Genomic DNA, 113472 nt, shown 5'->3' on the forward strand with positions numbered 1-113472 from the left:
CATCGTTAGGATCGACCACCCAGCAGAACGGGGCACCGGTCAGCGAATATCCTGTTTCCTCGCCCCAGAAATCCCCATCCAATAGGTCAAGCAGGCAAGGCCGCAATAGAGCCTCGATTTCTACATCAACATCCGCTTTATCACCTGCACCACGAGGTCCCTCAGGACGCTGCCACTCTGCGACTAGAAGCTCGCCAGCCCTAGTGACCGCCTGGATGACCCCGGAGAGCACCGATGAATAATCCATTTGCTTTCTCCAGCGCTCATCCAGCCTCAAGAACCAGCATGCAGCCGCTCAACGCGGAGTCTTCGGCACAATGCCGACCTGCATGCCAAAGGGATTAAACACACTGTTCAACGTCTGAACCGTCGGGTTGCTCTCATCCAGTTCAAGCTGTCGCAAGGCACGCAATGACAGTTTGCACATCTGTGCAAATCTGGCCTGCTGCAAGCCAGTCACTTCCTTGCGCAGGCGTCGCACTGCTCCTCCAATCGTGATCTCGCCGCTAGCCAACTGCTGCTGCAGCTCATTCAAAATGCGATTGCGCTCAAGAATGTCCATTTAGACCAACCCCCACTGAAGCATCCGCTGCTGGAGATTTCTCAGGGCTATACGCGGGTGACTCATGGTTGAATCGGGAAGCCCTTGTGCACTCAGCAAGTCAGGTAGCGCGAGCAAGTCCTGAGCTGCCAATTGCAATCGTTGGAACAGTTCATCGGCATCAATCCACTCTGCAACCTCATCACAGGCCGCTCTCCAGTTGACCTCTCCTGCAAGCTCGATGTGCTTTGGCCACTTCGTCGTACGCGTAACACCCTCCTCGTCCATGACCATAGGAGCCAGGTCGTAGATTGGCGCCAACCGAACCCCCTGCTCGGACCGGAGAATCGCGGTGTTACGGCCATGGTTGTCTGAATTTCCGAGGATCTGATTCAGCAGATCACGCCGCATGTATTCAAACACCAGATCACCGACCTGCTGTTCCTGCCCAACAGCTCGCCATAGCGCGACCAGCTTCCCCAGTACTTGCGTGTGCAGCATGTAACTGCCAGCCTCGGTTACGCCGCATAGCGAGTACATGGACTCAACGGCAGTTCGGCCAACCCCTGCGGGGCTAATCTCCCGATCAAAGCGATGCATCCAGAGACTGGGCTTACTGCCCTCCTCCAATGCCAGCCCTTCAGCTGCAACCGTGTCCATTCCGAGCTGCTGGACGGCACGATAGAAGCAATACTCGCTGCGCAGGATGTCCTGATCGGTCTGACTGGCTTTGTTACGCGCGAACTTCACAAACCAATGCTGGACGGCGTCTGCATCTGGCAGCACGGCATCTGGATGTAAGGCGCCGTGCCGATCTTCAGTCAGCAACAGTTTTGGGGCCTCACCACCAGCTCCTGTCGCCCCGCCAATGGCTGCGCCCTGCTCATACGCGTACTCAAGGAATCGCGAGTCCCGGCTAATAACCTCATCGCGTGTGAAACCCAACACCGGACTGCCCGCAATCGCCTCGATAGACTCCTTGATACGCAGATTGCCAATTGGCGCAGGTGTGCATCGCCCAAGAAGGTAGAGATCAAGATTGAGACCCTCGGGCCGCTCGCCGCCCAAACGCTTCAGTAGAAAGCGTCTTGCTGCACCTGATGGCAGGATGTCGAAGAGAAACGCCGGCGCCTTCTTATCTCGCCAAGAATCCCATCCGAGAGGGTAAGCTGCACTGACAGCCACATTCAGCCGAGTGCCTACAGACTCCAAGGAGTCAACCAGATAGCCCTGGTGGTAGCCATAAGCACAAGCACCCTCCAGCCCTTCCTCGGGCTGCTCGAAACGGAGCTCCATGGCATTGCGCCACTGGCCATCCCTATAAACCTGCAGCGTAAGATTGTGCATATCAGTCACCGGCACTTTAATGCCCAAACAGTAGACGCATACGCACAAAAAGGCAATTTAATGCCTAAAAAACCATCTTACCCACAGAATAAGGCATTAAAGTGCCTCAATCTCAGGAACTAGCTCCCGCTTCGGAGGGCGCTGCCCGTGTTCAACTCCCCAGCAAGGATTTGAACCCGCGCCCAGCCAAACTGCCCAACTGGCAACACTTACACTGGGTCTATTTGGATGCGCTCTTGACGGAAGGCTCAAGGTTCCTATACTGCTGAACGACTGAGTGAAATCCTACAAATCAGTTTTCCGAGGCCAAGTGCCTGAAACGCTGATTTGAGCCGGGTATTTGTGTCTATGGATTCAAATCCCCCCGGCTCCACCAAACAACCATCTAAAGACGTCCTCGGACGTCTTTTTTTGTGCCTGAAACTCAGTAAATAAGCGGCTCTCGGCGTTATCACGATCCGATAGCTTCCAGCTGGATCCGCGAAAAACGGTATTCCAAATGGTATTCCAAGCATGCAGATGGTTATTTTTTGGAATACCAGTACGCCTTCCCAACAGGCCGGATCCCTCGCATCGACTGCATCAGTCAGGCCGCTAACATGGCGCTGGAACGCATGGGTTTCGAAGGACGTCTCGTCAGCCACGCCACGCACTGACTCGAACCTTGTCAGTCTCTGCGCGGCTAGGCACCCTAACGACCACTATTAGCTCGGGGGTAGCATGGGGCACATAACACAAGCATTGCTGGTGGTTGGCAATGAAGAGTGCGGTCGGCTGGAGGCGCTACGCCGTTATGCTAGCGATAATGCGATTGCCTTGACTGAGGTGGCCGAGAGCCGCTTTGTGCAGTCGCCTGCCGATTTTATGGGCGAGCAGCAACACTTGCTCGCCGTGCTCACCGATGAGCAGTTGCCCGCTTATTTGGACATCGCCGAGCGCTTAGGATGTGTACTGGGCGTGGTACCGCGCGAAAAGCAAACCCATCTGCACGAGTGGTTTAACCTGCCGCGCAATGCGGACGAAGCCATCGCCCTGGCTTGCTCGGACCAGCCGCAAAAGGTTGACGTGCTGCGCTGTAACGGCGAAACCACCTTAGGTCTGATGATGGTGGGGGAAACGCCGTTTTTGGATGGCCGTAGTAAGACGTTTCAGAACCGCGGCCACTCGCTGATTGAGCAGTGGCTGTATCGCTTAGCCTTGATTTGGATAAGCGTGCTGAACCTCTTCCAGATCAAACCCTTTCCGGTATACCTGACCACCACCCGAGAAAATGCTCTGCACACCGCTATTACCGGTTTGGTGGTGATTGAAAACGATATTCGCGGCCCCGCGGCGCGGCTGATGGGAACTCGCCTGGAAGTGCAGGATGGGCTGATTTCTACCCTGGTGATTGCGCCTAAGTCTGTCGGTGAATACCTGGGCTTTTTGCTGCGGGGGATTTTTCAGGGCGAGCAACCGCTGGCTAGGTTACCGCGCGCGGTGAACTTTATCCGTTGCCCTGAGCTGACCCTGGAAAGCGACGCACCCTTGGCCTATTTCATCGACGGCAAGCCCCGCGAAGCCAAGCGCATTGAGCTGAAATTGCACGCCAAGGCGCTGCTGATGAATGTCAGCGAGGGGTATTTCGGCCGTGGCGATAGCAAGGAGGTGCACCGTACCGAGCAGCTGCCGCGTAACGAAGAGCGGCTGAAAATGATCGAGACGCAACTGCCGCTGTTTACCCACGCGCTGGAAGAAGAGTTCCGCGACCTGTTTGTCATCCTGCGAGACATGGCGCGGCCGCACAGCACCTTCCTGACCTTGATGGTACTGAGCGCCATCGTGGCCAGCTTGGGGTTATTCCTTTCCAGCCCGGCGGTGATTATCGGCGCCATGGTGCTCGCCCCATTGATGGCGCCGATTATCTCCCTGGCGATGGGCCTATTGCGCGGTGATCGCGGCATGCTGGAGCAATCGCTAAAAACCATTGGCATCGGTATGTGCCTCGCCATGGGCACCGCCGCCATGGTGGCTTTATTGGTGCCGATTGAACGTATCACCAACGAGATTGCGGGGCGCTTGCAACCCAACCTGCTCGACTTGGGCGTAGCGATTGCCTCGGGCATTGCCGGGGCTTACGCCAACGTGCGTGAAGATGTTGCCAAAAGCGTGTCAGGCGTGGCGATTGCCGTGGCCTTGGTGCCGCCGCTGTGCGTCTCGGGGATTGGTTTAGGCTGGCTCGATTGGCATGTGTTCAGCGGCTCTATGCTGCTGTTTCTGACCAACCTGGTGGGTATTGCGCTGGCCGCCGCCCTGACCTTCTTGTTCCTGGGCTATGCGCCATTTCAGCGTGCGCGCCGCGGCTTGAGTGTGTCGGTGGTGTTGTTGGTGCTGGTGGCGATTCCACTGACCGTGTCGTTTGTCGAAATCACCAAGCATTGGCAGATCGAAAAACTGGCCGCCGGACAGGTCTTTATTCTCGACGGTAAAGAAATCAGTTTGAGCAATGTGCAAGTCAGCCTGAAGGGCGAGCGGATTGTGCTGCATGCCGATGTGCTGTCGCGTAGTGGCGTTACCTACAGTCAAATGAAACGCCTTAAAGCTCAACTGGAGCACGAACTGGAACAGCCGATTGAGCTAGAACTGACGCCGCGTATCAGTCTTTAAGGGTAAGACTCTCCAGTCAGCCGGCTTGCGGCGTTATTACTCGCCGCAATGGCCACACCAGACAAACTCCATCGTTCACTATTCGAACGGATAGATGCGCTGCCACTCCTTGGCCATGTCCACCACCGTCCAGTTGCCTTGCTTGGCCGCCTCCAGCGCCTTGTCCAATTTGCCGACCTTGGACTCGCGGTCGTAGGCCCATTCGCGCTCGGCGTCGGTGTGATGCACCAGGCCCATGAAACGCTTGCCGTCACCGGCGGCCGTCCACTGCAGCATCTGCAGGTCGCCATCGGAGTTGCCGAAAGCCAGGATCGGCCGGCGGCCGATGACCTGGTCGATACTCACTGGCTTGCCCGGGCCGTCGTCGTTATGCAGCAGCTTGGGCTGGCGCAGGATCGACAGCTTGCCGTCCTGGTCCTGCAGTTCGGTGACGAAGGTGGTGCCGATCACCTGCTCCGGCGGAATGCCATAGACCTCCTCGGCAAAAGTGCGCATGAACGCCACCTCCCCACCGGAGACGATGTAGGTCTTGAAGCCGTTGGCGCGCAGATAGTCGAGCAGCTCCAGCATCGGCTGGAAGACCATCTCGGTGAACGGCTTGCCGCTCTTGGGATGCTTGGCCTTGGCCAGCCAGGCTTCGGCCCGGGCCGAGAATTCCTTGGTGCTGATGCCGGTGTGGGTGGCACCGACGATCTTCATCAGCCCGTCCATGCCGCTGGCAGCCAGGGTTTCCTTGTCACCTTCGAGCAGGGCCTGAAACGGCTGGGTAGTTTTCCACTCGGGATGTTCGGGCGCCAGGCGCTTGACCTCATCGAAGGCGAACAGCACCTGGAAATACATGGGCTGCTCGCTCCACAGGGTGCCGTCGTTGTCGAACACGGCGATACGCTCGGCTGGCGCGACGTAATCCTTGGATCCCTCCTCGGTGACCGTAGCGACGAACTGGGTGATGGCCTGCTTGGACGGTCCGTCCTTCCAGGACGGCAGCGTATCGGCCGCGCTGACCAACAGCGGCACAGCAACCAACAGCGACAGCAGCCAGCGCCAGGTGATGAGGGGGTGAGAGCTTCTGTTCATCGGTCTTCCCTGTCAGTAGAGCCCACCACAGGCTGGCGGGGATTCATGGGCAAGAGTCCGTGCCGGGACACGGCTGCGGGTTGCTGTCGTAATGCGTTTTTCCTCAATTCAGGCAACGCCTGCTGCAACGTCGTAACGGCCTGCGCAGGCTTGGCTAACGGTCCGTAGCAGGACTTGAGAAAGGCTAGCAAACCCTGGCCGGCGGGCTCGGAAACTTTCCCGGCCAGCGCGCTCAGGGTGTTTACCCGCATGCTGCGCCGTCCCCAGAGATAGAGCGCACCCAGCTGCAGGGGCTGAGCGCGCAGCTGTTGCGCCACCTGCTGCCAGGCAAAGTCCGCAGACTGCCGATAGGCCTGCTGGCGTTGGCTGTGCCAGGCACCCCAGGCCAGCAGAGCACGCCGCCACCAGGGTAGGACCCAATAGGTGACCAACCCGCCAAGCACCAGTAGCGCAGCCAGCAGCAGCCAATGCTGGGCGATATGGATGCGCGCACTCTGGCCCAGCGCCTGCAGGTCTTCGGCAATCGAAAAAGGCGCCTGGTAGGCCTGCTTGGCGCTGGCTTCAAAGTCCTCAGCCGGCACTGTCGCCGTACGCATCTGGTTGGTCGTCAGATCCCACCACTGCAGCTCGATGGCCGGCAGCTGATAGTCACCGGCCTGATCGACGACATAGCTGACCTCATCCACCCGGCGCCCGCCACTGGCACTGCCACGGCCATCACCCAGTGATTCAACCTTGGGTGTCTTCACATAGCGCTGCAGGCCCTCAACCTCATCGAACGGCGGCGCGGGGATGCGCATGGCCTGCGCACCTTGGGCCTCAATGACGAGCCGCCGCACCAGGCTATCGCCGACCCGCAGCGGCGTGTGCGAGGGCTCGATCTGTTGGCTGAATGTCAGACTCCTGGCCATGAGCACCTGCTGGCCGGCAGCGATACCTTCGGGCTGACTGGCGACGAAATCCAGCGGCGCCGTCTGCACCGTCACCGGACCGCTGCCCTGCCCCGGTACGGTCTGGATCGACAGCGCGGGAATCTGGAACTGCCGCGCCTCGTTCGGGGTGATCTGGTAGCTGAAGCGCAGGCCGAAGAAGGTGGTGCCATCACGCGCTACTGTCAGGTGATTGGCCTCGCTGCTGGCTGGCATGACCTGGGCGCCCGGCAGATCCAGCTTGGGCAGTTGTGGCGCCGCGGTGAACCAGGTGTCAGTCAGCACATCCACTTGCAGATTGACGGTAGCGCCGACCAGCGCTTTGCCCTCCGGCACCAGTTGTGCCTCCACCAGCACCTTGGGTTCGGCCACGGCCAGCAGCGCTTGCAGGCCAAGCAGGAGGATCAGCAACAGGCGCTTCATGGCTGCTCACCCGCGCCCTGCTGGCGGGCGCTCTGGATACGGAACTTCTGCTGCAGGAACTTGGCCGGCGAGGTGGTCAGGTTCTGCAGCCAGAGGGCATCGGAGGCGGCCTTCTGGGCATCCATCTGGCCTTCCTTGCCCTTGCCGGGGTCCTTGTCGAACTCGATCTTGTCCGGCTCCATCTGCGGCGCCACTTCCTGCTGTTCCTCGAAGTCCTTCTGCAGGGCGATGGCCAGGGCCAGGTTGGCCTCGGCCTCTGGGAATTGCGGTTGCAGCTTTAGCGCCTGCCGGTAGGCAGCGATGGCGGCGGGGTACTTGAGCAGGTGGGCATAGCTGTTGCCCAGGTAGAAATAGCCCTGCGCCGAGTCGACACGAGCGAAACTGACCAGAGCGGCCTGGTAATCGGCGGCGCGATAGGCGGCCAGCCCCTTCCAGTAGGGGTCGTGAAAATGCTCGGCAGCCTGCGGGTAGTGGCCATGCTCGAAGGCCCAGCGGCCCTGCTGATCCGGGGTAAAGAAGGCATCGGCCAGCGCGCCGGCCTGGGCAGAAGTGCCCGGTAGACTCAGGCCGCAGGCCAGCAGCAGGCCGGGCAGCCAGTTGACACTCCAGCCACGGCGCACGCAGAAGAAGGCGATCAGCAGCAGCGGCCAGCACAACCAGTAGCCGGCGTCCTTCCAGTGGATCTCCTGCTCGTCGCCGCTGGCTGCCTGCAGATGACGCTGGGCATGCAGTTCGACCCACTCGAGATCGTCGTCATCCAGGGTCAGGCTGCCCAGCGGTGCATCGGCGGCGCTGGCCAGCTGCTTCAGGGCGTCGGCATCGAAACTGCCCAGCACCGCCCGGCCACTGGCATCCAGGCGCGGCATACCCTCGGCATCGCGCAGCGCGCCGACATCCTCCTGGCCGACCGCCAGTAACAGCACTTGCAGCTTGCTGCCCTTGAGACTCTCACTCACCTGTTCCAGCTGCCCGGTGTCGGCGCCATCGGTCAGCATCAGCAAAGTACCCGGCGACTCTTCGGCGGCCAGCAGGCGCTTGGCCTGTTCGATGACCCCGAGCACATCCTTGCCAGGAGCATCGATCATCCCGGCGCTCAGGGCCTGGAGGAAGGTGTCGAGCAGCTGCGGGTCCTGGGTCGCCGGCAGCACCAGATGCGCCGTGCCGGCGTAGGCAATCAAGCCGGTCTTGGCGCCAGCGCGGCGCTCGATCAGGTCGTGCAACTTGTGCTTGACCGCTTCCAGGCGCGACGGCGGCACGTCATTGGCGTCCATCGACGACGACAGGTCGACTGCCAGGATCAGCGGCGCGCGGTTCTCCAGGAACTCCGGGCGATCCTGCTGCCAGGTCGGCCCGGCGGCGGCCACACCGCCGAGGATCAGCAACGCCGCCAGCAGGTGAATCGGGCGCAGGCGATGCAGGTCGCTGGGCGTCATGAGCAGGTGCTTGAGCAAGTGTGGCGCAATCGGCGCACTGCGCAGGGCAGACTGCCGCGCGCGGCTCCAGGCGAACGGCAGGGCGATGCCCAGCAACACCAGCAGCAACCAGAGCGGGCGCAGGAAATGGAAGGCGGCGAGATCGATCTCCATCAGGCCTCCTGCACTGACTTGGGCACGGCCGCTCGGGCCAGGCGAGCACGCAGCGCAGCCAGCACCTGGTACAGAGCCAACGCCAGCAGCGCCGCGCCGAGCGGCCACCAGAACAGGTCGCGCTTGGGCTGGTGACTGAGCTTGTGCACCTTGTGCGGGGTGATGTGATCCAGAGTGGCGTAGACCTCGGCCAAGGCCTCACGGTCGTCGGCGCGGAAGAACTGCCCACCGGTGATGCGAGAGATCGATTGCAGGATGCTCAGGTCGACCTTGGCCTCGCCAGTGGCGGCCGGGTCGCCGATGCCGACGGTGTGCACCACGATGCCCTTGTCCGCCGCCATCTGCGCCGCGTGTTCGGGGGTGATGGCGCTGCCGGTGTCGTTGCCGTCGGTGAGCAAGATCAGCACCTTATCCCGCTCCTCGGCCTGGTCCAGCAGCTTGATGGTCAGGCCGATGGCATCGCCGATGGCGGTGTTCGGCCCGGCCATGCCGCTGGCGATTTCGTCGAGCAGCAGCTGCAGGCTGGCGTGATCGAGGGTCAACGGCGCCTGCGGGTAGGCGCCGCTGCCAAACACGATCAGGCCCAGGCGATCGTCTTGGCGCTGATCGATGAAGCCCTGCACCACCTCCTTCACCGCACTCAGGCGATCCACCCGCTGGCCGGCGGTATTGCTGTAGTCGGCGGTCTCCATCGACTGGGAGATATCGATGGCCAGCATCAGGTCGCGCACCGGTTGCTCGCGCTCGATGGGCTTCTCCACCAGCACCGGCCGCGCACAGGCCACCACCAGCAGCGCCCACACCAGCAGGTTGAGCGCCAGCTGCCAGGCATTGCCACCGGCGCCGGAGGCGGCCGGTGTCTGCCCGGCGGCACGGCTCATGGCGGCGAAGAACGGCACCCGTACGGCGCTGCGCGCCTCGCGATAGGGGCTCAGGTAGCGCAGGCCCAGCAGCGCCAGCGGCAACAGCAGCAGGGCCCAGGGGTAGTCAAACTGCCACATGATGAGTCTCGATCCAGCGCCGTGAGTGGGCCAGCAGCGCCTCCAGCTGCTGGGCGGGGATCGCGGCCAGTTGCGGTGCCGGGGCATAGGCCAGGGTGGCCAGGCTGCGGCTGAAGTCCTCGGGCAACGGCACCTTGCTGCGTTGTTGCAGAAAGGCCTGCCAGGCATGGCCTGTGAGGGTGGCGACTGACGGCCGATCCGGCATCGACAGGGCCACGCGCTTGAGCAATTCGGGCAACTCGCGCAGCGCCGGCACGCGCTGCTGCTCATCGCCGATGGCTAGCTCCAGCTCGGCCAGGCGGGCGATGGCTTCGCGCCGGTAACGGTCGCGACGCCAGCACCACCAGCGCCAGGCGCCCCAGGCAGCCAGGGCCAATAGCAGGACGATGGCCAGCACCAGGCAACCCCAGGTCTGCGGCCAGTAGCTGACCGGCGGCGGTGGCAGGGCCAGTTCCTTGAGTTGATCGAGGCTCGGCGCCTTGTCCGTGCTCATCGTCGCCCCCCACTCGCCCGGCCCAGCTCGCTGCGCAGCTGTTCATGGGTGGGTTCGCCGGTGCTGATCATCATCAGCGGCACCTGGCTGCGCCGTAGCAGGGTGGCAACCTCCTTGAGACGCCCCTGGAGATAGTCGCCCAGCGGCTGGTGCACCTGGCGCCGCTCGACTTGAAGCTCCACCTGCAGCTCGCCCTGGGTGACCATGATCCGCCCCCGCGCCGGCACATTCAGCGCCAGTGGGTCATACACCTGCATGGCAATCACATCGTTATGCGCGGACAGCTGGCGCAACAGCTGCAGGGTGCGCGGCCCGGCGCCGGCGAAGTCGCTGATCAGGCAGATCAGATGGTCGTGCCCGGCCATCGCCAGGCAGCTCTGCAGGGCGCGATCAAGCTGCGGCTCGTTCTCCGCGTCGGGCAGGTCGGCATTGAGCGCCTGGTTCTGCCGGACGATGGACGCGCACAGGGCCTCTACCCGGCTGCGGCTGCGAATGGGGGTGATGCGCTCGATGCGGCTGTCGTTGAACACCAGGCCACCGACCCGGTCGCCGCCGTGGAAAGCCATCCACGCCGACAACGCGGCCAACTCGGCGGCAGTGACGGACTTGAAGCTGCGCTGCGAGCCGAAAAACATGTTCATGCGCTGGTCGACCAGGATCAGCACCGGGCGATCACGCTCCTCGGTGTAGCTGCGCACGAAGGGCTTGCCGTAACGCTGGCTGGCACGCCAGTCGAGGTGGCGCAGGTCGTCACCGGGGTTGTAGTGGCGTAGCTCGTCGAAGTTCAGGCCGCGCCCGCGCAGACGCGAGGCGTGGTTGCCGGAGAGGATGCTGGCGCGCGGCTGGCGGCCCTGGAAGCTCAGCCCCAGCACGCGGTGCTCCAGCTGCATCAACTGCGCCAGGGAGGCGTAGACAAATCCGTCGGCCGTGACTGACTGCTGCATGAGCGACTCCTCAGGCCGGGATCGCCACCTTGTCGAGCAGGCGGTCGAGCACCTGATCAGACGTTACCCCGTCGGCCACCGCGTCGTAGGACAGCAGCAGGCGATGGCGCAGCACCGGGTGCAGCACGGCGCGTACATCATCCGGCGAGACGAAGTCGTTGCCTTCCAGCCAGGCATGCGCACGGGCCACACGATCCAGGCTGATGCCACCACGTGGGCTGGCGCCGACCTGAATCCAGCGGGACAGATCCTCGTCATAGTCGGCCGGGTAGCGGGTGGCGTTGATCAGGTCGATCAGGTAGCGGTCGATAGCCGGCGCTACATGCACGCGGGTGATTTCGCTGCGGGCGGCGAACACCACCTCCTGGCTCAGACGCAGTTCGTCTGCATGGCCGTGCACGCTTTGCTGCTCTTCCTCGCGCAACAGGCGCAGCACCTGGGTCTCGTCCTCGGCCTTGGGATAATCGAGCTGCACCTTCATCAGGAAGCGGTCCATCTGCGCCTCGGGCAACGGGTAGGTGCCTTCCTGCTCGATGGGGTTCTGCGTGGCCAGGACCATGAACAGCTTGTCCATCTTGTGGCTGCTGCCGGCCACGGTGATCTGCCGCTCTTCCATGGCCTCCAGCAGCGCGGCCTGGACCTTGGCTGGGGCGCGGTTGATCTCGTCGGCGAGGATGATGTTGCCGAACAGCGGGCCGGGCTGGAACTGGATCTGATTGCGCCCCTCGACCTGCTGCAGGATCTCCGCGCCGGTGATGTCCGAGGGCAATAAATCCGGGGTGAACTGGATGCGGCTCATGCGCGCTTCCAGATGCTGGGCCAGGGCCTTGACCGTACGGGTCTTGGCCAGGCCGGGCAGGCTCTCCAGCAGCACATGACCATTGGCCAACAAACCAAGCAGCACCTGGCGCACCACGGCGTCCTGGCCGAGCACGGAACGACCGATGCTGGATTGCAGGGCAAGGATGTCGTCGCGAGCACTCATCGGATGTCCTTCTCTCACTGTCGTGGCGGCAATCATGTTCTCAGGCGGGGGCAACAGCCTAGCCAAATAGGCTGACCTCGTAGTCCCCCGAAAGAACCATTCAGCATTCCGCCAGTAGCCTAGACCATGAGGTACCCGCTGATTGCTACATGACGCATGGCCAGCACTCACTCGCCTGTGTTCTTATCTGGGCACAGTCCCCCATGTCGAACTGCCGTCCTGTTTTTTGACCACGCTGGACTCAGCCCAGCCCGGCAGCCTGAACTCGCTAAGGAACAGCCCTTGCCTCTGCATCGCCTGCTCATCTGCCTCATGCTCACCGCCCTGCCCTGCCTGACCGCACAGGCCGACTCCAGCCAGCCCCCCCAACTTGCCCAAGACGCGGCAGGCTATGCTCCCGCCGCCAGCTGCCTGGGCTGCCACACCGAGCAGGCCAAGGCCTGGAAGGACTCCGACCATGACTGGGCCATGCGCGAGGCCACGGCGGAAAACATACTGGGCAACTTCGCCAACGCGCAGTTCGATGAAGCCGGAGTCAAGGCGCGCTTCTTCCGCAAGGGCGAGCAGTTCTTCGTCAACACCGAAGGCGAGGACGGTAAGCCCGCCGATTTTCAGGTGCTCTACACCTTCGGTTACGACCCGCTGCAGCAATACCTGGTGGCGCTGCCGGGCGGCCGCCTGCAGGCCCTGACCATCGCCTGGGACAGCCGCCCCAAGGCCGCCGGCGGCCAGCGCTGGTTCTCGCTCTATCCGGGCCAGCGCTTCGCCCCCAACGACCCGCTGCACTGGACCGGGCGCTACCAGAACTGGAACGCCATGTGCGCCGACTGCCACTCGACCAACCTGCAGAAGCACTACAACGACCAGAGCGATACCTTCGCCACCACCTGGCATGAGCAGAACGTTGGCTGCCAGGCCTGCCACGGCCCGAGCCAGGCCCACGTCGACTGGGCGCAGAAGAAGCACGACAAACCCTACGCATCGGCCAAGGACATCGGCCTGGCCGTGGACTTCAAGGCCCTCGGCGGTAAAGGCCTGATCGAGCAATGCGCCTTCTGCCACAGTCGCCGGCAAACCACGGGGGTTGGTCAACAGCAGGGGCATCCGCTGCTCGACAGCGTGCTGCCCGCCACCCTGCGCCCCGACCTGTACCACCCGGATGGGCAGATCGATGGCGAGGTGTACGTCTACGGCTCATTCACCCAGAGCAAGATGTACCAGGCCGGCGTGACCTGCACCGACTGCCACGACCCGCACAGCACCCAGGTCAAGATCGAAGGCAACGGCCTGTGCCTGAAGTGCCACCAGGAGCAGCCACCCAAGGAGCGCTTCCCCAGCCTGCAAGCGAAGAACTACGACAGCCCGGAGCACCATCATCACGCCCCCGGCACACCTGGCGCCCAGTGCGTGAGCTGCCACATGCCGGAGAAGACCTACATGGTGGTCGACCCGCGCCGCGATCACAGCATGCGCATCCCGCGCCCGGATCTGGCGGTGAAAGATGACAGCCCGGACGCCTGCACCAGCTGCCACACCGACCAGCAGCCGGCGTGGGCGGCCAAAGCCATCGGGGGCTGGTTCGGCACACCCGCGCGCCCACCGCACTACGGCGAATCCTTCCATGCCGTGCGCCAGGGCAGCGCCGACTCTATCCAGCTGCTGGGCGATCTGATCAAGGACCTCGGCAAGCCGGCCATCGTCCGTGCCACGGCTGCCGAACAACTGACCAGCCTCGGGGAACCGGCCCTGCCCACCCTGCGCCAGGCCCTGCAGGACGAAAGTCCGCTGGTGCGCGCCTATGCCGCCAGCGGCTTCGTCGATCTGCCGCCAGTGGCACGGGTCAAGGAGCTGCTGCCGCTGCTCGACGACCCCAACCGCGCCGTGCGCGACGAAGCCTTGCGCGCCCTGGCCGGCATCCCGCGCATCGCACTGCCGGAGGAGCGCCGCGCCGAGTTCGACGCGCAAATGGCCGACTATGAAAAGCGTCTGCGCGGCAATGCCGACCTGCCCGGCAATCGCCTCAACCTGGCCGTACTGCTGGAGCGCCAAGGCAAGCAGCTGGAGGCGATGGAGCAGTATCGCCAGGCCCTCAAGCTCGACCCCTACTTCATCCCGGCACGGATGAACCTGGTGACCCTGGCCAACAACATCCTGCGTCCGAAAGAGGCCGAGCAGGCCCTGCGCGAGGGCGTGGCGCTGGACAACATGCCGGAAGCCGACCGCGGCAACCTGGCCTACATGCTGGCCCTGCTGCTGGTCGAGCACGGCCAGGCCGAAGAAGGGGCGAAGTGGCTGGGCGAGGCGGCCGAAGCGCTGCCGCAGAACCCGCGCATCCGCTACAACCAGGGTCTGCTGCTGTTGCAGCTGAAGCAGCCAGAGCCGGCGCGCCTCGCCCTGGAGGCCGGTCTGGAACAGGCGCCTGACGATGCCGACTTGCTCTACGCGATGATCTATCTGCACGGCAGCCAGGGCCAGCGCAACCAGGCGCTGCCCTATGTGGTGCGCATGCAGCAGGTGGCACCCGACGATCCCCGCCTGGCTCAGGCCAAGCAACAGCTGGGGCTGGGCACCATCAAAATCCCATAAGGTCTGTTGACGTTTCGCCGCGACGTCAACAGCCCCTAATGCCGGACCAACGGACGTAGCTTGGCGTGAATTGGCAAACCAATGGCGCGCTAGGGTAAACGCACAGCACGCGCTTGGCGCCATTCTGGACAGACCAAGAACAACAACAGTCTGTCCCTCACCCCTGGTGAGGAAGGAGCCAAGCGATGCTTCGCTATCTCACCCTGCCTGCCCTGTTTCTCGGCATGTGCCTGCTCGGGGGCCTGATCGTCAGCCAGGAGCACGCCCCACACAGCCCACCGCACATGGCGGTTACCCTCAACGACATTTTCCGCTGAGCACCTGACCCAACTGCGCCACTGCCAGGCGCAGAATCAGCGGCGTCGCCAGACCCATCAGTAGTCGATACCCGCCTGGGCTTTTATCCCGGCCTTGAAGGCATGTTTGATGTCGCGGATCTCGCTCACCGTATCGGCCAGCTCGACCAGCTCGGGCTTGGCCGCGCGGCCGGTGACGATCACTGTCTGCATGGGCGGGCGATTACGCAGCGCCTCCAGCACGACCTGCAGGTCGAGGTAGTTGTACTTGAGCATGTAGGTCAGCTCATCAAGCACCACCAGGTTCAGCGCCGGGTCGGCGAGCATGCGCACGGCGTGGGCCCAGGCCTCGTCGGCGGCAGCCTTGTCCTTGTCCCAGTCCTGGGTGTTCCAGGTGAAGCCGGTAGCCATCGCGTGGTACTGCACCTGCGGTGCGTGCTGGTGCAGGAAGGTGATCTCGCCGGAGGCCTGGGTGCCCTTGATGAACTGCACCACGCCGGCACGATGGCCGTAGCCGAGGGCACGGTACAGGGTGCCGAAGGCCGAGGTGCTCTTGCCCTTGCCGTTGCCGGTGATCAGCAGGAGGATGCCGCGCTCCTGCTGGGCGCGTTCGATGCCGGCGTCCACCACGGCTTTCTTGCGCTGCATGCGTTGGTTGTGGCTGCGCTTCTTGTCTTCGTCGATCACGGCACGACTCTCCTGCCCGGGTAGCTGGATGGCGCGCACGGCAAGGGAGTGGCAGGCGCAGCATATGGCCGGCCCGCATGGCGACGACTGAACAATGACTGCCTAGAGGACAGGCAACAGCATCGGCATGACCCACACCCCGGGGTACGCACCTACTTCTCGCTCAGGCCGGTCTTCTGGCTCGCCGTCATCCACCCGGGGCCTATTCATAGGCTCCTTATCGCGCCTTCCCGGTTTCCCAGTGGCATGTCGCGATGGTGTCAGGCTCTACAGCAGCGGGGGCTGCGCCGGAATGCGCATGGCCTTGGGCCAAGCGGTCACCGGACTTCCCGTTTCACCCCTCGCGCGGAACGCGCCCGGGGCACCTGTTCGATGCCGCGCAGGGTAGCGGTTAAGGGCGGCGGCGGCAATTCGCCCGGCCAGCCGGCGGCCTGCACCACGGCGAACTGTGGTAATTGCGGGTCGCTTGGCTGACCGTCAAACAGCACGCCTCGGGTGTAAGCTCTTGACCATTCAGTCACAGGAGTTCGGCATGGCCCTTAGCGTTTTCGACCTGTTCAAGATCGGCATCGGTCCGTCCAGCTCGCATACGGTCGGACCGATGCGCGCCGCCGCGCGTTTCGTCGAGGGCCTGCGCCGCGAAGGACTGCTCGACACCACCGCCAGCCTCAAGGTCGAGCTGTATGGTTCGCTGGGCGCCACCGGCAAGGGCCACGGCAGCGACAAGGCGGTGCTGCTGGGCCTGGAAGGCGAGCAACCGGATACGATCGACACCTCGACCATCGACGCCCGCCTGGCCGCCATGCGCGCCGCCGGCGAGCTGAAGCTGGGCGGCGACCGGCCGATCCGCTTCGTCGAGAAGGAACACCTGGCGATGATCCGCAAGCCGCTGGACTACCACCCCAACGGCATGGTCTTTCGCGCCTTCGATGCCGCCGGCCTGCAGATCCGCTCGCGCGAGTACTACTCGGTGGGCGGCGGCTTCGTGGTCGATGAGGAGGCGGCCGGGGCCGACCGCATCGTCGAGGACCAAACGCCGCTGACCTACCCGTTCAAAACCGCCAAGCAGCTGCTCAGCCAATGCGCCGAACACGGACTGTCGATCAGCCAACTGATGCTGGCCAATGAAGCGGCCTGGCGCCCGGAAGCCGAGACCCGTGCCGGCCTGCTGAACATCTGGCAGGTGATGCAGGACTGCGTCAGCGCCGGCTGCCGCAACGAAGGCATCATGCCCGGTGGACTGAAGGTCAAGCGCCGCGCCGCCGCCCTGCGCCAGCAACTGAGCCAGAACCCCGAGGCCAGCCTGCGCGACCCGCTGACGGTGATGGACTGGGTCAACCTCTATGCCCTGGCGGTCAACGAGGAAAACGCCAGCGGCGGCCGCGTGGTCACCGCACCGACCAACGGCGCGGCCGGCATCGTGCCGGCGGTGCTGCACTACTACCGGCGCTTCGTCCCCGGAGCCACGGATGAGGGCGTGGTCAACTTCCTGCTCACCGCCGCCGCCATCGGCATCCTTTATAAGGAGAACGCCTCGATCTCCGGCGCCGAAGTCGGCTGCCAGGGCGAGGTTGGCGTGGCCTGTTCCATGGCGGCCGGCGCCCTGTGCGAAGTGCTCGGCGGCAGCATCCAACAGGTAGAAAACGCTGCCGAAATCGGCATGGAGCACAACCTCGGCCTGACCTGCGACCCGGTCGGCGGCCTGGTGCAGGTGCCGTGCATCGAGCGCAACGCGATGGGTTCGGTTAAGGCGATCAACGCCGCACGCATGGCCCTGCGCGGCGACGGCCAGCACTTCATCTCGCTGGACCGGGTGATCCGCACCATGCGCGAGACCGGTGCAGACATGAAGAGCAAGTACAAGGAAACCGCCAGGGGTGGCCTGGCGGTGAATATCATCGAGTGCTGATGCCTGCTCGATAACCTGCTCATGGCTTGCAGGCAAGGTTGGGCGGCACTCCGCTGGGCGGCATCCCGCTGGTTAGCGAGGCGCAGCCCCAATCGCGGCTAAAGCCGCTCCCACAGGGGCATTTGTGGGAGCGGCTTCAGCCGCGATTGGCACCACTCAGAAGCGCATCAGCCCCCGACTCAGTTCGGGCCGAAATCCACCAGCAGGCGCAGGTAGGAAATCAGGCTCTTGCCGCCGACGGTGCCCTGGTAGCCATGGCTGTCGAACTGGGTGCTCTTGACCATGTCGACGCGATAGCGCGGGTTGCGCTCGTAGGTGCGACCGAGGGTGCTGGTGGAGCGGCTGTCGAACAGGTCGGTGCTCACGGTCACGAACTCGCGCGGTTTGCGACGGCCGTTGGCACCGCTGTTGTTGGGGCTGCTGAAGATGTCGCCGGTGGCGGTCATGGCGCTGCTGTAGTACTCGCGGCCACGCAGGCTGGTCTTGCCGGCGCCGATCACGAACTGACCGGTCTGCGGGCGATACTTGTCGCCAGTGGTCAGGTAGCTGGCCAGCACGTCATACAGCGCCCAGCTGCTGCCGCTGCCCAGTTCGGTGTTGCGCAGGTCGAAGACGAACACGCCACCGGTGCCGAGCACTTCCATTTCCACCTGGCCAAGACTGGGATTGTTCTGCACCAGCAGGCCGGTGTTCTCGTCCACGCCGAAGGCGAACGCGGTGTTGGTGTAGTCGGCCAGGCGCACGATGCGGCCCTGACGGCCACGCTCGCTGAAGTGCGTATCGAGCAGGCCATAGTTGAAGAAACCGAAGCCGCCCTGAGGGTCATAGGACAGGTCATCGCCGGAAGGCGAGGTGTACGGCCCGTAGCGCAGCGCCTCGTAGCTCTCACCACCGGTGACCATCGGCCCGTCGACCATGATCGCGGTGCCCGCGCTGGTACCGGCCAGCACGGCGCCGGCGTTGTACTTGCTGCGAATCGCCGCCAGCGCCGGGCTGTCGCCACGACTGGCGGTCTGCAGGGTTTGCACCAGGCGCGACTGGTCACCACCACCGAAGAAGAAACCGGTCATGCCGTTGATCTGGTTGATCACGGTCGAGTTGCTGTTGTTGGCGATGTTATCGAGGTCGATGGGAATCCACTCGGCCTTCACCGCACCGTAGGTCTTCAGCAGATTGGCGTAGTACAGGCCGTTGGCCTTGGAGTTGGCCGCATCCGCGGTGCCGGCATCCGGGTCCTGGCTTTCGGGAATGGAGGCGGCGGTGATCACACCGATCTTGGCCTGGCCGCTACCGCCGGCCAGCTGAATGAAGCGTTGGTAAATCGCGGCATTGTCGTCCTTGAGCCCGCCACCGACCAGCAACAGCGCTCCGGCCGCATGCCCCAAACCGGGGATCAGTGCCATGACCAGAACGGCATGGCGACACAGCTTGCTCAGTTTCATCTTCAGTTCTCCGTGGCTGCCAGTGGCAGCGTCGTTGTGGATGTTTACTACGGGTACTGCGAAACCTGGGTCAGTAGACGCTGAAGCGGCGGAAGTACTGGCGCTCGATACGGCGATACACGCCGTTGTCGAGAATGGCCACCAGTGCCTGGTCAAGCCGCGCACGCAGCGCCTCATCACCCTTGCGCACGGCGATGCCCTGACCTTTGCCAAAGAATTTGGGCGCGACGACGGCATTGCCGACGCGCTCGAAGCCGGTGCCGCGCTCCGTCTGCAGGAAGCCGAAATAGCCGGATACGGCATCGTCCAGCACCAGATCGACCTCGCCCTCGAGCAGCGCCTGGTAGGTGTCGGCGGCGCTGTCGAAGCGCAGCACCGGCAGGTAGCGCTCGTAGCGCGCGGTCAGAAAACGGTCGTAGGTGGTGCCGCGTTGCACGCCAACGCGTTTCCCCTGCAAACGCAGCGGGGTGATGATGACCTCGTTGACACTGCCCTTGCGGGCGAAGAAGAACGCCGGGGTCTGGGCGTATTTCTGGGTGAAGTCCACCTGTTGCAGGCGCTCTTCGGTGATCGACATGGACGCCAGGATCAGGTCGGTCCGTTGTTGCTGCAGTGCCGGCAGCAGGTCATCCCAGGCAAAGCGCTGCAACTCGCAGTCGGCCTTCATCTGGGCGCAGAGCGCCGCGGCGATATCGACGTTGAAACCGCGAAGCTGGCCGTTCTGGTCGACCTCTTCGAACGGGGGAAATTGTCCTTCCATGGCGATGCGTAACGTCTGCGCCTGGACGGAAGCGGCCATCAGCATGGCCAACAGCAGGACACTCGCTTTCATATCCCACTCCCGGGAAGAAAAAAGGCGCCGGGCCGGCGCCTCAAGGCCAAAGGAGCAATCAAAAAAGCCTTGAAAAAAGAAGGTCGGCCCCCGCGCATGAGGACGGGGGCCGCCACCCATTTAGAGGATGCTCAGCGGGTAATCGACGATCACCCGGAACTCGTGCAGGTCGCCCTCGCCCTGGTCATCGTTGGCGTAGTGGAACGCCTGGCGCAGACGGATCGACAGATCCTTGGCCGGGCCTTCCTGAACCACGTACTTGATGTCGATGTCGGTTTCGCTGTGCTCGCCGTCGGCGCCGTAGTAGTCGACGTAGCCGCCATTGACGTCGGCATCGGTACCGTCGATGTCGGTACCCTTGACGTAGGTGACCTTGGTGGTCAGGCCCGGCACGCCCATTTCCGACCAGTCGTAGGTGTAGCCGATGCGCCAGGACTTCTCGTTGGGGGCGTTGAAGTCGGAGAACTGCATGGCGTTGGCAAGGAAGATGGAGTCGCCGCCGACATAGTCGAACGGGGTATCGCCATCGACCGCCTGGTAGGCCACCAGGAAGCTGTGCGAGCCCAGACCATAGGTAGCCGCCAGGCTCCAGGTGGTGTTGTCGATCTCGCCCTGCAGCGCATCACCGGTATCCTTGGTGCGGTACAGGTTGAAGTCGAAGTTCAGGCTCTGACCTTCAGTAATGGCCAGGTTGTAGTTGAGGTTGCCGTAGTACTGGTTCCAGGTCTCGTCGAACTGGGAGGCATACAGGCCCAGGCTCAGGTCGTCGTTGACGCTGTACCAGCCACCGGCGAAGTCGATGGTCTTGCCGATCTCGCCGCTGCCGTAGTTGAGCACCAGATCGTCGTCGCTATTGGTCGAGTTACGGTCGTTGTAGGCGGTGAAATGCCCCGCCTCCAGGGACAGACCCTCGATCTCGCCACTGGTGACGTGGAAGCCGGTCGCGGTTTCCGGCAACAGGCGGCTATGAGCGGTGGCGAATACCGGCGCTTCGGTACGCATCTCACCGTATTTCAGCACGGACTCGGAAACGCGCAGTTTCACCGCGCCACCGGCCTCGCCGTACTCATCCTGCGGACGCCCTTCGTCGCTGATCGGCAGCAGGCCGGTACCGGTGCGACCGCGACCACTGTCCAGCTTGATCCCCATGTAGCCGTAGGCATCGGCACCGATACCCACCGGGCCGGTGGTGAAGCCCGAGTTGTACTCGGCCATGACGCCGTGCGCCCACTCCTCGCGGTAGCTCTGGCGGCCGGGACGGTTCTTGAAGTCACGGTTCAAGTAGTAGTTGCGGTTGAGCAGATTGAGCTCGCTGTCCTCGATAAAGCCCTTGGCATCGGCCTGCCCGGCCATGGCCAGCTGGCTGCTGGCGGCCGCCACCGCCAGTGCAAGACAACTCAGTTTTACAACGTTCATGCTTCACTCCGTTTTTAGTGTTGTTGGGAGGCCCGTGACCGGACCTCTGGTTTTGCCGACCCCGTCAGACAAAGAGTTCCGGTGCGAACACCGCCGGGCGTGAGCCCTTGTTGATCACCGCCTCCAGGCACAAGCGTGAATTGCCCTCCGGCCAGCAGACGAAATAGCCAGCGCTTTTCTGGCGCTTGAGCTTGAACTTCCACTCCCGCTCGGCCAGGCCGCCAACGTCACGCAGGTCACGCTGCAGATCGATCACGGCGAAGAAACCGGCGGGCGTCTCCACCCGTTCGAGTACTCGGGCACCCTCGCCGATCAGCCCAGGCGCCGCGGGCGGCAGCTCCTGCAGCAGCTTGTCCAGGGCAAAGCGTTCGAGGTTGTTCAGTTGCATGGGCAGACTCACGTTTCACCTTTCGCGGGCATGACTTGCCCCGCTTCGCCTCGCGCTGCGCGGCGAACTCGGGACAGGAACTCGGGTAATCAGGTGGTTTTCGGGATACCGATCAGGCGCGCCAGGACGTGCGCCACTTCCTCGCGGCTGACCGGGCGCTGACCGTCGAGGCTTGCCTTGTCCAACCAGCCCTCGCCGACCAGCAGCGCCGCGGCCTGGGCCTGCTCGGCATTCAGCCCCGCCAGGTCGCCGAGCTGGGCGCTCTGCTGCAGGGACGTACGAGTAAAACGTTCCACCAGGGCCTTGCAGGCCAGCAGCCATTCACCCTGGCTGACATCACGCTGACCCTCGAAACGCTCGCCGCTGTTCATCCAGCCGTTGGACAGCACCACATCGATCTGCTCGCGCAGCGGATGCTGCTCCGCCACATCCGCCAGTTTCGGCAGCTTGTCCAGTGCCGGCTCCGCGGCCAGGGCCATCTGCAGGGTGTTGGCCAGCTCGAAACGAGTCAGGGCCCGCTTGGGTTCGAAGCGGTTGCTGGCGTCGCTGGTCATCAGGCCACGGAAGGTCACGGCACGCACCGCCTCCGGCCAGCGGCTGCTGGCCGCATCCTGCGGGCTGCTCTGCGCCGGATCGCGCAGCTGGGCATCCACCGGTTCGATGTCCAGGCGCACGCCACTGACGCTGTAGTTGGTCAGCGAATCGTGGAATTGGCTGTGGGCGGTGAAGTCGTCGGCCTTGGCGAAAGTAAAGCGATAGCCATAGTGGTAGCCATTACTCGGGTTGTAGCGGGTCATCAGCCCCTGTTGGCGCGCAGCGGTGTTGTCGGCCAGCCCGTACAGCACCGCACGAGAGATGGCCGAGACGCCGGACAGGTCGGTGATCAGCCGATTGCCTACCAGGTATTCGTTGCCCGCCGCGATGGCCTGCTTGCCTTTGGCCGGCTGCGCCTGGCCACTGGAAAGGTCGTACGTGTCGCCATGCCCGAGCATGCTCAGGCGCACGTTGTGCAGCTCGGTGCCATAGATGCCGAAGCGTTTGCGCGCCTGGCTGGCATCCATCACCGTCAGATAGCCCTCGCCGAGCACCTGCAGACGGCCGTCCGGCTGCACCCACATGGCGGTGTTGGTATCCAGACCGAAGCCTTTGGCCGGCTGCTGGCCGACCAGGTAGCTGGCCATGCGCGCCGCGCGACCACTGCTGGTTTCCTCGATCTGGTCGAAGTGCTGGTCGATGATGCCGCCCTGGAACAGCCCGGCGCCCTTGAGCAGGGCGGTACCGCGCTGATCGGTACGTGCGGCCACGCCGAAATCCAGGGTATCCATCACCACGCCGTAGGCGGTGGGCATGGTGGCGCCGAGAATGCTGGCACCGGCACTGGTACCGGCCACCACACCGCCCTTGTCATACAACCTGCGCACGGTCTTGAGGGTTTCCGACTCGCTACCGTCGGCGTTGTACAGCGCCCGGGCGATGCGCGCCTGATCGCCGCCGACGAACCACACCGCGGTGGCCTCAGCCAGCGGTTTGAGCACGGCGGCGTCGTTCATGGTGCTCAGGTAGTTCTGCTTGTCGATACCGATGATGCTGATCTGCTCGGCCGGCACGCCCATGGCCTGCAGCTCGCTCATGAAGCGCTTGCTTGAACCCAGGCTGCCGCTGGCGGTGGGCATGATGGCAATCCGCGCCTGAACCGGCCCGCCGGCCAGCTCGACGAACTTTGTGTACACCTCGCTGTTGCTGGCGCGCAGCATGCCGCCGACAGCCAACAGATGCCCCTCGGCCAGGGCCGAAAGGCTGCAAGCGGAAAGCATCAGGGCGGTGAGAACCACGCCAGGCTTGGACTGGATTGCCATTTGTTATTGCTCTTGTGCTGATGAGGACAGGACGCACAGCCGGAAGACAGGACGCCACGTTTGATTATTTTTTTTCACATATTCATCAATGTGAAATCTTGTATATCAAACTAAACCACCCAGCAAGCCCTCTTCAAAAGACATAATCCGTCCGATTGATCAGCTTAATCGCACATAAACCGCTCTATACAAGGGATCTCAAGGAAAACGGCAGGCCGATAAAAAATTTTCAAAATTTAATCCTGTTGACACAAATATTAGCCACGCATAGCTTGTTTGACACAAAACGCGTCACCCCTCTACCCAATCCGGCCTGGGCCGCCCACCTCGGCGCCCACCAGGGGCCTGAACCCACAAGGTTCTCGCTGCAATACCCCACCTGCCCGCCTCGCGGCGGGCGTACTCGCCCACGTATAGGAGTCACAAGATGAACAAGATCGCACTTCTCGGCGCCCTGGCGCTCTCTGCCTTCAGTAGCCTGGCGCAGGCCCAGGATTCCCTGCGTATCGGCATCGAGGCCGCTTACCCGCCGTTCGCCTTCAAAACCCCGGAAGGCCAGATCAGTGGCTTCGACTACGACATCGGCAACGCGCTGTGCGCCGAAATGCAGGTCAAGTGCGAGTGGGTCGAGCAGGCCTTCGATGGCCTGATTCCTTCGCTCAAGGTGCGCAAGGTCGACGCGGTGCTGTCGTCCATGTCCATCACCCCGGACCGCCTGAAGTCGGTCGACTTCACCCAGAAGTACTACCACACCCCCGGCAAGCTGGTGATGAAGACCGGCAGCGACGTGAAGGACCCGCTGGTCGATCTCAAAGGCAAGAAAGTCGGTGTGCAGCGCGCCTCGACCTACGATCGCTATGCCAGCGACACGTTCGCCGCAGCCGGTATCGAAGTGATCCGCTATGGCTCGCAGAACGAGGCCTTCCTTGACCTCACCTCCGGCCGCATCGACGCCACCCTGGCCGACGTCGTGAACATCAGCGAAGGCTTCCTCAAGACCGACGCCGGCAAGGGCTTCGCCCTGGTAGGTCCGGACTTCAATGATCCGAAGTACTTCGGCAATGGCGCCGGCATCGCCGTGCGCAAAGGTGACGCCGCCACCGCCGCCAAGTTCAACGATGCCATCGCCACCCTGCGGAGCAACGGCACCTACCAGCAGGTGCAAAGCAAGTACTTCGCCTACGACATCTACGGCCAATAAGAGCCGCCAGCCTGAAAGGTATCCGGCGCGTGCGGATACCTTTTTTTGCGCCAATGGCGCACCTCTGCCAGGGAAGCACCATGCAACGATTCGACTACCCCCTGCCCTGGAACAGCCCGGGCACCACCCGCCAACTGACCGTACTGAGCTTCGGCAGCGGCTCGCGCAAGGCCTATATCCAGGCCGCCCTGCATGCCGACGAACTGCCCGGCATGCGCGTGGCCGTCGAACTGCGCCGGCGCCTGGCCGAACTGGAAAGCCAGGGCCGCCTGCTGGGACGTGTCGACCTGGTGCCGATCGCCAACCCCATCGGCCTGGGCCAGATGTTTCAGGCCACGCACCAGGGCCGCTTCGACTTCAACAGCGGCAAGAATTTCAACCGCGACTTCCCCGCGCTTGTGCACGGCGTGCGTCAGCGCCTGCTGGGTCAACTCGGTGCAGACGCAGATGCCAACGTCGCTCTGATCCGCAGCGCCATGCGCGAGGTGTTAGACCAGCTACCGGCTGCCGGCAGTGCCGTGGAAGGCCTGCAGCGCCTGCTGCTGCGCCAGGCCTGCGATGCCGACCTGGTGCTCGACCTGCATTGCGACTTCGAGTCCGTTTTGCTGCTTTACGCGCTGCCGCAGGCCTGGCCGCAACTGCGCAGCCTGGCCGCGCACCTGGGCGCCGAAGCGGTGCTGCTGGCCGAAGACTCCGGCGGCCAATCCTTTGATGAAGCCTGCGCCGCGCCCTGGCTGCAGCTGGCGGCAGCGTTCCCGAACGCAGCGATTCCGCTCGCCTGCCTGACCGCCACCGTGGAGCTGCGCGGCATGGCCGACACCGAGGCGCACCAGGCCGCAGCCGATGCCGAGGCGATTCTCGCCTTTCTCGCCGAGCGCGGCTTCATCAGCGGAACCTGGCCCGACGCGCCCGCGCCGCGCTGCGACGCCACGCCCTTCGCCGGCGCGCAGTACGCCTACGCCCCGCACGCCGGCGTAGTCAGCTACCTGCAGCCGTTGGGCGCCCAGGTACGCTGCGGCGACCCGCTGTTCGAGGTCATCGACCCGCTCAGCGAGCAGCACTCGGTCGTCCACGCCAATACCGACGGTGTGCTCTACGCCCGCGAGCGCCTGCGCTTCGCCCAGCCCGGCCTGTGGCTGGCCAAGGTGGCGGGGGCAGAGCCGATCCGCAGAGGCCGCCTGCTCAGCGACTGAGACCAGCGCATTGCGCGCAGATCTTTCGGATACACTGCAGCCTCCAGTCGCCAGCCAGCTCAGTCCATGCAATCAGCCCAGAGCAATATCACGGTCTACGCCTCCCCGGTGATGCGCAAGCTCGCCGTCATCGCCCCGGATCTGCAGCCCTCGCTACGCAAGGTGGCTGACTTCATCCTGCGCCACCCGCTGAAGGCCGCGACCCTCACCATCGAGGAGCTGGCCCAGGCCACAGCCACCTCGCCGGCGGCGGTCAACCGCCTGGCGCGGGCCATGGAACTGAGCGGTTTCAGCGCGCTGAAAAGCGCCCTGGTGATGACCCTACAGGAGCTGGTATCGCCGGTGGACAAGCTGCGCAACGAGATGGCGCAGCGCAGCGATGGCAGCTTCGGCCTGCACGAGCATCTGCAGATCGCCACCAGCAACCTGACCGGCACCGCCAGCAGCAACAGCCGCGAGGCTTTCGATGCCTTCGTTGGCGCGCTGATGGCGGCCCGGCGCATCTACATCCTCGGCTTCGGCAACAGCGCCTACATGGCCGGCATCGCTGCCGCCAACCTGGTGCCCTACTGCGCCGACGCGGTGGCGGTGAGCATGGAAGGCGGCAACGAGAACGCCGCCTACCGCCTGGCCACCATCACCGATCAGGACGTGTTGCTGGCCATTTCCCTGCCGCGCTACTCGCTGGACACCCTGCAGCTGGCCCGCTTCGCCGTGGAGCGCGGCGCCAAGGTGTTGGCCATCACCGACACCCCGGCCTCGCCGCTGACGCCGATTGCCGACCACAGCCTGTTCGCCCCAGCCGAGCATCCGGTGCTGATCAGTTCCAACAGCGCCGTGCTGGCACTGATCGAAAGCCTGGTGGCCGCCGTGATGACCCGCAACAAGGAAGCGGTGGAACTGGCGGCCGAGCTGACCGAAAGCGTGCTGTCCTACCTGCACGTCCCCAACCCACCGCAGCCACGGCGCAAGCGGCCGATCAAGCGTGGCGGTTGAGGGCGATACGCATGCGGGTGCATTCAGCATCCGTGCACCTTCGCGCCAGCCCAGGCCCATGCCACGCAGACGCACACGGATGGACGACTTGCTGCCGTCACACCACCTCCTCAACAACCGCTCCAGGCGCCGACTGACAGGCAGCACTGTCGTGAAAAACCGCATTTCGTGATCGCCTGGTCAGGAAATTGCAAGAACGCTCGCACTGCCTGTCACCGCCGAGCGTCCCATGCCCCTGTACATCCCCTCGCACAGCCCCAACCCGGATAAAGCGCCAGGCCGTATCCGCCAGCACAACGAAGAGGTGATCCTCGCCGCCGCCGGCGAAGAGTTCGCCCGCCACGGTTTCAAGGGCACCAGCATGCAGGCCATTGCCGATAAGGCCGGGCTGCCCAAGGCCAACTTGCACTACTACTTCAACAACAAACTGGGCCTGTACCTGGCGGTGCTGGCCAACATCATCGAGCTGTGGGACAGCACCTTCAACCAGCTGACGGTGGACGACGACCCGGCCGAGGCCATCACCCGCTATATCCGCGCCAAGATCGAGTTTTCCCGCTGCAACCCACACGCCTCGCGGATCTTCGCCATGGAAGTGATCAGTGGAGGGCCCTGCCTGAGCCAGCACTTCAACCAGGATTACCGCACCTGGTTCCACGGCCGCGCCGCGGTATTCCAGGCCTGGATCGACGCCGGCAAGCTGGAGCCGGTCGACCCGCTGCACCTGATCTTCCTGATCTGGAGCAGCACCCAGCACTACGCCGACTTTGGTTCGCAGATCTGCCGGGTAATGGGCAAGACACGCCTGACCCGCCAGGACTTCCACGAGGCCGGCGACACCCTGGTACACATCATTCTCAAAGGCTGCGGATTATCCACAAAGCCTGTGGATAACTTCGTGGATAAAGCCTGAGCAAACCGCGCTATGGCCCTCTCCATGAGGGCTGCGTACAGGTTGCCGATTATTTGGCCAGCTGCCCTTTATCGACTTATCTCGTTGTTTTTATTGACTTTTATCCAAAAAGCCAAGCACTCCCCGAGATGGCGCACGCAGGCAAGGCGTGCACCACAGACGGGCAGCGGAAAAGTGGAAAACTCCTGCGCCGAGCGCAAAACCAGGCCCCACGGGCGCGGCGCAGAGTGCTCGGCGAAAGTTCCTGACTAATTGGCCAACAACTTGCTTATGCAACGCACCCTCACCTGATTCAGGGCTTTTCATGTCCAGCAGTAACACTCCTCCGCGCCTGGAGCTGCGTGCCATCACCAAGCGCTACCCCGGCACCCTGGCCAACGACCGTATCGACCTGCGCATCGACGCCGGTGAGATCCACGCCCTGCTCGGCGAGAACGGCGCCGGCAAGAGCACGCTGATGAAGATCATCTACGGTGTTACCGCACCGGATTCGGGCACGGTGTTGTGGCAGGGCCAGGCCGTGCAGGTGCGCGACCCCGCGCAGGCACGCGCGCTGGGCATCGGCATGGTGTTCCAGCACTTCTCGCTGTTCGAAACCCTCACCGTGGCGGAGAACATCGCCCTGGCCCTGGGCGCCGAGGCCGGCACGCCGAAGCAGCTGGAAGGCCGCATCCGCGAGGTGTCGCAACGCTACGGCATGGGCCTCGACCCGCAACGCCTTGTACACAGCCTGTCGATCGGCGAACGTCAGCGCGTGGAGATCGTGCGTTGCCTGATGCAGGACATCAAACTGCTGATCCTCGACGAGCCCACCTCGGTGCTGACCCCGCAGGAAGTCGACGAGCTGTTCGTCACCCTGCGCGCGCTGGCCGCCGAGGGCTGCAGCATTCTGTTCATCAGCCACAAGCTCGGCGAAGTGCGCGCCCTCTGCCACAACGCCACCGTGCTGCGCGGCGGCCGCGTGTCCGGCGACTGCGTGCCGGCCGAATGCAGCGACCTGGAACTGGCGCGCCTGATGGTCGGCGACGCCGAAGGCCTGGAAGCCAGCTACCCGAAAGTGGGCGGCGGCCTGCCGCGCCTGCGCGTGGACGACCTCAGCTGGCGTAACGCCGACCCGTTCGGCACCTCGCTCAGTCAGTTGCGCCTGGAAGTGCGCAGCGGCGAGATCGTCGGCATCGCCGGGGTCGCCGGCAACGGCCAGGACGAGCTGCTCGCCCTGCTCTCCGGTGAAACCCGCCTGCCGCGTGGCGAGCGCGAACGCATCAGCCTCGACCAGCTACCGATTGCCAACCTGCACCCGGACGCCCGGCGCCGCCTGGGGCTGGCCTTCGTGCCCGCCGAGCGCCTCGGCCACGGTGCGGTGCCGGACATGAGCCTGGCCGACAACGCCCTGCTGTCGTCCTTCCACCAGGGCCTGATCGGTGCCGGCCTGGTCAAGCGCGGCAAGGTGCTGGCCCTGGCTACGGAGATCGTGCGGCGTTTTGCGGTGAAAACCCCGGACGTGCACACCCCGGCGCGCAGCCTGTCCGGCGGCAACCTGCAGAAGTTCATCCTCGGCCGCGAAGTGATGCAGCAGCCCAAGCTGCTGGTCGCCGCGCACCCGACCTGGGGCGTCGACGTCGGCGCCGCCGCCACCATCCACCGCGAGCTGATTGCCCTGCGTGACGCCGGCGCGGCGATTCTGGTGATTTCCGAAGACCTCGACGAGCTGTTCCAGATCAGCGACCGCATCGGCGCCCTGTGCAGTGGTCGTCTGTCTCCACTCAAGGCCACTGCCGAGACCAACGTCACCGAGGTCGGCGGCTGGATGGCCGGCCAATTCGACAACCCTGCTGCTGCCTGAAGAGACTTCCATGTTGCTGACCCTCGAACCCCGCCTGCAGCAGTCGCGTCGCCACCTGTTGCTGTCGCCCCTGCTTGCCGGCCTGCTGACCCTGCTGTGCGGCGGCATCCTGTTCGCCGCCCTCGGCCATGATCCGCTGGCAACCTTCCACGTCCTGCTGATCGAACCGGTGCAGGACCTCTACGGCATCTCCGAGCTGCTGATCAAAGCCATCCCCATCCTGCTCTGCGCCCTGGGCCTGGCGGTGGCCTACCAGGCGCGCATCTGGAACATCGGCGCCGAAGGCCAGCTGCTGATCGGCGCCCTGGCCGGCAGTGCCCTGGCCGTGAACATCATCGACTGGGACTCGGCCCTGGCCCTGCCGGCGGTGATCCTCACTGGCATTCTGGCCGGCGCCCTGTGGGCGGCGCTGGCGGCCTGGCTACGCACCCACTTCAACGCCAACGAAATCCTCACCACCATCATGCTCAACTACATCGCGCTGAACCTGCTGCTGTTCTGCGTGCACGGGCCGCTGAAGGACCCCAACGGTTTCAGCTTCCCCGAGTCGGCCATGTTCGGTGACGCCAGCCGCCTGCCAGTGCTGTTCGAAGACCTGCGCCTGCACGCCGGTTTCTACCTGGTGCTGCTGGCCTCCGTGGTGGTGTGGGTGCTGCTGTCGAAGAGCTTCCTCGGCTTCCAGATCCGCGTGCTCGGCATGGACAGCCGCGCCGCCGGCCTGATGGGTTTTCGCGAGAAGCGCCTGGTGTGGCTGGCACTGCTGATCAGCGGCGGCCTGGCCGGACTGGCCGGGGTCTGCGAAGTCACCGGGCCGATTGGCCAGCTGGTGCCACAGGTGTCGCCGGGCTACGGCTACGCGGCGATCACCGTGGCCTTCCTCGGTCGCCTCAACCCCATCGGCATCCTCATCGCCGGCCTGCTCATGGCCCTGCTCTACCTGGGCGGCGAGAACGCGCAGATGAGCCTCAACCTGCCGCAATCGCTGACCGAGCTGTTCCAGGGAATGATGCTGTTCTTCCTGCTGGCCTGCGACCTGCTGATCCACTACCGCGTGCGCCTGAACCTGAAAAAGCGCCAGCCCGCCGCATTGCCAGAAGCGGCCAGCGCCTGATGCACACCGTTCTTTTTGTGGGAACGGCTGGGCGGCACTCCGCTTCAGCCGCGACTGGGGCCACCTCGGTGCCTGCGAAAGACATCGCGGCTAAAGCCGCTCCCACACCAAACCACAAAATCGCCACCCTTTCGTCCCCCTGCCGCCCCGCGCGTGCAGCCTGAGGCTTCAACTATGGATTTCGATCTCGTCAGCAACATCCTCTACGCCATGGTGCGCTGCGGCACGCCGCTGCTGCTGGTGGCCCTCGGCGAACTGGTCTGCGAGAAGACCGGCGTACTCAACCTCGGCCAGGAAGGCATGATGCTGTTCGGCGCGGTGATCGGCTTTATCGTCGCCTTCGCCAGCGGCAGCCTGTGGCTCGGCGTGTTGCTGGCCTGCCTGGCCGGGATGCTGCTGTCCTCGCTGTTCGCCCTGGTCGCCCTCGGCTGCCAGGCCAACCAGGTGGCCACCGGCCTGGCCCTGACCATCTTCGGCATCGGCTTGTCGGCCTTCGTCGGTGCCGCCTGGGTCGGCAAGCCACTGGCCGGCTTCGAGCCGGTCGCCATTCCGCTGCTCAGCGACATCCCGCTGCTCGGCCACATGCTGTTCAACCAGGATGTGCTGGTGTACCTGTCCTTCGCCCTGTTCGCCCTGATCGCCTGGGTGCTGCTGAAAAGCCGCCTGGGTCTGATCATCCAGGCCGTCGGCGAGAACCCCGACGCCGCCAGCGCCATGGGCCTGCCGGTGATGCGCGTGCGCACCCTGGCCGTGCTGTTCGGCGGTGCCATGGCCGGCATGGCTGGCGCCTACCTGTCGCTGGCGTATACGCCGATGTGGGCGGAAAACATGAGCGCAGGCCGCGGCTGGATCGCCCTGGCCCTGGTGGTGTTCGCCAGCTGGCGAGTGATGCGCGTGCTACTCGGCGCCTACCTGTTCGGCCTGGCCAGCATCCTCCACCTGGTGGCCCAGGGCATTGGCCTGAGCGTGCCGTCCAACCTGCTGGCCATGCTGCCCTACGTGGCGACCATCGTGGTGCTGGTGATCCTCTCGCGCGACGCGATCAAAACCCGCCTGTATGCCCCGGTATCGCTGGGCCAGCCGTGGCGGGCGGGGCATTGAAATCCTACGTGGCATAGTGACTGAAAGACATCGTGGCTAAAGCCGCTCCCACAAAGGCTAATCCATACCTTGTGGGAGCGGCTTCAGCCGCGATGAAGTCCGCTCAGAGCCACACAGCATCCCAGAACGGATAATCGCCGATCCGCTGCACCAACCCCGCCCGCAAGGGATTGGCCACGATGTACCTGGCCACGGCCTGCAGATCTTCTTCCCGCCGCACAGCGCGATCATGAAAGCCGCTCTGCCAGATCGTCCCGGTCTGGCCCAACGCCTGGTTCAACCGCCGCGCGCTACGCCCTTTCACCCGCTGCATAAGTTGCGCGAGCGAGCCGCTACGCAGGCTCACCAGCCAATGAAAATGATCCGGCATGACGACCCAGGCTAGCGACTCCACCAAGCCATCGCACTGGGCCTGACGCAGCTCAGAGATCAGCAGGCGAGCACAAGTGAAGTCGGTGAAGATTGGCCGGCGGTCATGTGTGGTAGCTGTCAGCAGATACAGCTGCTGCGCTGCCGAATAGCGACCGATGCGAAGATTGCTTGAGTGAGGTTTACGGGCCTGGGGCATTCCATTGCTCCTGATAGGTCTGCGCAGTATAAGCCGGCCTCATCGCGGCTAAAGCCGCTCCCACAAAAGCACCAGCTCCCAACCCTGTGGGAGCGACTTCAGTCGCGATAGCAATCCACCGGCCACAATCGCCCTGCACCAGTTTCAAGCCACTCCCTCTTTTCCGTGCGCCGTCTTTGACCATTTCGACAACTTTATCCAACCTCGCATGCAGCGAAAGTCGCGGCACAGAGGATTTCCTCAAGCAGTTGTCTTGTTGGTCAATTTTTTGCAGTGAGAAGGCAGCCCAACACGGCCACCACACAAGACCACTAGGAGCACGACCCCAGATGCACCAGAAGAAGAGCAAGAACCTGCTGCGCGGCCTGGCCGCCGCCATTGGCTTCAGCACCGTGCTGAGCGCGTCCGCCGCCGACCCGCTGAAAATCGGCTTCGTCTATGTCGGCCCTATCGGCGACCACGGCTGGACCTACCAGCACGAGCAGGGCCGCCAGGCGCTGATCAAGCAGTTCGGCGACAAGGTCGACACCAGCTTCGTCGAGAACGTCGCCGAAGGCGCCGACGCCGAGCGCGTTATCCGCAACATGGCCAAGGGCGGTTACGACCTGGTGTTCACCACCTCGTTCGGCTACATGAACCCCACCGCCAAGGTCGCCAAACAGTTCCCGAAAGTGACGTTCGAGCACGCCACCGGTTACAAGCAGGACAAGAACCTCGGCACCTATCTGTCGACCTCCTATGAAGGTCGCTACGTCGGCGGCTACCTCGCCGCGAAGATGACCAAGAGCAAGAAGATCGGCTACATCGCCTCCTTCCCGATCCCGGAAGTGATCCGCGACATCAACTCGATCCAGCTGGCCCTGGACAAGTACAACCCAGGCACCGAGATCAAGGTGGTATGGGTCAACTCCTGGTTCGATCCGGGCAAGGAAGCCGACGCCGCCAACGCCCTGATCGACCAGGGTGTCGACGTCGTGTTCCAGCACACCGACAGCCCGGCGCCGATCCAGACCGCCGAGCGCCGTGGCGTCTACGCCGTGGGCTACGCCTCGGACATGGCCCACTTCGGCCCGAAGGCCGTGCTGACCTCCATCGTCAACAACTGGGGCCCGCACTACATCAAGAGCACCCAGGCAGTCATGGACGGCACCTGGAAACCGCAGGACTACTGGGGCGGCCTGAAAGAAGGCACCATCGAACTGCCGATCAGCGACCTGGTACCGGCTGACGTGAAGGCTGAAGCCGAAACCATCATCGCCAGCATCAAGGATGGCTCCTTCCACCCGTTCACCGGCCCGATCATGGACCAGAGCGGTGCAGTGAAGATCGCCGAAGGCGCCGTGGCCAGCAACGCCGAACTGGCGGGCATGAACTACTACGTCAAAGGCATCACTGCCGAGCTGCCGAAGTAAGCAACACTTGTAGGAGCGGCTTTAGCCGCGATTAACCAGGCCACTCCGAGCTGGCCCTGATCGCGACTGAAGTCGCTCCCACAACAGCAAAGCACCACCGCGCCGTCCCTTTCCAAAGAGAAAGAACCGCGCACCAGGGCGCCCTCCGGCGCCCTTTCCGCTGCCCTGGGTACGAGAAGACTCGCAGCACCTAGACCTTCCAGGAGCAACCATGAACTCACTGCCCATCATCGACATCACCCCGCTGTACCAGAACGATCCTATCGCCCGTCAGGCCGTGGCCCGGCAGATCGACGCCGCCTGCCGCGAATGGGGCTTCTACTACATCAAGGGCCACCCGATTGCGCCCTCGCGCATTGCCGAATTGAAAGCCGCCGCCGAGGACTTCTTCGCCCGCCCGGCCGAGGAAAAGCTGCGTATCGACATTACCCAGAGCGCCCATCACCGTGGCTACGGTGCCATCGCCACCGAGCAGCTCGACCCGACCCAGCCCAGCGACTTCAAGGAAACCTTCGACATGGGTTTCCACATGGCCGCCGAGCACCCTGACGTGCTGGCCGGCAAGCCCCTGCGCGGCCCTAACCGCCACCCGGAGATTGCCGGTTGGCAGGCGCTGATGCAGGGCCACTACGAAGACATGCACGCGCTGTCGCTGACCCTGTTACGGGCCATGGCTGAAGCGCTGGGCATCGAGGAAAACTTCTTCGACCAGCGCTTCGCCGAGCCGATCAGCGTGTTTCGCATGATCCACTACCCGCCGCGCCAGCAGGCCAGCAGCAGTGACCAGCCCGGCGCCGGCGCACACACCGACTACGGCTGCGTCACCCTGCTCTACCAGGACAACGCCGGCGGCCTGCAGGTGCAGAGCGTCAATGGCGAATGGATCGACGCGCCGCCGATCGACGGCACCTACGTGGTCAACATCGGCGACATGATGGCGCGCTGGAGCAACGACCGGTACAAGTCCACCCCGCACCGGGTCATCAGCCCGCTGGGCGTCGACCGCTACTCCATGCCGTTCTTCGCCGAACCGCACCCGGACACCGAGATCAGCTGCCTGCCCAACTGCTCCAGCGCGGAAATCCCGGCCAAGTACCCGCCGGTGTCGTGCAGCGCCTACATGCTCTCGCGCTTCGCCGAGACCTATGCTTATCGCAGAGAGGAAGGCAAAGCCTGAACGACAGCAGAGCCTGAGCTTCTGTGGGAGCCGCTGCCTTCATCAACCCCTAAGCCTGGGAGGCTTTTGTGGGAGTGGCTTCAGCCGCGATGGGGCTCCAGGCAACACCAAACTTGTAGGAGGGGCCTTGGCCGCGACCAACATCGTGCAGGTCGCCGTCGCGGCCAAGGCGGTATGCCGCCCAGCCCCTCCAACAAGAGCGCATCGCCGCCCTGAAAGGAGGCCAAGCGACACCCGGCCCTGTTCCATCGCTGCCGCGCAGGTAGAATGCGCGCCCCATCAATGCCTGATGACGAGAATTGCCATGCACCAATGGATCAACGAACTGCCCAAGGCCGAGCTGCACCTGCACCTGGAAGGTTCGCTGGAGCCCGAGTTGCTGTTTGCCCTGGCCGAGCGCAACCAGATCGCCCTGCCCTGGAACGATGTCGAAACCCTGCGCGCGGCTTACGCCTTCAACAACCTGCAGGAATTCCTCGACCTCTACTACCAGGGTGCCAACGTCCTGCGTACCGAGCAGGACTTCTACGACCTGACCTGGGCCTACCTGCTCAAGTGCAAGGAACAGGGCGTGGTGCACACCGAGCCCTTCTTCGACCCGCAGACCCACACCGACCGCGGCATTCCCTTCGAAGTGGTGCTGCGCGGCATCCAGCAGGCGCTGGTCGATGGCCAGAAACAACTCGGCATCAGCTACGGCCTGATCCTCAGCTTCCTGCGTCACCTGCCGGAAGATGAGGCGTTCAAGACCCTGGAACAGGCCATGCCGTTCCGCGACGCCTTCGTCGCCGTCGGCCTGGACAGCTCCGAGATGGGCTTCCCACCGCGCCTGTTCGAGCGCGTGTTCGCCAAGGCGCGCAGCGAAGGCCTGCTGACCGTCGCCCACGCCGGCGAGGAAGGCCCGCCCGAGTACATCTGGGAAGCCCTCGACCTGCTCAAGATCGAACGCATCGACCACGGCGTACGCGCCATCGAGGACGAGCGCCTGATGCAACGCATCATCGACGAGCAGATCCCGCTGACCGTCTGCCCGCTGTCCAACACCAAGCTCTGCGTGTTCGACGACATGAGCCAGCACAACATCCTGCACATGCTCGAACGTGGGGTGAAAGTCACGGTGAACTCCGACGACCCGGCCTACTTCGGTGGCTATGTCGCCGAGAACTTCATCGCCCTGCACGACAGCCTCGGCATGACCCGCGAACAGGCTCAGCGCCTGGCGCAGAACAGCATGGATGCCCGCCTGGTGCGCTAAGCACCGCCTCGCTGCAACAAGGCGCAAATCTGCGCCATTGTGTGGCACCCGCAACGCCTGCAACGGCGCTGCACAGCCCCCGCCCCGGAAGGAAAAACCGGCCCGCCCACCAGGCGGAGCCGGCCGTGGCGCGGCTCTCCCGGCAAGCACGAAGAAAAGCCAGGACTTTCGACATTTTCTGTCCATTTCGACAGGAATTGGCGCCGTTCTTGCTCAGGGGAAAAGGCTGACCAATAAGACAGGTTCAGAGAAACCGACCCCGATCCTTTAGGAGCATGTTCATGAAGCGCACCACCACCTCGCTGCTGCTGCTCGGCAGCCTGTTCGCCGCCCACCAGAGCCAAGCCGGCGACCTCCTGCAATGGCAGGACAACAGCCTCACCTACCTCAACGGCATCGACTTCACCGTCGACCCGCCCAAGCAGCAGACCGTGACCTTCGAGCACGCCAGCGGCTGGAGCTTCGGTGACCTGTTCTTCTTCGTCGACGGCATCAAGTACAACACCGAGGCCACCAACGGCGCCGGCGATGGCCACACCTTCTACGGCGAATTCAGCCCGCGCTTCTCCCTGGGCAAGATGACCGGCTCCGACCTGTCCTTCGGCATCGTCAAGGACGTGCTGATCTCCACCACCTACGAGTTCGGTGAAGACGACGTCGAGTCCTACCTGATCGGCCCGGCCATCGACCTGGCCATCCCCGGCTTCGACTACTTCCAGCTCAACACCTACCTGCGCACCACCGACGGCAAGCGCGACGGCGACAACGTCTGGCAGATCACCCCGGTATGGAGCTACACCATCCCGGTCGGCAACTCCGACCTGGTCATCGACGGCTTCATGGACTGGGTCGTCGACAACGACGACAGCTACCACGCCAACCTGCACTTCAACCCGCAGATCAAGTACGACGTGGCCAAGGCCTTCGGCTTCGGTCAAAAGGTCTACGTGGGCGTGGAATACGACTACTGGAGCGACAAGTACGGCATCGACGACGACAGCTTCCTCGGCGACGAAATCCTCGGCGGCACCGACCAGAGCGCGATCAGCCTGCTGCTCAAGGCACACTTCTGATACGTCCGCGGTAGCAGCTCGGTCCTTGCAGCCGAGCTTCTGCCTGCCTGTCGCGCCGCCTCTCCTTCGGCGCGGCAGGCCCGTTCCCGCCTGCTGCGACAGGCTTCGTTCGATGCTATGGTGAGGCCCCGCCCTACTCGCGCAGCATGGAACCGCGATGACCAACCGCAAGCTCGGCATCCGTCTGAAGAACACCGAAAAGATTCTCCTCGCCGCCGAACAGGTCTTCGCCGAACGCGGCTTCGCCGGCGCCGCCATGCAGGAAATCGCCCAACTGGTCGACCTGCCCAAATCCAACCTGCACTACTACTTCAAGACCAAGGAAGAGCTGTACCGCGCCGTACTGTTCAACCTGCTGGAAGTGTGGAAACAGGACGCCCTGTGCTTCGAGCTGTACGACGACCCGCGCGTGGTGCTGACCACCTATATCCGCGCCAAGATGAACCACTCACGCACCCGCCCCCACGGCTCCAAGGTGTGGGCCAGCGAAGTGATGCAGAACGCCCCGATCCTGGGCGAAAAACTGCGCGAAGCCCTCTACGACTGGGCCAAGCTCAAGGAAGCCAAGATCCGCGAATGGGTCGACAGCAAACGCATCCTGCCTGTAGCGCCCGACTACCTGCTGTACCTGATCTGGGCATCGACCCAGCACTACGCTGACTTCAACTATCAGATTGCGTTGCTTAATGATGACCAGGCGCTGTCCGATCTGCAGTTTGAACATGCGGTGCAGACGGTGACGGGGGTGGTGTTGCGGGGGATTGGGTTGGATGCGTAAGCGTCAAGAAATGCATGAATATGTAGATAACCGTACTTAGATACGGACAATACACTCAGATTCACACCCTATACCTGGGGCTAGCCATGTCGCACAAACACTATTTAGCCAACCAAAGGGAGTTGTGAGTGAACCTAAAACAAGCATTAGAAAAAATTCTGTCTGAATATTTAATCGAGAAAGAATCCAACTCATTTAGTGGAAATACTCTGGCTGAGTTCTTGCGCTCAGAACTTCCAAAAATCATAAGCAACCTTCTCGGAGTTTCTGATCGCTATTTAGTGAAAGGCAGTGCAGGAAAAGGAGTATGGACCAACGTACCTTGGGCAGCAGTTCTTGACAAAACAGTGACAGACACACCTCAGAAGGGCTTCTATTTAGCCTACCTCTTTTGTGAAGACGGAAGCGGCTTATACATCTCGTTAAACCAAGGAGTAACGGATCTTAAACAGCAGTACGGAAGCTCCGTCAGAAACGCATTAAAAGTCAAATCGAGCGATTACGCAGCTCAAGTTCCACACAACTCACCTGGCGTATTAACAGGCCCAATAAATCTCAAAACCAGTCAAAGAATGGGCTTGGGCGAGCTCTATGAGAATGGTGCCATCTACTCCAGGCACTACCAAACAGGCGCACTACCAGCTAACTCAGAGCTAGAGGCTCACCTTAGCGAATTTATTGATTTGTACTTGCGAATCGTTATAAATCAAAGCTCACAACAATCATCCACAATAGCGGAAGATGACGAAGATGGCTTGAGCGTTGAAGACGGCACCCGGCTCCGCGAGCACAAACGAATCGAGAGAAATCAAAAACTCGCGAAAAAAGCAAAAGAATTACAAGGCTACATATGCAAGTCATGCGGCTTTGATTTTGAGAAAAAATATGGAGCGCTTGGTAAAGGCTTCATTGAGGCACACCACCTAACACCCGTAAGCACCCTGAAAGGTAAAAAAATAGGCTTAGATCCAAAAAAAGACTTCACAGTACTTTGCTCAAACTGTCACCGAATGATTCACAAAACAGAGTTCGTAGACCGCGTAGAAGAATTCAAAGCCGCGTATGTGGTCGTCTAACTATGAGTAACAGCCAATAGAACCAATAGGGCACAGACCACGATTTCAAGAACTTGATCGTAATCTCCCTATTGACTCGGCGCTTTACATGACGGGTCTGCCACCAGGGAAAGCCCATTATCGAAGCTGCCAGATAGCTTGGTTTCGCCCTGCTGGGCGACTCACTTTTTCCAATCGCCGGATGGCCGGCCCCGGAAAAGTAAGCAAAACGCTTGCCCCTCCATACGGCCCTGCGCTTCGCTTCGGGTTCGTGACCAGCCTTCGGCTGGCTCCATCGCCGCTCCCGGGGCCCGTCGCGAAGGGCCATTCATGCCTAGGCGGCCCCGGCCATCGACCTCTCGCGGCATCCATGCCGCTCAAGCCCCTCCTCGCCGATTGCGCTCACCCTGCTGAAAGGGGCGTTGGCGCGCTTGCAGTTTTGCCGATGTAGGTAATGCACCGAGTTGCTTGCTTGATCTGTCAGGTCGCTCCAAGCGCACGATCCATGGGGCTTTTGTGGGAGCGGCTTCAGCCGCGATTAGCAGGCGACTCGGAGCTGCCCCAATCGCGGCTGAAGCCGCTCCCACAAAAGCGAGCAGTCCTGTCAGCCACGGACACTCAAACATGACCTGATGGGCCGTAAAGCAACGCTGGGCACCACCCTAACCAGCAAAGCCGCAGGCGCGGCCCCGCCCCTTTCGTCCGGCTGAGTGGAGCCGTTGTGTAGAGGGGTAAGCCGCAGGACGCGGCGCAAGCGGCGATGGGCCAGGGATGGCCCTTCGCCGAGGCCCCTCGGAGCAATGGTGGAACGAAGGCACCCGAAGCGCAGCGTAGGGCCGTATGCAGGGGCAAGCGTTTTTGCCTTCTTTTGTGGCGACTGACAAAAGAAGGTCGCCCAGCAGGGCGAAACCAATGCTTCAAGCACACGAGATAAGCGGCTTATGCGCGAGCTGATAGAGCAGCTTTTGTGGGAGGGGCCTTGGCCGCGACGCTTCTGTGCGGCCTAGGTCGCGGCCAAGGCCCCTCCTACAAGCCCGTGTTACACCACCTCGCGGTAGGGGTTGCGCGGGTCCTGCGTCCAGTTCATGTAGGGCTTGTCCGTCGGCTGCTCGACCATGGTGATGCAGTTTTCCACCGGGCAGGTGATCTGGCACAGGTTGCAGCCCACGCAGTCCTCGTCCTTGACCTCGTACAGGCGCCCGCCCTCGGCCTTGGCCAGGCTTTCGATGGCCTGGTGCGAGGTGTCCTCGCAGGCGATGAAACAGCGGCCGCAGCCGATGCAGGCGTCCTGGTCGATCTTGGCGATGACCTGGTAGTTCATGTTCAGGTACTTCCAGTCGGTGGTGTTGGCCACCGCCTTGCCGGAGAAGTCGGCGATGCGCGCATAGCCCTTCTCGTCCATCCAGCGCGACAGGCCGTCCTTCATCTCTTCGACGATGCGAAAACCATGCAGCATGGCCGCCGTGCACACCTGCACCGAGCCGCAGCCAAGGGCGATGAACTCGGCAGCGTCGCGCCAGCTGCCGATACCGCCGATGCCGGAGATGGGCAGGCCGTGGGTGCTCGGGTCGCGGGCGATCTCGGCGACCATGTTCAGGGCGATCGGCTTGACCGCCGAGCCGCAGTAGCCGCCGTGGGTGCTGCGCCCGCCGACGATGGGGCGGGCGACCATGGCGTCGAGGTCGAGCGAGGTGATGGAGTTGATGGTGTTGATCAGCGACACCGCATCGGCGCCGCCGGCCAGGGCGGCGCGGGCCGGCATGCGCACGTCGGTGATGTTGGGGGTGAGTTTGACGATCACCGGCAGGCGGCAGTAGGTCTTGCACCAGCGGGTGACCATTTCCACGTACTGTGGCACCTGGCCCACGGCCGCGCCCATGCCGCGCTCGGGCATGCCGTGCGGGCAGCCGAAGTTGAGCTCGATGGCGTCGGCGCCGGTGGCCTCGACCAGCGGCAGGATGAATTTCCACGACTCCTCTTCGCAGGGCACCATCAGCGAGACGATCAGCGCGCGGTCGGGCCAGTTCTTCTTCACCTGCTCGATCTCGCGCAGGTTGATTTCCAGGCTGCGGTCGGTGATCAGCTCGATGTTGTTGAAGCCCAGCACCTCGCGGTTCTTGCCGTAGTGCGCGGAGTAACGCGAGGAGACGTTGACCGCCGCCGGGTCCTCGCCGAGGGTTTTCCACACCACCCCGCCCCAGCCTGCCTCGAAGGCGCGCTCGACGTTGTAGGCCTTGTCGGTGGGCGGCGCGGAGGCCAGCCAGAAGGGGTTGGGCGCCTTGATGCCGGCGAAATCGATCGACAGGTCAGCCATCACGCCACCTCCACTTGAGTCATTAGGTCCTGGTGAATGGCCTGGGCGGCCAGCTTGCCGTGCTGCACGGCCTGTACGGTGAGGTCTTGGCCCGGCTGCACGCAGTCGCCGCCGGCATACACGCCGGGCAGGCTGGTGCGGAACGCGGCGTCGACCCAGATGCGCTCGCCGTCGCGGCGCAGTTCGCTGGCCGTGGCATCGCTCAGCGCGGCCGGCTCGAAGGCCTGACCGATGGCTTTGAAGATGCCGCTGGCAGGCAGCTCGAACGGCTCGCCGCAGTCCTGCAGGCGGCCCTCGACCAGCTCGGTGCGGGCGAACTGCATACCGCGCACGCAACCCTGCTCATCGAGCAGCACCTGCTGCGGACGCGCCCAGGTCAGCAGGCGCACGCCGTTGGCCTTGGCAATTTCCTGCTCGTGGCCGGTGGCGCCCATTTCGGCGAAGCCGCGGCGATAGACCAGGGTCACTTCCTCCGCGCCGAGGCGCTTCATCTGCACCGCCATGTCGATGGCGGTGTTGCCGGCGCCGAGCACCAGGCACTGGCGCGCCAGCGGCAAGGTGGCGTAGTCGTCGCTTTGGCGCAGCGCCTTGATCCACTGGGTGGCGGCGGCCAGGCCGGGGGCATCCTCGCCGGTCAGGCCGAGCTGGCGGCTGGCACCCAGGCCGAGGCCGAGGAACACCGCATCGTATTCGCGGTACAACGCACCGAGGTCGAGGTTGTCACCCAGGCGCTGGCCGGTGCGCAGTTCGATACCGCCGATGCCGAGGAGAAACTCCACCTCGCGCTGGGCGAAGTCGTCCGGCAGCTTGTACTGGGCGATGCCGTACTGGTTGAGGCCGCCGGCCTTGTCCTCGGCCTCGAACAGCACCACGTCGTGGCCGAGCATGGCCAGCCGGTGGGCGCAGGACAGCCCGGCCGGGCCGGCGCCGACCACGGCGATGCGCCGGCCGCTGGACTCGGCGCGCTGGAACGGATGCTCGCTGAAGTCGCTGTTATCGAGGGCGAAGCGTTGCAGCTGGCCGATCAGCACCGGCGCACATTCCTGGGCGTTGTTCCGCACGCAGGCCTGCTGGCAGAGGATCTCCGTGGGGCATACGCGGGCGCAGCTGCCGCCGAGGATGTTGGCTTCGAGAATGGTCTGCGCGGCGCCGCGCACGTTGTCCTGGGCGATGTTGCGGATGAACGAAGGGATGTTGATCTCGCTGGGACAGGCGGTGATGCAAGGCGCGTCGTAGCAGTACAGGCAGCGCTCGCTTTCGAGCTGCGCCTGGCGTGCGTTGAGCGGCGGCGTGAGGTCGCCGAACTGGCTGGCCAGCTCGGCATGGGGGGCCGAGGGCCGGGGTAGATGGTCGAGGTCGATCACGGTGCTTGCCTCTGGTGCTGTTGTTATCGGTGCGCCGCGGCGAGGCGGCGGGCAAGGCAGCTAGGAAATGAACAACGGCTGCGCTCTGCGGCACAGTCCGCAAAGGTATGGCTTAGCGGGCGACGGGCAGCGGTTGCTGCTGTTCGGCGCGGCGCTGCAGGGCCTGGTAGGCGCTCGGCCAGGCCGGGCGCGGCAGGTAGCGACCGGCGCCGCGCACGGCGCGCAGATCGCCGTCGCAGCAGACCAGGCGGCCCTGGCTGATGGTGTGGCGCGGCACGCCGAGCACCTGGCGGCCCTCGAAGATGTTGAAGTCGACGTTCTGGTGGTGGGTGCTGGCGGAAATGGTGCGACTGCCCTGCGGGTCCCACAGCACCAGGTCGGCATCGGCGCCGACGCGCACCGCGCCCTTGCGCGGGTAGAGGTTGAACAGCTTGGCGGTGTTGGTGCTGGTGATGGCGACGAACTCGTGCATCGACAGCTTGCCGCTGTTGACCCCGGCGTCCCACAGCACGGCCATGCGGTCTTCGATGCCGGCAGTGCCGTTGGGAATCTTGCTGAAATCGTTACGCCCGGCGGCCTTCTGCTCGGCGCAGAAACAGCAGTGGTCGGTGGCGGTGGTCTGCAGGTCGCCACTCTGCAGGCCCTGCCACAGCGCGCGCTGGTGATGCGCCGGACGGAACGGCGGGCTCATCACATGGCCGGCGGCGAACTGCCAGTCGGCACTCTGGTACACGCCATCGTCGAGCAGCAGGTGGCCGGGCAGCACTTCGCCGTACACCGGCTGGCCATTGCGCCGGGCCAGGCGGATCTGCTCCACGGCGTCCTCGGTGGAGACATGCACCAGGTACAGCGGCACGCCGAGGGTGCCGGCGATGCTGATGGCGCGGCTGGCGGCCTCGCCCTCGACCTGCGCCGGACGCGACAGCGGATGCGCCTCGGGGCCGGTGATGCCCTGGGCCAGCAGCTTGCGCTGCAGGTGGTCGACCAGCTCGCCGTTCTCCGCGTGCACGGTGGGCATGGCGCCCAGCTCCAGGCAACGCTCGAAGCTGGCCACCAGGGTGTCGTCGGCGGCCATGATGGCGTTCTTGTAGGCCATGAAGTGCTTGAAACTGTTGATGCCGTGCTCGCGCACCAGCACGCCCATCTCCTCGCTGACCTGCTCGCTCCACCAGGTCACGGCGACGTGGAAGCCGTAGTCGGCGGCGGATTTCTCGGCCCAGCCGCGCCACTGCTGGAACGCCTCCAGCAGCGACTGGCGCGGGTTGGGGATGACGAAGTCGATGATCGAGGTGGTGCCGCCGGCCAGGCCGGCGGCGGTGCCGCTGTAGAAATCCTCGCTGGCCACGGTGCCCATGAAGGGCAGCTCCATGTGCGTGTGCGGGTCGATGCCGCCGGGCATCACCAGCAGGTCGCCGGCCTCCAGCACCTCGGCGCCGGCCGGCAGCTCAAGGTTTTCACCGATGGCCAGGATGCGTCCATCGCCGCACAGCACGTCGGCCCGGTAGCTTTCCTCGTGGGTCACCACGGTGCCCCCGCGTATCAGTAGCGTCATCTCGCAGTCCTCTCTGAGCGGCGCGAATCCATAACCTGTCGCGCAAGACAGGATCAAAAGCTATCCGCACAGAACGATTCATGCAAGCAGGCCATAGGCACCCACTAACATCTATCAAGATATTGTTTTAAAAGGATATTTTATGAAAATCACCAAAATGGTGAGGACCGCGCACCAGTTTGACCCATACGTCAGCTTTTGCTTTGAAAGGTGAAAAATCAGACAAAACAGGCAGTTGCTCGCCGGCGGCGGAAACCGGCAGCGGGCAAAAAATATTTTCACGCACCAGTTTGAAACCTGCCGCCGAGGACAGCATTGCCAGAACCACCGCCGATGGTGTTGCATGGCGAAGCGGCCACCCGGCGCAAGTGCCCGTATTGCCTGGGCATGGCGAGTATTTCCGACCGTTCGGACAGTTTCGGCACGCTTATTGACTGTGGCCTCAGCCGTCAGCGTGAAGGCTCTGCCGCACGCATAAGAACAGCGATACGACGACACTGGAGAGGCCCCATGCACAGCAGAACCGAGGTCACGGCCCAAGACGGGCTCTACGAAATGAACGCCGGCGCGGAGGTGCTCGACAGCCCGCGCTACAACGAAGACATCGCGCCGACCAAGGTGGCCGAGCGCACCTGGCGCAGCGTGCACATCACCGCGCTGTGGGTCGGCATGGCCATCTGCGTGCCCACCTACACCCTGGGCGGTGTGCTCACCGCCTACTTCGGCCTGTCGGTCGGCGAGGCGCTGCTGACCATCCTGCTGGCCAACATCGTGGTGCTGATCCCGCTCACCCTCAACGCCTTCCCCGGCACCAAGTACGGCATCCCCTTCCCGGTGGTGCTGCGCTCCTCGTTCGGCATCCTCGGCTCCAACGTGCCGTGCCTGGTGCGCGCCCTGGTGGCCTGCGGCTGGTTCGGCATCCAGACCATGTTCGGCGGCCTGGCCATCCACCTGTTCCTCGGCTCGATCTTCCCCGACTGGAAGGCCCTCGGCGGCATCGGCGAGGTGATCGGCTTCTTCGTGTTCTGGGCACTCAACCTGTGGGTGGTGCTGCGCGGCGCCGAGTCGATCAAATGGCTGGAAACCCTCTCCGCCCCGCTGCTGCTGGCCGTCGGTGTCGGCCTGCTGGCCTGGGCCATGCCGCAGGTGTCGTTGAGCGAACTGCTGGCGCAGCCGCCCAAGCGTCCGGAAGGTGACGGCGTGGCCAGCTACTTCTTCGCCGGCCTCACCGCCATGGTCGGCTTCTGGGCCACCCTGTCGCTGAACATCCCGGACTTCAGCCGCTATGCGCGCAGCCAGAAGGACCAGATCATCGGCCAGGTGGTCGGCCTGCCGCTGACCATGTTCCTGTTCGCCGCGCTCGGCGTGGTGCTCACCGCCGCCTCGGCCTCGCTGGTCGGCGAAACCGTGGCCGACCCGGTCAGCCTGATCGGCCATATCGACAGCCCGGTCTGGGTCGCCCTGGCCATGGCGCTGATCATCATCGCCACGCTGTCGACCAACACCGCGGCCAACATCGTGTCGCCGACCAATGACTTCCAGAACATCGCGCCGAAGCTGATCAACCGTACCAAGGCGGTGCTGATCACCGGCCTGGTCGGCCTGCTGCTGATGGGCCACGAGCTGCTGAAGAAGGCCGGCGTGATCGCCTCCGACGTCAGCCTGGAAAGCCTCTACTCCAACTGGCTGCTGGGCTACTCCAGCCTGCTCGGGCCGATTGCCGGGATCATGGTGGTCGACTACTTCCTGGTGCGCCGCCAGCAGCTCGATCTGCCGTCGCTGTACCTCGACGGCGGCGCCTACCCGGCGGTCAATTGGGCCGGCTTCATCGCCCTCGGCGTGCCGGTGGCGCTGACCGTGCTGGCCATGACCACCGGCCTGCTCGGCTGGTTCTACAGCTACGGCTGGTTCACCGGCTCGCTGCTCGGTGGCGCTCTGTACTACCTCTGCGCCGGCCTCAAGCTCGGCAGCCTGAGCGGCGCGCGCAAGGCCGCCGCCTGATCCCCCCTGCCGGCGCCGCACGGCGCCGGCTTCTCGGAGAGCGACCATGAACACACTCGACAGCGTGCTGGGCAGCCCTGCCCGGCATATCGACAGCGCACGCCTGTGGCAATCGCTGATGGACCTGGCCCGGCTCGGCGCCACCACCAAGGGCGGCGTCTGCCGCCTGGCCCTGAGCGACCTCGACCGCCAGGCCCGCGACCTGTTCGTTGGCTGGTGCGAAGACGCCGGCTGCACGGTCAGCGTCGACGCCATCGGCAACATCTTCGCCCGCCGCGCCGGGCGCAATCTGGCGCTGGCGCCGGTGATGACCGGCAGCCACATCGACACCCAGCCCACCGGCGGCAAGTTCGACGGCTGCTTCGGCGTGATGGCCGGCCTGGAAGTGCTGCGCACCCTCAATGACCTCGGCGTGCAGACCGAGGCGCCGCTGGAAGTGGTGGTGTGGACCAACGAGGAAGGCTCACGCTTCGCCCCGTGCATGATGGGCTCCGGCGTGTTCGCCGAGAAATTCACCCTGGACGATACCCTGGCCATCCGCGATGCCGATGGCGTCAGCGTCGGCGAGGCGCTGCAGGCCATCGGCTACGCCGGCAACCGCGCACCCAGCGGCCACGCGGTGGGCGCCTACTACGAGGCGCATATCGAGCAGGGCCCGATCCTCGAAGACCAGGCCAAGACCATCGGCGTGGTGCTCGGCGCGCTGGGGCAGAAGTGGTTCGACCTGCACCTGAGCGGCGTCGAGGCCCATGCCGGCCCCACGCCGATGCACCTGCGCAAGGACGCCCTGGTCGGCGCCGCGGAGATCGTCAGCGCGCTCAACCGCATCGCCCACAGCCACCAGCCGCACGCCTGCGGCACGGTCGGCTGCCTCAACCTGCGCCCCGGCTCGCGCAACGTGATCCCCGGCGAGGTGTGGATGACCCTGGACATGCGCCACCTCGACCCGGCCCAGCTGGACGACATGGTCGGCGAGATCCGCCAGGTCATCGAGGCCAGCTGCGCGCGCCACGGCCTGAGCTACGAGCTGACGCCCACCGCCGACTTCCCGCCGCTGTACTTCAACGCCGCGTGCGTCGAGGCCGTGCGCCAGTCCGCCGCCGAGATGGGGCTGTCGCACATGGACATCGTCAGCGGCGCCGGCCACGACGCCATCTTCCTCGCCGAACTGGCCCCGGCCGGGATGATCTTCGTGCCCTGCGAGGGCGGCATCAGCCACAACGAGATCGAGAACGCCGACCCCGAGCACCTCGCCGCCGGCTGCGAAGTACTGCTGCGCGCGATGCTGCGCAGCGCCGGCTGAACGCGGCTCAAGCGCGCGGGTTGAAGGCCAGCACGTCCGCCTCGATCACCGACTGCTCCAGGATCAGCGGCTCCACCAGGGGCCGGCTGGCCTGGAAGTGTGCGGTCTGCATATGGGCATCCAGCGCGGCCTCGTCGCTGTACACCTCGTACAACCAGACCAGGTCCGCCTCGTGGCGGTCGCGCAGCACATCGAAGGCCAGGCAGCCCGGTTCGTCGCGCACCGAGGCGGCGGCGTTGACGCGCATGGCGTCCATGAAGACGTCGAGACTCCCCGGACGCAGACGGGTCTTGAGCAGGATGCTGTACATGACCTCTCCTTTTGTACGAATATTGACTTAATTTTGTATACAAAGTGGAGAGCCATGATGCCCAACCGCCCCGGAAGACTCAACGGTCTGCGCCATGTGGCGATCCTGGTACCCAACCTGGAGGCGTGCGAGCGCTTCTACGTCGACGTGCTGGGCATGCAGGTACTCAACCGCGCCAACGAAGACCTGGTGTACCTGACCTGTGGCAACGACAACCTGTCTCTGGGCCGCGCCTATGCGCCGAGCAGCGGCGTGCAGGTGGTCGACCACTATGGTTTCGTGGTCGACAGCCTCGACGAGCTGCACGCCTGGTATGCCTATTTCAAGGAATGCGGGGTGACCCTGCTCGACCGCCCGTTCGCCCATGGCGACGGCGCCCACAGCTTCCACCTGCTGGACCCGGCCGGGAACAAGATCCAGCCGATCTACCACCCGGCGATTTCCGGGCAGCGCTTCAGCGCATGACGCCACCTTGCGTGGCGCCCTGCTCGGTAACGGCGATCACTGCCGCAGGCGATAGCCGGTCTTGAAGATCCAGCTCACCACCAGCACGCAGGCCAGCAGGAAACCGAAGATCATGCCCAGGCTCAGGCCCAGGCTGACGTCGGCGACGCCGAAGAAGGCCCAGCGGAACGCGCTGATCAGATAGACCACAGGGTTGAACAGGGTCAGCTTCTGCCACAGCTCCGGCAGCATGCTGATCGAGTAGAAGCTGCCGCCGAGGAAGGCCAATGGCGTGACAATCAGCGCCGGCACCACCTGCAGCTTCTCCCAGCCATCGGCCCATACACCGATGATGAAGCCGAACAGGCAGAAGGTGATGGCCGTCAGCACCAGCAGCGCCAGCGCCCAGATCGGATGCGCCACCTCGAAATCGACGAACAGCCGCGAGGTGAGAAAGATGATCAGGCCGAGGATCACCGACTTGGTCGCCGCCGCGCCGACATAGCCGAGCAGGATCTCGAAGAACGACACCGGCGCCGACAGCAACTCGTAGATGGTCCCCGAGTACTTGGGCATGTAGATGCCGAACGAGGCGTTGCCGATGCTCTCGGTGAGCAGCGCCAGCATGATCAGGCCCGGCACAATGAAGGCGCCGTAGCTGACACCGTGCACCTCGGTCATGCTCGAACCGATGGCCGAGCCGAACACCACGAAGTACAGCGAGGTGGAAATCACCGGGGTGGCGATGCTCTGCAGCAGGGTGCGCCAGGTGCGGTGCAGTTCGAACAGGTAGATGGATTTGATGGCTTGCAGGTTCATGCGCGTTCCTTCTCATGCACCAGGCTGACGAAGATGTCTTCCAGCGAGCTTTCGCTGGACTGCAGATCCTTGAAGTCGATGCCGTGCTGGGCCAGGTCCTTGAGCAGTTCGGCGATGCCGGTGTGCTCGCGCTGAGCGTCGAAAGTGAACACCAGGGCGTGGCCCTCGTCACTCAGCTCCAGGCCATAGCTGGCCAGCTCGGCCGGTACGCAGGCCAGCGGCTGCTTGAGCTGCAGCAGCAGCTGCTTCTTGCCCAGGCGGTGCATCAGGGTCTGCTTGTCTTCCACCAGCAGGATCTCGCCCTTGCGGATCACGCCGATGCGGTCGGCCATCTCCTCGGCTTCTTCGATGTAGTGGGTGGTGAGGATGATGGTCACGCCGCGCTCGCGCAGCTGGCGCACCATGTGCCACATGTCGCGGCGCAGCTCGACGTCGACGCCCGCAGTGGGTTCGTCGAGGAACAGGATCTGCGGCTCATGGGACAGCGCCTTGGCGATCATCACCCGACGCTTCATTCCGCCGGACAACTCGAAGATCTTGGCGTCGCGCTTGTCCCACAGCGACAGCTCCTTGAGCAGCTGCTGCAGGTAGGCGTCGTCCGGCTTCTTGCCGAACAGACCGCGGCTGAATCTGACCGTGGCCCACACGGTTTCGAACACGTCGTTGACCAGCTCCTGCGGCACCAGGCCGATGGCCGAGCGCGCCGCGCGGTAGTCGGCCTTGATGTCATGGCCAGCCACGCGCACCCGGCCATCGCCCGGATTGACGATGCCGCAGATGATGCTGATCAGGGTGGTCTTGCCGGCGCCGTTGGGCCCGAGCAGGGCGAAGATCTCGCCCTTGCGGATATCTAGGTTGATGTTCTTCAGGGCCGGATGGCCGGATTTGTACGTCTTGTTCAGGTTCTCGACCGCGATGACCGATTCCACGGCAGCTCCTTGGTCTGGCGAAAAGTCCCGATTGTAGAGCAGGAAGCGCCGGCTTCGCTCGCAGAGCCTGACGCCTTGGTCAGACACGTGCTGTTTTTTGTAGGAGGGGCCTTGGCCGCGATCTTGGCAACTCAAAATCGTCGAGGCCAAGGCCCCTCCTACAGCTTGTGCTCGGCAATGTGTGTGGAAGCGGTTAGGCGGCACTCCGCTCCCACAGAGCCCACTCCGTCAGGGCTGCAAAGCAAACAGCGCCTGACCAGTCTCCGGGTCGAATGGCGCGGAGAAATGGTCGTGAACGATGCGCCACTGCCCACCGAGGCGCCGGTATCCCTGGGTCACGCGCATCCAGCCGTCGTGGCTATTGCCCTCCGCATCGGTGCCACCGCAGTGGCAAAGGAAGTGGCCGAAACCGACGTCGCCCTCGCCCCACTGCTGCAACTGGTGCACCTCGAAGGTCATGGGGCCGCCACACATTTCCAGGCAGCTCTTCCAGTGCGCCTTGTAGACTTCGCGGCCCTTGAACTGCAGTTGCAGGATGGCATCGAAGGCGACCAGGTCGGCGGCATAGTGGTCAAGGATGGCATCGACATCGCGGTCACGGTTGGCCGCCTCCCAGCTGTCGACCAGGGCTTTCAGTTCGCTGTGGGAACTCATGTTCGCTCCTTGTGCTCAAGCACAACCCTCGTGGCGAGCGTGGCTGCGTCGCCGTGTTCGTCGTACAGAAGCGCCCGGCCTAGTCCCAGCCGAAGGGTTGTGAGGTCGAGGCCATGAAAGCCATTGATCAGGACGTGCAGCAGGCGCATCGGCGGATGCCAGTACCCGCCGCGACACCTTACGCAGGCTCGACAGAGCGTATCCAGAGATCGGCAAGGGAGCGACTGAAGCGACGGACGGTTCGGGGCAAGCAGGTTTCACCACAGAAATGAACAGGGGCTCAACGTGCCAGACGAATGAGCCCCTGGATAGCAGGCCGGATTGCCCGACCTGTTAGTAGAGTGACATGCGACTCAGTGGCCCGCACCGGCCTTGAGCTTGGCCTCAATGGAACTCAGGTTGAACGAACCTGGCGTCTGGCTAGGCGGGTAATCCTTCATGGTTTGCAGGAACCTCGCAGCCATGGCCTGAATCGGCACGATCACGAAAGCCCGCTCAAGCACCCAGTCGTTATAGGTGTTGGCACTGTGCTGCGCCTTCTCGAATGGGTCGCGACGCAGGTTGAAGATCAGTGGCACGCGCAGTTCGACGAAAGGCTCGCGCCACACCTCGAAGGCCTGGCCGCGGTTCTCCAGGAACACAACCTTCCAGTCGTCATAGCGCGCCGCCACGATCTGGCCGTCGTCGTTGACGTACCAGAACTCCTTGCGTGGCGCTTCGCCCTTGCCCATCAGGTAATCAGTCTGATCATAGCCGTCGATGTAGTTGCGGTACTTGCGTCCGTTCAGCTCGACACCCTTGAGCAGCTTGTCCTTGATGTCCGGCGCACCGGCTATGCTGGCAAAGGTCGGCAGCCAGTCTTCGTGGCTGACGATGCCATTGAGCGTCTTGCCTGCCGGGAACTTGCCAGGCCAGCGCACGAAAGTCGGCACACGGTAGGCACCCTCCCAGTTGGAGTTTTTCTCGCTACGGAACGGCGTATTGGCAGCATCCGGCCACGTATTGAAGTGTGGGCCGTTATCGGTCGAATACATGACGATGGTGTTTTCGGCGATGCCCAGATCGTCCAGGGTCTTGAGCAGTTCGCCCACCATCCGGTCATGCTCGACCATGCCATCGTGGTACTCGTCGCCGCTCGGGCCGGAGATGCCCTTGTTGGCTTCCTTCACGTGGGTGCGAAAGTGCATGCGGGTGGCGTTCCACCAGACGAAGAACGGCTTGTCAGCCTCCTTCTGCTTCTTGATGAAGTTGATGGCACCGGCCAGGGTTTCCTCGTCGATGGTCTCCATGCGCTTCTTGGTCAGCGGGCCGGTGTCCTCGATCTTGCCGTCGGCAGTGGCATGCAACACGCCGCGCGGGCCGAACTGCTCGCGGAAGGTCTTGCCGTTGGCCAGCTTCATGTCGCCCGGATAGTCACGGTTCTCCGGCTCTTCCTCGGCATTGAGGTGGTAGAGGTTACCGAGAAACTCGTCGAAACCATGCTGCGTCGGCAGGTGCTCGTCGCGGTCGCCCTGGTGATTCTTGCCGAACTGGCCGGTGGCATAGCCCTGGCTCTTGAGCACGGTGGCCATGGTTACGTCGGTTTTCTGCCAGCCCTGTTCGGCACCTGGCAGGCCGACCTTGGTCATGCCAGTCCGCACCGGCACGTTGCCGCCGATGAAGGCTGCGCGGCCGGCAGTGCAGCTCTGCTGACCGTAGTAATCGGTGAAGGACAGGCCTTCGTTGGCAATGCGATCGATGTTGGGCGTCTCGTAGCCCATCATGCCGCGGTTGTTGTGGCTGATGTTCCAGGTGCCGATGTCGTCGCCCCAGATCACCAGAATGTTGGGTTTCTCCGCCGCTACTGCGGTTGTTGCCACAAGCGCGGCAGCAACCAACGTGAGTTGTTTAAACAGTCGCATCACGCTATCTCCCTATGGTGTGTCTCTCGCAATGCCAAGAGACCTTTTGAGACTAGCCATGATTCGGAAGCTGTCTAATGTGGCAGTTTGATGCCAGCAAGCCCCTCAGAAACTGACAGCCAGGCCCAGCGAGGTACCGTGCACGTTGTTGCCCCACATGTAGCGCATCACTAAACGGGTGCGGGTGATGATCACGTCGTAGGCGCTGGAGTCCAGCTCGACACCGGCACCGACGGTGAACAGGCGGTCGAAGCCGAGCGCCCCGCGCTGGTCGCCCAGGTATTCGGAATAGGAGTGCTCCAGCACATAGCGCAGCGGCCGTTGCAGGGTGATGATGCCGGTAGGTGCGCGCCAGCGCGCCCACAGATTGGTGGCCTCGGCACTGGCCGAGCCGTCGATGCCGTTGTCGCCGCCGATGTTGTGCAGCTCGATGTTGCTGTAGCGCAGCTCCAGGTCCACTTCGTAATCGGGCCGCACTCGCTCCCAGTCGAGCATCAGCGAACCGCCCAGCCCCCCCACCTTCATGTGGCCGTCATCGAGAAACTCGATGTCGCGGTCGAAGCGCTGGTTGACGAAGACCCGGGCCAGGTTGATATCGCTGCTCATGTAGCCCAGTGAGAAGTTGGCGATGGGCCGCAGCACCCACTCGTCGTTCAGGGCGAAGTCCCAGCCGATGCCGCCGGTGGCCGACACCGTGGTCCACTTCAGCGGCACCCGTCGGCTGTCCTGGCCGTTGGTGAGGATGAAGCGCGGGTCATAGCGGCTATAGGCGGCCGAGCCTTCCAGGTAGAGCGGGAAGTCCTCGCCCATGGTCGCACCGCCGCCGAACTGGACCATGGTCAGGTCCGGGTTATCGCTTTGCGCATCATTGAAGCTGAGCGAACTGGAAGCCAGGTCCGGCACCACCGAAAAAGACATCAGCGCCAGCACGCCGTTGACCTTTTCCTCCATATCCACTTCCGTCAAACGCAAGGGTTCAGCCTGTACCCCTAGAGCCAAAAATCCCAAACAACCCCCAACCCCCATTAACCATGCACGCATGACGCCCCCTTGTGCTGATCTACGCCCGACATCCGGTTCCGCCGGGGTTACTCGCAGAATAGCCGGCAGTGGCGCAGTTGCCCGGTATAAAACGGGCGGCAGTGAACAATCAGCGACGCTTGCTGTTGGAACGCAGCTTGTAGCGCTCGCCGGGGTGGATCAGCCGCGCGTAGCTGACCAGATGCTCGTCCGACCAGGTGCGGCGGATCATCGACAGGCACGGCATGCTCGGCTGCATGTCCAGCCAGGCGGCAGTCTGCGCATCGACAAGTACGGCCTCGACCACATGTTCCACGTCACTGATCGGGCAGCTGGCCACCAGCACTTCGTTGGGCGTCTGCTGGCTGAAGTCGGCATCCAGGTAGTGGGGTACCCAGCGCGGATTGACGAAGCGATCCTCCAGCTGGATCGGCACGCCGTTCTCGCGGTGCACCAGGATGCTGTGGAACACCTGGGCGCCCAGGCGCAGGCCGAGGCGCAGGGCCACCTCGTCGTCGGCCGCCACGGCCTCGCAACGAATCACGTCGTTGCTGTAGTCGTGGCCACGGGCGCGCACTTCGCTGGCGATATTGAGCACGTCGTGCAGCGAGGATTCGGCCTTGCGGTCGGTGACGAAAGTACCGAGCCCAGCCTGACGCAGCAGGTAGCCCTGCTGCACCAGATGCTGGATGGCTTTATTCGCGGTCATGCGGCTGACGCCGAAATCGCGCGCCAGCTGTTCTTCGGGGGGAATCTGGTGATTGACCGGGTAGGTGCCGTCGTGGATGCGCTCGAGCAAGAAATCCTCGATCGCCTTGTAGCGCGGGGTGTTGCTGGTCACGACAACTCCTTGGGATGACCCGGTTGCAGCGGATGATAGCCGAGCACGGCGCCGCTCTCCCAGCCTTGGGAGGCGGCGCCAGCACCCTTAGCCCAGCGACGGCAGCATGCCGGCCGGCAGCAGGTGGCTGAGCACGCGCTCGCCGAGCAGATCATTCGCAGCGGCGATATCCGGGGCGAAGAAGCGGTCTTCCACGTAGTAAGGCACCTTGGCACGCAGCACTTGGCGGGCCTGTTCCAAGGCCTCCGTGCTCTTCAGCCCCTCGCGGAAGTCCAGGCCCTGGCAGGCCCCCAGCCACTCCACGGCGAGGATGCCGCGGGTGTTGGCGGCCATTTCCCACAGGCGCTTGCCGGCGCCCGGTGCCATCGACACGTGGTCTTCCTGGTTGGCCGAGGTCGGCAGGCTGTCGACGCTGTGCGGGTGGGCCAGGGCCTTGTTGTCGCTGGCCAGTGCCGCGGCAGTGACCTGGGCGATCATGAAGCCGGAGTTCACCCCACCGTTGGCCACCAGGAACGGCGGCAGCTGCGACATGTGCTTGTCCATCATCAGCGAGATGCGCCGCTCACTGAGCGAGCCGATTTCGGCGATGGCCAGGGCGATGTTGTCGGCGGCCATGGCCACCGGCTCGGCGTGGAAGTTGCCGCCGGAGATCACCTCGCCTTCGGCGGCGAACACCAGCGGGTTGTCCGACACCGCGTTGGCTTCCACCGCCAGCACTTCGGCGGCCTGGCGCAGCTGGGTCAGACAGGCGCCCATGACCTGCGGCTGGCAGCGCAGGGAGTAGGGGTCCTGCACCTTGTCGCAGGCCTCGTGGGAGCGGCCGATCTCGCTGCTGGCGCCGAGCAGGTGACGGAAGGCCGCCGCCGCATCGATCTGCCCGCGCTGGCCACGGGCATTGTGGATGCGCGCATCGAAAGGCGAACGCGAACCGAGCAGGGCCTCGACGCTGAGCGCGCCGCAGACACTGGCGGCGGCGTACAGGTCTTCGCCTTCGAACAGGCCACGCAGGGCGTAGGCGGTGGACACCTGGGTGCCGTTGAGCAGGGCCAGACCTTCTTTGGCGGCCAGGGTCATCGGCTCCAGGCCGGCGACGGCCAGGGCCTCGGTGGCCGGCAGCCACTCTCCTTTATAGCGAGCCTGGCTCTCGCCCAGCAGTACCAGGGACATATGCGCCAGCGGCGCCAGGTCACCGGACGCGCCGACCGAGCCTTTCAGCGGGATATGCGGGTAGACCTCGGCGTTGACCAGAGCGATCAGCGCCTCGATCACCTTGCGGCGGATGCCGGAGAAACCGCGCGCCAGGCTGTTGATCTTCAGCAGCATGATCAGGCGCACCATGGCGTCGCTCAGCGGCTCGCCGATACCGGCGGCGTGCGACAGCACCAGCGAGCGCTGCAGCTTTTCCAGGTCGGCGTTGGCGATGCGGGTCGAAGCCAGCAGGCCGAAACCGGTGTTGATGCCGTAGGCGGTGCGGCCTTCGGCGATGATGCTCTCGACGCAGGCGACGCTGGCGTCGATCGCCTCATGGGCGCTCGCATCCAGGGTCATGCGCACCGGGGCCTGGTAGGCGGCGCGCAGGTCGGCCAGGGTCAGCTGGCCGGGTTTCAGGTTCAGGGTATTCATGTTGTTGTCTTCCACAGAGCTTGGTTAAAGCCTAGCGAGCGAGAGCCAAATGGTTGTGCCAATGGCTGCGGACGCGGAGTGTACAAAGAGTCAGTCAGCTACCTGCGGCCTGCTGCGTCGTCGGGCTGACGCACAGCAGGCTGCAGAAAGGCCTCAACCGATCATCGGCAGCTTCAGGCCCTGCTCTTTGGCGCAATCGATGGCGATCTGGTAGCCGGCGTCGGCGTGGCGCATGACGCCGGTGCCTGGGTCGTTGGTCAGCACGCGGGCGATGCGCGCGGCTGCTTCATCAGTGCCATCGCAGACGATGACCATACCGGAGTGCTGGGAGAAGCCCATGCCCACGCCGCCGCCATGGTGCAGGGAGACCCAGGTGGCGCCGCTGGCGGTATTGAGCAGGGCGTTGAGCAGCGGCCAGTCAGACACGGCGTCGGAGCCGTCCTGCATGGCTTCAGTCTCGCGGTTGGGGCTGGATACCGAGCCGGAATCGAGGTGGTCGCGGCCGATGACGATGGGCGCGGACAGCTCGCCGCTGCGGACCATCTCGTTGAAGGCCAGACCGAGCTTGGCGCGCAGGCCCAGGCCGACCCAGCAGATACGCGCCGGCAGGCCCTGGAAGCTGATGCGCTCGCGGGCCATGTCCAGCCAGCGGTGCAGGTGGGCGTCGTCCGGGATCAGTTCCTTGACCTTGGCGTCGGTCTTGTAGATGTCCTCGGGGTTGCCGGACAGCGCCGCCCAGCGGAACGGGCCGATGCCGCGGCAGAACAGCGGACGGATATAGGCCGGGACGAAACCGGGGAAATCGAAGGCGTTGGCCACGCCCTCTTCCTTGGCCATCTGACGGATGTTGTTGCCGTAGTCGAAGGTCGGCACGCCCATCTTCTGGAAGTCGAGCATGGCCTGCACGTGCACGGCCATCGACTGCTTGGCGGCCTTGACCACGCCGGCCGGGTCGGTGATGGCGCGGTCCTTGTACTCGGCCCAGGTCCAGCCGATTGGCAGGTAGCCATTGAGCGGGTCGTGTGCGCTGGTCTGGTCGGTGACCATATCCGGGCGCACGCCACGGCGTACCAGTTCCGGCAGGATCTCGGCGGCGTTGCCCAGCAAGGCGACGGAGATGGCCTTGCCCTCGGCCGTGTACTGGGCGATGCGCGCCAGGGCGTCGTCGAGATCAGTGGCCTGCTCGTCGACATAGCGGCTGCGCAGGCGGAAATCGATGCTGGTCTGCTGGCACTCGATGTTGAGCGAGCAGGCGCCGGCCAGGGTCGCGGCCAGCGGTTGGGCACCGCCCATACCACCCAAGCCCGCGGTCAATACCCAGCGGCCCTTGAGGTTGCCGTCATAGTGCTGACGACCGGCCTCGACGAAGGTCTCGTAGGTGCCCTGGACGATGCCCTGGCTGCCAATGTAGATCCAGCTGCCGGCGGTCATCTGGCCGTACATGGCCAGGCCCTTAGCATCCAGTTCGTTGAAGTGTTCCCAGTTGGCCCAGTGCGGCACCAGGTTGGAGTTGGCGATCAGCACGCGCGGGGCGTCCTTGTGGGTGCGGAACACGCCGACCGGCTTGCCGGACTGCACCAGCAGGGTCTCGTCGTCGTTCAGCTCTTTCAGGGTCTCGACGATCTTGTCGTAGCACTCCCAGTTGCGCGCGGCGCGGCCGATGCCGCCGTACACCACCAGTTCCTTGGGGTTCTCGGCCACTTCCGGGTCGAGGTTGTTCATCAGCATGCGCAGCGGCGCTTCGGTCAGCCAGCTCTTGGCATTCAGTTCGGTGCCGCGCGGGGCGCGGATTTCAACGTCGCGGTATTTGGTGGTCACAGCGGTTTCCTCTTGTTGTTCGGCGCTCAGAGGCTGAGCAGATGAATCAGGCGCGCCGCCGCTTTGGCGGTGCGGTTGTCGATGTCGTAGGTCGGATTGAGCTCGGCGAAGTCCACCAGGCGCAGCTTGCCGCTATCGCGCAGGCGTTCGAGCAGCGGCTCGAGTAGCGCCAGCGGCACGCCACGCGCGGCCGGGGCGCTGACGCCCGGCGCCTCGCAGGCCGGCAGCACGTCGATGTCGATGGTCAGGTACAGCGCATCGCAATCGGCGAGGAAGGCGTCCAGCTCGTCGGCGATAGCGGCCAGACCGGCCTCGCGCATCTCGCGGTCCTCGCGCACCAGCACGCCCAGTTCGGCGGCGCGGTTGAACAGCGCACGGGTGTTGCTGGGGCGGCTGACGCCCAGGCAGGCGTAGCGGAACGGCCAGCCACGGGCCTGGCACTGCTCGGCGATCTGCGCGAAGGGGGTGCCGGAGGACTGCACATGGGCCGGGTCGCGCAGGTCGAAGTGGGCGTCGAAATTGACGATGCCGATGCGCGGGGCGGAACTACCCGAGAAATGCTCGGCCAACCCTGACCAGCTGCCGAACGCCACTTCGTGGCCGCCACCGAGCACCACCGGCAGGTGGCCGGCATCCAGCAGCGCACAGACGCCACGCGCCAGGCGCGCCTGGGCGGCGGCCAGGTCGCCGTCCTCGCAGGTCACGTCACCGGCGTCATAGGCCGGCGCCTCGCGGTGCCAGGCCAGGTTGGCCAGGGCCTTGCGCAGGGCCAGCGGACCTTGCGCGGCGCCGACGCGGCCGTGGTTGCGGCGCACGCCTTCATCGCAGGCGAAACCGAGCAGGGCCAGGCCCGGCTCGCTGGCTTCGGCCAGCGCCTGGATGCGCTGGTGCCAGCGCGGGCTGTCCGGCTCGGGGTCGGTGCGCCCGGTCCAGATATCGAGGGAGAAGCGATCAGCGAGCATGGGTCACGGCTCCATTGAAGATGCGCTGGCGCAGGCGACCGGCCTGCACCGCGTAGGCCAGTTCGGCCGGGTGACGGATGTCCCACAGGCACAGGTCGGCGGGCGCGCCGACCTCGATACGCCCCAGCTCGGGCCGGCCGAGGGCGCGGGCAGCGTGGGCAGTCATGCCGCTCAAGGCTTCGCGCGGGGTCAGACGGAACAGGGTGCAGGCCAGGTTGGCCATCAGGCTGGGCATGCAGATCGGCGAAGTGCCGGGGTTGGCATCGCTGGCCACAGCCATCGTCACGTTGTACTGGCGCAGCAGCTCGATCGGCGGCAGCTGGGTCTCGCGCAGCACATGGAAAGCGCCGGGCAGCAGCACAGCCACGGTGCCGGCCTCAGCCATGGCGCGCACGCCGGTCTCGTCGAGGTATTCGATATGGTCGGCCGACAGTGCGCCGTAGCGTGCCGCCAGGGCGCTGCCACCGAGATTGGAGAGCTGTTCGGCATGCGCCTTGAGCGCCAGGCCATGGGCCTTGGCCGCCTGGTAGATGCGTTCGCACTGCGCCGGGGAGAAGCCGATGCCCTCGCAGAACACGTCCACCGCATCGGCCAGGCGCTCGGTTGCTGCGGCCGGGATCATCTGCTCGCAGACCAGGGTCACATAGTCGTCGCTGCGGCCGGCAAACTCCGGCGGCAGCGCGTGGGCGCCGAGCAGGGTGGTGGTGACGCGCACCGGGCGCAGCTCGCCGAGGCGACGGGCGACGCGCAGCATCTTCAGCTCATCGGCAACGGTCAGGCCGTAGCCGGACTTGATCTCCACCGTGGTCACGCCATCGGCCAGCAGCGCGTCGAGGCGCGGCAGGCTGGCGGCGATCAGCTCGTCCTCGCTGGCGGCGCGGGTGGCGCGCACGGTGCTGAGGATGCCGCCGCCGGCCTTGGCGATTTCCTCGTAGCTCACCCCCTCCAGGCGCTGCTCGAACTCGCCGGCGCGGTCGCCGGCATACACCAGGTGGGTGTGACAGTCGACCAGGCCGGGGGTCATCACCCCGCAGCGACCGGCCTTCTCGGCTCCGGCGGCCAGTGCCGGGTCGAACGCGGACTCGGACCACAGGCCGGCGATGCGCCCATCCTCGACCAGCACGGCCATGGGCTCGGCCCGCACCTGCAGGCCATCGAAGAGTTGCACGTCGCGCCAGAGCAGGCGCGCGGAGGGAGACTGGGACATTACAAAGCTATCCTTGGCGTCAATGTATATACATTTAAACCGTGACCAATGAGTCGTCAAGCCCCACGTTGCCATCCACTCGCCCTGACACTGCAAAATAACTCGCTAGATCGCAATCATGGCGCCTGGACGGCAAGCTGCCTTTCGTCAGAATATGTATATACATTACACAGGAACAGCCATGACCGCCCACCTCATCGACCTTGAGCAACTACCCACCACCCCCTGGAAGAACGGCGGCGGCAGCACCCGCCAGCTGGCTATCGCCCCGCCCGACGCCGGCCTGGATGATTCCGCCTGGCGCATCAGCTGCGCCCGGGTGGCCAGCACCGGCCCCTTCTCCCTCTTTCCCGGCATCCAGCGCAGCCTGGCCCTGCTGGAGGGCAACCTGCTGCTGCAGCGGGCAAACGGAGAGACCAGGATGCAGGCCTGCGGCGAGGCGCTGGACTTCAGCGGCGAGGAAGTGATTGACGCCACGCCGCTAGACGGCGCGGTACTCGACCTGAACCTGATGAGCCGGCGCGACGACTGGCAGCAGTCCCTGCACCACCTGCACCTGCATGGCGAGCGACTGCTGAACGAGGAAGCCGAGGTCCGCCTGCTGCTGTGCAACGCCGGCGCGCTGCTGGTACGCCTGGATAGTGGCCGCGAATTTGCCCTGCGCCCTCGCCAGGCGCTGCTGCTACGCGACGAACCGAGCGACCTGACCTTGCGCGCGCGGAACGCCTGCCTTTACCTGGGCCTACTGCGCCGACTCAGCTGAAGGCTGGTAGCCCGGATGCAATCCGGGAAGGCAGGCGGCTCCGCGCCCGGATTGCATCCGGGCTACTCCGGCCGGACGGAATACGTCCCTCTCCCCCGGCCCCTCTCCCACGAGCGGGAGAGGGGTGGTATCCGTCCCGAGCCGAATTGCCAGCCGAAACGAAAAGACCCCGCCAAGGCGGGGTCTTTTCTGTCAGCACACGAGACTTACTGCGGCTGAGCGGCCAGCAGATCGTTGTCGTTGCGCTTGAACTGCGGAGCCAGGGAACCGATGACCATGCCGGCCAGGCTGAACAGCAGACCGGCCAGCTGCGGCGGCCAGAAGGCGTCTTCGGTCCAGGTGAACTCCAGGTAGATCCAGGACACCAGCCCGAAGGCGATGGACACCAGAGCCCCCTGGGTAGTCGCGCGCTTCCAGAACAGACCGGCGAACAGCGGCACCACGGCGGCGACCAGCGTCACGCAGTAGGCGCTGCCAACCATCTCGTAGATGCTGGCATTGGAGTTCAAGGCAAAGGTCAGGGTGCCGACGGCGCAAACCAGGATGGTCACACGCATCAGCAGCAGGAACTGCTTGTCATTGAGCTCCGGCAGGAAGCGCTTGAGCACGTTCTCGGCCAGGGTCACCGACGGCGCCAGCAGAGTACCGGAAGCGGTCGACATGATCGCCGAGAGCAGTGCACCGAAGAAGAAGATCTGCGCGATCAGCGGAGTCTTCTCCAGGATCATCAGCGGCAGGATCATCTGCGAATCCTCGGCCAGCCACTTCTGCACCAGCGCCGGGTCGATCATCGAGGCGGCATACACCAGGAAGATCGGCAACATGCAGAAGCCCAGGTAGAACACGGCGCCGGCCATCGAGGCACGCGCGGCGACGTTCTCGTTCTTCGCCGACATCACGCGCTGGTACACGTCCTGCTGCGGGATGGAGCCGAGCATCATGGTCACCGCCGCACCGATGAAGGCGACGATGTCCTTCGGCTCGAAGCTGTGCATGAAGGTGAACTTGCCTTCGCTGGCCGCCTGGCTGATCACCAGATCGGCGCCGCCGGCCATGTCACTGAACAGCCAGACCAGGTAAATCAGGCCAACCACAATGATGATCATCTGGAAGAAGTCGGTCAGGGCGATCGACCACATGCCGCCAAACAGGGTGTACAGCAGCACGATGAAGGTGCCGAGGAACATGCCCTGGGTGGTGCTGATGGCACCGTCGGAGATCACGTTGAACACCACGCCGAGGGCGATCAGCTGAGCGGCAATCCAGCCCAGGTAGGACAACACGATGACCAGACTGACGATCAGCTCGACCTGCGAGCCATAGCGCTTCTTGAAGTAGTCACCGATGGTCAGCAGGTTCAGGCGGTACAGCGGGCGGGCGATGATCGCGCCCACCAGGAACAGGCACCAGAAGGAGCCGAAGGGGTCTTCGACGATACCGGCGAAGCCTTCTTCGAGGAAGGTGGCGGGAATACCCAACACCGCCTCGGAGCCGAACCAGGTGGCGAACACCATGGCGGCCACGATGGGGAAGCCCATGCTGCGACCGCCGGCGGCGAAGTCACGGGTGTTCTTCACCCGCGTGGAGGCATAGAAACCGATGGCCACGGTGGCCAGTAGATACAGCGCGACGAACCAGATCAGCATGTTGTCCTGTTCCAGAACTCGATCCACCGCATGCTTCCCCGCAAGGCGTAGAAGGGTGTTGAAAAAACGGTGGCGAGGCAGCCAGCGCAAGGCAAAAACAGGCGAAAAAGCGCAGTTTACGAGCGGTAAATGAGCATTTTGAGCCTGTTTTTAAACGCAGCGATGGCAACGCAGGTAGTTTTTCCAACAGCCTGACAGGGGCTGGACGGTAGATCACAGGGTTATTGTTGTGGCCATCCTGGCCCTGCATAGAGTCGGGGCACCGATGATCCCGGCGACTCGGGCCGCGCAGTCTGGCAAAAACGTCAAATATGTCAAACAAAAATGACGAACAGCCTGAGTATTTTCATCAGCCCTGCAGGCAGCGATTTATAAGGCGATGAAATCTGTGAAGTTTTGTTATCGGCATGCAAAAGGCAGTTTTATATATTTGACACTCGCTGATAGGCGGCCGGCAGGCCGCTATGGTCGACACCAGCCTCGCCACGGACGCCACCCATGGACATAAAGCAGCTCAGATTCCTTGTCGCACTGGAGGAAACCGGCCATTTTGGCCAGGCCGCCGCACGCTGCCATGTGACCCAGCCGACGCTGTCCATGCGCCTGCGCAATCTGGAGGAGGAGCTGGGCCTGGAACTGGTGCGACGTGGCCAGCGCTTCGAAGGTTTTACCGAGGAAGGTCGGCGCATCCTGGCCTGGGCTCGCGGCCTGCTCGCCGCCCAGGACGGTTTGTATGCCGAGGCGGCGGCCTGTCGTGGGCAACTGGTCGGCACCCTGCGCCTGGGCGTGGTACCGCTGGCCGGCTTCGACCCGATGCGCTTGCTACGCCTGTTTGCCGCCGCACACCCGGAGCTGCGCTTTCGCCTGTTTGCCCTGAGCAGCGAACAGATTCTCGAGCGCCTGGCCAGCAACCAGCTCGACCTCGGCCTGTCCTACCTGGAACGCCTCGACCGCGAACACTTCGACAGCCTGGCCCTGGCTGACACGCGCATGGGGCTACTGTACGACCATCGCCACTTCAGCATCGACCCAGCCAACCTGAGCTGGGAAGCCGTGGCCGCGCAGCCGCTCGGCCTACTGTCGAGCGGCATGCACTTTCGCCAGTCCATCGACCACGCCCTGCGCAGCCGCGGCCTGAACCCGCAGCCACGCCTGGAAACCGATGCCGTTCATCAGCTGCTGCAGGCCGTGCGCGCCGGACTCTGCTGCGCGGTGTTACCGCTGCACAGCGGTCTGGACAGGCTGGCCGAAGGCCTGACCCTAAGCCCCATTGACGCGGCACAAACCCTAGCACCGCTGGGCCTGATCCTGCGCCGGGCAGCACCACGTTCAGCGCTGGCCGAAGCCTGTTTCAACGCGGCCAGAACCCTGTTGGCCGAGGATTCGATAGAGCCCATCGATCAGCACATCGACCACAGCGATTAGACGCTGCCCGACACTGGCCCTAGGCTGAGACCACTCCCTCGACAGAAGGGCCACCCTCATGCCTGCCGCGTCTCTCTCCGCACCCGGTTACGCCTATGCCGAGCTGGGCCTGCACAACCACCACGCCAACGCCGAACTGGCCAGGGAATGTGCCCTGGCACTGAGTTACAACGGCCTCAGCCATGCGGTAATGATGGCCTCGCCGGATGATCTGGAAGACTTCGCCATCGGCTTCAGTCTGAGTGCCGGCCTGATCGACTCCATCGACGACATCTATGACATCCAGCTGAGCGGCACCGACAGCGCCCGTCAGGCCCAGCTGCGCATCAGCAGTCGCACCTTCTGGCGGCTCAGGCAGCAGCGTCGTCAGCTGGCCGGCAACAGCGGCTGCGGCCTGTGTGGCGTGGAGGCGCTGGAGCAGGCCCTGCCCCAGCTCAAGGCCCTGGCGCCGAGCAACCTGCCGCCGGCCAGCCATCTGCACGCACTGCGCGAGCGCATTGGCGCGGCCCAGCAAGGCGCCCGCAGCAGTGGCGCACTGCACGCCGCGCTGTTCGTCGACGCCCGCGGCGAGATCGCCCTGTGCCGTGAAGACATCGGCCGGCATAACGCCCTGGACAAGCTGATCGGCGCCCTCGCCCGTTCCGACGAGGCAGCCAATGCCGGCTTTGCCGTGGTCACCAGCCGCTGCAGCCTGGAGTTGCTGCACAAGGCCGTGCGTTGTGGCATCGCCACCCTGGTCAGCCTGTCCGCCCCCACGGCACTGACCGTGGACTGGGCGCGCCGTCACCACCTCAACCTGATCCACCTGCCCCACCACAGCGCACCACGGGTGTACAGCCCGGCGCCCGAGGAGTACCGCGCATGAGCCAGCCCCGTTACCAGCCTTACACCGGCCCGGCCGCCGGCTGGGGCGCGCTGCGCGCCGTGACCCAGCACTGGCTGGACAGCAAGCAGCCGTTCAAGAACCTGCGCGCCATGCTCAAGACCAACCAGCACGGCGGCTTCGACTGCCCCGGTTGTGCCTGGGGCGACTCGCCCGAACAGCATCTGGTGAAATTCTGCGAGAACGGCGCCAAGGCGGTGAACTGGGAAGCCACCCGGCGCGGCATCGGCCGCGAGTTCTTTGCCCGCTACAGCGTCGCCCAGTTGCGCGAACAGAGCGACTACTGGCTGGAGCACCAGGGCCGGCTGATCGAGCCACTGCGCTACGACGCCGCCAGTGACCGCTATGTGCCGATCAGCTGGGAGGCCGCCTTCGCGCTGATCGGCAACACCCTGCGAGGGCTGGACAGCCCTGACCAGGCCGAGTTCTACACCTCGGGCCGGGCCAGCAACGAGGCCGCCTTCCTCTACCAGCTGATGGTGCGCGCCTTTGGCAGCAACAACTTCCCCGACTGCTCGAACATGTGCCACGAAGCCAGCGGCGTGGCCCTCGGCGAGAGCATCGGCGTGGGCAAGGGCACGGTGACCTTCGATGACTTCGCCAAGGCCGACGCCATCTTCGTCTTCGGCCAGAACCCCGGCACCAACCACCCGCGCATGCTCGAACCGCTGCGCGAGGCGGTCGAGCGCGGCGCCAGCGTGGTCTGCTTCAATCCGCTCAAGGAACGCGGCCTGGAGCGCTTCCAGCACCCGCAGCATGCGCTGGAGATGCTCAGCAACGGCTCGGCGCCGACCAGCAGCGCCTACTTCCGCCCGTGCCTGGGTGGCGACATGGCCGCCGTGCGCGGCATGGCCAAGTACCTGCTGCAGTGGGAGCGCGCGCGGCCCGGCACGGTGTTCGACCAGGCCTTTATCGACCAGCACAGCGATGGCCTCGACGCCTGGCTGGCCGCCGTGGACGCCACCGACTGGGCGCAGATCGAAGAGCAATCCGGCCTCAGCCGCAGCGAAATCGAGCAGGCCGCACGCCTCTACGCACGCGCCGAGCGAGTCATCACCTGCTGGGCCATGGGCATCACCCAGCACCGCCATTCAGTGGCGACCATCCAGGAAATCAGCAACCTGATGCTGCTGCGCGGCAACCTCGGCAAGCCCGGCGCCGGCCTGTGCCCGGTACGCGGCCACAGCAACGTGCAGGGCGACCGCACCATGGGCATCAACGAGCGGCCGCCGGCCTTCCTGCTCGATGCCCTGCAGCGGCGCTTCGACTTCCCGGTACCGCGCCAGCCCGGGCACAACACGGTGGAAGCCATCGAGGCCATGCTCGCCGGGCGCAGCCGGGTATTCATCGGCCTCGGCGGCAACTTCGCCCAGGCCACCCCGGACAGCCCGCGTACCCACGCCGCCCTGCAGCAATGCGAGCTGACCGTACAGATCAGCACGAAGCTCAACCGCAGCCACCTGATGCACGGCCGCCAGGCGCTGATCCTGCCCTGCCTGGGGCGCACCGACCTCGACCTGCAGGCGGGCCAGTCACAGGCCGTGACGGTGGAGGACTCCTTCAGCATGATCCACGCCTCCTACGGACAGCTTTCGCCGCTGTCACGGGAGATGCGCTCGGAACCGGCGATCATCGCCGGCATGGCCAACGCCCTGCTCGGCAGCCAGCCGGTGGACTGGCTGTGGTTGATCGAGGACTACGCGCGCATCCGCCAGCTGATCGCCGACTGCATCCCCGGCTTCGCCGACTTCAACGCCCGCCTCGCCCAGCCAGGTGGTTTCTACCTGGGCAATGCCGCCGCCCGCCGCCAGTGGCACACCGCCAGCGGCAAGGCACGCTTCGTCGCCCATGCCCTGCCCGACCAGCTGATGCCGCCCGAGGCGTGCGCCGAGCAGGCCGACCTGGTACTGCAGACCCTGCGCTCCCACGACCAGTACAACACCACGCTGTACGGCCTGGATGACCGTTATCGCGGGGTCAAGGGCCAGCGCGAGGTGCTGTTCGTCAACGCGCAAGACATCCGCCGCCTGGGCTACGAGCCGGGGCAGCAGGTGGATATCGTCTCTCTGTGGGACGACGGCATCGAGCGGCGCGTGCGCGGCTTCACCCTGCTCGCCTACGACACTCCCCAGGGCCAGGCGGCCGCCTACTACCCGGAGACCAACCCGCTGGTACCGCTGGCCAGCGTCGGTGACGACAGCCACACCCCGACCTCGAAGTTCATCGCCATCCGCCTGCAGCCGGCCACCCTGAGCGCTCGAATTGCCTGAAATGGGCGCTTTGTAACAGACTAAGGCCCCGGCCGCGCCGGGGCAGCTTCTTCCTGGCAGCGCCCCTGGCCGGCCATCCGGCTTCGCGCAATCGCTCGCCTACCGCGTTTTAGCGGGCGCTAGGAGTGTCCTGTTGAAGATGAAGAAGAGCGACTGGATCTGGACGCTGATCGGCCTGCTCGCCGTCGCCCTCTCCGGTTACCTGCTGTACAAGGAAGTCCGCTCCATCTCCCTTGCCGAGCTTCGCGGCAGCCTTCTGGCGATTGATACCCACCACTGGCTACTGGCCGGCCTGTCGACCCTGGGCGCCTACTGCGCCCTGGCCTGGTATGACCGCATCGCCATTGCTCACCTGGGCAAGAAAATCTCCTGGTGGTTCATCACCCTGTGCTCCTTCACCACCTACGCCCTGGCCCACAACATCGGCGCCTCGGTGTTCTCCGGCGCGGTGGTGCGCTACCGGGCCTATTCCAGCAAAGGCCTGACTCCCGGCGAGATCGGCCTGCTGATCTTCTTCTGCTCCTTCACCTTCGCCCTCGGCGTACTGCTCGCGGGGGGCTTGGTCCTGCTGCTCAACCCGACGTTGATCGAACGCTTGCTCGGTCTGCAGCCCTGGCTGGCTAAGGTGCTGGGTGGTCTGCTGCTGGGCCTGGTGGCGCTCTATGTACTGGGCTCCTGGCGCCATTTCAAACCCTGGACCTGGCGCAAGCTGCACATTGAATATCCACGCCTGCCCATCGTCGCCCGCCAGCTGCTGGCGGGGCCACTGGAGCTGTTCTGCGCGGCGGCGATCATCTACTTCGCCCTGCCCGAGGCCAGCAATCCGGGCTACCTGACCGTGCTCGGCGTGTTCCTCGTGTCGTTTTCCCTGGCCTTGCTGTCCCACGCGCCAGGCGGCCTTGGCGTGCTGGAGGTGACCTTTCTCAAGGCCCTGCCCGATGTGCCAACGGCCGACGTGCTGGCGGCCCTGATCGTGTTCCGCGTGTTCTACCTGTTACTGCCGTTCGCCTTGTCACTGCTGGTAGTGATCGCCTTCGAGTGGCAGCAGTGGCGCGGCAAAAGACAGCACTAGACAGGGCGGGCCTGACTAGCAAACACCCGCACTAGAGGCCTCCGCGCCGTCCATTGACACCGTCGATGGCTACTATCAGGAGGCTTAACTTTTGTCTTGGCGCCGCGCCAGTAGTATGGCCCCCGTACTCACTGACGCCCCCACAAGGAGCCCGAGATGAAAACGCATCTACTTGCCAGCCTGATCCTGGCTACCCTGACCAGCAGCGCCTTCGCCCTACCGGGTAACGAGCAGCCGCCGCTGATCGAACGACAGCCCGTCCACCACCAGAGCACAGTGGCCGAAGGTGGCGCTGATCGCCTGATCGAGAGCCGCGATGTTGCCGAAAATGGCAGCGAACGCACCAAGGCCTTCCGCGTCGCCGAAGGTGGCTCCGATCGCCTGATCGAAAGCCGTGACGTCGCCGAGAATGGCAGCGAGCGCACCAAAGGCATCCGCGTCGCCGAAGGTGGTTCCGATCGTCTGATCGACAGCCGTGACGTCGCCGAGAATGGCAGCGAGCGAGTCGGCCGCCATACCGCCTGAATCAGGCTGCACGTCCCCAAAGCCCGGCACATGCCGGGCTTTTTGTTGGCCCATAAACCGACCGTACAGACTTGAGGCCCAAACTAGTGGAAGCTGCTTCAGCCGCGATTCAGAGCCCTCAGATACACGCCGCTGCCTATTGCCACGAACTGGCCGGCGGCAGGCGGTAGATCCAGATCCGCCGCAACACGCTGAAGAACTGGCTCGACAGTCGGCCAGTGTTGTACACCTGGCCATAGCGCGCCGCGATCTCGCGTACCCGTGGCGCCAGCTCGGCATAGCGTCGCGCCGGCAGGTCGGGAAACAGGTGATGCTCGATCTGGTGGCTGAGGTTGCCGGTAAGGATGTGCAGCAACTTGCCGCCCTGCAGGTTGCTGGAACCACGCAGCTGACGCAGGTACCAGTGACCACGGCTTTCGCCGACCACCGATTCCTTGCTGAACACCGCCGCGCGCTCGGTGAAGTGGCCGCAGAAGATCACCAGGAAGGTCCACAGATTGCGCAGTAGGTTGGCCAGCGCATTGCCGGCCAGCACGGCCAGGGCATTGGCTCCTAACAGCAGCGCCAGCAGCGGAAACAGCAGGTAGTCCTTGCCCCACTGGCGCAGCAGCTTGGCACCGAACTGGCGGGCCAGCGGACGCACTTCGTCGCTGCCGATGCGGCCCTTGAACCACTGATCCAGGCGCAGGTGCTGGATGGCCACGGCGTACTGGAACAGCAGCGCCTGCAAGGTCACCCACAGCGGCTGCCAGCGGTAAAACGGCTTCCAGCGCTGCTCGGGAAACAGCCGCACCACGCCATAGCCGACGTCGTCGTCCATGCCGATCACGTTGGTCCAGGTGTGGTGCATATGGTTGTGCGTGTGCCGCCAGAAATCGGCCGGGCCAACGATGTCCCATTCATAGTCGCGACCACTCAACTGCGGGTCGTTCATCCAGTCGTACTGGCCGTGCATCACGTTGTGGCCCAGCTCCATGTTTTCCAGGATCTTGCCCAGCCCCAGCAGCAGCGTGCCGAGCAGCCAGGTCGGCGGAAACCAGCCCAGCATCAGCAGCGCCCGGCCGCTCCAGCAGCACAGGCGCACCACGCTGCGTACCCGGCGGATATAGCGGGCATCAGCCTCGCCCAGGTCAGCCACCACGGCCTGGCGCAAGCCGTCCAGTTCGGCGGCGAAAGCCTCCAGCTCGGCGCTGTTCAGTTCACGGTCGAGTCGCATCGTGATTCCTTACACATCGATTCGTACATCACCCAGCGGTGCGCTGACGCACAGGCGGATGGGTTGTCCTGGCTCGGCACTCACAATGCCGCTGCGCAGATCACGCACCGCACCACCGAGCAGCAGGCAGGTGCAGCTGGCACAGATGCCCTGACGGCAACCATGGGCCGGGCGCAGGCCGTGAGCTTCGGCCTGCTCCAACAGACTACGGGCGTTGTCACCCGCGCCCTGCAGGCGACTGCGCGCGAACTCCAGCCGCACCGGCTGACCCGCGTCACTGACCCGCCGCAGCGGGCTGAAGGCCTCGCTCTGCAACGCAGCGCCGCAGCTCGCCCGCACCGCCTCGACGAAGCCTGCCGGGCCACAGGCCAGCAGCGCGAAACCGCTCATCCCCTGCAGATGCTCAGCCTGAAAACGCCCCGCGCCCTGCCCGGTCAGCAGCCAGCGCACCTGCAGATTGGCATGCCGCCGCATCAACGCCTGCAGCTCCGCCATATAGGCCCGCTGCCCGGCTTCACGCACGTAGTGCAGCAGGGTGATCGGCGCTGCATAGCCGCGGGCCAGTGCCTCGCGCAGCAGGCCGAGTAGCGCGGTGATACCGCTGCCGGCCGCCAGCAGACCCACGCCCTCGGCCTGCTGCGGCCAATACAACTCCCCCTGGGCCTGCCCCAGCTCCAGTACGCTGCCTACGGCCAGATGGTCGAGCAAACGGTTAGAGATAACGCCGTCCGGCTGGCGACGGATACCCAGTTCGATCACCCCGCCGCGCTCCACGCGCGTCAGGCTGTAGCTGCGGCAATGGCGCACGCCGTCCAGCTCCAGGTACAGCTGCACATGCTGGCCCGCTCGCCAGTCGCGCTCATTGCCGTTGCAGCGCAGGCGTAGCGCCAACAGGTCATCACTGACCCAGTCGCGCCCGATCACCCGCGCCATCACCCGATTGAGCCGCCAAGCCGGGTGCAGCCCACCCAGCAGCGCATCCACTTCGGCCTCGCGCAACCAACGTCTGGCCACCAGCGCGCGCAGCGGACGCAGCCCGGACGCCAGGGCGCGAACCAGAGAAAAAGGCAATACAGCCATCGAACCCACCCAGTGAACATTTGTTCACTAAACTGGCAGATAGCCTTAACTCAGTCAACACTTGTTCACTGACATCCAGTTCGACGCTGATCGAACGCTTTTGCTAGAGTGCGCCGCACCCTCACGAACAGCCTGAAGCCCATGTCGCCCCGCGCCGAACAGAAACTGCAGACCCGCCTGGCCCTGATGGATGCCGCCCGCAACCTGATGGACAGCGGCCGCGGCTTCGGCAGCCTGAGCCTGCGCGAGGTCAGCCGCACCGCCGGCATCGTGCCCACCGGCTTCTACCGGCACTTTCAGGACATGGACGAACTGGGCCTGGCCCTGGTCGAGGAAGTGGACGCCACCTTCCGCAGCACCCTGCGCGAGGTGCGCCGCAGCCAGATCGAGATGGGCAGCATCATCGAGGCCAGCACGCGCATCTTCCTCGACGCCGTGAGCGCCAATCGCAGCCAGTTCCTGTTCCTCGCCCGCGAGCAGTACGGCGGCTCGCAGCCGGTACGCCAGGCCATCGGTCGCCTGCGCCAGCGCATCACCGATGATCTGGTCGCCGACCTCAAGCTGCTCAACCGCACACCGCACCTCAACGATCCAGCGCTGGAAGTGGTGTCCGACCTGGTGGTGAAGACCGTGTTCGCCACCCTGCCCGAGCTGATCGACCCACCGGCCGCCAATCTGCCCGCGCACCTGACCCCGGAAGCCAAGATGACCCAGCAGCTGCGCTTCATCTTCATCGGAGCCAAACACTGGCAGGGGCTCGGCCAGGGGCGCAGCTAGCGCACCACCTTTGCGCACGCGCAACCACCCAGCACCAATATAAGGCGCGACATAGCCCCACTATCAGGCATCAGGCCGCCAGAATGGGGCCGTGACGGCTTGGCAAGGGCCTTGCTCTAGCCCTGGGACATTTCCTGATCGGATGTCCACTATGTTGGTGATTCATCACCGCCTCGATCCTCAACCCCACTGGGACGAGGAGCTCCACCTGACCCACGAGGCGCGCAGCAAGAGCCGCCTGCGCTGCTTCAGTGCCGCCAACGAAGAAACCGGCCTGTTCCTAGAACGGGGTCAGCCGCCGCTGCGCGATGGCGACTGCCTGCGCGCCGAAGACGGCCGCATCGTGCGCGTCTGCGCCCGCCCCGAAGCACTGTTGCACGTCACCTGCGCCAGCAGCTTCGAGCTGATGCGCGCCGCCTATCACCTGGGCAACCGCCACGTTGCCCTGCAACTGGGCGATGGCTGGCTGCGACTGCTCGACGATTACGTGCTCAGGGCCATGCTCGACCAGCTCGGTGCCACCACCTGCACGGTCGAGGCGCCCTTCCATCCGGAACACGGCGCCTACGGTGGCGGCCATCACCACTCGCACCAAGGCGATGCCGACTTCAACTACGCGCCGCGCCTGCATCAGTTCGGCGTGCGCACATGAACAAGGCCTGGGCCCTGCTGCGTCTGGCCAGTCCACAGCTGCCCATCGGCGGCTACAGCTATTCGCAAGGGCTGGAGATGGCGGTGGACCAGGGCCTGGTGCATGACCAGGGCAGTGCCCGCCAATGGATCGCCGACCAGCTGCTGCTCAACCTGGCGCGCTTCGAGGCGCCACTGCTGCTGGCGCACTGCCAGGCGGCTGCCGACGCAGACTGGCCGGTACTGGCCGAACTGGCCGGGCAGCATCGCGCCAGCCGCGAGACCCGCGAGCTGGCCCTGGAGAGCCGGCAGATGGGCTATTCCCTGCGCCAGCTGCTCGAAGGCCTGCCGGAGCTGGACGAAGCCGCCCGCGCTTTTCTCGCCAGCCAGCCCGAACTGGGCCTGGCCCCGGCCTGGGCGCTGGCCGCCCGCGCCTGGCAGATCAGCCCGCAGGATGCCCTCGCCGCCTGGCTGTGGGGCTGGCTGGAAAACCAGCTGGCGGTGCTGATGAAGACCCTGCCGCTGGGTCAGCAGGCCGCCCAGCGCCTGACCAGCGAGCTACTACCGCTGCTGGAGCAGGCCCAGCACGACGCCAGCCACAAACAACCCGAACACTGGGGCAGCGCCGCTTTCGGCCTGGCCCTGGCCAGCATGGCGCACGAGCGCCAATACAGCCGTTTATTCCGCTCATGAGAAAAGGAAACCCAAGATGAACAGCCAACCCCTGCGTGTCGGCATCGGTGGCCCGGTCGGCTCCGGCAAGACCGCCCTGACCCTGGCCCTGTGCCAGGCCCTGCGCGAGCGCTACAACATCGCCGTGGTCACCAACGACATCTACACCCAGGAAGACGCCCAGTTCCTGGTGCGCAACGAGGCTCTGGCGCCCGAGCGCATCATCGGCGTGGAAACCGGCGGCTGCCCGCACACCGCCATCCGCGAGGACGCCTCGATCAACCTGGAAGCCGTGGACCAGCTCAACCGCCGCTTCCCCGGGCTCGACCTGATCCTGGTCGAATCCGGCGGCGACAACCTGTCCGCCACCTTCAGCCCCGAGCTGTCCGACCTGACCCTGTACGTGATCGATGTATCGGCCGGCGACAAGCTGCCGCGCAAGGGCGGCCCGGGCATCTGCAAGTCAGACCTGCTGGTGATCAACAAGGTCGACCTGGCGCCCATGGTCGGCGCCTCGCTGGAAGTGATGGACCGCGACGCACGCAAGATGCGCGGCGACAAGCCCTTCGTCTTCAGCAACCAAAAGGTCGGCCAGGGCCTGGACGAAATCATCGCCTTCATCGAACGCCACGGCATGCTGACCGCCGCCTAAGCGCCGCGCTCTCACACAAGGAGAACCCCATGCATCTGCGCAAAGCACTCTACGCCATCGCCCTGTTCCTCAGCCCGGCCGTGGCCTTCGCCCATGCCGGCCACGACCACTCCGGCCTGATGTCCGGCGTCGCTCACCCCATCACCGGCCTCGATCACCTGCTGGCCATGCTCGCCGTCGGCCTGTGGGCTGCACAGCAGAGCGGTACCGCCCGCTGGGCCGTGCCTGTCACCTTCGTCGCCACCATGTTGCTGGGCGGTGTACTCGGCTTCTCCGGCGTGGAAATCCCGCTGATGGAAACCGGCATCGCCGGCTCGGTGCTGGCCTTCGGCCTGCTGGTGGCCGTGGCGGCGCGACTGCCGATGGCCGTGGCGCTCGGGCTGACTGCACTGTTCGCCCTCACCCACGGCGTGGCCCACGGCCTGGAACTGCCGGATCTAGCCAGCCCCTGGGGTTATGCCGCCGGCTTCGTCGCCGCCACCGCCGCTTTGCATGGCCTGGGCTACCTGGTCGCCCGCTACCTGCCGCGCGCTGCCGCGCCGCTGGTGCGTATCGCCGGTGGCGCCTCGGCCATCACCGGCGCCTGGCTGCTGGCCGGCTAAGGCAGGCCGGCGTGCAAGGCGCCGGCTATCAGCACCATCGAAACAATCAACGGGCCGATTCCCGGCCCGTTGCCTAGGCTGGGGTTCATCGCCGTCGAGGAACCCGCCATGCCCATCCACGATTTCATTCGCTGCCTGCTCGCCACCTATGCAGCTGGCGCCAGCGGTGCCTGCCCACAAGAACTCGCCTGACCATTCGGACAGGGTTACCCTGTGCGCCCTCGCATCATCTGGGAGCGTTTCGCGTGAGCCTGAAATCCGTCTGCGTGTTCTGCGGCGCCAGCCCCGGCGCCCGCCCGATCTACCGTGAAGCGGCCGAGGCCCTGGGCCGCAGCCTGGCCGAACGCGGCCTGACGCTGGTCTACGGAGGCGGCGCAGTCGGCCTCATGGGGATCGTCGCCGACGCCGCCCTGGCGGCCGGTGGCGAGGTGATCGGCATCATCCCGCAGAGCCTGAAACGCGCCGAAGTAGGCCACAACGGCCTGAGCCGCCTGGAAGTGGTGGACGGCATGCACGCGCGCAAGGCGCGGATGGCCGAGCTGGCCGATGCCTTCATCGCTCTGCCCGGCGGACTGGGTACGCTGGAGGAACTGTTCGAGGTGTGGACCTGGGGCCAGCTGGGCTACCACGCCAAGCCGCTGGGCCTGCTGGAAGTCGATGGCTTTTACGCACGCCTGACCGGCTTCCTCGACCACCTGGTGGCCGAGCGCTTCGTCCGCGAACCGCACCGCGCAATGCTGCAGGTCAGCGAGTCGCCGAGCGAGTTGCTCGAACGTCTGGCCGCCTGGCAGCCCACGGCCGCGCCCAAATGGGTCGACCGCGAGCCGAAGTGACGGCGGCTTAGCTGGACGACTGCTGCACGATTACCGTCTGCGCCGGCATCGGCGCCGGGTAGCCGGCCTCACCGAGGGCATCCTTGATCACCTTGTTGGTGTCGAAATACACCTGCCAGTAATGGTCGGTGTGGCAATAGGGCCGCACCGCCAGCACCGGGCCGACCAGATTGAACTCGAGGATTTCCACATCCACCGCCGGCGCTTCCAGCACATTGTCGAGGGCCGCAACCCGCTCTTTGAGCAGCGCCGCCGCACCCTTCCAGTCGGCACTGCCGGCCAGCTGGGCCTTGAGGTCGACCCGGCGGAAGGCATTGTGCGAGTAGTTCTGGATGTTATCGCTGAAAATCTTGTTGTTGCCGACCAGGGTCAGCACGTTGTCCGGCGTGTTGATCGCGGTGACGAACAGGCCGATCTCGGTGACGGTGCCGGTGACCCCGCCGGCGCTGATGAAGTCGCCGACCTTGAACGGCCGCAGGATGATGATGAAGCCACCCGCCGCCAGGTTGGCCAGCAGCCCCGACCAGGCCATGCCGATGGCCAGGCCGACCGCAGCGATCAGCGCGGCGAAGGTGGTGGTCTGCACACCGAAGTAACCGAGGATGCCGATCACCAGCAGGATGTTCAGCGTCACGGTAATGAAGCTGCCCACGTAGCGCAGCACGGTCGGGTCCACCGACTGCCGGCCCAGAGCCTTCTGCACCATGCTCACGGCAAAGCCGATCAGCCAGCGGCCAATCACCCAGAAGGCGATGGCGGCAAGAATTTTCACGGCGAAGGCAGCGCCGTACTGCGCCACCATGTCCATCAACTGGTTGACCTTGGTGGTACCCACCGTGATCAGTTCTTTCCCTTCTTCTTCCATGACGCGATACCTGCAAATGGTGAGTGACCCGAGAAACGCTAGCACGCCTGGCGCAGACTGCCCGGTGGCGTCGCAAAGCAAGGCAGATTGCCATCGTATACACTGCACAGGCGCTCCCGGTTTTGGCCTCGTCCATGACGTACCTTCGCCTGCCACTGCTCATCCTCGCCAGCCTGCTCGCCCTGCTTCCCGCGCTGGCGAGTGCGGAGGGCAAGGTATTGCGCCTGCTGGCCTGGCCCGGCTATGCCGAGCCGGATCTGATCAGGCAGTTCGAGAGCCGCCACGGCGCAAGGGTAGAAGTCACCCTGGTCGGCAACGACGATGTCATGCGCAGCAAGCTGGCCAGGCACAATGGCGCTGACTACGACCTGATTGCCGCCAACACCGCCGAGATCGCCCACTACATTGAGCAGGACCTGCTGCAACCGCTGGATCCCACCCGCATCGCCAACACCACCCGCCAGCTCTGGCGATTTCGCGATTACCGCAAGATTCCCGGCATTCACCACAACGGCCAGATCTATGCCATTCCCTATACCTATTCGGACATGGGGCTGATCTATGACCGCAGCCAGTTCAGCACGCCACCGCAATCCATCACCAGCCTCTGGGACCCGGCCCTGCGCGGCCGCGTACTGGCCTTCAACGGCAGCAGCCACAATTTCTCCCTGGCCAGCCAGGCCCGAGGTCGCGCGCCCTTTGCCATCGAATCGGACGAGTTCCCGGCCATCACCGATCAGCTGATTGCCCTGCGACGCAACGTGCTGACCTTCTATAGCCTGCCGGAAGAAGCCGCCGCGCTGTTCCGCGAGCACCGCGTGGCGCTGCTGTGGGCCAACTATGGCCGCCAGCAGCTCAAACAGCTGCGCGATGCCGGCGCCGATGTCGGCTATGTGATTCCCCGTGAAGGGGCGCTGGCCTGGCTCGACTGCTGGGCCATCAGCCGTGGCGCGCGCGATTTTGCACTGGCCGAGGCCTGGATCGACTTCAGCCTGGACGAGGCCATGAGCCGAGCCCTGGTTGAGCGCCAGGGCCTGTCCAATACCACTGAGGAAGCGGCCGATGTCGAAGTACCGGGGCGCATGCTCTGGCTCCGCCCGGTAGAAGATGCCGAGCGCCGCTCGCGCTTGTGGCAGCGCATTCTCTCCGGTGAGCGCCCACCGCTGGTAGAGGCGCCATGAAAACCGGCATCGCCTTCAAGCTCGGCTGCCTGCTGGCGGTGTTCGGCGTGTTGGTCAGCGGCCTGACCGGCTATCACTCCTACAGCAGCAGCCACAGCACGCTGCTCAAGGCGGCCGAGCGCGACCTGCTGACCGCCACCCAGGTTCTGGGGCGCAACCTGCGCGGCAGCCTCGACAACATTTCCCGGGAAGTACGCCTGCTGGCGGACGTCAGCAGCGAGCGCGACCTACCCACACTGACCGACACCTGGCGCCTGCAGCACAACGAGCGCGACCTGGCTGAACTGTTTCGCGCCGCCATGCAGGTACACCCGGAGTACCTGCAGATCCGCCTGATCAGCGCAGCGGGCCATGGCCTGGAACAGGTACGCATCGACCGCCATGGAGAGCAACTGATTCGCGTCGACGATGCACAGCTGCAGGAGAAAGGGCATTTCGCCTACGTGTTCGACACCCTGCGCCTGCAAGCCGGCCAGGTACGCCTGTCGCCCATCGTCATCAACCGCGAGCTGGGCGTGCACTCCGGCCAAGGCAAACCCACCCTGCATGTGTCCAGCCCAGTGCTCGGCAGCGATGGTCAGGTATTCGGCCTGATCGTCATCAATGTCGACCTGGACCGCCTGTTCGCCCAGCTCAAGAGCGACCTGCCGGACTATTACCGGGTGTACCTGAGCAACAACTGGGGCGATTTGCTGATCCATCCGGATCATCGGCGCACCTTCGGCTTCGACCAGGGCAAGCGCCTGCTGCTCCAGGAGGAGTTTCCCCAGGTCAATCAGCTACTCGATCAGAGTGGCCCGGAAAACCTGGTCAGTCGCGGCAGCGAAGAGCAACAAACACTGCTGGCGGCCTTCGTGAAGCTGCAGGTTGGCGATTATGATCCCAACCGATTTGTGGTACTTGGCATGGCCCAACCGGAAAACCATGTCCTGGCGGAAACCCACCGGCTTGGCCTGCGCATCACCCAGGTGGTGCTGCTCTCCAGCCTGGTCGCGGTGCTGGTCGCCATCTTCGCCTCACGGGCCATGACCCGTTCGCTGACCAGCATCAACAACGCGGTACAGCAGTTCACCCGCAACCGTCTGCGCAGCCCTTTGCCGGTGGAACGCCAGGACGAGCTGGGCCAGCTGGCCCGCAGCTTCGCCCAGATGCAAGAGGAAATCCTCGACCAGCTCGACGAGCTCAGCCAGAGCCGCAACGCGCTCGAACACCTGGCCCGCCACGACCCACTGACCGGCCTGCCCAACCGACGCATGTTCTTCGAGCGTCTCGACCACGCCCTGGCCACGGCGCGCCGCAGCGCACGCCCCTTGGCCGTACTGTTCGTCGATCTGGATCATTTCAAGGAGCTCAATGACAGTTTTGGTCACGGCACCGGCGACAGTGTGCTGCAGGCGGTAGCGAACCTGCTGCGCTCGGCCACCCGCGAGAGCGATACGGTGGCGCGCCTGGGCGGCGACGAGTTCGTCGTTCTGATCGAGCAGCTGGACGAGCCGCAGCAGGTACAGGCCGTCCTGCAGAAGCTGCATGAGCGCTTCCAGCTGCCCATGCTGATCGGCGGCCGGGAAGTACAGGTACAGGCCAGCATGGGCGTTAGCCTGTTCCCCCGCGATGGCGACGATATCGAATCCCTGCTGCAACAGGCCGACCGGGCCATGTACGCGGCCAAGAACGCCGGGCGCAACACCTACAACTACGATCCACTCGGGCCACGCTGAAGGCATAAGGCTATGCTTGCTATGAACTGGCACCCAACAGGCGAACGACCCACGTGACTCCACTTCTGGTCTGCGATGACTCGGGCATGGCCCGCAAACAGCTGATCCGCGCCCTGCCTGCGGACTGGCCGGTGCAGATCACCCAGGCCGCCAATGGCGAGGAGGCCCTGGCGGCCATTCGCCAGGGCCTCGGCCGGGTGATGCTGCTGGACCTGACCATGCCGGTGATGGACGGTTACCAGGTGCTCGCACAGGTTCAGGAGGAAGGCCTGCCGTGCAGCATCCTGGTGGTTTCCGGCGACGTGCAGGCCGAAGCCCTGCGCCGCGTACAGGAGCTGGGCGCCCTGGCCTTTCTGCGCAAGCCGGCCGACCCGCAGGAGCTGCGCGACACACTGCTCCGCCTGGGGCTGATGCAGGAAGGCGAAAGCGTCGAGGCCGCGTCGACGTCTGCGGTGGACACCGGCAAAGTCGGTTTCCGCGACGCCCTGCGCGAAGTCAGCAACGTCGCTATGGGCCGCGCCGCCGCCCTGCTCGCCGAGGAACTCGGCGTGTTCGTGCAGCTGCCGATTCCGGCGGTCAACCTGTTCGAAGCCAGCGAGCTGCACATGGCCCTGGCCGATGCCAACCGTGGCGACTGCCTCAGCGCGGTATGCCAGGGCTTTATCGGCGAGGCCATCGCCGGCGAGGCGCTGCTGCTGTTCCACGACTCGGAGATCGATGATATCCGCCGCCTGCTCGGCCTGCGCCCAGGCGACGAAACCGGCACCTCGGAAATGCTCCTCGACCTGGCCAGCATCCTCATCGGCGCCTGCCTTTCCGGCATCGCCGAACAGATTGACGTGCGCTTCTCCCTGGGCCACCCCCAGCTGCTGGGCCAGCACGCGCAAACCATCGATGAACTGATCCAGTTCAACCGTACCCGCTGGCGCCAGACGCTGGCCGTGGAAATCAGCTATGGCCTGGAGGGCCACGCCGTGCATTTCAACCTGCTGCTGCTGTTCACCGAAGATTCGGTGCCGCTGCTCAGCGGCAAGATCCAGTACCTGATGGAGTAACCGATGGCCGGCCAAGCCCAGATCGACATACGTGAACTGCACTGGCTGCTGGACATCGTCCAGTGCCTGGACGTGGGCGTGCTGGTGATGGACCGCAACTTCCATATCGAAGTGTGGAACAGCTTCATGGAGAACCACTCGGGCCTGGGCGCCGACCAGGTGCAGGGCCGCGAGCTGTTTCAGGTTTTCCCGGAAATCGACCGGCCCTGGCTGGAACGCAAGGTCGGCACCGTGCTGCGCCTGGGCACGCGCGCCTTCAGCCTGTGGCAACAGCGTCCCTACCTGCTGCACTTCAAGAGCTACCGGCCGATCACCGGCCAGGCCGACTTCATGTACCAGAACCTGACCATCCTGCCGCTGGCCGCCACCGGCGGCCAGGTCGAGCACGTGTGCCTGGTGATCTACGACATGACCGATGCGGCGGTGGCCCAGCTGCGCCAGGGCTGAGCCTGAAATGAGGATCTGCCTCGGGCCTCTCGCGGGCGGCTGGGCACGACGCTGGAGCTGAGTGGGAGCGGCTTCAGCCGCGATGAGAGGCAGCGCAAAAGCATCGCGGCTAAAGCCGCTCCCACAAAAACACCACGCCGCCTCTGCTACTTCTTCTTCGGCCTTGGCTTCTCGCCCAGCTTGGGCACGGCGCGCACGGCCTTGACCTTGGGCTTGCTGGTGTCTTCCTCGAACCAGTTGCCCATGTGAATCTTGCCCTTGGCCCCCGCCCCCGGAATGACCTTGATCTTGGGCTTCTTCGGCTTTTTCAGGATCGCGCCGCCCGGCGCGGTCTGCGGCACCCGGTGATCCGGCTCGAAGCCCGGCTCGTCCTCGCGGCGAATGATCTGCCCGATCAGCGTCTCGATCGCTGCCAGCTGATCCACCTCGTCGGCACACACCAGCGACACCGCCTCGCCACTGGCGCCGGCACGGCCGGTGCGACCGATGCGGTGCACATAATCCTCGGCCACGATCGGCAAATCGAGGTTGACCACCCTTGGCAGCTCGCTGATGTCCAGGCCGCGGGCGGCCACGTCGGTGGCCACCAGCACGCGCACCTCACCAGCCTTGAAGCGCTGCAGCGCGCGCAGGCGCGACGGCTGCGGCTTGTCGCCGTGGATCGAGTCGGTGGCGATGCCCTCGGCCAGCAGCAACTGCTCCAGCTCGTCGACACCCTTGCGGGTCTTGCCGAACACCAGCAGCTGGTCCCAGCCACGCTCGCGGTAGAGGTGCAGCAGCAACTCGCTCTTGCGCTTTTTGTCGACCGTCACCAGCCACTGCTTGACGCTCTTGGCCGTGGTATTGCGCGGGCTGACCTCGATGTTCAGCGGGTCGCGCAACAACTCCTTGGCCATCTGCCGGATGGCATCGGAGAAGGTGGCGGAGAACAGCAGGGTCTGGCGCTTGCGCGGCAGTGCGCTGAACAGCTCGTCCAGCTCCCTGGCGAAGCCCAGGTCGAGCATGCGGTCGGCCTCGTCCAGCACCAGTGCCTGCAACTGGTCGAAACGCACGGCGTTTTGCCGGTACAGGTCGAGCAGACGACCAGGGGTGGCCACCAGCAGGTCGATGCCCTTGCGCAGCTTCATCATCTGCGGGTTGATGCTGACCCCGCCATACACCGAGTAGGTGCGCAGCGGCAGGTTCTGCGCGTATTGCTGCACGGCCTGCGCCACCTGCTCGGCCAGCTCGCGGGTCGGCACCAGCACCAGCGCGCGCACCGAGTTGGCCGCCACCTGCGAGCCTTCCATGGTCAGTTTCTGCAGCAGCGGCAGGGCGAAGCCGGCGGTCTTGCCGGTGCCGGTCTGCGCCGCGGCAAGCACGTCGCGGCCCTTGAGCACGGCAGGAATGGCCTGCTTCTGCACCGGCGTGGGCTCGCGGTAGTCTAGTGCCTCAAGAGTGCGCAGGATGGAATCGATCAGGCCAAGGTTGGCGAAGGACATGGCAGAGCAACCGGATAAAGGCAAAGTGCACAGTTTACCCGCCCCAGGCTTATGATGCGTGCATGCAGCTGATCGACACCCACACCCACCTCGACTTCCCCGATTTCGACGCCGACCGCAGTGAGCTGCTGACCCGTAGCCGCCACCTGGGCGTGGAGCGACTGGTGGTGCTCGGCGTCTATCGCGACAACTGGCAGCGCCTGTGGGACTTGTGCCAGCAAGAGGTAGGGCTGTTCGCCGCCTTCGGCCTGCACCCGGTCTATCTCGGCCAGCATCGTCCCGAGCATCTGGCCGAGCTGCGCGACTGGTTACAGCGCCTGGCCGGCGAGGAAAAACTCTGCGCGGTGGGCGAGTTCGGCCTGGACTACTACCTGGAGACGCTGGATCGCGAGCAGCAGCAGGCGCTGTTCGAGGCACAACTGCAGCTGGCCATCGAATCCGAGCTCCCCGCCCTGCTCCATGTGCGCCGCGCCCACGCGGCCACCATCGCCACGCTCAAGCGTTTCAAGCCGCCACGCGGAGGTATTGTTCACGCCTTTGCCGGCAGCTATGAAGAAGCCCGCGAATACATCCGCCTCGGCTTCAGGCTGGGCCTGGGCGGCGCACCGACCTGGCCGCAGGCGTTGCGCCTGCGCAAGGTGATTCCACGCCTGCCGCTGGAAGCCATCGTACTGGAGACCGATTCACCGGACATGGCCCCAGCCATGTACCCGGGCCTGCGCAACAGTCCTGAGCATCTACCGGCCATCTGCAGCGCGCTGGCTGGGCTGCGCGGCATTTCGCCGGAAGAGCTGGCCAGCGCCAGCAGCCGCAACGCCGCCGAGCTGTTCGGCTGGCAGTTGTGAACCTGCCGGAAACGACGAGGCCCGCCGATTGGCGGGCCTCGCAACTTGCAGGCTGAAGATCAGACGCGGAAGGCGCTGATCAGCTCCTTCAGGCGCGACACCTGATCGGACAGCTGGCGGCTGGCCTGCTCGGTCTGCACCGCGCCTTCGGCCGTGCGCTCGCCGGCCTGGTTGATCTCGACGATGTTCATGTCGATGTCATGGGCCACCGCCGTCTGCTGCTCGGCGGCGGCGGCGATCTGCTGGTTCTGGTCGACGATCATGCCTACCGCGCCAAGGATGTTCTCCAGCGCCTGTTGTACCTGAGCCGACTGGCTGACGGTGCTCTCGACCATCTGATGGCTGCCGTTCATGGCGGTCACCGTGGCGTTCACGCCATTCTGCAGGCGACCGATCATCTGCTCGATCTCCTCGGTGGACTGATGGGTGCGCTTGGCCAGGTTGCGCACCTCGTCGGCCACCACGGCAAAACCACGGCCCTGTTCGCCGGCCCGCGCCGCCTCGATGGCCGCATTGAGTGCCAGCAGGTTGGTCTGCCCGGCAATGCCCTTGATCACTTCCAGCACCTGGCTGATCGAGGCGCTGTCGGCGGCCAGTTGGTTGATCACGTTCACCGACTGGTCGATTTCGCTGGCCAGGCGCTGGATGCTGCCAACCTGCGAGCCCACCAGTTCACGGCCACTGACGGTTTCCTGATTGACGCTCTGCGCACTGTCCACGGCAGCAGCGGCGCTACGGGCTACTTCCTGGGCGGTGGCGGACATTTCATTCATCGCCGTGGCTACTTGCTCGATCTGCCCGCGTTGGGCGCTGACCGCCTGGCTGCTCTGCCCGGACACCAGCTCCACGCTGTCGGCCTGGCGTTCCACTTCGATGACCGTCTTGCCGACCAGGTCGATCAGATCGCGAATCTTCGCCACCGTGCCGTTGAACACCTGGCCCAGCTCGCCCAGTTCGTCCTGGCTACGCACATTGACGCTCACTGTCATGTCGCCGGCCGCCACCTGGTTCAGGGTCTTGCCGAAGCCCTTGAGGGTTGCGCGGGTAGAGACGTAAAAGCCGCCGTACAGGTAGCCGATCAACAGGAACACCAGGAGCAGGGCAGCCACCAGAAGTACCATCTGCAGACGCTTCTGTTCCAGACGCTGACTCAGATCCTGCTCGAGAAAGCGCAGGATCCCGTCATTCAGTGCATAGGTCTTGTCGATGGCCTGGGTAAAGCCGTCATAGAAGCCGCGCCAGGGAGCATCCAGGCTGTCGGACATGAGCAGCTGCTCTTCCAGCACCACACTGCTCTCGGTCAGGCTGCTGCGACTGGTTTCAGCCAGTAGCCCCAGGCTGCTCTGCGCCTTGGGGCTACCCTGCAGCGCACTCTGCAACTTGAAACCGTACTCGGCATGCAGCTTTTCCATGTTCAGCATCATGTCGTCGAGCTTGGTGCTGTCGGCAGAGCCGAGAATGCCTTGTCCGAGCGTGTATGAACCGAGCGCACGTCCCTCGCTGAGCACCTTGGTCACGGGCAGGGTGACATTGGTCATCAGCTCGGCCATCTGGCGCACGGTCAGCTCGCTGTCCTGGCTGAGGCCGGACTGGCTGGCGACAAACTTGATGAATACCTCGGCATTGTCCAGCGCCTTGACCACCAGACCAGCCTTGCTGCGCAGGGAGCTCTCCGCCTGTACGGCGGCCAGGGCCGTCTTGATCGAGTCGCGCTGGTTGTTGAATTCCTCGACCTGCTGGGCATCGTTGCTGGTTGCTTCCAGCCCTTCCAGGGTCGCGGCTACGCTCTTTTCCAGCTCGACAATCTGCGCGCCAAGCTGCTCGGCCTGGCCAGACTGCCCAAGCACGGCATTGATCTGATAGAGATCGTTGAGCTGCTCCAGCTGCTGACGCAGCTTCATGCTGGTGCCCAGCACGCCGAGGCTTTCCAGCTCGGTGCGGGTATCGACGAAGGCGTCATAGGACTCCTTCACCAAGTAATAATTGGTGACCAGCATGGGCAGGAAGAACAGCACACTGATCAGGCTGAACTTCATGCCGAAGCTCAGGCGGTTCATCAGCGCGATGGCAGGGTACAACACGCTATTCACTAGACGTCTCCTGTTGCCATTATTGTTTTATGCCAGCCGGGAGCAGGCTGATCTATTGAACGGCAAGGTAGCGGTATTCTGGAATCCAGCGGAAGTGGCCATTGGCCAGACAACATCCCCCGGACGGCCATGTATACCGGATATCGACCTCAACCTCTGTAACTTAAGGTAAAGAATGCGCGCGCCATTTCGCTTCGGCATTGACCTGGGTGGGACCAAGACTGAAATCATCGCACTGGAAGGAGCCGATGAGCGGTTACGCGAGCGCCTGCCCACGCCCCAAGGCGACTATCGGGCCACGCTGGAAACCATAGCCCGCCTGGTACGCGACGCCGAGCAACAGCTGGGAGGTACCGGCAGCGTTGGCGTGGGCATCCCTGGCACACGCTCGCCCGACCACGGGCGCATCAAGAACGCCAACTCCACCTGCCTGATCGGCGAGGATCTGCAGGGTGATCTGGAAAACCTGCTGCAGCGCCCGGTGCGCCTGGCCAATGACGCCGACTGCTTCACCCTGTCCGAGGCCAGCGACGGCGCCGGTGCCGGCGCCAGCAGCGTGTTCGGCGTGATCCTTGGCACAGGCGTCGGTGGCGGTATCGTCATCAATGGACAACTGCTCAGCGGCCCCAACGCCGTGGCCGGCGAATGGGGGCACAATCCCCTGCCCTGGCGCACCGCGGCAGACGGTTCGCCGCGCCGCTGCTACTGCGGCCTGGAAGACTGCATCGAAACCTTCCTCAGCGGCCCCGGCTGGGCCGCACGCAGCAACCTGGGCGTGAATGCCACGCAACTGGCCGAGGCTGCCTCGCGCGATGAGCCCAGTGCCAGCCAGGCTATGCAGCGTTACTGCGAGCAGCTAGCCCGCAGCCTGGCGTCGGTGATCAACTTGCTCGATCCGCAGGTAATCGTGCTGGGCGGCGGCCTTTCCAACATCCCGCAGCTGTATCAGCAGGTGCCACCTCTGCTCGTGCGCCACGTGTTCTCGGATCGGGTCAACACGCGCCTGGTACAGGCCCGTCATGGCGACTCCAGCGGCGTGCGCGGCGCAGCCTGGCTGTGGCCGGAGCACACCTATGGGTAAGCGCTGTCCTTACAGCAGAAGAATCCACACGGCGAATGCCGCATACCAGAGCACAGCCGCGCGAATCAGCAACTGCCAGAGCTCGTCCAGGGTACTCACCCCCGACTCGCCCGGTTGCGGCTCGGGCAACTCGCTGGCCGCCCGCCCCGCGTTGGCGACCAGCTGGGCGGCGGAAATATCCCACGCCAACAGATCATGCAGCACCATCCGGCTGACGGCGGCGAAGTTACCCACCAGGGCGAAACTGGCCGCCAGTACCCTTACCGGCAGCCAGTCCATGGCGTGGCGTAGCTGCGCAGCGCGTTCTGCCACACCGGGCTGGGCGGCATGCTCGGCGCACAGGGCAAACAGGCGGTAGGTCAAGGCCGGCAGAGGGCCGAGCAGCGCATACCAGAAGATCACCGCAAAGAAGCCCTGATAGGCCTGCCACAGCTGGTAGTCCTGCACCCGCTGCAACAGCTCGGCCTCGCCATCAGCCTCCAGCCCCAGGTCGCGCTCGGCCACATGCAATGCAGCTTGATCGTCACCACGGCGCCAGGCATCGCGGAACGGCCCCAGGGCCACCAGCACATCGCCCCGCCCCAGGCTGTAGACCAGTACCAGCAGGTGCACCGGCAGCAGCAACAGGCCATAAGCCAGAGGCTTGAGCACCAACAACAGCAGACCAAGCAGCCCCACCGGTAACAACACCGCCAGTAGCAGCGCGGGCCAGGGAGCCTGCCGCTCACAACGAGTCAACCACTGCAGCCAGGCGCCATCACGCTGAATACGCTGCCGACCGGCGGAGAATTTCTCCACCCACAGCACCAACAGCAGTACCAGAAAATTCATGTCCCACTCTCCTCACACTGCAGCCCCGCACGCAGACGCGGCCAATCGAAACAGGGGCCGGGGTCGGTCTTGCGCCCCGGTGCAATATCGCTATGGCCGCAGATGCGCTCGACACTCATCTGAGGATAGGTGCGCAACAGCTGCCGCGTCAGCTCGACCAAAGCCTGGTACTGAGCATCCGTGAAAGGCAGATCATCTGTGCCCTCCAACTCGATGCCGATGGAGAAATCGTTGCAGTTCTCCCGCCCGGCAAAAGAGGACACCCCGGCATGCCAGGCCCGCTCGGCACACGAGACGAACTGAGTCACCCCGCCATCGCGCTCGATCAGGAAATGCGCCGACACCGTCAGCTGGGCGATACCCGCGAAATAGGGATGCTCGTCTGCCGGCAGACAGTTCTGGAAAAACTGCTGCACCCTGCCCGTGCCGAACTGCCCCGGCGGCAGGCTGATGTTGTGGATGACCAGCAGGGAGATTTCGCCCAGAGGCCGGGCATTACAGTTGGGCGACGGGCAGTGCCGCACGCCGTCACACCAACCACTGTCGGGATCCAGCTGCATAAAGGCTCCTAAAAGACTGGTGCCACTCTAGCAGCACGCCAGACCGAAACGAAAACGCCCGGCATGAACCGGGCGCTTCGCATCAAATAGGATCAGGTGCCTTTGAGCTTGCGTAGATTGCCGATCACCGACTCCAGCGCCCGGTCGAACAACAACGCATCATCCAGCAGACGAATGGCACCGCGGCGGAACTCCACGGCCAGCCCCATGCGTGTCTTCTCCATGACCTTCATGCCGGTACGGTTGACGAAGATGAACTTGCCCGTGGGCTTGATGATGGCCGCCAGCTTGCCGCGCAGCTTGTGCTCCTCGTCCTCCTGGATCTCCACCCAGCTGCCAACGCGAAGACTGTCGACATGCTGCAGCGCCTCGTCGTCATCCGGGAGGCTAACCTCGGGCTCCTGCGTACGAGACTCGCCCGGCGCCAGCAGGACGATTTCCTCGACCACCTCGACCATGGCCGGCGGCTCAGCGGGCGCATCCAGCTCGACCGGTGGAAGCTCGAGTAAGGGGCCAGCCCCCAGATCCACCAGATTGTCGTCGCTACCCTGTTCGACAGGCTCCGGCTCGGCCATCTCACGCTTGAAACGCTGGAAGGCCTGCACATGCACAGCTTCCAGCTTGCTGAAGAATTCGCTGGTGACAAAGGGGTCGATCGCCGCACTGGCCAGCCCCTCGCGAAGGGACTTGAGCAGGCTCGGCACCAGTTCCAGCAGACGCAGGCGATCCTCCGCCGACTCATGCACCTCGACGCTCCACACCAGATCATCCATGACCGTCAGCGCGGCTTGCCACTCAGCGGACTCAGGGCCGTGCTTCAGGCTGGTCAGTTGCAGCACTTTGCTCCAGCCCTCCTGCAACAGACGCACCACCACCTCCGGCAGGGTGCGCCCCAGCAAGCGCTCGTTCAACGCCTGCTCGACCTGCTGGCGAGCCATCTCCGCCTTGGCTCGGCCTTCCTCAGCATCGCGCGTACGCTGTTCCAGCAGCTCGCTGCGGCGCTTTTCATCACCAGTGAAGGCAATAAACTCGGCGAGCACATCGGAGAAAATAGCCGGGTCATCGGTGAAGTCATTAAGCAGCCGCTGCACCACCTGTTCGATGCGCTGATACAAGGCGTCACGCTGCTCGTCGCCCTGGGCACTCCAGCCGAGCGCCGCCGAGGCAATTTCGTTAAGCAGGCGCCGTGCCGGATGGCTGCCACGACTGAAGAAGGTCTTGTCCAGTACCGCGACCTTGAGCATGGGAATCTGCAAACGGCCAATCAGCGCCTTGAGCGAGTCCGGCAAGGTGCGATCGTCGAGGATAAACTCGAACAGCATAGCAACCAGGTTGATGACATCCTCATCAACTTCGCCCACTACACGCGCCTTGCCGCTCTTGGCACTGGCTCGCGCCAGCAGATTTTCCAGCTGGTTGCGCAGATCAAAATCATCGACTACCTGGCTGGCTGGCAGCCGCTGTTGCATATGCGAGAGCAGGCGCATCAGATCATTGCTGGAGATCGGCAAAGCCCCGACCGGCACCTCCCGACGCGGCAACACGGCAGTGCCGCGCACCTGCGACAACAGCTCCTGCAGCGCACCGAATACCTCCTGCACGCCTTCGTCGGCATAGCCACCGGCCTCGCCAGCGGTCGCTGCAGATACGGCAGCCTCGTGCGCTTCGCGGCTCGCCGCAGCAGAGCGCCCAGGCTGGCGCCTTACAGGTAGCGCGGATTTGAGCTCCGGCAGCACACCAGCCTCGACCAACTGCTGATTGGCCGCGGCGTAGAGTTCGCCCAGGTCGGTAAACACGTATTTTTCAAAGAGCTTAAGGATGATCAGCTTGATGCGAATCTCCACACCCAGCCCTTCGCACGCCTCGAGGAACTGCTCGCAGAGCATGCGCGGCCCGAGTGGATTGCTCTTGTCCTCTAGCTTTTTGCTGATCACCGCATTCAGGCGCGTGGTCAGATGACCGAGAGACAAACCATCGCGACTGACCACCCTGGCAACCATGGCATCCAAGGCAACGCTCTCCTCCAGCGTGTCGTTGTGAACCAGGCTGAGGGAGTCGGAAGAAATCGTATCGAGCACGGGCGCCTTGCCGATCTCGTACTGATTCAGGGTGGAGAAACTTTCGAAGACTTTCTGCAGAAAACCGCGCTCGATGCTCTTGCGCTTCAGACGCAGATCACGCATCGCTTCGAAGAAGGCATTCTGCTCGGTATTACTCGCCGCACGATCCGCCATCTCGAAGAGGGTATCGTCCGCATTGTCGAACAGGGCCTGCATGGCCTGCTTGAGCTGCTGGGCAGCCTTGTCGCGCACCTGGATGAGGGCCACGGGAAGCCTTCCTGCCGGCGAAGTTGGCGAATGCTCGGGGGCGACCTTGTTCAGGTGCACCACGTTCGCGTCGGTCTTCATTACGAGTCTCTCCCTCAGGCTGCCCGCTGTGGGGACAGACCTGCAAAACGATCAGCTGGGCGTTATCCGTAACGTCAAAGGCATGGCGTCAAAGTTTATGGACAACCTTATTATAGGGGGAGGCGAATGATGACCAACCATCCTCTATCACAGACATGACCCAGGTCACAGAGCCAGCAGACAGGGGCTACGAACGGTCATCCAAAGCCGACCAGATCACCATAGGCCCCCGACAGAAAGACGCAAGGCCACTCCACAGCCCCTTATCAGTCCCTATAATCGCGCCACCAGAATGCGGAGGCCGCCATGCCCAACCTGACCCTCGCCGACCTCGGCGCCGAAATCGAAGCCAATGTAAGCGCCGCGCTGCGCGAGGACATCGGCAGCGGCGACATCACCGCCCAACTGATACCCGCCGAGCGCCTGGCTCATGCGACCGTGATCACCCGCGAAAGTGCCATCATCTGCGGCACCGCCTGGGTCGACGCCGTATTCCGCCAACTCGACCCACGCGTCAGCGTGCACTGGCATGTACGCGATGGCGATCGCGTCAGCGGCGACCAAAAGCTCTTTGAACTTCAGGGCCCCGCCCGCGCCCTGCTCAGCGGCGAACGCGCCGCGCTGAACTTCCTGCAGACCCTCTCCGCCGTCGCCACCCGCTGCCGCCACTTCGCCGACCTGGTAGAAGGCACCGGCGTGAAACTGCTCGACACTCGCAAAACCCTTCCAGGCCTGCGCATGGCGCAGAAGTACGCCGTCACCCAGGGCGGCTGCCACAACCACCGCATCGGTCTCTACGATGCATTCCTTATTAAAGAGAACCACATCGCCGCTTGCGGTGGCATCGCACAGGCCATCGCCACCGCCCACAACATCGCTCCAGGCAAGCCGGTGGAAGTGGAAGTAGAAAACTTGGAGGAGCTTAAGGAAGCACTGGAGGCTGGCGCCGATATAGTCATGCTCGACGAACTCAGCCTGGAAGATATGCGAACCGCAGTCACCATAAACGCTGGCCACGCGAAGCTGGAGGCCTCTGGAGGCATCAATGAAGCCACTCTGCACACCATCGCCGAAACCGGCGTGGACTACATATCTATTGGCAGCCTAACCAAAGACGTCAAGGCCATCGACCTGTCGATGCGACTGAGCCTCTAAAAGTGGCCCAAACCCAAAAAACAAAGCCCCGCATCTAGCGGGGTTTTGTTTTATACGAGAGACAGGAGTCGAATCGACTCTATACATTCCTAAAAATAGAAAACGCCCCGAGCTTAATCGGGGCGCCCCAAGGAAATGAAAGAGCTTACTGCGTTACAACAAAGCAGATGCAACCCCTACACAACCCCCAACTCTTGCAATACCAGCAACCTTAAATTAACGGCAGCCAGACGGAATATGGTTAGCACTGGTCAGACCGGTGCAGGTCCAGCGAGTGATTTGCCCCGCATTTGCAGTCGGAGTAATAACCATGGTCTGGCCACTCAAAGCACCAGAGCTATAAGCCACCGAAATAGCGCTAGTTGTCGCATTAACGGTCACGCCATTGGCAGCAAAGTACTTACCAGCCAACGCACCCGCCGCAGTTGTAATAGCAGCAGTCGGAACGAGAGTATTATTCTCAGAGTAGTTTACAGCGATGTCTGTTTGCAGGCCCGCGGTGGCCTTCAGGGCCTCGGTCGCCTGAGCGCGAGCAGTGTAATCCTGGTACGCAGGCATGGCGATAGCAGCCAAAATGCCAATGATAGCAACCACGATCATCAGTTCGATAAGGGTGAAACCTTTTTGAGCTTTCATCAGCTTTTCTCCAAGCATGAGTTAAAGGTCCAGACGACCTGAGCAAGAGAAAGCACATCCCGTGCCAACGCTCCAAATCCAGAAATACTGGATAAATCCCGCCCAAAGCTCGCACGCGCGCGCAATCTGCCGACAAAAAGTGACAATAAAGGTCACCACCAGCACCGTTATTTGGCAGCCCCTCGTCTCTGAGTTATATAAGGCGGGAACTCACAAGCAGATTTCCGCCCCATGAACGACATCCCTTTGACCGGTCTGGCCAAGCAACTGGTAATGGCACAACTGTTGGATGAAAGCACTGCACAGCAGGCGCACCAGCAGGCCCTTCGCAACAAAACCTCGCTGACCACCTACCTAGTTCAGAACAAACTGGTCAAAAGCCGTGACCTGGCCACCCTGACCTCTGACCAGTTCGGCATTGCCGTCTACGACCTGTCCAGTATTGACAGGGAAGCCCAGCCCCGTGACTTGGTTAGCGAAAAGCTGGTACGCCAACACCGAGCGCTTCCGCTTTATAGACGCGGCAACAAGCTCTATGTAGCAATCTCTGACCCCAGTAATTTGCAGGCAATCACGGACATTCAGTTCAGCACCGGCCTCAATACCGAAGCCATTCTGGTCGAGGATGACAAGCTGGGCGACGCCATCGAAAAATTCTTCGAGTCCGCCAACAGCGGCCTTGAGGACCTCGGTGATGTCGATCTAGACAGCGTCGATATCGAAGCAGTAGACGACGACAAAGCCGAAAGCGCCAACGGCAATGATGCCGACGATGCACCAGTAGTACGCTTCGTCAATAAAATGCTGCTGGATGCGATAAAAGGCGGCTCTTCAGACTTGCATTTCGAGCCCTATGAGCGTGCCTACCGCGTACGTTTTCGTACCGACGGCATTCTGCATGAGGTGGCCCGCCCCCCGATCCAGCTGGCACCGCGCATATCTGCCCGCCTCAAGGTTATGGCCAGCCTGGATATTTCCGAGCGGCGCAAACCGCAGGATGGCCGGATCAAGATGAAGATTTCCAAGACCAAGGCTATCGACTTCCGCGTCAACACCCTGCCCACACTCTGGGGCGAGAAAATCGTGATGCGGATTCTCGACCCCACCAGCGCGCAGATGGGCATCGATGCCCTTGGTTACGAGGACAATCAGAAAGAGCTATACATGAATGCCCTCAAACAGCCGCAGGGCATGATTCTGGTCACCGGCCCTACCGGCTCAGGCAAGACCGTATCGCTCTATACAGGCCTGAATATTCTCAACACCGTCGACGTGAATATTTCCACCGCCGAAGACCCGGTGGAAATCAACCTGGAAGGTATCAACCAGGTCAACGTCAACCCCAAGCAAGGCATGGACTTCTCTCAGGCGCTGCGCGCCTTCCTGCGCCAGGATCCGGACATCATCATGGTCGGCGAGATCCGCGACCTGGAAACTGCCGAGATTGCCATCAAAGCCGCCCAGACTGGCCACATGGTGATGTCCACCCTGCATACCAACAGCGCTGCAGAAACTCTCACGCGCTTACGCAATATGGGCGTGCCGGCATTCAACATCGCCACCTCGGTCAACCTGATCATTGCCCAGCGCCTCGCGCGCAAACTGTGCGGCAGCTGCAAGAAGCCGGTCGAAGTGCCTCACGACGTGCTTCTCAAGGAAGGTTTCCCCGCCGACGCACTGGGCACCTTCAAACTTTACGGCCCGGTTGGTTGCGAAAATTGCAAGGGCGGCTACAAAGGCCGGGTTGGTATTTATGAAGTGGTTAAAATCACGTCAGCCCTGCAACGCATTATCATGGAGGAAGGCAACTCCATTGAAATCGCCGAGCAGGCACGCAAAGACGGCTTCAATGATTTGCGCAACTCAGGCCTATTCAAGGCAATGCAGGGCATCACAAGCCTCGAAGAAATCAACCGCGTGACCAAGGACTAAGCCAGCATGGCGGAAAAAGCTCTCAAAACCAGCATTTTCAGCTGGGAAGGTACCGACAAGAAGGGCGCCAAAGTCAAAGGCGAACTGGGCGGGCAAAGCACTGCTTTGGTTAAGGCACAACTGCGCAAACAGGGCATCAACCCGATCAAGGTGCGAAAAAAGTCCGCCTCACTGTTTGGCGGTAGCGGCAAAAAAATCAAACCGATGGACATTGCCATTTTCACCAGGCAGATGGCCACGATGATGAAAGCCGGCGTTCCGCTGCTTAACTCCTTCGACATCATCGGAGAAGGCATGGACAATGCCAATATGCGCAAGCTGGTCGATGATGTAAAACAGGACGTTGCAGCTGGTAATAGTTTTGCCTCCTCGCTGCGCAAGCGACCGCTCTATTTCGATGACCTCTACTGCAATCTGGTCGATGCCGGTGAGCAATCCGGCGCACTCGAAACTCTTCTGGACCGGGTAGCCACCTACAAAGAAAAAACCGAGGCACTCAAGGCCAAAATCAAGAAGGCCATGAACTACCCGATCGCCGTTATCGTGGTAGCCGTCATCGTTTCGGCCATTCTGCTGATCAAGGTCGTACCACAATTCGAGTCTGTATTTTCTAGCTTCGGCGCAGAACTGCCCGCCTTCACTCTAATGGTGCTTGGTCTGTCGCAAGTCATGCAAAAATGGTGGTTGGCCGTACTGGCTGCTTTAATCGCTGCAGCCTTTTCTTTCAAAGAAGCTAACAAGCGCTCGGAGAAGTTCCGCAACTGGTTGGATCGCACACTGCTCAAAGTGCCACTGGTTGGCGACATCATCTACAAGTCGTCGGTAGCGCGCTATGCACGCACCCTGGCTACCACTTTTGCTGCGGGCGTACCACTGGTAGAAGCCTTGGACTCGGTAGCCGGCGCCACTGGTAACGTGGTCTTTAGAACCGCCGTGAACAAGATCAAACAAGATGTCTCCACCGGTATGCAACTGAACTTCTCCATGCGTACTACCGGTGTATTCCCCAGCATGGCCCTGCAGATGACCGCCATCGGCGAAGAGTCCGGTGCACTGGATGACATGCTCGATAAAGTCGCCAGCTTTTACGAGGCTGAAGTCGACAACACAGTCGACAGTCTGACCAGCCTGATGGAACCGATGATCATGTCGGTGCTAGGCGTGCTCGTTGGCGGCCTCGTTATTGCCATGTATCTACCAATATTCCAGCTGGGCGCCGTCGTCTAACCATGCAGTTGATCGACTTTCTGGCCGGCAACTTGCCGGCCTTTGTTTTGTTATCACTCCTGCTCGGCCTCTTGCTCGGCAGCTTCCTCAACGTTGTCATCTATCGCCTGCCAGTAATGATGCAGCGCGACTGGCGTCAGCAAGCGCGGGAGATTCTTGAACTACCGGAAGAGCCCAAACAGGGCACATTCAATATCATCCTGCCCAACTCCTGCTGCCCGCACTGCCAGCACCAGATCAAACCCTGGGAAAACATCCCGGTCGTCAGCTATCTGTTTCTGCGTGGCAAATGCTCCAGTTGCAAAGCGCCGATCAGCCTGCGCTATCCGCTGATCGAGCTAGCCTGCGGCCTGGTCTCCGGCTATATCGCCTACCACTTCGGTTTTGGCTGGCAGGCGGCGGGCATGCTGGTGCTGACCTGGGGCCTGCTGGCGATGAGCATGATCGACTGCGATCACCAGCTGCTGCCGGACTCTCTCGTGCTGCCGCTGCTATGGCTAGGGTTGATCGCCAACCACTTCGGGCTGTTTACCAGCCTGGAAGATGCCCTGTGGGGCGCCATCGCCGGCTATCTGAGCCTGTGGTCGGTGTATTGGCTGTTCAAGTTGGTGACCGGCAAAGAAGGCATGGGTTACGGCGACTTCAAGCTGCTGGCCATGCTCGGTGCCTGGGGTGGCTGGCAGGTGTTGCCGCTGACCATTCTGCTGTCTTCGCTGGTTGGCGCCGTGCTGGGCGTGATCATGCTGCGCCTGCGCAACCAGGAAACCAGCACACCCATCCCCTTCGGCCCTTACCTGGCCATTGCGGGCTGGATCGCATTGCTCTGGGGTGATCAAATAACCGGGACCTATCTGCAGTTCGCCGGTTTTAGATGAGCAAACCCTGGATTCTCGGCCTCACCGGAGGCATCGGCAGCGGCAAAAGTGCCGCTGCCCAGCACTTTATCGACCTTGGCGTGCACCTGGTAGACGCCGACCACGCGGCCCGCTGGGTGGTCGAGCCGGGGCGCCCGGCCTTGGCGCAGATTGCCGAACGCTTCGGCGAGCAGGTGCTACAGGCTGACGGCAGCCTGAATCGCGCAGCACTACGCCAACTGGTATTTCAGGACGCAGAGCAACGCCGCTGGCTGGAAAGCCTGCTGCATCCGCTGATCTTCCAGGAGATAAACCAGTATCTGGCCCGCGCCGAATCACCCTACGCAATCCTGGTTTCACCCCTGCTGGTCGAGTCTGGCCAGCACAGGATGACCCAGCGCGTGCTGGTAGTGGATGCCCCCGAACACCTGCAACTCTCACGCAGCATGAGCCGCGACGGCGCCAGCGAGGAGCAGATCCGCGCCATCCTCAAGGCCCAGAGCGATCGTGAGGAGCGCCTGAGCCACGCTCACGACGTCTTGGTCAATGATCGGGATATTGCCTGGCTACAGCAGGAAGTCGAACGCCTGCACCACTTCTACCTGACCCTGCACGGAGGCCAAGCATGAGCACCACCGTCGATTGCCCTACCTGTGGCGCTCCCGTTGAATGGGGCCCACAAAGCCCCAACCGCCCCTTCTGCAGCGAACGCTGCAAGCTGATCGACCTGGGCGCCTGGGCCTCCGAAGCCCATGCCATTCCCGGCGACTCGCTGGAAGACTCGCCCTTCTCGGAAGACCTGCCGCCGCGAGGGCATTGACTACGCAAGAATGGTGATCGACTGGGTCGAGCGACGCAGCCCCGAAGCCCAGAGCGATTCAGCCAATACGCAGGGTTGAAGCCCCCCATATGAGCTTTTGTGGGAGCGGCTTTAGCCGCGATGCAAGCAGCACAAAAGCCTCGCGGCTAAAGCCGCTCCCACAGAAGCAGGGCACTGCGGGCTACGCGCTACGCCCGCTACGGCCGCATAAAGGCGTAGTCACGCTCCGGGTCCAGGTTATCCGCAAGAAACTGCAGCTCCTGGGCAAGATCAGCCACCTCTCGCTCCAGCCGGTTCATTTCCACCGCCTCGCTGAGCAACGCTCGCAGACTGAGCAGGGGATCGAACCCACGCTCTAGCGCCCGCTCCAGGCAGGCCTCCAACTCCTGTCGCGCCCACTGATGCACACTCATCACCTCGCCCTCCTGAGTTTTCTCCAGCATGGGCGCTGCAGGCAGCAGGTTATTGATTCAGATCAGCATCCATCACGGGATAAAGGATATTTATGGCCGCCGATCCGTATCGCTGTCCTTCCACGGCGCCGAGAGATAGCGCGTGCGATTGAAGGTTTCCAGCCAGTCTGGATAGAACACCACCAGGCCGGTCACCAGCATTCCATTGATAAAGGCTTCAGGAAACATCACCAGCCACAGGTAACCAACAAAGTCTTCCAGCCAGGGCGGCATGACATACAGGCCGTCGTGCCAGAGCAACACCAGGCCACCCAGCAGACAGGCTAGCGCCGTCAGCGCCGCGGGAAAGAAGCCACAGCAGAAGATGTAGACGAACAGATTACGTGGCTGACGACGCTCCACCTGGATGGCGCAGAACTCGGCAATAGCCACCGGCAGCGCGACCAGCAGCAGGCCATTAATGCCCAGGGCGGCCAGATCAAGACGCCCTAGCGCCAGTAATCCAAGCTGCGCAGCAAAACCACCCAGCAAGGCCAACGGCCAGTCCAGCAACAACGTCACGACGGTCATGCCGATAAAGTGAAAGGAAAGCCCCGACGCAAAGTCGCGACGCACCAACCACAGCAGAAACAGCGCCAACACGGTGCCAAACAGCAGATGCTGACGCCGCTGGTCACTGCACAGCTCAACCCAGGGCGTGTGCCATACAGCCCACAGCAGCACCGAAACATAGGCCACCCAGCCGAGCCATAAAGTGGCGGGCTGCAACAACTCGGCGGCGATCATACTTGCGCCTCCCGGGTAGAAAACACACGAATATCGCTGCGAAGCCCCCAGCACGACTGCGCCTGCCAAAAGGCCAGTGCCTCGGGCGCATCATCCAGTACGAATACATGCGACTTCACCACCCCCAGCTCCGCCAGCCTGCGCAAGGCTTCACCCACAAGCGCCCGCGCCAGACCACGACCACGCCAAGGCACATCGACCACCAGGTGCTGGAGGTAGCCTCGCCGCCCGTCATGCCCAACCAATAGGCAGGCCACTGGAACACCCTCGGCCTCGACCAGCAGACTCAGCCCAGGATTACGCGCCAAATATCGACAGAACGGTGCGTACTCATCGTCACTGCGCAGCTGAATGCCTGGCGTGCGCCGCCACAGGGCGTACAAGACCGTGTGATCGTCAGGCGTGATGGCGCGAATCTGCATGATGGCTCCTCGGCTGGCTGGCGCAGTTTACATCGCCCGATCCATGACGGCTTTACGCTATGCTGCGGCCATGGATGACTCCGACTACCTGCGCCTGCTGACTCGCCAGGCAGAACAGGCCAACGACTTTCTCTCCAACGCGCGCAAGTGGGAACGCGAGCGCTGGGTATGCCAACGCCTGCTGACCGCACTCAACCTGCGCCATCGGCAGGAGGAGTTCAGTGCCGGCCAGGAGCCGCCCGATGTACTGTTCCGCGACGCCAACTTTGAGGTGTTCTTCGTCCTCGACAAAGGCCGTCGACTCAACGACGAATGGAAGGAAGAGCTGCAGCGTCGACGCAGTGCCCTGTCTCTCAGTCAGCTACTGCGCCGCGAGGCGCGCCCAAAGCGCATCCCGGTAGCAGAGTTGCAGGCACGGCTGGGCCCAACCCTGCGCAAGAAGGCACACAACTACAGCGAGCGCGGCCTCGACCCCGGCGAATTGGACCTGCTGGCCTACGTCAGCCTCAAGCGCGAAGTGCCCGACCTCAACAGCCCCTTCCCACCGCCCGGCGAATACCTGCGCCAAGGCTGGCGCTCGCTGTCACTGGTCGGCCCCAACTATGCGCGGGTTCTGTTCGCCCATCGCGATGCACCGGACTTCCTGCGCCACAATCTGGGCCGCACCGTACTCTTCGATGTTGGAATCAGCCTGTGAAAACCTTGCCGGAATTGCTTGCCGAAGTGCCGCAGACAGGACACGTGCGCTGGATAGGCGTGCGCCCGGAGTCCCGCGGACACATGCTCGAGCTGGACGCCGTCGAAGCCCGCCGCGAAGCAGGACTGACCGGCGACCATGCCCGCCCCGGCCCACGCAACGCACGCCAGGTGACACTGATCCAGTGGGAGCACCTGGCCGTCGCCAGCGCCCTGCTCAGTCGCGAGCTATCCCCCGCAGATCTGCGCCGCAATATCGCGGTCGCCGGGATCAATTTGTTCAGCCTCAAGGGCCGGCGTTTTCGCATCGGCCAGGCATTGCTGGAAACCACTGGCTGGTGCCAACCCTGCGCCCGCCTGGAAGAACGGCTCGGCCCTGGCACCTTCCAGGCCATGCGCGGCCACGGCGGTATCACCGCCCGCGTGATCGAGGGCGGGATCATCCGCCTGCTGGATCTCGTGCGCGTTGAGCCGGCATGACCGCCCCGTCTAGAATGGCCGCACTTTAGAGAGGATCGTCATGCCCAGTCGCCTCAGTCCCGAAGATCAGCAACGCGTCGAGCAATACCTGAGCGCTCCGCAGCACCAGGTGGAACGTAAGCCGTTTCGCCCCTGGCGCCTGTTGTTGATGGTGATCGCGGTGACCATCTGCCTAGGCCTCCTCTCCCGCCTGCTCGCCGGACTGGTGCTATGAGCCGCCTCGCGCTCGCCCAGCCGGGCCTACCGATTTCTTTAAGCCTTATGAGATTCCTCAATGAGTCATCGCATCGTGATCGTCGGCGGCGGCGCCGGCGGCCTGGAGCTTGCCACCCGCCTGGGTAGAAGCCTGGGCAAGCGCAAACAGGCCAGCATCGTACTGGTCGACGCCAACCTCACCCACATATGGAAACCGCTGCTACACGAAGTGGCGGCCGGCTCGCTCAACTCATCCGAAGATGAGCTGAACTACGTGGCCCAGGGCAAGTGGAACCACTTCGAATTCCAGCTCGGCCGCATGAGCGGGCTGGATCGAGCGCGCAAAACCATCAAGCTGGCCGCCACCCTCGACGAAGATGGCCACGAGCTGCTACCCGAGCGCGTGCTGGCCTACGACAGCCTGGTCATCGCCGTCGGCAGCACCACCAATGACTTCGGCACCCCCGGCGCGGCAGAGCACTGCATCTTCCTCGATACCCGCGAGCAGGCCGAGCGCTTCCACCGGCAGATGCTCAGCCACTATCTGCGCGCCCATGCCAGCAACAGTGACGATGGCCGCATCAGCGTCGCCATCGTCGGCGCAGGCGCTACCGGCGTTGAACTGGCCGCAGAACTGCACCACGCCGCCCACGAACTGGCGGCCTACGGCCTGGATCGCATCCAGCCGCAGAACATGCGCATCACTCTGATCGAGGCAGGCCCGCGGGTGCTGCCGGCACTGCCAGAGCGCATCAGCGGCCCGGTGCACAAAACCCTGGAAAAACTCGGCGTCACCGTCCTTACCGGCACCGCGGTGAGCCAGGTCACCGCCGAGGCTCTGCTCACAGCCCAGGGCATGGAAGTGCCCGCCAGCCTCAAGGTATGGGCCGCCGGCATTCGCGCGCCAGCGTTCCTCAAGGACCTGGACGGCCTGGAGAGCAACCGCATCAACCAGCTGCTGGTGCGCCCAACCCTGCAGACCACGCTGGACGACAACATTTTCGCCTTTGGCGATTGCGCCGCCTGCCCCCTGGGTGACGGCAGTGAACGTAACGTACCGCCACGCGCCCAGGCCGCGCACCAGCAAGCCTCGCTACTGGCCAAATCGCTCAAGCGCCGCCTCGAAAACCAGCCACTGGACGCCTTCGAATATCGCGACTACGGCTCACTGATCTCACTTTCACGCTTCTCGGCGGTCGGCAACCTGATGGGCAACCTGATGGGCAGCGTCAAGCTGGAGGGCTGGCTGGCGCGGATGTTCTACATCTCGCTCTACCGCATGCACCAGATGGCCCTGTACGGGGTGCTGCGCACCAGCCTGCTGATGCTCGGCGACCGCATCGGTCGCAGCACCGAGCCGCGACTTAAGCTGCATTAAGCCGCCAGCCACCTGCGCATGGTCGACCATGCGCAGGACAGGCCAGAGACAAAAAACGCAGACAACAAAAAGCCCGCACTAGGCGGGCTCTTTGTTTATGGTGGGTCGTGTAGGATTCGAACCTACGACCAATTGGTTAAAAGCCAACTGCTCTACCAACTGAGCTAACGACCCAAAAATGGTCGGGGTAGGGGGATTCGAACTCCCGACATCTTGCTCCCAAAGCAAGCGCGCTACCGGACTGCGCTATACCCCGATAGGAAGTTGGCTCCGCGACCTGGACTCGAACCAGGGACCCAATGATTAACAGTCATTTGCTCTACCGACTGAGCTATCGCGGAACTGCGGTGCGTATCCTACTGATTAAAAAAGAGAAGTCAACACTTTGGGGCTGACTTCTCGATCTCGTTCAGAGCACCTGAGCGATGCCCTGAGTTACCGCAGACAGGTTGCTCTGGTTCAGGGCGGCCACGCAGATACGGCCGGTGCTGACGGCATAGATGCCGAACTCGTTCTTCAGGCGCTCCACCTGCTCGGCAGTCAGGCCGGAGTAGGAGAACATGCCGCGCTGGCGGGCGACGAAGCTGAAGTCGCGTTTGGCACCGAGCGCAGCGAGCTGCTCGACCATGGCCAGGCGCATGCTGTGGATGCGCTGGCGCATTTCGCCCAGTTCCTCTTCCCACATGGCACGCAGTTCGCTGCTGCCCAGCACGCTGGCGACCACGGTGGCGCCATGGGTCGGTGGGTTGGAGTAGTTGGTACGGATCACGCGCTTGACCTGGGACAGTACGCGGCCGGCTTCTTCCTTGCTGCTGGTGACGATGGACAGGGCGCCGACGCGCTCGCCATACAGCGAGAAAGATTTGGAGAAGGAGCTGGACACCAGGAACTGCAGGCCGGATTCGGCGAACAGGCGCACGGCGAAGGCGTCCTGCTCGATGCCTTCACCGAAGCCCTGGTAGGCGATGTCGAGGAAGGGCACGTGCTCGCGCTCGCGCAGCACTTCCAATACGGCCTTCCAGTCGTCCAGAGTCAGGTCGACGCCGGTGGGGTTGTGGCAGCAGGCGTGCAGGACGACGATGGAGCGAGCCGGCAGGGCCTTGAGGTCTTCCAGCATGCCGTTGCGGTTCACACCGTTGCTGGCGGCATCGTAGTAGCGGTAGTTCTGCACCGGGAAACCGGCGGACTCGAACAGCGCGCGATGGTTTTCCCAGCTCGGATCGCTGATGGCGACCACAGCATCGGGCAGCAGGCGCTTGAGGAAGTCGGCGCCGGTCTTCAGGGCGCCGGTGCCGCCCACGGCCTGGGTGGTGACTACACGGCCTTCGGCGAGCAGTGGCGAGCCTTCGCCGAGTAGCAGTTTCTGTACTGCGCTGTCGTAGGCGGCAATGCCTTCGATCGGCAGGTAACCGCGCGGGGCGTGAGCCTCGATGCGTGCGCGCTCGGCTTCGGCGACTGCCCGTAGCAGGGGAATTCGGCCTTCTTCGGTGAAATACACGCCGACACCCAGGTTGACCTTGGTGCTGCGGGTGTCGGCGTTGAAAGCTTCGTTCAGGCCCAGGATAGGGTCGCGCGGTGCCATTTCGACGGCAGAGAACAGACTCATTTTTTGCGAGAGCTCGGAGAGGGAGGTGGGAACCGGCAACACCCAGTCAAAAGCAGAACTAGGGGGTTGCATAATCGGGCCGGTATTATAGCGGCCTAGTTTGCGCGCCGCGACAGCATGGGGACGCAATTCAATGCTTTGACGCCGGCCGCGGCGGTGCGTCACAGAGGGGCCGTTTATGTCGGAATTTCAGCTCGTCACCCGCTTCAAGCCCGCCGGCGATCAGCCGGAGGCTATCCGTCAGATGGTCGAGGGCCTGGAGGCCGGTCTGTCGCATCAGACTCTGCTGGGCGTGACCGGCTCGGGCAAGACCTTCAGCATCGCCAACGTGATCGCCCAGGTGCAGCGCCCGACCCTGGTGCTGGCGCCTAACAAGACCCTGGCCGCCCAGCTGTACGGTGAGTTCAAGAGCTTCTTCCCGAACAACTCGGTGGAGTATTTCGTCTCCTATTACGACTACTACCAGCCGGAAGCCTACGTGCCGTCGTCAGACACCTTCATCGAGAAGGATGCGTCGATCAACGATCACATTGAGCAGATGCGTCTGTCCGCGACCAAGGCGCTGATCGAGCGGCCGGACGCCATCGTGGTCACCACGGTGTCGTGCATCTACGGCCTGGGCAGCCCCGAGGAGTACCTGAAAATGGTGCTGCACCTCGACCGCGGCGACAAAATGGATCAGCGTGACCTGCTGCGCCGCCTGGCCGAACTGCAATACACCCGTAACGACATGGATTTCGCCCGTGCCACCTTCCGTGTGCGGGGCGACGTGATCGACATCTTCCCGGCGGAATCGGAGCTGGAGGCCATTCGCGTCGAGTTGTTCGATGACGAAGTGGAGAGCATCTCGGCCTTCGATCCGTTGACCGGTGAGGTGATCCAGAAACTGCCGCGCTTCACCTTCTACCCCAAAAGCCACTACGTCACGCCGCGCGAGACGCTGCTGGAGGCGGTGGAGAAGATCAAGGTCGAGCTCAAGGAGCGTCTGGACTACCTGCGCGGGGCCAACAAGCTGGTGGAGGCACAGCGTCTGGAGCAGCGCACCCGCTTCGACCTGGAGATGATCCTCGAATTGGGCTACTGCAACGGCATCGAGAACTACTCGCGCTACCTGTCCGGGCGTGGCCCGGGCGAGCCGCCGCCCACTCTTTATGACTACCTTCCGGACAAGGCCTTGCTGGTGATCGATGAGTCCCACGTCTCGGTGCCGCAGGTCGGCGCCATGTACAAGGGCGACCGTTCGCGTAAGGAAACCCTGGTGGAGTACGGCTTCCGCCTGCCCTCGGCGCTGGACAACCGGCCGATGCGCTTCGAGGAGTGGGAGGCGGCCAGTCCGCAGACCATCTTCGTCTCGGCGACGCCCGGCCCCTATGAGGCTGAACATGCCGGACGGGTGATCGAGCAGGTGGTGCGGCCGACTGGGCTGGTCGACCCCGAGGTGGAGGTGCGGCCAGCACGTACTCAGGTCGACGATCTGCTCTCCGAGATCCGTAAACGCGTGGCGGTCGAGCAGCGCGTGCTGGTCACCACCCTGACCAAGCGCATGGCCGAGGATTTGACCGACTACCTGGCCGACCACGACGTCAAGGTGCGCTACCTGCACTCGGACATCGACACGGTGGAGCGGGTGGAGATCATCCGCGACCTGCGTACCGGCGCCTTCGACGTGCTGGTGGGCATCAACCTGCTGCGCGAGGGCCTGGACATGCCCGAGGTGTCGCTGGTGGCGATCCTCGATGCGGACAAGGAGGGTTTCCTGCGCAGCGAGCGCTCGCTGATCCAGACCATCGGCCGTGCCGCGCGCAACCTGCACGGCAAGGCGATTCTCTACGCCGACAACATGACCGGCTCGATGCAGCGCGCGATTGACGAGACCGAGCGCCGGCGCAACAAGCAGATCGCCTTCAACGAGGCCAACGGCATCGTACCGAAGGGTGTGGTCAAGGACATCAAGGACATTCTCGAGGGCGCCGTGGTGCCTGGCGCACGCAGCAACAAGCGCAGGGCGGCGGCCAAGGCGGCCGAGGAGAGCGCGCGCTACGAGGCGGAACTGCGCTCGCCGAGCGAGATCAGCAAGCGTATCCGTCAGTTGGAAGAGAAGATGTACCAGTTGGCCCGCGACCTTGAGTTCGAGGCCGCGGCGCAGCTGCGGGACGAGATCCAGAAGCTGCGCGATCGCCTGTTACAGGTCTGAGGTCCGCCTCAGCCGGCCATGGACAGGCGGTTGCGGCCTTCGCGTTTGGAGACATACAGCGCGCTGTCGGCTCGGTGTTGCAGGCTGTCTGCGGATTCACCCGGCAACAGGGTGGCGCAGCCAAGGCTGATGGACAGCTCCAGAGGGCGCCCTTCGACCAGGTACTGCAGGCCCAGGATGGCCAGACGCAGGCGTTCGCCGACCATCTGGGCCGCTTCGCGTCCGGTGTTGGACAGCAGCACCAGAAACTCCTCGCCGCCATAGCGGAACACCATGTCGACATTGCGCAGGCTGTCTTTCAGTGAAGCTGCGACAGCCTTGAGTACCTGATCCCCGGTGCCGTGGCCAAAACGATCGTTGATCGACTTGAAGTGATCAATGTCCAGCATCAGCACTGACAGCGGCTGCAGGCTGCGGCTCGCGAGGTCGATTTCGCGCTGCAGGGCCTGGCTCATGGCAATGCGGTTACCGGTTTCGGTCAGCGGGTCGCGCAGTGCACTCTGCAGCGCCGAGCGGTAGAGCAGCGCGTTGCGCAGGGGGAACAGCAGGCTGGCCAGCAAGGACTCCAGCTGACCCAGCTCTTCTTCGCTGAAGCGCAGGTTGCGGCGGAAGATCAGCTCGCCGAGGTATTCGCCTTCATGGGTCAGGCGATAGCCGGCCGAATGACTGGCGCGCTCACCCAGCTCCATACGCAAGTCGGTGGCGGGTTGCTGGTAGCTCAGGGCATCCAGGGGCACCAGGCGCTGCACTTCCTGGAAGAACAGGGCCAGGATGCGATCCGCCTCCAGCGAAGTCTGCAGCTGCAGGCCGAGCTGCTGGCGCAGCTGGGCCAGGCTCACAGGCTTGGCGGCAGGCTGGGTGCGGCGGGCATAACCCAGGCGCTGCAGCTTGGCGGCATCGAAATCGATGGTGTTGGACTGGGTGTGCTGGATCATGGAGCTGAACCTCTGGCGCAAAGCGCGTTGACGCCAGGGGTAAAGCTATTTTTGTGCCAATGAAATAAATATCAATTAAATCATTGGTTTAGAGTTATTTTTAGAGAGTGAGAGGCAGCGTATTGCCGGTTGTTTGGCGGGTATGCTGGCAAAACAATGCCGCCGCGTCAGGGATGCCGGAAAACCGGCACCCTTTCGTCATCACTGAGCGTTGAAGGCCTGGCCGTTAACCCCATGGCTGTCCGGTCCCATCAGGTAGAGGTAGACCGGCATGATCTCCTCCGGCAGCGGATTGTTCGCGGGGTTCTCTCCCGGGTAGGCCTGGGCGCGCATGCCGGTGCGGGTAGCGCCGGGGTTGATGCTGTTGGCACGCACCTTGGCGATACCGTCGACTTCGTCGGCCAGGGTCTGCATCAAGCCCTCGGTGGCGAACTTGGATACGCCATAGGCGCCCCAATAGGCGCGGCCCTTGCGGCCGACGCTGCTGGAGGTGAACACCACCGAGGCGTCTTCGGACAGCTTGAGCAGCGGCAGCAGGGTGCTGGTGAGCATGAACATGGCATTGACGTTGATCTGCATGACACGCATGAAATTGTCGCCGGACAGCTGTTCCAGCGGCGTGCGCGGCCCGACGATGGCGGCGTTGTGCAACAGGCCGTCGAGGCGGCCGAACTCAGCTTCGACGGTGGCAGCCAGTTCGTCGTATTGGTGGGGCAGGGCGGTCTCCAGGTTGAACGGGATCACCACGGGCTGCGGATGGCCTGCGGCATCGATCTCGTCGTAGACCTGATTGAGGTTTTCCTCGGTCTTGCCCAGCAGAAGTACGGTGGCGCCATGGGCGGCGAAGGTCTTGGCGGCCGCAGCGCCTATGCCGCGGCCAGCGCCGGTGACCAGGATCACGCGGTCTTTGAGCAGGTCGGGGCGGGCTTGGTAGTCGAACATGCTTGGTATCTCGTTATGCGTAGGTTGGGTAGAGCCGCGCAGGTTCAGCGCAGCGCAGCCCAATGAGTCAGCAACTGCAGAGTGCGCGATCCAGCAGGGCGCGTAGCTCCAGGGGATGATCCACCACGACATCGGCGCCCCAGTGACGCGGATTGTCCTCGGGATGGATATAGCCATAGGTGACGGCGGCGGTCTTGCAGCCGGCGGCGCGCCCGGCTTCGATATCACGGGCGTCGTCACCGACAAACAAGGTGTCCTGCGGTGCGACACCGATTTTCTTGCAGGCCAGCAGCAACATGTCCGGCGCCGGCTTGCTGCGTGGCACATGGTCCGGGCAGACCAGGACGGCGGAGCGCTCGGCCAGCGCCAGTTGTTGCATGATCGGCTCGGCGAAAATCACCGGTTTATTGGTGGCCACGCCCCAGATCAGGCGCGATGCCTCGATGTCGGCAAGTAGTTCTGGCATGCCGTCGAATGGCTTGCTCAGTACGGCGCAGTGTTCACGATAGCGCTCGAGGAACTCCAGGCGCAGCGCTTCGAAACCCGCTGTACCGATCTCGATACCGAAAGTTGCACACACCATGGCACGAGCCCCGCCGGAAACCACGTCGCGGATACGTTGCTCGTCGACGGGAGGCAGGTCACGGGCGGTGCGCATGGCCTGGCACACCGCGACAAAGTCTGGTGCGGTGTCCAGCAGGGTGCCGTCCATGTCGAAAAGCACGGCTTGCAGGGCCATTCGCCTTACTCCTCGCGCAGGGTCTGGATCATGTAGTTGACGTCCACGTCCGCCGCCAGCTTGTAGCGCTTGGTCAGCGGGTTATAGGTCAGGCCGATGATGTCCTTGACCTGCAGACCGGCGGCGCGGCTCCAGGCGCCCAGTTCCGAGGGGCGGATGAACTTCCTGAAATCATGGGTGCCGCGCGGCAGCAGGCGCATGATGTATTCGGCGCCGACGATGGCAAACAGATAGGCCTTGGGGGTGCGGTTGATGGTGGAGAAGAACACCTGGCCGCCGGGTTTGACCATCTTGTAGCAGGCGCGGATTACCGAGGACGGGTCCGGCACGTGTTCGAGCATTTCCAGGCAGGTAACCACGTCGAACTGGCCGGGCATTTCCTCGGCCAGGGCTTCGGCGGTGATTTGTCGGTATTCCACCGCCACGCCGGATTCCAGCTGGTGCAGTTGGGCTACCGCCAGCGGCGCTTCGCCCATGTCGATGCCGGTGACGGTGGCGCCGCGTTGGGCCATGGATTCGCTGAGGATGCCGCCGCCGCAGCCGACGTCCAGCACTTTCTTTCCGGCCAGGCCGACGCGCTCGTCGATCCAGTTGACCCGCAGCGGGTTGATGTCATGCAGCGGCTTGAACTCGCTTTCGCGGTCCCACCAGCGGTGGGCGAGGGCCTCGAATTTGGCGATTTCGGCGTGGTCGACGTTGCTCATGGCGTGCTCTTAAAAAGTCTTGAAGGCGAATTCAGTGTCTGGCGGCGATGCGCTCGCCCCAGGCGCGTGCGTTGGCGATGATGCGCTGCTCGTCCAGGCGCGTCAGGTGGCCGTCGTCGAGCAGTGGTTTGCCGCCGACCCACAGATGCTTCACGCAGCTGCGTCCGCCGGCATAGATCAGTTGTGATACCGGGTCGTAGACCGGCTGCTGAGCCAGACCGGACAGGTCGAAAGCGGCCAGGTCGGCCAGCTTGCCGGCTTCCAGCGAACCGATCTCGGCGTCCAGGCCCAAGGCTCGGGCGCCATTCAGGGTGGCCATGCGCAATGCCGCATGGGCGTTGAGGGCCGTCGCGCTGCCGGCCACGGCCTTGGCCAGCAGGGCAGCGGTGCGGGTTTCACCGAGCAGGTCCAGGTCGTTGTTGCTGGCCGCGCCGTCGGTACCGATGGCAACGTTGACCCCGGCCTGCCACAGCTTCTCCACCGGGCAGAAGCCGCTGGCCAGCTTGAGGTTGGATTCGGGGCAGTGGATCACGCTGCTGTTGCTTTCCACCAGCAGCTCGATGTCCTCGTCGCTGATCTGGGTCATGTGCACGGCCTGGAAGCGCGGGCCCAGCAGGCCCAGGTCGGCCAGCCGCTGCAGCGGGCGCACGCCGCGCTGCTCCAGGCTCTGCTGCACTTCGAAGGCGGTCTCGTGAACGTGCATGTGAATACCGGCGTCGAGTTCCTCGGCCAGCATCAGCACCTGTTGCAGTTTGTCGTCACTGACCGAGTAGGGCGCGTGTGGGCCGAAGGCGACTTTGATGCGCGGGTGCTGCTTGAGGTCGTCGAACAGGCGCAGGCCCTTGCGCAGGGCTTCTTCGGCATCGCGTGCGCCCGGGGTGGGGAAATCCAGCACGGGAATGGTCAGCTGGGCGCGCATGCCGCTCTTGTGCACCAGCTCGCTGGCCACTTCTGGAAAGAAGTACATGTCGGAGAAGCAGCTGACGCCGCTCTTAAGCTGCTCGGCAATGGCCAATTCGGTACCGTCGCGCACGAAGCTCTCGTCGACCCACTTGGCCTCGGCAGGCCAGATGTGGTCCTGCAGCCAGTTCATCAGCGGCAGATCGTCGGCCAGGCCGCGGAACAGGGTCATGGCGGCATGGCCGTGGGCGTTGACCAGGCCGGGGGTGAGCACGCAGTTCGGCAGCTCGCGCACTTGCATGGCCGGATGGCGCAGTGCCTCAGCGCGCGGAGCGATCAAGGCAATGCGGCCGTCGCGAATGCCCAGGCCGTGATCACGCAGCACCACGCCGGCAGGCTCGACCGGCACCAGCCAGCTGGGCAGGAGCAGCAGGTCGAACGGCTGGCGGGGCTCGGGCATGGCATTTATCCAGGCAAATAAAAAGTTGCGGCAGTATAACTGAGAACCTATCGGTGATCCGCCCAGCGCGCTGCTTGTGCGGATTTGTCGCTGTCGCCGCCCAATGCTGATCATGGCAGCGCGGCGCTGGCTCTGGGTCGTTATACTTCGCGACTTTTTGTTTCAGCTTGTTGGGGATGTGATGCGCGACGAACTGCTGGCAGCGGAGAGGGTAAAGGCCATCGAATGGTGCGGCGGCACGTTGCGCTTGTTGGATCAGCGCGCGTTACCGCATGAGGAAACCTGGCTGAGCTATGACTCGGCGGCAGGTGTGGCTGAGGCCATTCGCAGCATGGTGGTGCGCGGCGCGCCGGCTATCGGTATCGCCGCTGCTTTCGGGCTGGTGTTGGGGGCGCGCGCGCGTATGGCGGCAGGTGGCGACTGGCAGGCGGAGTTGGAGGAGGACTTCAAGGTGCTGGCCGCCTCAAGGCCGACGGCGGTCAACCTGTCCTGGGCGCTGGAACGCATGCGTGAACGTGTGCAACGTGTAAAGGATGATGAAGAGGTGCTGGCAGCGCTGGAAGCCGAAGCGCTAGGCATTCTGGAAAGCGACCGCGAGGCTAATCTGACCATGGCTCAGTTGGGCATGGAGCTGATTCGAAAGCATCAGGCTGCTCCCCAGCGGTTGATGACACATTGCAATGCCGGTGCGCTGGCGACCGGTGGTTTTGGTACGGCGCTGGGGGTGATTCGTGCGGCCCATGCGGCAGGGTTAGTCGAACGGGTCTATGCCAACGAGACGCGTCCCTGGTTGCAGGGTTCGCGCCTCACCGCTTGGGAGCTGGTAGGCGACGGTGTGCCGGTCAGCCTGAATGTCGATTCCGCCGCCGCTCATTTGATGAAGGCTGGCGATATTACCTGGGTCATCGTCGGGGCGGATCGCATCAGCGCCAATGGCGATGTGGCCAACAAAATCGGTACCTACCAGCTGGCGGTCAACGCCATGCACCATGGCGTACGCTTCATGGTGGTGGCCCCCAGTTCGACCATCGATATGAGTCTGGAGGAGGGCGAGGACATTCCCATCGAAGAGCGTGACAGTCGCGAATTGCTGGAAGTGGCCGGTCGGCGCGTTGCTGCTGATGTGGATGCGCTCAATCCGGTATTCGATGTGACGCCCGCCGACCTGATCGACGCGATCGTCACCGAAAAGGGAGTTATCGAGCGACCGGATGCGGCGAAAATGGCACAGCTCATGTGCCGCAAGCGGTTGCACTGAGCCGGCTGGGCGGGGTAGGTGCGGGGCTTGTGCTGTGGTAAGCTCCGGCAGTTTTCCGACGGCCCCGTGCGGGTCGTCCCACTAGCGCGAATTGTTGGCTTAACTCGTTGATTTGCTGTGAATCGCTGCTGAATAGAGCGCGGCCACGGCGGACTCCGGTCTCACCTAGGAAGGGTGTGACGGGGTTTCACCAGAATAAGGAACCAGGCTTCTCATGGGCGAACTGGCCAAAGAAATCCTCCCGGTCAATATCGAAGACGAGCTGAAACAGTCCTACCTCGACTATGCGATGAGCGTGATCGTCGGGCGTGCGCTGCCGGATGCGCGTGATGGCTTGAAGCCAGTGCACCGCCGTGTGCTCTACGCCATGAGCGAGCTGGGCAACGACTGGAACAAGCCGTACAAGAAGTCCGCCCGTGTGGTCGGTGACGTGATCGGTAAGTACCACCCGCACGGCGACACGGCTGTCTACGACACCATCGTGCGTATGGCCCAGCCTTTCTCCCTGCGCTACATGCTGGTCGATGGCCAGGGCAACTTCGGTTCGGTGGATGGCGACAACGCTGCGGCCATGCGTTACACCGAAGTACGCATGGCCAAGTTGGCTCATGAGCTGCTGGCCGATCTGGACAAGGAAACCGTCGACTGGGTGCCCAACTACGATGGCACCGAGCAGATCCCGGCGGTCATGCCGACCAAGATCCCCAATCTGCTGGTCAACGGTTCGTCCGGTATTGCCGTGGGCATGGCGACCAACATTCCGCCACATAACCTCACCGAGGTGATCGACGGCTGCCTGGCGCTGATCGACAACCCCGAGCTGACTGTCGATGAGCTGATGCAGTACATCCCCGGCCCGGACTTTCCGACCGCAGGCATCATCAACGGTCGCGCCGGCATCATTGAGGCCTACCGCACCGGTCGCGGGCGCATTTACATGCGTGCCCGTGCGACGATCGAGGACATGGAGAAGGGCGGCAATCGCCAGCAGATCATCGTTACTGAGCTGCCCTACCAGCTGAACAAGGCGCGCCTGATCGAGAAGATCGCCGAGCTGGTTAAAGAGAAGAAGATCGAAGGCATCACTGAACTGCGCGACGAATCCGACAAGGACGGTATGCGCGTTGTCATCGAACTGCGTCGCGGCGAAGTCGGCGAGGTGGTGCTGAACAACCTCTACGCCCAGACCCAGATGCAGAGCGTGTTCGGTATCAACGTGGTGGCTCTGGTCGACGGCCAGCCGCGCACGCTGAACCTGAAAGACATGCTCGAGGTGTTCGTTCGTCACCGCCGTGAAGTGGTCACCCGTCGCACCGTCTACGAGCTGCGCAAGGCGCGCGAGCGCGGCCACATCCTCGAAGGCCAGGCAGTTGCCCTGTCCAACATCGACCCGGTGATCGAGCTGATCAAGGCTTCGCCGACCCCGGCTGAGGCCAAGGAACGCTTGATCGCCACTGCCTGGGAATCCAGTGCCGTGGAGGCCATGGTCGAGCGCGCCGGCGCCGACTCCTGCCGCCCGGAAGATCTGGATCCGCAGTACGGCCTGCGTGAGGGCAAGTACTACCTGTCGCCGGAGCAGGCCCAGGCCATCCTCGAGCTGCGCCTGCACCGTCTGACCGGCCTTGAACACGAGAAGCTGCTGGCCGAGTACCAGGAAATCCTCACCCAGATTGGCGAGCTGATTCGCATCCTGACCAGCCCCGAGCGTCTGATGGAAGTCATCCGCGAGGAGCTGGAGAAGGTCAAGGCCGAATTCGGCGATGCGCGTCGTACTGAGATCATGGCCTCGCAGATGGACTTGACCATCGCCGACCTGATCACCGAGGAAGAACGCGTCGTCACCATCTCCCACGGCGGCTATGCCAAGTCCCAGCCGCTGCATGCCTACCAGGCGCAGCGTCGTGGCGGCAAGGGCAAGTCGGCCACCGGGGTGAAAGACGAGGACTACATCGAGCACCTGCTGGTCGCCAACAGCCACGCTACCTTGCTGCTGTTCTCCAGCAAGGGCAAGGTCTACTGGCTGCGTACCTTCGAGATTCCTGAGGCCTCACGCACTGCGCGGGGGCGTCCGCTGGTCAACCTGCTACCGCTGGATGAGGGTGAGCGCATCACCGCGATGCTGCAGATCGACCTGGAGGCCGTGCGTGCTCGCTTCGCCGACGAAGAAAGCGATGACGATGATGTGGTTGCCGAGCAGGTTGCCGACGTGGTCGAGCTAGAGGATGCCGAAGAGGGCGATGATGCCGACTTCAGTCAGGATGAGCCGACCGGTGCCTACATCTTTATGGCGACTGCCTACGGTACGGTGAAGAAAACCCCGCTGATCCAGTTCACCAAGCCGCGTTCCAACGGTCTGATCGCCCTGAAACTGGAAGAGGGTGACTCGCTGATCGCCGCAGCTATCACCGATGGCTCCAAGGACGTCATGATGTTCTCCGACGCCGGCAAGGTGATCCGCTTCAAGGAAAGCAAGGTGCGCACCATGAGCCGTATCGCTCGCGGCGTGCGTGGTATGCGCCTGGCCGGCGAGCAACGCATCATTTCTATGCTGATTCCGGAAGCAGGTGCGCAGATTCTTACCGCCTCCGCACGCGGCTATGGCAAGCGCACCCCGCTGGCCGACTACCCGCGTCGTGGTCGTGGTGGCCAGGGCGTTATCGCCATGGTGATCAACGAGCGTAACGGCAAGCTGGTCGGTGCTGTGCAGGTGCTGGACGGTGAGGAAATCATGCTGATTTCCGATCAGGGCACCCTGGTGCGTACCCGTGTCGATGAAGTCCGTGGTGCGGGCCGTAACACCCAGGGCGTGATCCTGATCAAGCTGGCCGAGGACGAGACCCTGGTTGGCCTGGAGCGCGTGCAGGAGCCGTCCGGCGGCGACGAAGACGAGCTGGAAGCGCTGGAAGGCGAAATCAGTGAGCTGAACGAAGAAACGGTGACCGAGGCCGAAGAAGGCGCGCAAACCGGTAACAGCGAAGAGTGAGAGAGTCGAAGTGAGCAAACGCGCCCA

General features: G+C 63.7%; 102 protein-coding genes, 3 tRNA genes, 1 pseudogene and 1 riboswitch (1 of these 107 only partly in view). Of the genes and pseudogenes, 52 read left to right on the forward strand and 54 right to left on the reverse strand.

Annotation, left to right across the window (positions count from 1 at the left end; genetic code table 11):
* From P7A97_RS11085 to P7A97_RS11095, 3 genes and pseudogenes are all read right to left on the reverse strand, one after another.
* Positions 1-247, reverse strand: a pseudogene (locus tag P7A97_RS11085) (inositol monophosphatase); the annotation flags it as partial.
* Between the two features lie 48 nt (positions 248-295).
* Positions 296-562 carry a helix-turn-helix transcriptional regulator gene (locus tag P7A97_RS11090; RefSeq protein ID WP_003459718.1) on the reverse strand — a complete coding sequence of 89 codons (267 nt, stop codon included), beginning with the start codon at positions 560-562 and terminating at the stop codon, positions 296-298.
* The gene (locus P7A97_RS11095) at positions 563-1888 is read right to left on the reverse strand and encodes a HipA domain-containing protein (RefSeq protein WP_277690006.1); all 1326 of its coding nucleotides are present in this window, start codon (positions 1886-1888) and stop codon (positions 563-565) included. It lies immediately after the preceding gene.
* Between the two features lie 720 nt (positions 1889-2608).
* On the opposite strand from P7A97_RS11095, the gene P7A97_RS11100 reads away from it, so the two are divergent.
* The gene (locus tag P7A97_RS11100) at positions 2609-4534 is read left to right on the forward strand and encodes a DUF389 domain-containing protein (protein ID WP_277690007.1); all 1926 of its coding nucleotides are present in this window, start codon (positions 2609-2611) and stop codon (positions 4532-4534) included.
* A 78-nt stretch (positions 4535-4612) separates the two neighbouring features.
* Here the strand turns inward: P7A97_RS11100 and P7A97_RS11105 are convergent, their stop codons facing one another.
* The 7 genes from P7A97_RS11105 to P7A97_RS11135 are packed head-to-tail and all read right to left on the reverse strand — an operon-like array spanning position 4613 to position 11972.
* Positions 4613-5611, reverse strand: a complete 999-nt coding sequence (locus P7A97_RS11105; RefSeq protein ID WP_277690008.1) for an HAD family hydrolase — start codon at positions 5609-5611, stop codon at positions 4613-4615.
* On the reverse strand, positions 5608-6963 hold the full coding sequence (locus tag P7A97_RS11110; RefSeq protein ID WP_277690009.1) for a hypothetical protein: 1356 nt from the start codon (positions 6961-6963) through the stop codon (positions 5608-5610). Before P7A97_RS11110 ends, P7A97_RS11105 begins: the two co-directional genes overlap by 4 nt.
* Positions 6960-8549 (reverse strand): VWA domain-containing protein, encoded by a 1590-nt coding sequence (locus tag P7A97_RS11115; RefSeq protein ID WP_277690010.1) that lies wholly within the window; start codon positions 8547-8549, stop codon positions 6960-6962. The genes P7A97_RS11110 and P7A97_RS11115 overlap by 4 nt, the downstream gene beginning before the upstream one ends.
* Positions 8549-9550, reverse strand: a complete 1002-nt coding sequence (locus tag P7A97_RS11120; RefSeq protein WP_277690011.1) for a VWA domain-containing protein — start codon at positions 9548-9550, stop codon at positions 8549-8551. The genes P7A97_RS11115 and P7A97_RS11120 overlap by 1 nt, the downstream gene beginning before the upstream one ends.
* Complete coding sequence (locus P7A97_RS11125; protein ID WP_277690012.1) at positions 9537-10043, reverse strand: DUF4381 domain-containing protein; 507 nt, start codon at positions 10041-10043, stop codon at positions 9537-9539. Before P7A97_RS11125 ends, P7A97_RS11120 begins: the two co-directional genes overlap by 14 nt.
* On the reverse strand, positions 10040-10987 hold the full coding sequence (locus P7A97_RS11130) for a DUF58 domain-containing protein (RefSeq protein ID WP_277690013.1): 948 nt from the start codon (positions 10985-10987) through the stop codon (positions 10040-10042). Before P7A97_RS11130 ends, P7A97_RS11125 begins: the two co-directional genes overlap by 4 nt.
* Before the next feature lie 10 nt (positions 10988-10997).
* Positions 10998-11972, reverse strand: a complete 975-nt coding sequence (locus tag P7A97_RS11135) for a MoxR family ATPase (protein ID WP_277690014.1) — start codon at positions 11970-11972, stop codon at positions 10998-11000.
* Positions 11973-12284: 312 nt separating this feature from the next.
* Here P7A97_RS11135 and P7A97_RS11140 point away from each other — a divergent pair, with 312 nt between their 5' ends.
* On the forward strand, positions 12285-14558 hold the full coding sequence (locus tag P7A97_RS11140; protein WP_277690198.1) for a cytochrome c3 family protein: 2274 nt from the start codon (positions 12285-12287) through the stop codon (positions 14556-14558).
* A gap of 185 nt (positions 14559-14743) precedes the next feature.
* Entirely contained in the window at positions 14744-14875 is a 132-nt protein-coding gene (locus P7A97_RS11145) for a hypothetical protein (RefSeq protein WP_277690015.1), read from the forward strand.
* A gap of 57 nt (positions 14876-14932) precedes the next feature.
* On the opposite strand, the gene cobO is transcribed toward P7A97_RS11145, so the two are convergent.
* Entirely contained in the window at positions 14933-15541 is a 609-nt protein-coding gene (gene cobO / locus P7A97_RS11150; RefSeq protein WP_277690016.1) for a cob(I)yrinic acid a,c-diamide adenosyltransferase, read from the reverse strand.
* A 148-nt stretch (positions 15542-15689) separates the two neighbouring features.
* Positions 15690-15925, reverse strand: a riboswitch (cobalamin riboswitch).
* Positions 15926-16073: 148 nt separating this feature from the next.
* Between cobO and P7A97_RS11155 the strand changes: the two genes are divergently transcribed.
* A complete protein-coding gene (locus P7A97_RS11155; RefSeq protein ID WP_277690017.1) occupies positions 16074-17450 on the forward strand; it encodes an L-serine ammonia-lyase in 1377 nt (458 codons plus the stop codon).
* A 179-nt stretch (positions 17451-17629) separates the two neighbouring features.
* Here the strand turns inward: P7A97_RS11155 and P7A97_RS11160 are convergent, their stop codons facing one another.
* The 5 genes from P7A97_RS11160 to P7A97_RS11180 all read right to left on the reverse strand — a co-directional run bounded on the left by P7A97_RS11160 (position 17630) and on the right by P7A97_RS11180 (position 23384).
* Positions 17630-18892 (reverse strand): cyanophycinase, encoded by a 1263-nt coding sequence (locus P7A97_RS11160; protein ID WP_277690018.1) that lies wholly within the window; start codon positions 18890-18892, stop codon positions 17630-17632.
* A 70-nt stretch (positions 18893-18962) separates the two neighbouring features.
* Positions 18963-19724 carry a transporter substrate-binding domain-containing protein gene (locus tag P7A97_RS11165; protein WP_277690019.1) on the reverse strand — a complete coding sequence of 254 codons (762 nt, stop codon included), beginning with the start codon at positions 19722-19724 and terminating at the stop codon, positions 18963-18965.
* Positions 19725-19844: 120 nt separating this feature from the next.
* Entirely contained in the window at positions 19845-21140 is a 1296-nt protein-coding gene (locus P7A97_RS11170) for an OprD family porin (RefSeq protein ID WP_277690020.1), read from the reverse strand.
* A gap of 64 nt (positions 21141-21204) precedes the next feature.
* Positions 21205-21528: a hypothetical protein gene (locus P7A97_RS11175; RefSeq protein ID WP_277690021.1), complete on the reverse strand. Its 324-nt coding sequence runs from the start codon at positions 21526-21528 to the stop codon at positions 21205-21207.
* Positions 21529-21617: 89 nt separating this feature from the next.
* Positions 21618-23384: a cyanophycinase gene (locus tag P7A97_RS11180; RefSeq protein ID WP_277690022.1), complete on the reverse strand. Its 1767-nt coding sequence runs from the start codon at positions 23382-23384 to the stop codon at positions 21618-21620.
* Positions 23385-23811: 427 nt separating this feature from the next.
* Between P7A97_RS11180 and P7A97_RS11185 the strand changes: the two genes are divergently transcribed.
* The 7 genes from P7A97_RS11185 (at position 23812) to P7A97_RS11215 (ending at position 31742) form a co-directional block, all read left to right on the forward strand.
* Complete coding sequence (locus tag P7A97_RS11185) at positions 23812-24585, forward strand: ABC transporter substrate-binding protein (protein WP_277690023.1); 774 nt, start codon at positions 23812-23814, stop codon at positions 24583-24585.
* A gap of 80 nt (positions 24586-24665) precedes the next feature.
* Positions 24666-25778: a succinylglutamate desuccinylase/aspartoacylase family protein gene (locus P7A97_RS11190; RefSeq protein WP_277690024.1), complete on the forward strand. Its 1113-nt coding sequence runs from the start codon at positions 24666-24668 to the stop codon at positions 25776-25778.
* Positions 25779-25844: 66 nt separating this feature from the next.
* On the forward strand, positions 25845-26774 hold the full coding sequence (locus tag P7A97_RS11195) for a MurR/RpiR family transcriptional regulator (RefSeq protein WP_277690025.1): 930 nt from the start codon (positions 25845-25847) through the stop codon (positions 26772-26774).
* A gap of 229 nt (positions 26775-27003) precedes the next feature.
* Positions 27004-27687 carry a TetR/AcrR family transcriptional regulator gene (locus P7A97_RS11200; protein WP_277690026.1) on the forward strand — a complete coding sequence of 228 codons (684 nt, stop codon included), beginning with the start codon at positions 27004-27006 and terminating at the stop codon, positions 27685-27687.
* A gap of 304 nt (positions 27688-27991) precedes the next feature.
* A complete protein-coding gene (locus tag P7A97_RS11205) occupies positions 27992-29530 on the forward strand; it encodes an ABC transporter ATP-binding protein (RefSeq protein WP_277690027.1) in 1539 nt (512 codons plus the stop codon).
* 10 nt (positions 29531-29540) lie between these two features.
* The gene (locus P7A97_RS11210; protein WP_277690028.1) at positions 29541-30641 is read left to right on the forward strand and encodes an ABC transporter permease; all 1101 of its coding nucleotides are present in this window, start codon (positions 29541-29543) and stop codon (positions 30639-30641) included.
* A gap of 174 nt (positions 30642-30815) precedes the next feature.
* Positions 30816-31742: an ABC transporter permease gene (locus tag P7A97_RS11215; protein ID WP_277690029.1), complete on the forward strand. Its 927-nt coding sequence runs from the start codon at positions 30816-30818 to the stop codon at positions 31740-31742.
* A gap of 103 nt (positions 31743-31845) precedes the next feature.
* Here P7A97_RS11215 and P7A97_RS11220 read toward each other — a convergent pair whose 3' ends face one another.
* Complete coding sequence (locus P7A97_RS11220) at positions 31846-32310, reverse strand: transposase (protein ID WP_277690030.1); 465 nt, start codon at positions 32308-32310, stop codon at positions 31846-31848.
* Positions 32311-32639: 329 nt separating this feature from the next.
* Between P7A97_RS11220 and P7A97_RS11225 the strand changes: the two genes are divergently transcribed.
* From P7A97_RS11225 to P7A97_RS11250, 6 genes are all read left to right on the forward strand, one after another.
* Complete coding sequence (locus P7A97_RS11225) at positions 32640-33722, forward strand: BMP family ABC transporter substrate-binding protein (RefSeq protein ID WP_277690031.1); 1083 nt, start codon at positions 32640-32642, stop codon at positions 33720-33722.
* Between the two features lie 211 nt (positions 33723-33933).
* A complete protein-coding gene (locus tag P7A97_RS11230) occupies positions 33934-34899 on the forward strand; it encodes a 2-oxoglutarate and iron-dependent oxygenase domain-containing protein (RefSeq protein WP_277690032.1) in 966 nt (321 codons plus the stop codon).
* A 304-nt stretch (positions 34900-35203) separates the two neighbouring features.
* Entirely contained in the window at positions 35204-36154 is a 951-nt protein-coding gene (locus P7A97_RS11235; RefSeq protein ID WP_277690033.1) for an adenosine deaminase, read from the forward strand.
* 281 nt (positions 36155-36435) lie between these two features.
* A complete protein-coding gene (locus P7A97_RS11240) occupies positions 36436-37227 on the forward strand; it encodes an outer membrane protein OmpK (RefSeq protein WP_277690034.1) in 792 nt (263 codons plus the stop codon).
* 157 nt (positions 37228-37384) lie between these two features.
* Positions 37385-38005: a TetR/AcrR family transcriptional regulator gene (locus P7A97_RS11245; protein ID WP_277690035.1), complete on the forward strand. Its 621-nt coding sequence runs from the start codon at positions 37385-37387 to the stop codon at positions 38003-38005.
* 128 nt (positions 38006-38133) lie between these two features.
* Positions 38134-39081 carry a DUF3578 domain-containing protein gene (locus P7A97_RS11250; RefSeq protein WP_277690036.1) on the forward strand — a complete coding sequence of 316 codons (948 nt, stop codon included), beginning with the start codon at positions 38134-38136 and terminating at the stop codon, positions 39079-39081.
* A gap of 1018 nt (positions 39082-40099) precedes the next feature.
* Here P7A97_RS11250 and preA read toward each other — a convergent pair.
* The 4 genes from preA to P7A97_RS11270 all read right to left on the reverse strand — a co-directional run bounded on the left by preA (position 40100) and on the right by P7A97_RS11270 (position 44606).
* Positions 40100-41377: an NAD-dependent dihydropyrimidine dehydrogenase subunit PreA gene (preA, locus tag P7A97_RS11255; RefSeq protein WP_277690037.1), complete on the reverse strand. Its 1278-nt coding sequence runs from the start codon at positions 41375-41377 to the stop codon at positions 40100-40102.
* Positions 41374-42738: an NAD(P)-dependent oxidoreductase gene (locus P7A97_RS11260; RefSeq protein WP_277690038.1), complete on the reverse strand. Its 1365-nt coding sequence runs from the start codon at positions 42736-42738 to the stop codon at positions 41374-41376. Before P7A97_RS11260 ends, preA begins: the two co-directional genes overlap by 4 nt.
* A 112-nt stretch (positions 42739-42850) precedes the next feature.
* Positions 42851-44290, reverse strand: a complete 1440-nt coding sequence (hydA, locus tag P7A97_RS11265) for a dihydropyrimidinase (protein WP_277690039.1) — start codon at positions 44288-44290, stop codon at positions 42851-42853.
* 127 nt (positions 44291-44417) lie between these two features.
* The gene (locus P7A97_RS11270; protein ID WP_277690040.1) at positions 44418-44606 is read right to left on the reverse strand and encodes a hypothetical protein; all 189 of its coding nucleotides are present in this window, start codon (positions 44604-44606) and stop codon (positions 44418-44420) included.
* A 194-nt stretch (positions 44607-44800) separates the two neighbouring features.
* On the opposite strand from P7A97_RS11270, the gene P7A97_RS11275 reads away from it, so the two are divergent.
* Together P7A97_RS11275 and P7A97_RS11280 are read left to right on the forward strand one after the other, a co-directional pair.
* Positions 44801-46291, forward strand: a complete 1491-nt coding sequence (locus tag P7A97_RS11275; RefSeq protein WP_277690041.1) for an NCS1 family nucleobase:cation symporter-1 — start codon at positions 44801-44803, stop codon at positions 46289-46291.
* A gap of 46 nt (positions 46292-46337) precedes the next feature.
* Positions 46338-47594 carry a Zn-dependent hydrolase gene (locus P7A97_RS11280; RefSeq protein WP_277690042.1) on the forward strand — a complete coding sequence of 419 codons (1257 nt, stop codon included), beginning with the start codon at positions 46338-46340 and terminating at the stop codon, positions 47592-47594.
* A gap of 7 nt (positions 47595-47601) precedes the next feature.
* Here the strand turns inward: P7A97_RS11280 and P7A97_RS11285 are convergent, their stop codons facing one another.
* Positions 47602-47904 carry a putative quinol monooxygenase gene (locus P7A97_RS11285; protein WP_277690043.1) on the reverse strand — a complete coding sequence of 101 codons (303 nt, stop codon included), beginning with the start codon at positions 47902-47904 and terminating at the stop codon, positions 47602-47604.
* A 57-nt stretch (positions 47905-47961) separates the two neighbouring features.
* Here P7A97_RS11285 and P7A97_RS11290 point away from each other — a divergent pair, with 57 nt between their 5' ends.
* Positions 47962-48369, forward strand: coding sequence for a VOC family protein (locus P7A97_RS11290; protein WP_277690044.1), 408 nt, complete (start codon positions 47962-47964; stop codon positions 48367-48369).
* Positions 48370-48405: 36 nt separating this feature from the next.
* On the opposite strand, the gene P7A97_RS11295 is transcribed toward P7A97_RS11290, so the two are convergent.
* The 10 genes from P7A97_RS11295 to hutI form a co-directional block, all read right to left on the reverse strand.
* Positions 48406-49167 carry an ABC transporter permease gene (locus P7A97_RS11295; RefSeq protein WP_277690045.1) on the reverse strand — a complete coding sequence of 254 codons (762 nt, stop codon included), beginning with the start codon at positions 49165-49167 and terminating at the stop codon, positions 48406-48408.
* On the reverse strand, positions 49164-50096 hold the full coding sequence (locus P7A97_RS11300; RefSeq protein WP_277690046.1) for an ABC transporter ATP-binding protein: 933 nt from the start codon (positions 50094-50096) through the stop codon (positions 49164-49166). The genes P7A97_RS11295 and P7A97_RS11300 overlap by 4 nt, the downstream gene beginning before the upstream one ends.
* 228 nt (positions 50097-50324) lie before the next feature.
* Positions 50325-50750, reverse strand: a complete 426-nt coding sequence (locus P7A97_RS11305; RefSeq protein WP_277690047.1) for a nuclear transport factor 2 family protein — start codon at positions 50748-50750, stop codon at positions 50325-50327.
* Between the two features lie 353 nt (positions 50751-51103).
* Positions 51104-52651, reverse strand: coding sequence for an arylsulfatase (locus tag P7A97_RS11310; RefSeq protein ID WP_277690048.1), 1548 nt, complete (start codon positions 52649-52651; stop codon positions 51104-51106).
* A 105-nt stretch (positions 52652-52756) separates the two neighbouring features.
* Positions 52757-53623 carry an autotransporter domain-containing protein gene (locus P7A97_RS11315; protein ID WP_277690049.1) on the reverse strand — a complete coding sequence of 289 codons (867 nt, stop codon included), beginning with the start codon at positions 53621-53623 and terminating at the stop codon, positions 52757-52759.
* 178 nt (positions 53624-53801) lie between these two features.
* A complete protein-coding gene (gene hutC, locus P7A97_RS11320) occupies positions 53802-54512 on the reverse strand; it encodes a histidine utilization repressor (protein ID WP_277690050.1) in 711 nt (236 codons plus the stop codon).
* An 87-nt stretch (positions 54513-54599) separates the two neighbouring features.
* Positions 54600-56135: a histidine ammonia-lyase gene (hutH, locus tag P7A97_RS11325; protein ID WP_277690051.1), complete on the reverse strand. Its 1536-nt coding sequence runs from the start codon at positions 56133-56135 to the stop codon at positions 54600-54602.
* A gap of 153 nt (positions 56136-56288) precedes the next feature.
* Complete coding sequence (gene hutU / locus P7A97_RS11330) at positions 56289-57953, reverse strand: urocanate hydratase (RefSeq protein ID WP_277690052.1); 1665 nt, start codon at positions 57951-57953, stop codon at positions 56289-56291.
* A 26-nt stretch (positions 57954-57979) separates the two neighbouring features.
* Positions 57980-58915, reverse strand: coding sequence for a formimidoylglutamase (gene hutG, locus P7A97_RS11335; RefSeq protein ID WP_277690053.1), 936 nt, complete (start codon positions 58913-58915; stop codon positions 57980-57982).
* Positions 58905-60122 (reverse strand): imidazolonepropionase, encoded by a 1218-nt coding sequence (hutI, locus tag P7A97_RS11340; RefSeq protein WP_277690054.1) that lies wholly within the window; start codon positions 60120-60122, stop codon positions 58905-58907. The genes hutG and hutI overlap by 11 nt, the downstream gene beginning before the upstream one ends.
* A 181-nt stretch (positions 60123-60303) precedes the next feature.
* Here hutI and P7A97_RS11345 point away from each other — a divergent pair, with 181 nt between their 5' ends.
* Complete coding sequence (locus tag P7A97_RS11345; RefSeq protein ID WP_277690055.1) at positions 60304-60885, forward strand: HutD family protein; 582 nt, start codon at positions 60304-60306, stop codon at positions 60883-60885.
* Positions 60886-61091: 206 nt separating this feature from the next.
* Here the strand turns inward: P7A97_RS11345 and P7A97_RS11350 are convergent, their stop codons facing one another.
* Positions 61092-62531, reverse strand: a complete 1440-nt coding sequence (locus P7A97_RS11350) for a sodium:solute symporter family protein (protein WP_277690199.1) — start codon at positions 62529-62531, stop codon at positions 61092-61094.
* Positions 62532-63029: 498 nt separating this feature from the next.
* On the opposite strand from P7A97_RS11350, the gene P7A97_RS11355 reads away from it, so the two are divergent.
* From P7A97_RS11355 to P7A97_RS11375, 5 genes are all read left to right on the forward strand, one after another.
* Positions 63030-63956 (forward strand): LysR family transcriptional regulator, encoded by a 927-nt coding sequence (locus tag P7A97_RS11355; protein WP_277690056.1) that lies wholly within the window; start codon positions 63030-63032, stop codon positions 63954-63956.
* 58 nt (positions 63957-64014) lie between these two features.
* The gene (gene fdhD / locus P7A97_RS11360) at positions 64015-64821 is read left to right on the forward strand and encodes a formate dehydrogenase accessory sulfurtransferase FdhD (protein WP_277690057.1); all 807 of its coding nucleotides are present in this window, start codon (positions 64015-64017) and stop codon (positions 64819-64821) included.
* Positions 64818-67109, forward strand: a complete 2292-nt coding sequence (locus P7A97_RS11365) for an FdhF/YdeP family oxidoreductase (protein WP_277690058.1) — start codon at positions 64818-64820, stop codon at positions 67107-67109. The genes fdhD and P7A97_RS11365 overlap by 4 nt, the downstream gene beginning before the upstream one ends.
* A gap of 139 nt (positions 67110-67248) precedes the next feature.
* Positions 67249-68181: a lysylphosphatidylglycerol synthase domain-containing protein gene (locus P7A97_RS11370; protein ID WP_277690200.1), complete on the forward strand. Its 933-nt coding sequence runs from the start codon at positions 67249-67251 to the stop codon at positions 68179-68181.
* A gap of 156 nt (positions 68182-68337) precedes the next feature.
* Positions 68338-68706 (forward strand): hypothetical protein, encoded by a 369-nt coding sequence (locus P7A97_RS11375; RefSeq protein WP_277690059.1) that lies wholly within the window; start codon positions 68338-68340, stop codon positions 68704-68706.
* Positions 68707-68842: 136 nt separating this feature from the next.
* Here the strand turns inward: P7A97_RS11375 and P7A97_RS11380 are convergent, their stop codons facing one another.
* Positions 68843-69922, reverse strand: coding sequence for a fatty acid desaturase (locus P7A97_RS11380; RefSeq protein WP_277690060.1), 1080 nt, complete (start codon positions 69920-69922; stop codon positions 68843-68845).
* Positions 69923-69931: 9 nt separating this feature from the next.
* Complete coding sequence (locus tag P7A97_RS11385) at positions 69932-71002, reverse strand: iron-sulfur cluster-binding domain-containing protein (RefSeq protein ID WP_277690061.1); 1071 nt, start codon at positions 71000-71002, stop codon at positions 69932-69934.
* 141 nt (positions 71003-71143) lie between these two features.
* Here P7A97_RS11385 and P7A97_RS11390 point away from each other — a divergent pair, with 141 nt between their 5' ends.
* The 6 genes from P7A97_RS11390 to P7A97_RS11415 all read left to right on the forward strand — a co-directional run bounded on the left by P7A97_RS11390 (position 71144) and on the right by P7A97_RS11415 (position 75168).
* Positions 71144-71779, forward strand: coding sequence for a TetR family transcriptional regulator (locus P7A97_RS11390; protein WP_277690062.1), 636 nt, complete (start codon positions 71144-71146; stop codon positions 71777-71779).
* 151 nt (positions 71780-71930) lie between these two features.
* Entirely contained in the window at positions 71931-72431 is a 501-nt protein-coding gene (gene ureE / locus P7A97_RS11395) for an urease accessory protein UreE (RefSeq protein ID WP_277690063.1), read from the forward strand.
* Positions 72428-73102 (forward strand): urease accessory UreF family protein, encoded by a 675-nt coding sequence (locus tag P7A97_RS11400; protein WP_277690064.1) that lies wholly within the window; start codon positions 72428-72430, stop codon positions 73100-73102. The genes ureE and P7A97_RS11400 overlap by 4 nt, the downstream gene beginning before the upstream one ends.
* Before the next feature lie 16 nt (positions 73103-73118).
* On the forward strand, positions 73119-73733 hold the full coding sequence (gene ureG / locus P7A97_RS11405) for an urease accessory protein UreG (RefSeq protein ID WP_277690065.1): 615 nt from the start codon (positions 73119-73121) through the stop codon (positions 73731-73733).
* Between the two features lie 29 nt (positions 73734-73762).
* Positions 73763-74335: a HupE/UreJ family protein gene (locus P7A97_RS11410; RefSeq protein ID WP_277690066.1), complete on the forward strand. Its 573-nt coding sequence runs from the start codon at positions 73763-73765 to the stop codon at positions 74333-74335.
* Between the two features lie 245 nt (positions 74336-74580).
* On the forward strand, positions 74581-75168 hold the full coding sequence (locus tag P7A97_RS11415) for a TIGR00730 family Rossman fold protein (RefSeq protein ID WP_277690067.1): 588 nt from the start codon (positions 74581-74583) through the stop codon (positions 75166-75168).
* 7 nt (positions 75169-75175) lie between these two features.
* On the opposite strand, the gene P7A97_RS11420 is transcribed toward P7A97_RS11415, so the two are convergent.
* Positions 75176-76033 carry a mechanosensitive ion channel family protein gene (locus P7A97_RS11420; RefSeq protein ID WP_277690068.1) on the reverse strand — a complete coding sequence of 286 codons (858 nt, stop codon included), beginning with the start codon at positions 76031-76033 and terminating at the stop codon, positions 75176-75178.
* A 134-nt stretch (positions 76034-76167) separates the two neighbouring features.
* On the opposite strand from P7A97_RS11420, the gene P7A97_RS11425 reads away from it, so the two are divergent.
* The 4 genes from P7A97_RS11425 to P7A97_RS11440 are packed head-to-tail and all read left to right on the forward strand — an operon-like array spanning position 76168 to position 80434.
* Positions 76168-77214 (forward strand): extracellular solute-binding protein, encoded by a 1047-nt coding sequence (locus tag P7A97_RS11425; protein WP_277690069.1) that lies wholly within the window; start codon positions 76168-76170, stop codon positions 77212-77214.
* Positions 77211-78932 (forward strand): GGDEF domain-containing protein, encoded by a 1722-nt coding sequence (locus P7A97_RS11430; protein WP_277690070.1) that lies wholly within the window; start codon positions 77211-77213, stop codon positions 78930-78932. The genes P7A97_RS11425 and P7A97_RS11430 overlap by 4 nt, the downstream gene beginning before the upstream one ends.
* Before the next feature lie 53 nt (positions 78933-78985).
* On the forward strand, positions 78986-79987 hold the full coding sequence (locus P7A97_RS11435; protein WP_277690071.1) for a response regulator: 1002 nt from the start codon (positions 78986-78988) through the stop codon (positions 79985-79987).
* Positions 79988-79990: 3 nt separating this feature from the next.
* Complete coding sequence (locus tag P7A97_RS11440; protein WP_277690072.1) at positions 79991-80434, forward strand: PAS domain-containing protein; 444 nt, start codon at positions 79991-79993, stop codon at positions 80432-80434.
* A gap of 146 nt (positions 80435-80580) precedes the next feature.
* Here P7A97_RS11440 and P7A97_RS11445 read toward each other — a convergent pair whose 3' ends face one another.
* Entirely contained in the window at positions 80581-81915 is a 1335-nt protein-coding gene (locus P7A97_RS11445; RefSeq protein WP_277690073.1) for a DEAD/DEAH box helicase, read from the reverse strand.
* A 62-nt stretch (positions 81916-81977) separates the two neighbouring features.
* On the opposite strand from P7A97_RS11445, the gene P7A97_RS11450 reads away from it, so the two are divergent.
* The gene (locus tag P7A97_RS11450; RefSeq protein WP_277690074.1) at positions 81978-82760 is read left to right on the forward strand and encodes a TatD family hydrolase; all 783 of its coding nucleotides are present in this window, start codon (positions 81978-81980) and stop codon (positions 82758-82760) included.
* Positions 82761-82819: 59 nt separating this feature from the next.
* On the opposite strand, the gene P7A97_RS11455 is transcribed toward P7A97_RS11450, so the two are convergent.
* Positions 82820-84850: a methyl-accepting chemotaxis protein gene (locus tag P7A97_RS11455; RefSeq protein ID WP_277690075.1), complete on the reverse strand. Its 2031-nt coding sequence runs from the start codon at positions 84848-84850 to the stop codon at positions 82820-82822.
* 175 nt (positions 84851-85025) lie between these two features.
* Between P7A97_RS11455 and P7A97_RS11460 the strand changes: the two genes are divergently transcribed.
* Entirely contained in the window at positions 85026-85931 is a 906-nt protein-coding gene (locus P7A97_RS11460; protein ID WP_277690076.1) for an ROK family protein, read from the forward strand.
* 9 nt (positions 85932-85940) lie between these two features.
* Here the strand turns inward: P7A97_RS11460 and ampE are convergent, their stop codons facing one another.
* The 3 genes from ampE to P7A97_RS11475 form a co-directional block, all read right to left on the reverse strand.
* Positions 85941-86762: a regulatory signaling modulator protein AmpE gene (gene ampE, locus P7A97_RS11465; RefSeq protein ID WP_277690077.1), complete on the reverse strand. Its 822-nt coding sequence runs from the start codon at positions 86760-86762 to the stop codon at positions 85941-85943.
* Entirely contained in the window at positions 86759-87322 is a 564-nt protein-coding gene (gene ampD / locus P7A97_RS11470; protein ID WP_277690078.1) for a 1,6-anhydro-N-acetylmuramyl-L-alanine amidase AmpD, read from the reverse strand. The genes ampE and ampD overlap by 4 nt, the downstream gene beginning before the upstream one ends.
* A gap of 92 nt (positions 87323-87414) precedes the next feature.
* Positions 87415-89730 carry a DUF1631 domain-containing protein gene (locus P7A97_RS11475; RefSeq protein ID WP_277690079.1) on the reverse strand — a complete coding sequence of 772 codons (2316 nt, stop codon included), beginning with the start codon at positions 89728-89730 and terminating at the stop codon, positions 87415-87417.
* A gap of 306 nt (positions 89731-90036) precedes the next feature.
* Between P7A97_RS11475 and nadC the strand changes: the two genes are divergently transcribed.
* Complete coding sequence (gene nadC, locus P7A97_RS11480; RefSeq protein WP_277690080.1) at positions 90037-90885, forward strand: carboxylating nicotinate-nucleotide diphosphorylase; 849 nt, start codon at positions 90037-90039, stop codon at positions 90883-90885.
* A gap of 216 nt (positions 90886-91101) precedes the next feature.
* Here the strand turns inward: nadC and P7A97_RS11485 are convergent, their stop codons facing one another.
* On the reverse strand, positions 91102-91539 hold the full coding sequence (locus tag P7A97_RS11485; protein WP_277690081.1) for a pilin: 438 nt from the start codon (positions 91537-91539) through the stop codon (positions 91102-91104).
* A gap of 213 nt (positions 91540-91752) precedes the next feature.
* Here P7A97_RS11485 and pilB point away from each other — a divergent pair, with 213 nt between their 5' ends.
* Genes pilB through yacG form a run of 5 tightly spaced genes read left to right on the forward strand, consistent with a single transcriptional unit; the run spans position 91753 to position 96354 of the window.
* Positions 91753-93453, forward strand: coding sequence for a type IV-A pilus assembly ATPase PilB (gene pilB, locus P7A97_RS11490; protein ID WP_277690082.1), 1701 nt, complete (start codon positions 91753-91755; stop codon positions 93451-93453).
* A 6-nt stretch (positions 93454-93459) separates the two neighbouring features.
* Complete coding sequence (locus P7A97_RS11495) at positions 93460-94680, forward strand: type II secretion system F family protein (RefSeq protein WP_277690083.1); 1221 nt, start codon at positions 93460-93462, stop codon at positions 94678-94680.
* Between the two features lie 2 nt (positions 94681-94682).
* Positions 94683-95555 carry an A24 family peptidase gene (locus P7A97_RS11500; RefSeq protein ID WP_277690084.1) on the forward strand — a complete coding sequence of 291 codons (873 nt, stop codon included), beginning with the start codon at positions 94683-94685 and terminating at the stop codon, positions 95553-95555.
* Positions 95552-96163 (forward strand): dephospho-CoA kinase, encoded by a 612-nt coding sequence (gene coaE, locus P7A97_RS11505; RefSeq protein WP_277690085.1) that lies wholly within the window; start codon positions 95552-95554, stop codon positions 96161-96163. Before P7A97_RS11500 ends, coaE begins: the two co-directional genes overlap by 4 nt.
* On the forward strand, positions 96160-96354 hold the full coding sequence (gene yacG / locus P7A97_RS11510; protein ID WP_277690086.1) for a DNA gyrase inhibitor YacG: 195 nt from the start codon (positions 96160-96162) through the stop codon (positions 96352-96354). Before coaE ends, yacG begins: the two co-directional genes overlap by 4 nt.
* Before the next feature lie 197 nt (positions 96355-96551).
* On the opposite strand, the gene P7A97_RS11515 is transcribed toward yacG, so the two are convergent.
* From P7A97_RS11515 to P7A97_RS11525, 3 genes are all read right to left on the reverse strand, one after another.
* Positions 96552-96767 (reverse strand): hypothetical protein, encoded by a 216-nt coding sequence (locus P7A97_RS11515; protein WP_277690201.1) that lies wholly within the window; start codon positions 96765-96767, stop codon positions 96552-96554.
* Positions 96768-96857: 90 nt separating this feature from the next.
* On the reverse strand, positions 96858-97553 hold the full coding sequence (locus P7A97_RS11520) for an energy-coupling factor ABC transporter permease (protein WP_277690087.1): 696 nt from the start codon (positions 97551-97553) through the stop codon (positions 96858-96860).
* Positions 97550-97975 (reverse strand): GNAT family N-acetyltransferase, encoded by a 426-nt coding sequence (locus P7A97_RS11525; RefSeq protein WP_277690088.1) that lies wholly within the window; start codon positions 97973-97975, stop codon positions 97550-97552. Before P7A97_RS11525 ends, P7A97_RS11520 begins: the two co-directional genes overlap by 4 nt.
* A 70-nt stretch (positions 97976-98045) precedes the next feature.
* Between P7A97_RS11525 and P7A97_RS11530 the strand changes: the two genes are divergently transcribed.
* From P7A97_RS11530 to P7A97_RS11545, 4 genes are read left to right on the forward strand one after another with little or no spacing between them, the layout of a single operon-like run.
* Entirely contained in the window at positions 98046-98672 is a 627-nt protein-coding gene (locus P7A97_RS11530; RefSeq protein ID WP_277690089.1) for a DUF1780 domain-containing protein, read from the forward strand.
* Positions 98669-99151, forward strand: coding sequence for an MOSC domain-containing protein (locus tag P7A97_RS11535; protein WP_277690090.1), 483 nt, complete (start codon positions 98669-98671; stop codon positions 99149-99151). Before P7A97_RS11530 ends, P7A97_RS11535 begins: the two co-directional genes overlap by 4 nt.
* 40 nt (positions 99152-99191) lie before the next feature.
* The gene (locus P7A97_RS11540) at positions 99192-99365 is read left to right on the forward strand and encodes a DUF3094 domain-containing protein (RefSeq protein WP_277690091.1); all 174 of its coding nucleotides are present in this window, start codon (positions 99192-99194) and stop codon (positions 99363-99365) included.
* A gap of 60 nt (positions 99366-99425) precedes the next feature.
* A complete protein-coding gene (locus P7A97_RS11545) occupies positions 99426-100724 on the forward strand; it encodes an NAD(P)/FAD-dependent oxidoreductase (RefSeq protein WP_277690092.1) in 1299 nt (432 codons plus the stop codon).
* Between the two features lie 98 nt (positions 100725-100822).
* On the opposite strand, the gene P7A97_RS11550 is transcribed toward P7A97_RS11545, so the two are convergent.
* The 4 genes from P7A97_RS11550 to P7A97_RS11565 all read right to left on the reverse strand — a co-directional run bounded on the left by P7A97_RS11550 (position 100823) and on the right by P7A97_RS11565 (position 102330).
* Positions 100823-100898 (reverse strand) — tRNA-Lys (locus P7A97_RS11550).
* Positions 100899-100903: 5 nt separating this feature from the next.
* A tRNA-Pro gene (locus P7A97_RS11555) sits at positions 100904-100980 on the reverse strand.
* A 9-nt stretch (positions 100981-100989) separates the two neighbouring features.
* Positions 100990-101065, reverse strand: a tRNA-Asn gene (locus tag P7A97_RS11560).
* A 68-nt stretch (positions 101066-101133) separates the two neighbouring features.
* Positions 101134-102330: an amino acid aminotransferase gene (locus P7A97_RS11565; protein ID WP_277690093.1), complete on the reverse strand. Its 1197-nt coding sequence runs from the start codon at positions 102328-102330 to the stop codon at positions 101134-101136.
* A 178-nt stretch (positions 102331-102508) separates the two neighbouring features.
* Here P7A97_RS11565 and uvrB point away from each other — a divergent pair, with 178 nt between their 5' ends.
* Positions 102509-104524: an excinuclease ABC subunit UvrB gene (gene uvrB, locus P7A97_RS11570; RefSeq protein WP_277690094.1), complete on the forward strand. Its 2016-nt coding sequence runs from the start codon at positions 102509-102511 to the stop codon at positions 104522-104524.
* Positions 104525-104532: 8 nt separating this feature from the next.
* Here uvrB and P7A97_RS11575 read toward each other — a convergent pair whose 3' ends face one another.
* The 5 genes from P7A97_RS11575 to P7A97_RS11595 form a co-directional block, all read right to left on the reverse strand.
* Complete coding sequence (locus P7A97_RS11575) at positions 104533-105459, reverse strand: GGDEF domain-containing protein (RefSeq protein ID WP_277690095.1); 927 nt, start codon at positions 105457-105459, stop codon at positions 104533-104535.
* Between the two features lie 201 nt (positions 105460-105660).
* A complete protein-coding gene (locus P7A97_RS11580) occupies positions 105661-106401 on the reverse strand; it encodes a YciK family oxidoreductase (protein ID WP_277690096.1) in 741 nt (246 codons plus the stop codon).
* Between the two features lie 67 nt (positions 106402-106468).
* Positions 106469-107140: an N-acetylmuramic acid 6-phosphate phosphatase MupP gene (gene mupP, locus P7A97_RS11585; protein ID WP_277690097.1), complete on the reverse strand. Its 672-nt coding sequence runs from the start codon at positions 107138-107140 to the stop codon at positions 106469-106471.
* A 5-nt stretch (positions 107141-107145) separates the two neighbouring features.
* Positions 107146-107844 carry a bifunctional 2-polyprenyl-6-hydroxyphenol methylase/3-demethylubiquinol 3-O-methyltransferase UbiG gene (ubiG, locus tag P7A97_RS11590; protein ID WP_277690098.1) on the reverse strand — a complete coding sequence of 233 codons (699 nt, stop codon included), beginning with the start codon at positions 107842-107844 and terminating at the stop codon, positions 107146-107148.
* Between the two features lie 31 nt (positions 107845-107875).
* Entirely contained in the window at positions 107876-109204 is a 1329-nt protein-coding gene (locus tag P7A97_RS11595; RefSeq protein ID WP_277690099.1) for a TRZ/ATZ family hydrolase, read from the reverse strand.
* A gap of 181 nt (positions 109205-109385) precedes the next feature.
* On the opposite strand from P7A97_RS11595, the gene mtnA reads away from it, so the two are divergent.
* The 3 genes from mtnA to serC form a co-directional block, all read left to right on the forward strand.
* On the forward strand, positions 109386-110462 hold the full coding sequence (mtnA, locus tag P7A97_RS11600; RefSeq protein ID WP_277690202.1) for an S-methyl-5-thioribose-1-phosphate isomerase: 1077 nt from the start codon (positions 109386-109388) through the stop codon (positions 110460-110462).
* A gap of 214 nt (positions 110463-110676) precedes the next feature.
* On the forward strand, positions 110677-113445 hold the full coding sequence (gene gyrA, locus P7A97_RS11605; protein WP_277690100.1) for a DNA gyrase subunit A: 2769 nt from the start codon (positions 110677-110679) through the stop codon (positions 113443-113445).
* 10 nt (positions 113446-113455) lie between these two features.
* On the forward strand, positions 113456-113472 hold the start of the coding sequence (gene serC / locus P7A97_RS11610; RefSeq protein ID WP_277690101.1) for a 3-phosphoserine/phosphohydroxythreonine transaminase. 1069 nt of this gene lie beyond the right edge of the window; the window shows 17 of its 1086 coding nt (coding positions 1-17); the start codon lies at positions 113456-113458; its stop codon lies off the right edge, out of view.

The organism is Pseudomonas sp. GOM6 (assembly GCF_029537485.1).
Classification (GTDB): domain Bacteria; phylum Pseudomonadota; class Gammaproteobacteria; order Pseudomonadales; family Pseudomonadaceae; genus Aquipseudomonas.

What these genes read in the sequence shown, in the direction of transcription:
- P7A97_RS11090 (WP_003459718.1), bottom strand. Translation starts at nt 562, where the DNA reads ATGGACATTCTTGAGCGCAATCGCATTTTGAATGAGCTGCAGCAGCAG.
- P7A97_RS11095 (WP_277690006.1), bottom strand. Translation starts at nt 1,888, where the DNA reads ATGCACAATCTTACGCTGCAGGTTTATAGGGATGGCCAGTGGCGCAAT.
- P7A97_RS11100 (WP_277690007.1), top strand. Translation starts at nt 2,609, where the DNA reads ATGGGGCACATAACACAAGCATTGCTGGTGGTTGGCAATGAAGAGTGC.
- P7A97_RS11105 (WP_277690008.1), bottom strand. Translation starts at nt 5,611, where the DNA reads ATGAACAGAAGCTCTCACCCCCTCATCACCTGGCGCTGGCTGCTGTCG.
- P7A97_RS11110 (WP_277690009.1), bottom strand. Translation starts at nt 6,963, where the DNA reads ATGAAGCGCCTGTTGCTGATCCTCCTGCTTGGCCTGCAAGCGCTGCTG.
- P7A97_RS11115 (WP_277690010.1), bottom strand. Translation starts at nt 8,549, where the DNA reads ATGGAGATCGATCTCGCCGCCTTCCATTTCCTGCGCCCGCTCTGGTTG.
- P7A97_RS11120 (WP_277690011.1), bottom strand. Translation starts at nt 9,550, where the DNA reads ATGTGGCAGTTTGACTACCCCTGGGCCCTGCTGCTGTTGCCGCTGGCG.
- P7A97_RS11125 (WP_277690012.1), bottom strand. Translation starts at nt 10,043, where the DNA reads ATGAGCACGGACAAGGCGCCGAGCCTCGATCAACTCAAGGAACTGGCC.
- P7A97_RS11130 (WP_277690013.1), bottom strand. Translation starts at nt 10,987, where the DNA reads ATGCAGCAGTCAGTCACGGCCGACGGATTTGTCTACGCCTCCCTGGCG.
- P7A97_RS11135 (WP_277690014.1), bottom strand. Translation starts at nt 11,972, where the DNA reads ATGAGTGCTCGCGACGACATCCTTGCCCTGCAATCCAGCATCGGTCGT.
- P7A97_RS11140 (WP_277690198.1), top strand. Translation starts at nt 12,285, where the DNA reads ATGCTCACCGCCCTGCCCTGCCTGACCGCACAGGCCGACTCCAGCCAG.
- P7A97_RS11145 (WP_277690015.1), top strand. Translation starts at nt 14,744, where the DNA reads ATGCTTCGCTATCTCACCCTGCCTGCCCTGTTTCTCGGCATGTGCCTG.
- P7A97_RS11155 (WP_277690017.1), top strand. Translation starts at nt 16,074, where the DNA reads ATGGCCCTTAGCGTTTTCGACCTGTTCAAGATCGGCATCGGTCCGTCC.
- P7A97_RS11160 (WP_277690018.1), bottom strand. Translation starts at nt 18,892, where the DNA reads ATGAAACTGAGCAAGCTGTGTCGCCATGCCGTTCTGGTCATGGCACTG.
- P7A97_RS11165 (WP_277690019.1), bottom strand. Translation starts at nt 19,724, where the DNA reads ATGAAAGCGAGTGTCCTGCTGTTGGCCATGCTGATGGCCGCTTCCGTC.
- P7A97_RS11170 (WP_277690020.1), bottom strand. Translation starts at nt 21,140, where the DNA reads ATGAACGTTGTAAAACTGAGTTGTCTTGCACTGGCGGTGGCGGCCGCC.
- P7A97_RS11175 (WP_277690021.1), bottom strand. Translation starts at nt 21,528, where the DNA reads ATGCAACTGAACAACCTCGAACGCTTTGCCCTGGACAAGCTGCTGCAG.
- P7A97_RS11180 (WP_277690022.1), bottom strand. Translation starts at nt 23,384, where the DNA reads ATGGCAATCCAGTCCAAGCCTGGCGTGGTTCTCACCGCCCTGATGCTT.
- P7A97_RS11185 (WP_277690023.1), top strand. Translation starts at nt 23,812, where the DNA reads ATGAACAAGATCGCACTTCTCGGCGCCCTGGCGCTCTCTGCCTTCAGT.
- P7A97_RS11190 (WP_277690024.1), top strand. Translation starts at nt 24,666, where the DNA reads ATGCAACGATTCGACTACCCCCTGCCCTGGAACAGCCCGGGCACCACC.
- P7A97_RS11195 (WP_277690025.1), top strand. Translation starts at nt 25,845, where the DNA reads ATGCAATCAGCCCAGAGCAATATCACGGTCTACGCCTCCCCGGTGATG.
- P7A97_RS11200 (WP_277690026.1), top strand. Translation starts at nt 27,004, where the DNA reads ATGCCCCTGTACATCCCCTCGCACAGCCCCAACCCGGATAAAGCGCCA.
- P7A97_RS11205 (WP_277690027.1), top strand. Translation starts at nt 27,992, where the DNA reads ATGTCCAGCAGTAACACTCCTCCGCGCCTGGAGCTGCGTGCCATCACC.
- P7A97_RS11210 (WP_277690028.1), top strand. Translation starts at nt 29,541, where the DNA reads ATGTTGCTGACCCTCGAACCCCGCCTGCAGCAGTCGCGTCGCCACCTG.
- P7A97_RS11215 (WP_277690029.1), top strand. Translation starts at nt 30,816, where the DNA reads ATGGATTTCGATCTCGTCAGCAACATCCTCTACGCCATGGTGCGCTGC.
- P7A97_RS11220 (WP_277690030.1), bottom strand. Translation starts at nt 32,310, where the DNA reads ATGCCCCAGGCCCGTAAACCTCACTCAAGCAATCTTCGCATCGGTCGC.
- P7A97_RS11225 (WP_277690031.1), top strand. Translation starts at nt 32,640, where the DNA reads ATGCACCAGAAGAAGAGCAAGAACCTGCTGCGCGGCCTGGCCGCCGCC.
- P7A97_RS11230 (WP_277690032.1), top strand. Translation starts at nt 33,934, where the DNA reads ATGAACTCACTGCCCATCATCGACATCACCCCGCTGTACCAGAACGAT.
- P7A97_RS11235 (WP_277690033.1), top strand. Translation starts at nt 35,204, where the DNA reads ATGCACCAATGGATCAACGAACTGCCCAAGGCCGAGCTGCACCTGCAC.
- P7A97_RS11240 (WP_277690034.1), top strand. Translation starts at nt 36,436, where the DNA reads ATGAAGCGCACCACCACCTCGCTGCTGCTGCTCGGCAGCCTGTTCGCC.
- P7A97_RS11245 (WP_277690035.1), top strand. Translation starts at nt 37,385, where the DNA reads ATGACCAACCGCAAGCTCGGCATCCGTCTGAAGAACACCGAAAAGATT.
- hydA (WP_277690039.1), bottom strand. Translation starts at nt 44,290, where the DNA reads ATGACGCTACTGATACGCGGGGGCACCGTGGTGACCCACGAGGAAAGC.
- P7A97_RS11270 (WP_277690040.1), bottom strand. Translation starts at nt 44,606, where the DNA reads ATGCTGTCCTCGGCGGCAGGTTTCAAACTGGTGCGTGAAAATATTTTT.
- P7A97_RS11275 (WP_277690041.1), top strand. Translation starts at nt 44,801, where the DNA reads ATGCACAGCAGAACCGAGGTCACGGCCCAAGACGGGCTCTACGAAATG.
- P7A97_RS11280 (WP_277690042.1), top strand. Translation starts at nt 46,338, where the DNA reads ATGAACACACTCGACAGCGTGCTGGGCAGCCCTGCCCGGCATATCGAC.
- P7A97_RS11285 (WP_277690043.1), bottom strand. Translation starts at nt 47,904, where the DNA reads ATGTACAGCATCCTGCTCAAGACCCGTCTGCGTCCGGGGAGTCTCGAC.
- P7A97_RS11290 (WP_277690044.1), top strand. Translation starts at nt 47,962, where the DNA reads ATGCCCAACCGCCCCGGAAGACTCAACGGTCTGCGCCATGTGGCGATC.
- P7A97_RS11295 (WP_277690045.1), bottom strand. Translation starts at nt 49,167, where the DNA reads ATGAACCTGCAAGCCATCAAATCCATCTACCTGTTCGAACTGCACCGC.
- P7A97_RS11305 (WP_277690047.1), bottom strand. Translation starts at nt 50,750, where the DNA reads ATGAGTTCCCACAGCGAACTGAAAGCCCTGGTCGACAGCTGGGAGGCG.
- P7A97_RS11310 (WP_277690048.1), bottom strand. Translation starts at nt 52,651, where the DNA reads ATGCGACTGTTTAAACAACTCACGTTGGTTGCTGCCGCGCTTGTGGCA.
- hutH (WP_277690051.1), bottom strand. Translation starts at nt 56,135, where the DNA reads ATGAATACCCTGAACCTGAAACCCGGCCAGCTGACCCTGGCCGACCTG.
- hutG (WP_277690053.1), bottom strand. Translation starts at nt 58,915, where the DNA reads ATGCTCGCTGATCGCTTCTCCCTCGATATCTGGACCGGGCGCACCGAC.
- hutI (WP_277690054.1), bottom strand. Translation starts at nt 60,122, where the DNA reads ATGTCCCAGTCTCCCTCCGCGCGCCTGCTCTGGCGCGACGTGCAACTC.
- P7A97_RS11345 (WP_277690055.1), top strand. Translation starts at nt 60,304, where the DNA reads ATGACCGCCCACCTCATCGACCTTGAGCAACTACCCACCACCCCCTGG.
- P7A97_RS11350 (WP_277690199.1), bottom strand. Translation starts at nt 62,531, where the DNA reads ATGCTGATCTGGTTCGTCGCGCTGTATCTACTGGCCACCGTGGCCATC.
- P7A97_RS11355 (WP_277690056.1), top strand. Translation starts at nt 63,030, where the DNA reads ATGGACATAAAGCAGCTCAGATTCCTTGTCGCACTGGAGGAAACCGGC.
- fdhD (WP_277690057.1), top strand. Translation starts at nt 64,015, where the DNA reads ATGCCTGCCGCGTCTCTCTCCGCACCCGGTTACGCCTATGCCGAGCTG.
- P7A97_RS11365 (WP_277690058.1), top strand. Translation starts at nt 64,818, where the DNA reads ATGAGCCAGCCCCGTTACCAGCCTTACACCGGCCCGGCCGCCGGCTGG.
- P7A97_RS11370 (WP_277690200.1), top strand. Translation starts at nt 67,249, where the DNA reads ATGAAGAAGAGCGACTGGATCTGGACGCTGATCGGCCTGCTCGCCGTC.
- P7A97_RS11375 (WP_277690059.1), top strand. Translation starts at nt 68,338, where the DNA reads ATGAAAACGCATCTACTTGCCAGCCTGATCCTGGCTACCCTGACCAGC.
- P7A97_RS11380 (WP_277690060.1), bottom strand. Translation starts at nt 69,922, where the DNA reads ATGCGACTCGACCGTGAACTGAACAGCGCCGAGCTGGAGGCTTTCGCC.
- P7A97_RS11385 (WP_277690061.1), bottom strand. Translation starts at nt 71,002, where the DNA reads ATGGCTGTATTGCCTTTTTCTCTGGTTCGCGCCCTGGCGTCCGGGCTG.
- P7A97_RS11390 (WP_277690062.1), top strand. Translation starts at nt 71,144, where the DNA reads ATGTCGCCCCGCGCCGAACAGAAACTGCAGACCCGCCTGGCCCTGATG.
- ureE (WP_277690063.1), top strand. Translation starts at nt 71,931, where the DNA reads ATGTTGGTGATTCATCACCGCCTCGATCCTCAACCCCACTGGGACGAG.
- P7A97_RS11400 (WP_277690064.1), top strand. Translation starts at nt 72,428, where the DNA reads ATGAACAAGGCCTGGGCCCTGCTGCGTCTGGCCAGTCCACAGCTGCCC.
- ureG (WP_277690065.1), top strand. Translation starts at nt 73,119, where the DNA reads ATGAACAGCCAACCCCTGCGTGTCGGCATCGGTGGCCCGGTCGGCTCC.
- P7A97_RS11410 (WP_277690066.1), top strand. Translation starts at nt 73,763, where the DNA reads ATGCATCTGCGCAAAGCACTCTACGCCATCGCCCTGTTCCTCAGCCCG.
- P7A97_RS11420 (WP_277690068.1), bottom strand. Translation starts at nt 76,033, where the DNA reads ATGGAAGAAGAAGGGAAAGAACTGATCACGGTGGGTACCACCAAGGTC.
- P7A97_RS11425 (WP_277690069.1), top strand. Translation starts at nt 76,168, where the DNA reads ATGACGTACCTTCGCCTGCCACTGCTCATCCTCGCCAGCCTGCTCGCC.
- P7A97_RS11430 (WP_277690070.1), top strand. Translation starts at nt 77,211, where the DNA reads ATGAAAACCGGCATCGCCTTCAAGCTCGGCTGCCTGCTGGCGGTGTTC.
- P7A97_RS11440 (WP_277690072.1), top strand. Translation starts at nt 79,991, where the DNA reads ATGGCCGGCCAAGCCCAGATCGACATACGTGAACTGCACTGGCTGCTG.
- P7A97_RS11445 (WP_277690073.1), bottom strand. Translation starts at nt 81,915, where the DNA reads ATGTCCTTCGCCAACCTTGGCCTGATCGATTCCATCCTGCGCACTCTT.
- P7A97_RS11450 (WP_277690074.1), top strand. Translation starts at nt 81,978, where the DNA reads ATGCAGCTGATCGACACCCACACCCACCTCGACTTCCCCGATTTCGAC.
- P7A97_RS11460 (WP_277690076.1), top strand. Translation starts at nt 85,026, where the DNA reads ATGCGCGCGCCATTTCGCTTCGGCATTGACCTGGGTGGGACCAAGACT.
- ampE (WP_277690077.1), bottom strand. Translation starts at nt 86,762, where the DNA reads ATGAATTTTCTGGTACTGCTGTTGGTGCTGTGGGTGGAGAAATTCTCC.
- ampD (WP_277690078.1), bottom strand. Translation starts at nt 87,322, where the DNA reads ATGCAGCTGGATCCCGACAGTGGTTGGTGTGACGGCGTGCGGCACTGC.
- P7A97_RS11475 (WP_277690079.1), bottom strand. Translation starts at nt 89,730, where the DNA reads ATGAAGACCGACGCGAACGTGGTGCACCTGAACAAGGTCGCCCCCGAG.
- nadC (WP_277690080.1), top strand. Translation starts at nt 90,037, where the DNA reads ATGCCCAACCTGACCCTCGCCGACCTCGGCGCCGAAATCGAAGCCAAT.
- P7A97_RS11485 (WP_277690081.1), bottom strand. Translation starts at nt 91,539, where the DNA reads ATGCTTGGAGAAAAGCTGATGAAAGCTCAAAAAGGTTTCACCCTTATC.
- pilB (WP_277690082.1), top strand. Translation starts at nt 91,753, where the DNA reads ATGAACGACATCCCTTTGACCGGTCTGGCCAAGCAACTGGTAATGGCA.
- P7A97_RS11495 (WP_277690083.1), top strand. Translation starts at nt 93,460, where the DNA reads ATGGCGGAAAAAGCTCTCAAAACCAGCATTTTCAGCTGGGAAGGTACC.
- P7A97_RS11500 (WP_277690084.1), top strand. Translation starts at nt 94,683, where the DNA reads ATGCAGTTGATCGACTTTCTGGCCGGCAACTTGCCGGCCTTTGTTTTG.
- coaE (WP_277690085.1), top strand. Translation starts at nt 95,552, where the DNA reads ATGAGCAAACCCTGGATTCTCGGCCTCACCGGAGGCATCGGCAGCGGC.
- yacG (WP_277690086.1), top strand. Translation starts at nt 96,160, where the DNA reads ATGAGCACCACCGTCGATTGCCCTACCTGTGGCGCTCCCGTTGAATGG.
- P7A97_RS11515 (WP_277690201.1), bottom strand. Translation starts at nt 96,767, where the DNA reads ATGAGTGTGCATCAGTGGGCGCGACAGGAGTTGGAGGCCTGCCTGGAG.
- P7A97_RS11520 (WP_277690087.1), bottom strand. Translation starts at nt 97,553, where the DNA reads ATGATCGCCGCCGAGTTGTTGCAGCCCGCCACTTTATGGCTCGGCTGG.
- P7A97_RS11525 (WP_277690088.1), bottom strand. Translation starts at nt 97,975, where the DNA reads ATGCAGATTCGCGCCATCACGCCTGACGATCACACGGTCTTGTACGCC.
- P7A97_RS11530 (WP_277690089.1), top strand. Translation starts at nt 98,046, where the DNA reads ATGGATGACTCCGACTACCTGCGCCTGCTGACTCGCCAGGCAGAACAG.
- P7A97_RS11540 (WP_277690091.1), top strand. Translation starts at nt 99,192, where the DNA reads ATGCCCAGTCGCCTCAGTCCCGAAGATCAGCAACGCGTCGAGCAATAC.
- P7A97_RS11545 (WP_277690092.1), top strand. Translation starts at nt 99,426, where the DNA reads ATGAGTCATCGCATCGTGATCGTCGGCGGCGGCGCCGGCGGCCTGGAG.
- P7A97_RS11565 (WP_277690093.1), bottom strand. Translation starts at nt 102,330, where the DNA reads ATGAGTCTGTTCTCTGCCGTCGAAATGGCACCGCGCGACCCTATCCTG.
- uvrB (WP_277690094.1), top strand. Translation starts at nt 102,509, where the DNA reads ATGTCGGAATTTCAGCTCGTCACCCGCTTCAAGCCCGCCGGCGATCAG.
- P7A97_RS11575 (WP_277690095.1), bottom strand. Translation starts at nt 105,459, where the DNA reads ATGATCCAGCACACCCAGTCCAACACCATCGATTTCGATGCCGCCAAG.
- P7A97_RS11580 (WP_277690096.1), bottom strand. Translation starts at nt 106,401, where the DNA reads ATGTTCGACTACCAAGCCCGCCCCGACCTGCTCAAAGACCGCGTGATC.
- mupP (WP_277690097.1), bottom strand. Translation starts at nt 107,140, where the DNA reads ATGGCCCTGCAAGCCGTGCTTTTCGACATGGACGGCACCCTGCTGGAC.
- ubiG (WP_277690098.1), bottom strand. Translation starts at nt 107,844, where the DNA reads ATGAGCAACGTCGACCACGCCGAAATCGCCAAATTCGAGGCCCTCGCC.
- P7A97_RS11595 (WP_277690099.1), bottom strand. Translation starts at nt 109,204, where the DNA reads ATGCCCGAGCCCCGCCAGCCGTTCGACCTGCTGCTCCTGCCCAGCTGG.
- mtnA (WP_277690202.1), top strand. Translation starts at nt 109,386, where the DNA reads ATGCGCGACGAACTGCTGGCAGCGGAGAGGGTAAAGGCCATCGAATGG.
- gyrA (WP_277690100.1), top strand. Translation starts at nt 110,677, where the DNA reads ATGGGCGAACTGGCCAAAGAAATCCTCCCGGTCAATATCGAAGACGAG.